The 114375-nt window shown below is 60.9% G+C and carries 110 protein-coding genes, 2 tRNA genes, 3 pseudogenes and 1 riboswitch (1 of these 116 only partly in view); of the genes and pseudogenes, 70 read left to right on the plus strand and 45 right to left on the minus strand.

Annotated elements, in window-relative coordinates:
• The first annotated feature begins 72 nt into the window (after window positions 1-72).
• Window positions 73-558, plus strand: a complete 486-nt coding sequence (locus tag MN188_RS12705; protein WP_242109501.1) for an ureidoglycolate lyase — start codon at window positions 73-75, stop codon at window positions 556-558.
• 58 nt (window positions 559-616) lie between these two features.
• Window positions 617-2056, plus strand: a complete 1440-nt coding sequence (locus MN188_RS12710) for a uracil-xanthine permease family protein (protein ID WP_242109502.1) — start codon at window positions 617-619, stop codon at window positions 2054-2056.
• A 59-nt stretch (window positions 2057-2115) separates the two neighbouring features.
• Here the strand turns inward: MN188_RS12710 and MN188_RS12715 are convergent, their stop codons facing one another.
• The 16 genes from MN188_RS12715 to fabB all read right to left on the minus strand — a co-directional run bounded on the left by MN188_RS12715 (window position 2116) and on the right by fabB (window position 18335).
• The gene (locus MN188_RS12715) at window positions 2116-2943 is read right to left on the minus strand and encodes a bifunctional allantoicase/(S)-ureidoglycine aminohydrolase (RefSeq protein WP_242109503.1); all 828 of its coding nucleotides are present in this window, start codon (window positions 2941-2943) and stop codon (window positions 2116-2118) included.
• 155 nt (window positions 2944-3098) lie between these two features.
• A complete protein-coding gene (locus MN188_RS12720; protein ID WP_242109504.1) occupies window positions 3099-5264 on the minus strand; it encodes a malate synthase G in 2166 nt (721 codons plus the stop codon).
• 270 nt (window positions 5265-5534) lie between these two features.
• Window positions 5535-6788 (minus strand): mandelate racemase/muconate lactonizing enzyme family protein, encoded by a 1254-nt coding sequence (locus MN188_RS12725; protein WP_242109505.1) that lies wholly within the window; start codon window positions 6786-6788, stop codon window positions 5535-5537.
• Window positions 6785-7369, minus strand: coding sequence for a (R)-1-hydroxy-2-trimethylaminoethylphosphonate oxygenase (gene tmpB / locus MN188_RS12730; protein WP_242109506.1), 585 nt, complete (start codon window positions 7367-7369; stop codon window positions 6785-6787). Before tmpB ends, MN188_RS12725 begins: the two co-directional genes overlap by 4 nt.
• Window positions 7366-8463 (minus strand): 2-trimethylaminoethylphosphonate dioxygenase, encoded by a 1098-nt coding sequence (gene tmpA, locus MN188_RS12735; RefSeq protein ID WP_242109507.1) that lies wholly within the window; start codon window positions 8461-8463, stop codon window positions 7366-7368. The genes tmpB and tmpA overlap by 4 nt, the downstream gene beginning before the upstream one ends.
• 3 nt (window positions 8464-8466) lie before the next feature.
• Window positions 8467-9561 (minus strand): Zn-dependent alcohol dehydrogenase, encoded by a 1095-nt coding sequence (locus tag MN188_RS12740; RefSeq protein ID WP_242109508.1) that lies wholly within the window; start codon window positions 9559-9561, stop codon window positions 8467-8469.
• Between the two features lie 82 nt (window positions 9562-9643).
• Window positions 9644-10333: an alpha/beta fold hydrolase gene (locus MN188_RS12745; RefSeq protein WP_242109510.1), complete on the minus strand. Its 690-nt coding sequence runs from the start codon at window positions 10331-10333 to the stop codon at window positions 9644-9646.
• On the minus strand, window positions 10326-11126 hold the full coding sequence (gene pcaD, locus MN188_RS12750) for a 3-oxoadipate enol-lactonase (protein ID WP_242109511.1): 801 nt from the start codon (window positions 11124-11126) through the stop codon (window positions 10326-10328). Before pcaD ends, MN188_RS12745 begins: the two co-directional genes overlap by 8 nt.
• A 1-nt stretch (window position 11127) precedes the next feature.
• A complete protein-coding gene (locus MN188_RS12755) occupies window positions 11128-12327 on the minus strand; it encodes an endonuclease/exonuclease/phosphatase family protein (RefSeq protein ID WP_242109512.1) in 1200 nt (399 codons plus the stop codon).
• A gap of 7 nt (window positions 12328-12334) precedes the next feature.
• Window positions 12335-12799, minus strand: a complete 465-nt coding sequence (locus tag MN188_RS12760; protein WP_242109513.1) for a macro domain-containing protein — start codon at window positions 12797-12799, stop codon at window positions 12335-12337.
• Complete coding sequence (locus MN188_RS12765; protein ID WP_242109514.1) at window positions 12796-13767, minus strand: threonine ammonia-lyase; 972 nt, start codon at window positions 13765-13767, stop codon at window positions 12796-12798. Before MN188_RS12765 ends, MN188_RS12760 begins: the two co-directional genes overlap by 4 nt.
• On the minus strand, window positions 13764-14588 hold the full coding sequence (locus tag MN188_RS12770; RefSeq protein WP_242109515.1) for an alpha/beta fold hydrolase: 825 nt from the start codon (window positions 14586-14588) through the stop codon (window positions 13764-13766). The genes MN188_RS12765 and MN188_RS12770 overlap by 4 nt, the downstream gene beginning before the upstream one ends.
• Window positions 14588-15274: a haloacid dehalogenase type II gene (locus MN188_RS12775; RefSeq protein WP_242109516.1), complete on the minus strand. Its 687-nt coding sequence runs from the start codon at window positions 15272-15274 to the stop codon at window positions 14588-14590. The genes MN188_RS12770 and MN188_RS12775 overlap by 1 nt, the downstream gene beginning before the upstream one ends.
• 71 nt (window positions 15275-15345) lie before the next feature.
• Window positions 15346-16134, minus strand: a complete 789-nt coding sequence (locus tag MN188_RS12780) for a zinc metalloprotease (protein ID WP_242109517.1) — start codon at window positions 16132-16134, stop codon at window positions 15346-15348.
• 178 nt (window positions 16135-16312) lie between these two features.
• Window positions 16313-17101 carry an enoyl-ACP reductase FabI gene (locus MN188_RS12785; RefSeq protein WP_242109518.1) on the minus strand — a complete coding sequence of 263 codons (789 nt, stop codon included), beginning with the start codon at window positions 17099-17101 and terminating at the stop codon, window positions 16313-16315.
• A gap of 4 nt (window positions 17102-17105) precedes the next feature.
• A complete protein-coding gene (gene fabB / locus MN188_RS12790; RefSeq protein WP_242109520.1) occupies window positions 17106-18335 on the minus strand; it encodes a beta-ketoacyl-ACP synthase I in 1230 nt (409 codons plus the stop codon).
• A 157-nt stretch (window positions 18336-18492) separates the two neighbouring features.
• On the opposite strand from fabB, the gene MN188_RS12795 reads away from it, so the two are divergent.
• Window positions 18493-19779, plus strand: coding sequence for an FAD-dependent oxidoreductase (locus MN188_RS12795; protein WP_242109521.1), 1287 nt, complete (start codon window positions 18493-18495; stop codon window positions 19777-19779).
• Between the two features lie 68 nt (window positions 19780-19847).
• Here the strand turns inward: MN188_RS12795 and fabA are convergent, their stop codons facing one another.
• Window positions 19848-20357 carry a bifunctional 3-hydroxydecanoyl-ACP dehydratase/trans-2-decenoyl-ACP isomerase gene (fabA, locus tag MN188_RS12800; protein WP_242109522.1) on the minus strand — a complete coding sequence of 170 codons (510 nt, stop codon included), beginning with the start codon at window positions 20355-20357 and terminating at the stop codon, window positions 19848-19850.
• 161 nt (window positions 20358-20518) lie between these two features.
• On the opposite strand from fabA, the gene irrA reads away from it, so the two are divergent.
• Complete coding sequence (gene irrA, locus MN188_RS12805) at window positions 20519-20935, plus strand: iron response transcriptional regulator IrrA (protein WP_242109523.1); 417 nt, start codon at window positions 20519-20521, stop codon at window positions 20933-20935.
• Window positions 20936-21151: 216 nt separating this feature from the next.
• On the opposite strand, the gene MN188_RS12810 is transcribed toward irrA, so the two are convergent.
• Window positions 21152-21580, minus strand: coding sequence for an FKBP-type peptidyl-prolyl cis-trans isomerase (locus tag MN188_RS12810; protein ID WP_242109524.1), 429 nt, complete (start codon window positions 21578-21580; stop codon window positions 21152-21154).
• Window positions 21581-21777: 197 nt separating this feature from the next.
• Window positions 21778-22641: a hypothetical protein gene (locus MN188_RS12815; RefSeq protein WP_242109525.1), complete on the minus strand. Its 864-nt coding sequence runs from the start codon at window positions 22639-22641 to the stop codon at window positions 21778-21780.
• A gap of 158 nt (window positions 22642-22799) precedes the next feature.
• On the opposite strand from MN188_RS12815, the gene MN188_RS12820 reads away from it, so the two are divergent.
• The 6 genes from MN188_RS12820 to MN188_RS12845 all read left to right on the plus strand — a co-directional run bounded on the left by MN188_RS12820 (window position 22800) and on the right by MN188_RS12845 (window position 27793).
• Entirely contained in the window at window positions 22800-23294 is a 495-nt protein-coding gene (locus tag MN188_RS12820) for an SRPBCC family protein (protein WP_242109526.1), read from the plus strand.
• 75 nt (window positions 23295-23369) lie between these two features.
• Complete coding sequence (locus MN188_RS12825; protein ID WP_242109527.1) at window positions 23370-24032, plus strand: outer membrane protein; 663 nt, start codon at window positions 23370-23372, stop codon at window positions 24030-24032.
• Between the two features lie 117 nt (window positions 24033-24149).
• Complete coding sequence (miaB, locus tag MN188_RS12830) at window positions 24150-25472, plus strand: tRNA (N6-isopentenyl adenosine(37)-C2)-methylthiotransferase MiaB (protein ID WP_242109529.1); 1323 nt, start codon at window positions 24150-24152, stop codon at window positions 25470-25472.
• A gap of 198 nt (window positions 25473-25670) precedes the next feature.
• Window positions 25671-26258 carry an OmpA family protein gene (locus MN188_RS12835; RefSeq protein ID WP_242109531.1) on the plus strand — a complete coding sequence of 196 codons (588 nt, stop codon included), beginning with the start codon at window positions 25671-25673 and terminating at the stop codon, window positions 26256-26258.
• Between the two features lie 5 nt (window positions 26259-26263).
• Window positions 26264-26623, plus strand: coding sequence for a hypothetical protein (locus MN188_RS12840; RefSeq protein WP_242109533.1), 360 nt, complete (start codon window positions 26264-26266; stop codon window positions 26621-26623).
• Between the two features lie 153 nt (window positions 26624-26776).
• Window positions 26777-27793: a PhoH family protein gene (locus tag MN188_RS12845; RefSeq protein ID WP_242109535.1), complete on the plus strand. Its 1017-nt coding sequence runs from the start codon at window positions 26777-26779 to the stop codon at window positions 27791-27793.
• Window positions 27794-27886: 93 nt separating this feature from the next.
• Here the strand turns inward: MN188_RS12845 and MN188_RS12850 are convergent, their stop codons facing one another.
• Together MN188_RS12850 and MN188_RS12855 are read right to left on the minus strand one after the other, a co-directional pair.
• A complete protein-coding gene (locus MN188_RS12850) occupies window positions 27887-28540 on the minus strand; it encodes a Fe2+-dependent dioxygenase (protein WP_242109536.1) in 654 nt (217 codons plus the stop codon).
• Window positions 28541-28544: 4 nt separating this feature from the next.
• On the minus strand, window positions 28545-29351 hold the full coding sequence (locus MN188_RS12855; RefSeq protein ID WP_242109537.1) for a hypothetical protein: 807 nt from the start codon (window positions 29349-29351) through the stop codon (window positions 28545-28547).
• A 150-nt stretch (window positions 29352-29501) separates the two neighbouring features.
• Here MN188_RS12855 and ybeY point away from each other — a divergent pair, with 150 nt between their 5' ends.
• From ybeY to MN188_RS12895, 8 genes are all read left to right on the plus strand, one after another.
• Complete coding sequence (gene ybeY / locus MN188_RS12860) at window positions 29502-29996, plus strand: rRNA maturation RNase YbeY (protein ID WP_242109538.1); 495 nt, start codon at window positions 29502-29504, stop codon at window positions 29994-29996.
• Between the two features lie 35 nt (window positions 29997-30031).
• On the plus strand, window positions 30032-30928 hold the full coding sequence (locus tag MN188_RS12865) for a transporter associated domain-containing protein (protein WP_242109539.1): 897 nt from the start codon (window positions 30032-30034) through the stop codon (window positions 30926-30928).
• Window positions 30921-32429, plus strand: coding sequence for an apolipoprotein N-acyltransferase (gene lnt, locus MN188_RS12870; protein ID WP_242109540.1), 1509 nt, complete (start codon window positions 30921-30923; stop codon window positions 32427-32429). Before MN188_RS12865 ends, lnt begins: the two co-directional genes overlap by 8 nt.
• A 35-nt stretch (window positions 32430-32464) precedes the next feature.
• Window positions 32465-32513: riboswitch (SAM-SAH riboswitch) on the plus strand.
• A 6-nt stretch (window positions 32514-32519) separates the two neighbouring features.
• Window positions 32520-33686, plus strand: a complete 1167-nt coding sequence (metK, locus tag MN188_RS12875) for a methionine adenosyltransferase (RefSeq protein ID WP_242109541.1) — start codon at window positions 32520-32522, stop codon at window positions 33684-33686.
• A 104-nt stretch (window positions 33687-33790) separates the two neighbouring features.
• The gene (locus MN188_RS12880) at window positions 33791-34414 is read left to right on the plus strand and encodes a DUF6990 domain-containing protein (RefSeq protein WP_242109542.1); all 624 of its coding nucleotides are present in this window, start codon (window positions 33791-33793) and stop codon (window positions 34412-34414) included.
• 77 nt (window positions 34415-34491) lie between these two features.
• On the plus strand, window positions 34492-35214 hold the full coding sequence (gene trmB / locus MN188_RS12885; protein WP_242109544.1) for a tRNA (guanine(46)-N(7))-methyltransferase TrmB: 723 nt from the start codon (window positions 34492-34494) through the stop codon (window positions 35212-35214).
• A gap of 101 nt (window positions 35215-35315) precedes the next feature.
• Window positions 35316-36668 carry a 3-phosphoshikimate 1-carboxyvinyltransferase gene (gene aroA / locus MN188_RS12890; RefSeq protein WP_242109545.1) on the plus strand — a complete coding sequence of 451 codons (1353 nt, stop codon included), beginning with the start codon at window positions 35316-35318 and terminating at the stop codon, window positions 36666-36668.
• Window positions 36668-37192, plus strand: coding sequence for a hypothetical protein (locus tag MN188_RS12895; RefSeq protein ID WP_242109546.1), 525 nt, complete (start codon window positions 36668-36670; stop codon window positions 37190-37192). The genes aroA and MN188_RS12895 overlap by 1 nt, the downstream gene beginning before the upstream one ends.
• Window positions 37193-37203: 11 nt before the next feature.
• On the opposite strand, the gene MN188_RS12900 is transcribed toward MN188_RS12895, so the two are convergent.
• On the minus strand, window positions 37204-37932 hold the full coding sequence (locus MN188_RS12900; RefSeq protein WP_242109547.1) for a hypothetical protein: 729 nt from the start codon (window positions 37930-37932) through the stop codon (window positions 37204-37206).
• A 174-nt stretch (window positions 37933-38106) separates the two neighbouring features.
• On the opposite strand from MN188_RS12900, the gene MN188_RS12905 reads away from it, so the two are divergent.
• Entirely contained in the window at window positions 38107-38712 is a 606-nt protein-coding gene (locus MN188_RS12905) for a (d)CMP kinase (RefSeq protein WP_242109548.1), read from the plus strand.
• Here the strand turns inward: MN188_RS12905 and MN188_RS12910 are convergent.
• Entirely contained in the window at window positions 38697-39623 is a 927-nt protein-coding gene (locus MN188_RS12910; RefSeq protein WP_242109549.1) for a prenyltransferase/squalene oxidase repeat-containing protein, read from the minus strand. The genes MN188_RS12905 and MN188_RS12910 overlap by 16 nt on opposite strands.
• A 249-nt stretch (window positions 39624-39872) precedes the next feature.
• Between MN188_RS12910 and rpsA the strand changes: the two genes are divergently transcribed.
• From rpsA to trpB, 6 genes are all read left to right on the plus strand, one after another.
• Window positions 39873-41552, plus strand: coding sequence for a 30S ribosomal protein S1 (gene rpsA, locus MN188_RS12915; protein ID WP_242109550.1), 1680 nt, complete (start codon window positions 39873-39875; stop codon window positions 41550-41552).
• Between the two features lie 291 nt (window positions 41553-41843).
• Window positions 41844-42125, plus strand: coding sequence for an integration host factor subunit beta (gene ihfB / locus MN188_RS12920; protein WP_242109551.1), 282 nt, complete (start codon window positions 41844-41846; stop codon window positions 42123-42125).
• A 10-nt stretch (window positions 42126-42135) separates the two neighbouring features.
• Entirely contained in the window at window positions 42136-42480 is a 345-nt protein-coding gene (locus MN188_RS12925; RefSeq protein WP_242109552.1) for a lipopolysaccharide assembly protein LapA domain-containing protein, read from the plus strand.
• A gap of 18 nt (window positions 42481-42498) precedes the next feature.
• Entirely contained in the window at window positions 42499-43143 is a 645-nt protein-coding gene (locus MN188_RS12930) for a phosphoribosylanthranilate isomerase (protein WP_242109553.1), read from the plus strand.
• Between the two features lies 1 nt (window position 43144).
• On the plus strand, window positions 43145-43486 hold the full coding sequence (locus tag MN188_RS12935; RefSeq protein ID WP_242109554.1) for a hypothetical protein: 342 nt from the start codon (window positions 43145-43147) through the stop codon (window positions 43484-43486).
• Window positions 43487-43540: 54 nt separating this feature from the next.
• Window positions 43541-44773, plus strand: a complete 1233-nt coding sequence (gene trpB, locus MN188_RS12940; protein ID WP_242109555.1) for a tryptophan synthase subunit beta — start codon at window positions 43541-43543, stop codon at window positions 44771-44773.
• Between the two features lie 221 nt (window positions 44774-44994).
• On the opposite strand, the gene MN188_RS12945 is transcribed toward trpB, so the two are convergent.
• From MN188_RS12945 to pth, 6 genes are all read right to left on the minus strand, one after another.
• On the minus strand, window positions 44995-45843 hold the full coding sequence (locus MN188_RS12945) for a hypothetical protein (RefSeq protein WP_242109556.1): 849 nt from the start codon (window positions 45841-45843) through the stop codon (window positions 44995-44997).
• A 225-nt stretch (window positions 45844-46068) separates the two neighbouring features.
• Window positions 46069-46443 carry a DUF2237 family protein gene (locus tag MN188_RS12950; protein ID WP_242109557.1) on the minus strand — a complete coding sequence of 125 codons (375 nt, stop codon included), beginning with the start codon at window positions 46441-46443 and terminating at the stop codon, window positions 46069-46071.
• Complete coding sequence (locus tag MN188_RS12955; protein ID WP_242109559.1) at window positions 46440-47597, minus strand: serine hydrolase domain-containing protein; 1158 nt, start codon at window positions 47595-47597, stop codon at window positions 46440-46442. The genes MN188_RS12950 and MN188_RS12955 overlap by 4 nt, the downstream gene beginning before the upstream one ends.
• 1 nt (window position 47598) lies before the next feature.
• A complete protein-coding gene (locus tag MN188_RS12960) occupies window positions 47599-47841 on the minus strand; it encodes a CDGSH iron-sulfur domain-containing protein (protein ID WP_242109560.1) in 243 nt (80 codons plus the stop codon).
• A gap of 20 nt (window positions 47842-47861) precedes the next feature.
• Window positions 47862-48881: a DUF2332 domain-containing protein gene (locus MN188_RS12965; RefSeq protein ID WP_242109561.1), complete on the minus strand. Its 1020-nt coding sequence runs from the start codon at window positions 48879-48881 to the stop codon at window positions 47862-47864.
• Window positions 48878-49555, minus strand: coding sequence for an aminoacyl-tRNA hydrolase (gene pth, locus MN188_RS12970; protein ID WP_242109562.1), 678 nt, complete (start codon window positions 49553-49555; stop codon window positions 48878-48880). The genes MN188_RS12965 and pth overlap by 4 nt, the downstream gene beginning before the upstream one ends.
• 103 nt (window positions 49556-49658) lie before the next feature.
• On the opposite strand from pth, the gene MN188_RS12975 reads away from it, so the two are divergent.
• Complete coding sequence (locus tag MN188_RS12975; RefSeq protein ID WP_242109563.1) at window positions 49659-50354, plus strand: FkbM family methyltransferase; 696 nt, start codon at window positions 49659-49661, stop codon at window positions 50352-50354.
• On the plus strand, window positions 50351-51052 hold the full coding sequence (locus MN188_RS12980; protein ID WP_242109564.1) for a DUF4336 domain-containing protein: 702 nt from the start codon (window positions 50351-50353) through the stop codon (window positions 51050-51052). The genes MN188_RS12975 and MN188_RS12980 overlap by 4 nt, the downstream gene beginning before the upstream one ends.
• A gap of 60 nt (window positions 51053-51112) precedes the next feature.
• On the opposite strand, the gene MN188_RS12985 is transcribed toward MN188_RS12980, so the two are convergent.
• A complete protein-coding gene (locus tag MN188_RS12985) occupies window positions 51113-51769 on the minus strand; it encodes a 50S ribosomal protein L25/general stress protein Ctc (protein ID WP_242109565.1) in 657 nt (218 codons plus the stop codon).
• 227 nt (window positions 51770-51996) lie between these two features.
• On the opposite strand from MN188_RS12985, the gene MN188_RS12990 reads away from it, so the two are divergent.
• Window positions 51997-53145: an MFS transporter gene (locus tag MN188_RS12990; RefSeq protein ID WP_242109566.1), complete on the plus strand. Its 1149-nt coding sequence runs from the start codon at window positions 51997-51999 to the stop codon at window positions 53143-53145.
• Here MN188_RS12990 and MN188_RS12995 read toward each other — a convergent pair whose 3' ends face one another.
• A complete protein-coding gene (locus MN188_RS12995) occupies window positions 53146-54309 on the minus strand; it encodes an alpha-hydroxy acid oxidase (protein ID WP_242109567.1) in 1164 nt (387 codons plus the stop codon).
• A 120-nt stretch (window positions 54310-54429) separates the two neighbouring features.
• Between MN188_RS12995 and MN188_RS13000 the strand changes: the two genes are divergently transcribed.
• Window positions 54430-55203 (plus strand): ZIP family metal transporter, encoded by a 774-nt coding sequence (locus MN188_RS13000; RefSeq protein ID WP_242109569.1) that lies wholly within the window; start codon window positions 54430-54432, stop codon window positions 55201-55203.
• Between the two features lie 4 nt (window positions 55204-55207).
• On the opposite strand, the gene trpA is transcribed toward MN188_RS13000, so the two are convergent.
• Both trpA and MN188_RS13010 read right to left on the minus strand, forming a co-directional pair.
• Window positions 55208-55999: a tryptophan synthase subunit alpha gene (trpA, locus tag MN188_RS13005; RefSeq protein WP_242109570.1), complete on the minus strand. Its 792-nt coding sequence runs from the start codon at window positions 55997-55999 to the stop codon at window positions 55208-55210.
• Window positions 56000-56059: 60 nt separating this feature from the next.
• The gene (locus tag MN188_RS13010; RefSeq protein ID WP_242109571.1) at window positions 56060-56476 is read right to left on the minus strand and encodes a VOC family protein; all 417 of its coding nucleotides are present in this window, start codon (window positions 56474-56476) and stop codon (window positions 56060-56062) included.
• An 88-nt stretch (window positions 56477-56564) separates the two neighbouring features.
• On the opposite strand from MN188_RS13010, the gene ychF reads away from it, so the two are divergent.
• From ychF to MN188_RS13060, 10 genes are all read left to right on the plus strand, one after another.
• Complete coding sequence (ychF, locus tag MN188_RS13015) at window positions 56565-57662, plus strand: redox-regulated ATPase YchF (protein ID WP_242109572.1); 1098 nt, start codon at window positions 56565-56567, stop codon at window positions 57660-57662.
• Between the two features lie 325 nt (window positions 57663-57987).
• Window positions 57988-58077, plus strand: a tRNA-Ser gene (locus MN188_RS13020).
• Window positions 58078-58724: 647 nt separating this feature from the next.
• Complete coding sequence (locus tag MN188_RS13025) at window positions 58725-59756, plus strand: LacI family DNA-binding transcriptional regulator (protein ID WP_242109573.1); 1032 nt, start codon at window positions 58725-58727, stop codon at window positions 59754-59756.
• A gap of 118 nt (window positions 59757-59874) precedes the next feature.
• A complete protein-coding gene (locus MN188_RS13030; protein WP_242109574.1) occupies window positions 59875-61158 on the plus strand; it encodes an ABC transporter substrate-binding protein in 1284 nt (427 codons plus the stop codon).
• A gap of 154 nt (window positions 61159-61312) precedes the next feature.
• Window positions 61313-62251 carry a carbohydrate ABC transporter permease gene (locus MN188_RS13035; protein WP_242109575.1) on the plus strand — a complete coding sequence of 313 codons (939 nt, stop codon included), beginning with the start codon at window positions 61313-61315 and terminating at the stop codon, window positions 62249-62251.
• An 11-nt stretch (window positions 62252-62262) separates the two neighbouring features.
• Window positions 62263-63096 (plus strand): carbohydrate ABC transporter permease, encoded by an 834-nt coding sequence (locus MN188_RS13040; protein WP_242109576.1) that lies wholly within the window; start codon window positions 62263-62265, stop codon window positions 63094-63096.
• A gap of 9 nt (window positions 63097-63105) precedes the next feature.
• Window positions 63106-64110 (plus strand): ABC transporter ATP-binding protein, encoded by a 1005-nt coding sequence (locus tag MN188_RS13045; protein ID WP_242109577.1) that lies wholly within the window; start codon window positions 63106-63108, stop codon window positions 64108-64110.
• On the plus strand, window positions 64107-64880 hold the full coding sequence (locus tag MN188_RS13050) for an L-iditol 2-dehydrogenase (RefSeq protein WP_242109579.1): 774 nt from the start codon (window positions 64107-64109) through the stop codon (window positions 64878-64880). The genes MN188_RS13045 and MN188_RS13050 overlap by 4 nt, the downstream gene beginning before the upstream one ends.
• Window positions 64881-64909: 29 nt before the next feature.
• Window positions 64910-66376: a mannitol dehydrogenase family protein gene (locus MN188_RS13055; protein WP_242109581.1), complete on the plus strand. Its 1467-nt coding sequence runs from the start codon at window positions 64910-64912 to the stop codon at window positions 66374-66376.
• A gap of 69 nt (window positions 66377-66445) precedes the next feature.
• Window positions 66446-67372: a carbohydrate kinase family protein gene (locus MN188_RS13060; protein ID WP_242109582.1), complete on the plus strand. Its 927-nt coding sequence runs from the start codon at window positions 66446-66448 to the stop codon at window positions 67370-67372.
• 378 nt (window positions 67373-67750) lie between these two features.
• Here MN188_RS13060 and MN188_RS13065 read toward each other — a convergent pair whose 3' ends face one another.
• A complete protein-coding gene (locus tag MN188_RS13065) occupies window positions 67751-68023 on the minus strand; it encodes a cyclic nucleotide-binding domain-containing protein (RefSeq protein ID WP_242109584.1) in 273 nt (90 codons plus the stop codon).
• 96 nt (window positions 68024-68119) lie between these two features.
• On the opposite strand from MN188_RS13065, the gene MN188_RS13070 reads away from it, so the two are divergent.
• Entirely contained in the window at window positions 68120-69547 is a 1428-nt protein-coding gene (locus tag MN188_RS13070; protein WP_242109586.1) for an alpha/beta fold hydrolase, read from the plus strand.
• Window positions 69548-69714: 167 nt separating this feature from the next.
• Here the strand turns inward: MN188_RS13070 and MN188_RS13075 are convergent, their stop codons facing one another.
• On the minus strand, window positions 69715-70632 hold the full coding sequence (locus MN188_RS13075) for a LysR substrate-binding domain-containing protein (RefSeq protein ID WP_242109588.1): 918 nt from the start codon (window positions 70630-70632) through the stop codon (window positions 69715-69717).
• Between the two features lie 132 nt (window positions 70633-70764).
• Here MN188_RS13075 and katG point away from each other — a divergent pair, with 132 nt between their 5' ends.
• The 9 genes and pseudogenes from katG to MN188_RS13120 all read left to right on the plus strand — a co-directional run.
• Window positions 70765-72945 (plus strand): catalase/peroxidase HPI, encoded by a 2181-nt coding sequence (gene katG / locus MN188_RS13080; RefSeq protein WP_242109589.1) that lies wholly within the window; start codon window positions 70765-70767, stop codon window positions 72943-72945.
• A 631-nt stretch (window positions 72946-73576) separates the two neighbouring features.
• On the plus strand, window positions 73577-74467 hold the full coding sequence (locus MN188_RS13085; RefSeq protein ID WP_242109590.1) for a sensor histidine kinase: 891 nt from the start codon (window positions 73577-73579) through the stop codon (window positions 74465-74467).
• 111 nt (window positions 74468-74578) lie between these two features.
• Window positions 74579-75616, plus strand: coding sequence for a substrate-binding domain-containing protein (locus MN188_RS13090; RefSeq protein WP_242109591.1), 1038 nt, complete (start codon window positions 74579-74581; stop codon window positions 75614-75616).
• Window positions 75617-75723: 107 nt separating this feature from the next.
• A pseudogene (gene pstC / locus MN188_RS13095) lies at window positions 75724-76623 on the plus strand (phosphate ABC transporter permease subunit PstC); the annotation flags it as partial.
• On the plus strand, window positions 76616-77875 hold the full coding sequence (gene pstA / locus MN188_RS13100) for a phosphate ABC transporter permease PstA (protein ID WP_242109592.1): 1260 nt from the start codon (window positions 76616-76618) through the stop codon (window positions 77873-77875). The pseudogene pstC and the gene pstA, both read left to right, overlap by 8 nt.
• Window positions 77876-77895: 20 nt before the next feature.
• Complete coding sequence (pstB, locus tag MN188_RS13105) at window positions 77896-78639, plus strand: phosphate ABC transporter ATP-binding protein PstB (RefSeq protein WP_338023247.1); 744 nt, start codon at window positions 77896-77898, stop codon at window positions 78637-78639.
• Between the two features lie 9 nt (window positions 78640-78648).
• Entirely contained in the window at window positions 78649-79347 is a 699-nt protein-coding gene (gene phoU / locus MN188_RS13110; protein ID WP_242109594.1) for a phosphate signaling complex protein PhoU, read from the plus strand.
• Window positions 79348-79377: 30 nt separating this feature from the next.
• Window positions 79378-80070: a response regulator gene (locus MN188_RS13115; RefSeq protein ID WP_242109595.1), complete on the plus strand. Its 693-nt coding sequence runs from the start codon at window positions 79378-79380 to the stop codon at window positions 80068-80070.
• 83 nt (window positions 80071-80153) lie between these two features.
• Window positions 80154-80855, plus strand: a pseudogene (locus MN188_RS13120) (IS6 family transposase); the annotation flags it as partial.
• A gap of 124 nt (window positions 80856-80979) precedes the next feature.
• On the opposite strand, the gene MN188_RS13125 reads toward MN188_RS13120, so the two are convergent.
• From MN188_RS13125 to MN188_RS13150, 6 genes are read right to left on the minus strand one after another with little or no spacing between them, the layout of a single operon-like run.
• Complete coding sequence (locus MN188_RS13125; protein WP_242109597.1) at window positions 80980-81936, minus strand: dipeptide ABC transporter ATP-binding protein; 957 nt, start codon at window positions 81934-81936, stop codon at window positions 80980-80982.
• The gene (locus tag MN188_RS13130) at window positions 81933-82910 is read right to left on the minus strand and encodes an ABC transporter ATP-binding protein (protein WP_242109598.1); all 978 of its coding nucleotides are present in this window, start codon (window positions 82908-82910) and stop codon (window positions 81933-81935) included. Before MN188_RS13130 ends, MN188_RS13125 begins: the two co-directional genes overlap by 4 nt.
• Before the next feature lie 4 nt (window positions 82911-82914).
• Entirely contained in the window at window positions 82915-83805 is an 891-nt protein-coding gene (locus MN188_RS13135; protein ID WP_242109599.1) for an ABC transporter permease subunit, read from the minus strand.
• Window positions 83805-84812 (minus strand): ABC transporter permease subunit, encoded by a 1008-nt coding sequence (locus MN188_RS13140; RefSeq protein WP_242109600.1) that lies wholly within the window; start codon window positions 84810-84812, stop codon window positions 83805-83807. The genes MN188_RS13135 and MN188_RS13140 overlap by 1 nt, the downstream gene beginning before the upstream one ends.
• Window positions 84806-85915, minus strand: a complete 1110-nt coding sequence (locus tag MN188_RS13145) for a M24 family metallopeptidase (RefSeq protein WP_242109601.1) — start codon at window positions 85913-85915, stop codon at window positions 84806-84808. Before MN188_RS13145 ends, MN188_RS13140 begins: the two co-directional genes overlap by 7 nt.
• Before the next feature lie 59 nt (window positions 85916-85974).
• Window positions 85975-87567 carry an ABC transporter substrate-binding protein gene (locus tag MN188_RS13150; protein WP_242109602.1) on the minus strand — a complete coding sequence of 531 codons (1593 nt, stop codon included), beginning with the start codon at window positions 87565-87567 and terminating at the stop codon, window positions 85975-85977.
• 492 nt (window positions 87568-88059) lie between these two features.
• Between MN188_RS13150 and MN188_RS13155 the strand changes: the two genes are divergently transcribed.
• From MN188_RS13155 to MN188_RS13185, 7 genes and pseudogenes are all read left to right on the plus strand, one after another.
• Window positions 88060-89433 (plus strand): aspartate aminotransferase family protein, encoded by a 1374-nt coding sequence (locus tag MN188_RS13155; protein WP_242109603.1) that lies wholly within the window; start codon window positions 88060-88062, stop codon window positions 89431-89433.
• 20 nt (window positions 89434-89453) lie between these two features.
• Window positions 89454-90638: a M24 family metallopeptidase gene (locus MN188_RS13160; RefSeq protein WP_242109604.1), complete on the plus strand. Its 1185-nt coding sequence runs from the start codon at window positions 89454-89456 to the stop codon at window positions 90636-90638.
• Between the two features lie 4 nt (window positions 90639-90642).
• The gene (gene argE, locus MN188_RS13165) at window positions 90643-91809 is read left to right on the plus strand and encodes an acetylornithine deacetylase (RefSeq protein ID WP_242109605.1); all 1167 of its coding nucleotides are present in this window, start codon (window positions 90643-90645) and stop codon (window positions 91807-91809) included.
• Between the two features lie 225 nt (window positions 91810-92034).
• Entirely contained in the window at window positions 92035-93264 is a 1230-nt protein-coding gene (locus tag MN188_RS13170; protein ID WP_242109607.1) for an MFS transporter, read from the plus strand.
• Window positions 93265-93384: 120 nt separating this feature from the next.
• The gene (locus MN188_RS13175) at window positions 93385-93792 is read left to right on the plus strand and encodes a GFA family protein (protein WP_242109608.1); all 408 of its coding nucleotides are present in this window, start codon (window positions 93385-93387) and stop codon (window positions 93790-93792) included.
• Between the two features lie 241 nt (window positions 93793-94033).
• Window positions 94034-94117, plus strand: a pseudogene (locus MN188_RS13180) (YaeQ family protein); the annotation flags it as partial.
• A gap of 703 nt (window positions 94118-94820) precedes the next feature.
• A tRNA-Gly gene (locus MN188_RS13185) sits at window positions 94821-94894 on the plus strand.
• 4 nt (window positions 94895-94898) lie between these two features.
• On the opposite strand, the gene glpK is transcribed toward MN188_RS13185, so the two are convergent.
• The 4 genes from glpK to MN188_RS13205 are packed head-to-tail and all read right to left on the minus strand — an operon-like array spanning window position 94899 to window position 99714.
• Entirely contained in the window at window positions 94899-96365 is a 1467-nt protein-coding gene (gene glpK / locus MN188_RS13190; RefSeq protein ID WP_242109610.1) for a glycerol kinase GlpK, read from the minus strand.
• Window positions 96362-97834 (minus strand): glycerol-3-phosphate dehydrogenase, encoded by a 1473-nt coding sequence (gene glpD, locus MN188_RS13195; RefSeq protein WP_242109611.1) that lies wholly within the window; start codon window positions 97832-97834, stop codon window positions 96362-96364. Before glpD ends, glpK begins: the two co-directional genes overlap by 4 nt.
• A 15-nt stretch (window positions 97835-97849) precedes the next feature.
• Window positions 97850-98914 (minus strand): ABC transporter ATP-binding protein, encoded by a 1065-nt coding sequence (locus tag MN188_RS13200; protein ID WP_242109612.1) that lies wholly within the window; start codon window positions 98912-98914, stop codon window positions 97850-97852.
• 20 nt (window positions 98915-98934) lie between these two features.
• Window positions 98935-99714, minus strand: coding sequence for an IclR family transcriptional regulator (locus tag MN188_RS13205; protein WP_242109613.1), 780 nt, complete (start codon window positions 99712-99714; stop codon window positions 98935-98937).
• A gap of 154 nt (window positions 99715-99868) precedes the next feature.
• Between MN188_RS13205 and MN188_RS13210 the strand changes: the two genes are divergently transcribed.
• The 14 genes from MN188_RS13210 to MN188_RS13275 form a co-directional block, all read left to right on the plus strand.
• The gene (locus tag MN188_RS13210) at window positions 99869-101119 is read left to right on the plus strand and encodes an ABC transporter substrate-binding protein (protein WP_242109614.1); all 1251 of its coding nucleotides are present in this window, start codon (window positions 99869-99871) and stop codon (window positions 101117-101119) included.
• 95 nt (window positions 101120-101214) lie between these two features.
• Window positions 101215-102126, plus strand: a complete 912-nt coding sequence (locus MN188_RS13215) for a carbohydrate ABC transporter permease (protein WP_242109615.1) — start codon at window positions 101215-101217, stop codon at window positions 102124-102126.
• 16 nt (window positions 102127-102142) lie between these two features.
• Window positions 102143-102991: a carbohydrate ABC transporter permease gene (locus tag MN188_RS13220; RefSeq protein WP_242109616.1), complete on the plus strand. Its 849-nt coding sequence runs from the start codon at window positions 102143-102145 to the stop codon at window positions 102989-102991.
• Window positions 102988-105072 carry an alpha-galactosidase gene (locus MN188_RS13225; protein ID WP_242109617.1) on the plus strand — a complete coding sequence of 695 codons (2085 nt, stop codon included), beginning with the start codon at window positions 102988-102990 and terminating at the stop codon, window positions 105070-105072. The genes MN188_RS13220 and MN188_RS13225 overlap by 4 nt, the downstream gene beginning before the upstream one ends.
• Window positions 105069-106778, plus strand: coding sequence for an IlvD/Edd family dehydratase (locus MN188_RS13230; RefSeq protein ID WP_242109619.1), 1710 nt, complete (start codon window positions 105069-105071; stop codon window positions 106776-106778). Before MN188_RS13225 ends, MN188_RS13230 begins: the two co-directional genes overlap by 4 nt.
• The gene (locus MN188_RS13235; protein ID WP_242109621.1) at window positions 106778-107545 is read left to right on the plus strand and encodes an SDR family NAD(P)-dependent oxidoreductase; all 768 of its coding nucleotides are present in this window, start codon (window positions 106778-106780) and stop codon (window positions 107543-107545) included. Before MN188_RS13230 ends, MN188_RS13235 begins: the two co-directional genes overlap by 1 nt.
• Before the next feature lie 5 nt (window positions 107546-107550).
• Window positions 107551-108435 (plus strand): 2-dehydro-3-deoxygalactonokinase, encoded by an 885-nt coding sequence (locus tag MN188_RS13240; protein WP_242109622.1) that lies wholly within the window; start codon window positions 107551-107553, stop codon window positions 108433-108435.
• A complete protein-coding gene (locus MN188_RS13245; protein ID WP_242109623.1) occupies window positions 108432-109037 on the plus strand; it encodes a 2-dehydro-3-deoxy-6-phosphogalactonate aldolase in 606 nt (201 codons plus the stop codon). Before MN188_RS13240 ends, MN188_RS13245 begins: the two co-directional genes overlap by 4 nt.
• Window positions 109034-109849 (plus strand): SMP-30/gluconolactonase/LRE family protein, encoded by an 816-nt coding sequence (locus MN188_RS13250; RefSeq protein WP_242109624.1) that lies wholly within the window; start codon window positions 109034-109036, stop codon window positions 109847-109849. The genes MN188_RS13245 and MN188_RS13250 overlap by 4 nt, the downstream gene beginning before the upstream one ends.
• A 2-nt stretch (window positions 109850-109851) precedes the next feature.
• The gene (locus MN188_RS13255; protein ID WP_242110002.1) at window positions 109852-111756 is read left to right on the plus strand and encodes a beta-galactosidase; all 1905 of its coding nucleotides are present in this window, start codon (window positions 109852-109854) and stop codon (window positions 111754-111756) included.
• Between the two features lie 215 nt (window positions 111757-111971).
• Window positions 111972-112475 carry a type III secretion system chaperone family protein gene (locus tag MN188_RS13260; RefSeq protein WP_242109625.1) on the plus strand — a complete coding sequence of 168 codons (504 nt, stop codon included), beginning with the start codon at window positions 111972-111974 and terminating at the stop codon, window positions 112473-112475.
• 30 nt (window positions 112476-112505) lie between these two features.
• Entirely contained in the window at window positions 112506-113321 is an 816-nt protein-coding gene (gene proC, locus MN188_RS13265) for a pyrroline-5-carboxylate reductase (RefSeq protein WP_242109627.1), read from the plus strand.
• The gene (locus MN188_RS13270) at window positions 113318-113656 is read left to right on the plus strand and encodes a tRNA-binding protein (protein ID WP_242109628.1); all 339 of its coding nucleotides are present in this window, start codon (window positions 113318-113320) and stop codon (window positions 113654-113656) included. The genes proC and MN188_RS13270 overlap by 4 nt, the downstream gene beginning before the upstream one ends.
• Window positions 113656-114375, plus strand: the 5' portion of a protein-coding gene (locus tag MN188_RS13275; protein ID WP_242109629.1) for a 2-hydroxyacid dehydrogenase. The gene runs 231 nt beyond the window's last position; 720 of the gene's 951 nt are visible here — the first part of the coding sequence; the start codon lies at window positions 113656-113658; its stop codon lies beyond the right edge, outside the window. The genes MN188_RS13270 and MN188_RS13275 overlap by 1 nt, the downstream gene beginning before the upstream one ends.

A 114375-nucleotide genomic window follows, 5' to 3' on the forward strand; every position in this document is an offset into this window, starting at 1 on the left:
CGCCGAATTCGACGAGGCCTGCCGCCAGGTCGAACGCATCGCACAGGTCCGCCTGATGGACCTGTTCGCGTGATGCGCGTTTTGACCCCCCAGCCTCTGACGGCACAGGCCTTCGCCCCGTACGGCGATGTGATCGAAGCCGCGGGCGACCCGGACCGGATCATCAACGAAGGTCTGTGCGGGCGTTACCATGATCTGGCGCAGCTTGACTTTGCGGGCGGACGTGTGGGCATTTCGATGTTCAATGCCGAGCCGCGCGCGCTGCCCTATGCCTTTTCCCTGGTCGAACGTCACCCGGAGGGCAGTCAGGCGTTCGTGCCCCTGACCCCGGCGCCGTTTCTGGTCATCGTTGCGCCCGACACGGGCGGCACGCCTGGCACGCCGGTCGCCTTTCTGACCGCGCCCGGCCAGGCGATCAACTTTCACCGCGGCACCTGGCACGGGGTTCTGACCCCGTTGGCAGCCCCCGGCCTGTTCGCGGTCGTGGACCGCATCGGGCCTGGTGACAATCTTGAAGAATACCGGTTCGAGGAGGACTTTATCGTCGACCCGGCATGACAGACCCGGCGCCAAGACCGGACTGTGCCCAAGGACAGTGAACAGGGAGGAGACCCATATGTCCAATTCATCCATCGGGACGCCAGAACAGTTGCGCGACCCCAATTACACACCCCCACTTGCCAAGGCGATTCCGCTGGGCATCCAGCATGTGCTGGCCATGTTCGTGTCGAACGTGACGCCAGCGATCATCGTCGCCGGGGCCGCGGGCTTCGGCTTTGGCTCAAACAGCCCGGATTTCCCCGAGCTTCTGTATCTGATCCAGATGTCGATGCTGTTTGCCGGGATCGCCACGCTGCTGCAAACGATGGGTCCCGGGCCGGTCGGGGCGAAACTGCCGATCGTTCAGGGCACCTCGTTCGCTTTCATCCCGATCATGATCCCGCTGGTCGCGGGCAAAGGTGTTGATGCCCTGGCCGCCCTGTTTGGCGGCGTCATCATCGGCGGCATTGTCCACGCGATCCTGGGCACGTTCATCGGCAAGATCCGCTTTGCCTTGCCGCCACTGGTCACTGGCCTGGTGGTGATGATGATCGGCCTTGCTCTGGTCAAGGTCGGGATCCAATACGCCGCTGGCGGTGTGCCCGCGATCGGCACGCCGGAATACGGCAGCCTGGGCAACTGGATCATGGCGCTGATCGTCATCTTCGTGACGCTGGGCCTGAAGTTCTTCACCAAGGGCATGTTGTCGATCTCGGCGGTCCTGCTGGGTCTGATCGTCGGCTACCTCTATGCGTTGTTCTTCACCGACGCCGTATCGGCGGCCTCAATCGCTGGCAGCTGGGGCAAAGCCTCGGCCTTCGCGCTGCCGATGCCGTTCAAATACGGGTTCGAGTTCAGCTTGGCCGCCGTCATCGGCTTTTCCCTGATGGCCTTTGTGTCCGCTGTGGAAACCGTGGGCGACGTGTCGGGCATCGCCAAGGGCGGCGCCGGGCGCGAAGCCACGGATGACGAGATCCGCGGCGCGACCTATGCCGACGGGATCGGCTCGGCGGTGGCCGGGCTGTTCGGCGGTTTCCCGAACACCTCGTTCAGCCAGAACGTGGGCCTGATCGCCATGACCGGCGTGATGAGCCGCCACGTGGTGACCATCGGCGCGATCTTCCTGATCGTCTGTGGCCTGATCCCCAAGGTCGGCGCGGTGATCCGCACGATCCCGATCGAAGTGCTGGGCGGCGGTGTCATCGTCATGTTCGGCATGGTGGTCGCGGCGGGCATCTCGATGCTGTCCGACGTGAACTGGAACCGGCGCAACATGGTGATCTTCGCGATCGCCCTGTCGATCGGTCTGGGCCTTCAGCTTGAGCCCGGCGCGGTGCAATACCTGCCCAGCTCGGCCAAGGTGCTGATGACTTCGGGCATCCTGCCCGCAGCCTTCATCGCCATCGTGCTGAACCTGATCCTGCCGGCGCATCTTGCCGATGCGGCGACCGAGGAAGTCTCGGGCGGCATGGCGGGACATGGGAAAGGGTCCATCCCGCACGACGACCACGTCTGAAACGAAAGCCCCCGGCGCCTGTCATGGGCGCCGGGGGCTCATCTTTCGCAGATGCCAGATCAGCCCAGTGGGCGCATCGGCATGTGCCGGTTCACATCCTTGTAAAGCAGATAGCGAAACCGCCCCGGCCCGCCAGCATAACAGGCCTGCGGGCAGAAGGCGCGCAGCCACATGTAGTCGCCCGCCTCGACTTCGACCCAATCCTGGTTCAGGCGATAGACCGCCTTGCCCTCCAGCACGTAAAGCCCGTGTTCCATCACGTGGGTTTCCGCGAAAGGAATGACCCCGCCGGGTTCGAAGGTGACGATGGTAACATGCATGTCATGACGCAGATCGGCCGGGTCCACGAAACGTGTCGTGGCCCATTTCCCATCGGTGTCCGGCATCACGGTTGGCGCGATGTCGTTTTCATTCAGGATCAGAACATCGGGGGCGTCCAGCCCGTCAACGGCGACATAGGCCTTGCGGATCCAGTGAAACCGCAGGGTGTCCGTCCCGGTGTTGCGCAAGGTCCAGGCGGTGTCATGCGGCAGGTAGGCATAGCCACCCGGCGTCAGCTCATGCACATCGCCGTCCACCCCCAGGGTCGCGGTGCCTTCGACCACGAACAACACGCCCTGCACGCCGGGATCGGTTTCAGGTCGCTCTGATCCACCGCCCGGAGCCACCTCCATGATGTATTGCGAAAACGTCTCGGCAAAACCCGACAAAGGGCGCGACAGAACCCAAAGGCGGGTGTCGTCCCAGAAGGGCAGGAAACTGGTCACGATATCGCGCATCGTGCCTTTCGGAATGACTGCATAGGCGTCGGTGAACATGGCCCGGTCGGTCAGCAGTTGTTCCTGACCGGGGTGGCCTCCGTGCGGGGCGAAATATTTTGCGGTCATCAAGGCTCCTGACTGTCGAATGCGTTTTACCAAGTATGTGACGGAACCCCGCGCTCAACCACCCGCCACGGGTCTATAACTCTCTTCGGATATTTTTGAAATTGGCGCGGAGGGACCTGCCGGACAGCACCCGGCAGGTCGTGTCCTGTGTCGTCCTAGCCCTGCGCCTTCAGTTCAAGCCGCCGGCGATGCAGGACCGGTTCGGTATACCCCGAAGGCTGTTCGCGCCCCAGGAACACCAGATCGCAGGCCGCTTTGAAGGCAATGCCATCATAGCCGGGCGCCATTGGCGCATAGGTTGGATCCGCCGCATTCTGCCGGTCAACCACGGCCGCCATCCGCTTCATGATCTCCATCACCTCATCGTGCGAGACGACGTCGTGGTGCAGCCAGTTCGCAACGTGCTGGGCCGAAATGCGGCAGGTGGCGCGGTCTTCCATCAGGCCCACATCGTTGATGTCTGGCACTTTCGAGCACCCGATCCCCTGGTCGATCCAGCGCACGACATAGCCCAGGATGCCTTGGGCGTTGTTTTCAACCTCGGCGACGATCTGGTCTTTGGTCCACTTGCGATAGGCCGCCAGCGGGATATCCAAAAGCGCGTCGACATAGGCCCGGCGCCCGCCCTTTGCCAGGCTCGCCTGAACCGCCAGCACGTCGACCTTGTGGTAATGCGTGGCATGCAACGTTGCGGCCGTCGGGCTGGGCACCCAGGCGCAATTCGCGCCCGCGCGCGGGTGCTCGATCTTCTGCTCAAGCATCGCCCCCATCTTGTCGGGGACCGCCCACATGCCCTTGCCGATCTGCGCCTTACCGGACAGGCCACATTCCAGGCCGATATCCACGTTCTGGTTTTCATAGGCCAGTATCCAGCTTTTGCGCTTGATGAAATCCTTACGGCTGAACGGGCCGGCCTCCATCGAGGTGTGGATTTCATCGCCGGTCCGGTCCAGGAACCCGGTGTTGATGAAACACACCCTGTGTTTGGCGGCACGGATGCAGGATTTGAGGTTCACGGACGTGCGGCGTTCCTCGTCCATGATCCCCAGCTTCACGGTGTATTGTGGCAAGCCCAGAACCTGCTCGACTCGTGTGAAAATGGCGTCGGCAAAGGCGACCTCTTCCGGCCCGTGCATCTTGGGTTTCACCACGTAAACAGAGCCGGTCGTTGAATTGCGCGGGCCAGTGTCACGCTTCAGATCCTGCATCGCGATCAGCGTGGTGATCATCGCATCCATCAGGCCCTCGAACACCTCATTGCCGTCCGCATCGTGGATCGCGGGGTTGGTCATGAGGTGACCGACATTGCGCACCAGCAAAAGCGCGCGCCCCTTCAGTGTCAGGGTTCCGCCTTGCGGGGCGCTGAAGTCGCGGTCGGAATGCAGGCGCCGTGTCATCTCCTTGCCGCCCTTTGTGAAGGTCTCACTCAGGTCGCCGCGCATCAGGCCCAGCCAGTTGCGATAGGCCAGGATCTTGTCCTCGGCATCGACGCAGGCAACCGAATCTTCGCAGTCGACGATTGCCGACAACGCGCTTTCCATCCGGACATCGGCAAGGTTCGACGGGCTTTGCTGGCCGATCGGGTGGGACGGGTCGAAAACCAACTCGACGTGCAGCCCGTGGTTGCGCAGAAGGATCGATGTTGGCTGCGCGCTGTCTCCGGTGAAGCCGACAAACTTCGCCGGGTCCACCAAGGGGGATCCGTCACCCATCAGCGCGCCGCCTTCGACACGGTAACAGGTCGCCTTGCCGTGGCTGGTGGCGGTCAAAGGAAACACTTCGTCCAGAAAGACCGCAGCACGCGCTACAACGCGTGCCCCACGTCCGTTGTCGAAAGGTCCGGCGGGGGCTGCGCTTCCCATCGCGTCGGTGCCATACAGCCCGTCATAAAGACTGCCCCAGCGCGCATTGGCGGCGTTCAGGACGAACCGCGCGTTGGTGGAGGGCACGACAAGCTGTGGGCCTGGAATTTGCGCCACCTCGGGGTCGACATTGCTGGTTTCAATCGAGAAATCGTCGCCCTCTGGGACCAGATACCCGATCTTTTCAAGGAAGGCCTTATAGGCGTCGCGGTCATGCGGCGCGCCCCGGTTTTCGATGTGCCAGGCGTCGATCTGATCTTGCAGCGTTTCCCGCTTGGCCAGCAGGTCGCGGTTTTCCTGGGTGAATTCCTGCACCAATCCGGCAAATCCGGCCCAGAACTGCACTGCGTCGATGCCTGTGCCGGTCAGCGCCTCGTCTTCAATGAAGCGGGCTAGGTCCGCGTTGACGGACAGGCCTGACCGGTCGACGGTTTCTGTGTGGTTGGGTTGCTGCTGCATGACCTTATCCTTCTAAATGCCAAGTGACGCCGCCGGCTTCAGGCGTGCTGTGCACCTTTGCACACAGTGGGTTCCTGCCCCCTTTTACGGCATCGCGCGCCTCTGGGTCACTGGGAAAAGACCCCGTATTATACCATCCCACCAGTAGCTGTTTCACGATTTTCGCGAAGGACGGGGAAATCCGCAGGGTTGGACGCGCGCAGCATCGCTTGACCGGGGCTGTTCCCGGGTCCGGTTCTGCACCGCCGTCGCAACATCAGCGATGACGGGTCAGGCGGGATCGTCGTCCACCGCCCGCGCAGGCGCGCCGCCTTCGAACGCGTTCCCGTCGACATAGTTGCAGGGCTCTTCCTGCATCTCAAGATGCAGGCCGGTGCCGTCATAGGGATGCGCGCGGGCCAGGTCTTCGTCGACCTCGATGCCCAGCCCCGGCGCGGTGGGGGCGTGGATGAAACCGTCCTCCCAGGTGATCGAGTTCTTGATCAGCGCCAGGTGGAAATCACCGCCCTGCTGGATCGTTTCCGCCATCAACAGGTTCGGAATGTTGGCCGCCAGCTGGATGTTGGCCGCCCATTCGATCGGGCCGGCATAGAGATGCGGCGCGACCTGGGCGTTATAGACCTCGGCCATCGCCGCGATCTTCTTGGTTTCCAGAATGCCGCCCGAGCGCCCCAGCGCGGGTTGCAGGATTGTCGCAGCCCCTTGTCGCAGGATCGGTGCGAACTCGGCCTTTGTGGTCAGGCGTTCGCCGGTGGCCACGGGGATCGACGTGGCGCGTGCGACCTTGGCCATCTCGGCTACATTGTCGGGCGGCACGGGTTCTTCGAACCACAGCGGTGAATAGGGCTCCAACGCCTTGGCCAGACGGATCGCGCCGCCGGTTGAGAACTGCCCGTGAGTGCCAAAGAGCAGGTCAGCGCGGTCGCCCACCGCCTCGCGGATCGCCTTGCAAAAGGCAACCGAGCTGCTGATGTCGGACATCGCAGGCATGTGCCCACCGCGCAGGGTGTAAGGCCCTGCCGGGTCGAATTTCACCGCCGTGAAGCCGTCCGCAACCATCTGCGCCGCACATTCGGCGGCCATGTCGGGCGAGGCCCAGAATTCGCCCATATCGTGATGCGCCAGCGGATACAGGTAGGTATAGGAGCGGATGCGTTCGTTCATCACGCCCCCCATCAGCGCATAGACCGGCCGGTCATGCGCTTTGCCCAGAATGTCCCAACACGCAATCTCAAGGCCGGAAAAAGCGCCCATCACGCTCAAATCAGGCCGTTGCGTGAAGCCCGAGGAATAGGCGCGGCGGAACATCATCTCGATGTTCTCCGGGTTCTCGCCTTGCATGTGCCGTTCAAACACATCGGTGATCACCGCGCGCATCGCATCTGGGCCGACCGAGGCCGCATAGACCTCGCCCCACCCGACGACCCCGTTGTCGGTGGTGAGCTTCACGAAGATCCAGTATCGCCCACCCCAGCCGGGCGCGGGGGGGGCTGTCACGATGATGTCGAGGTCTTGCAGTTTCATGAGTGTGCCTTTGTGTGAGCGTCCACCATACGTTGCACCATGGGGGCGAAATGGGCGAAATCTGGGGTGTCCATGTCCGGGCGTTTGCCAGCCTCATCCAGATATCGGACCTGGATGATTTCGGTCAGATGCGGGTTCTGTTCGAACGCGGTGACTTCGGTGGGGTCCATCGGCCCGCCCTGCAATTCCAGCGTATGCACCGAGGCGGTGGACAGGCGGGCGAAATAGTCCGGCTTGGTCGCGCACAGATACCTTTTCGCAGCCACATGGTATTTCACGCAATCGGTGATGACGGGTGGGAAGAAGGGGGCAAGGACCTCTTCGCCCGCGTCCTCGTGGTGGCGGTCCTGCGTGTCATCCGGGTGATAGGTGCCGAACTCGGACGTGAAATGACCGATGTCATGCAGAAGGGCGGCGACGATGATCTCTTCGCTCATCCCGTTTTGTTCGGCAATGGTGGCGCCCTGCAACATGTGCTGCGCCATGGTGACGGGTTCGCCCAGGTATTCCTCGCCCCCGCGGCGGGTGAAAATGTCGGCGATGAAATCGACGATGGTGTCGGGGGTCAGATCGGGCCTCATGCACCCGCCTCCAACGCGGCGAGGGTCGACAGAAGCCCGTCCTTGTCGGCGTAACACCCCTGCAACCAGCGCGATCCTTCGCCGGAATACCCCTTGCGGGCATGCAGCACACGGGTGTTGTCGACAATGAACGCCTCACCCGGTGACAGCTTGAACGTCACCTCTTGTGCGGTGTCGTCGATGATGTCGGACAGCTGGCGGTAGGCGGCGTAATAGCCCGCCATGTGCGCGAACGGCACATCCGTCAGCGGCGCGATCGAACGCGAGTTGAAGCGCACGCCGATCAGCGTGCCCTCGGGGCTCAGCTCGATCATCGGGCGGCGCGATTGCAGGCGCACGCCAGCCTCTCCGGCATATTCGAACCGGGCAGAATAGCGCGCCAGCAGGTCGAACCCTTCGGGGTTTTCCGCGCGCAGGCGCAGCGCGGCGGAAAAGCCATCGACCACCATGTTCTCCCCACCCTCGGCCGAGTTTTCAAGACAGGACAGCACCTGCAAGGTCGGCACCGGGTCGCGATAGGGGTTGTCCGTATGGGCCTGAAGCCCAAGGCCAGTGAAGGCCAGGTTGGTCGGGTTCACCTCGGTCCGCACCTCGAAATGCCGACCGTAATTCGTCTCGCGTACAAAGCCGAACAAGGCCACGATATCGAACAGCCCGCCGGGTTCCGCGGCCATCCCGGTCACGCGGGCAAAGCCGTATTGGCGCACGCCAGACAGCCAATCGCGCAGCGCGTCACCGCCCGCTTGAAGTGCGGCCATGTTGCCGGTGGGAATGTCCGTCAGCGTCGCGTCCCACGGTGTCGCATGCGCGGGCAGGGTCAGCGCAGGGCAGGGGTCATAGGCGCGTGCCACCAGCCAGTCGCGGTCAAATTCCAGCGCTCGACCGTCAATCGAGACTGTGAGAGTGCCGTCCGTGAGACCGGCCTCCGTCAGGCGTGGGTCGGCGGGCAGGTCCGCCATCGTGATCAGCCGCTGTCCATTGCCGGGGTCCCGCGTCACGCCGTCCTGTGCGTTGTCCAGAAGCCAGATCGCGTGGAACCGTTTGCCCTGAAGCCGCAGAACGCGGCCCCCATCTTCGATGACCGCGTCTGTCATGGGTTACTCCTTGTCGAACAGAATGACGTTGCGCCGGGCGGCGCCGGATTTGGTGTCCTCTATCGCGTCGTTGATCTGGTCCAACGTCCAGCGCCCCGACACCAGTTCATCCAGCTTCAGCCGCCCCTGTTCATACAGGTCCACCATCCACGGGATGTCGCGGCTGATCACCACGTCGCCCATTTTTGATCCGACCATGCCCTGGCCAAGGGCGGCCAGGATCACGGGCTCATAGGTGGACATGTCGCCCGAATGGGGCATGCCGACCATGATGACTTTGCCACCGGGCGCAAGGTAGCGTGGGGCGGCGTCATAAGCCGGGATCGCGCCCACAGTGACCAAAACCACGTCCGCGCCGCGCCCATCCGTGGCCTTGCGCACGGCCTTCCACGGCGCCTTTTCGGTGCCCAAAACGCCATGGGTCGCACCGAAATCCATCGCGGCGTCCAGCTTGTCCTCGCTCATGTCCACGGCGATGATACGGCTGGCGCCCGCGATGCGCGCGCCCTGGATCGCGTTCAGACCGACGCCGCCCGCGCCGATCACCACGACCGTCTGACCGGGCCGGATCGCGGCCGAGTTCACCACCGCGCCGACCCCGGTGATCACACCACAGGCCAGCAGGGACGCCGAATCCATCGGGATACCCTCGGGCAGTTTCACCACCTGGCTTTGCTCCACCACGACCTTTTCAGCGAAGGCACCGCAGGCCATCGCCTGATGCAGCTTGCCGCCCTCGACCGTGGTGATCGGGCCATGATCGCCGTCATAGGGCGTTTCGCAGGTGACCGGGCTGCCCGACGCGCAGGACGGACAGCTTTGGCATGACCGGATCAGGGTCACCACCACCGGATCGCCGACACTCAACCCGCGCGTGTGGTCGCCCACCGCGCTGATCCGCCCGGCGGCCTCGTGGCCATAAACCGCAGGCAGGGATCCGCCCCAGGCGCCATCGGCAAAGGAAATATCGCTGTGGCAAATCGCAACCGCCTCAAGCGTGACTTCGACTTCGCTTCCCTTGGGCGCGCGGATCGAAATCTCTTCGATCTGCAAAGGCTTGCCAAACTCGTGGCAAACGGCGGCTTTGATCTTTTGCATGGATGTCCCCGTGTTCGTTTCGCCCAGATTGCGAGGGGTGGTTTCGACCTGCAAGCGGAAAATCGACAACGGGGCGTCGTGTTCAGGCGATGCGGGCCAACAGCGCGGCCAATCCGGCGGGATCGGCAAAGAACGGGGAATGCCCGGTGGATAGGTCAAAGCGTTCGTCGCACCCTTCGCTCATCACCGTCTGATAGGCCGGGGGAATCGTCTGATCCTTCGTGCAGCGGATATAGCTGCGCGGCACATCCGGTGTGCCACCGACCGGGGTCAGAGATGGTTTCGCAGGCTCGGCGCACAGCTGCGCGCGGGCATAATCCACCACCTCCGGCGGGCAATCCTGATACAGCTTTTCCCGCACCAGCGCGGGTTTGAAGGAAAAGCTTTGGCGGTCCGGCGCGGTGTCGAACGCGTCTGCCAAGGGCTGTTCGGGCCAGGCGCGGCGCATGTCGACAAGGCTTTTCCCCGGCGCGGGCACATAGGCACAGAGATAGATCAGGCGGCGGACCTTCTCGGGCGCAAGCCACGCGGCCTGCGTGATCGGGAACCCGCCCATCGAATGCCCGACCAGTGTCACGGGCGTGTCGATCGCACCCAAAATGGCCTGGGCATAGCTGTCCAGTGTCGCGTCCCCGATTGGGGTCTGGTCCTGCCCGTGGGCGGGCAGATCGATGGCGCGGGCGGTGTGACCGCACGCCTCAAGTGCCGGGATAAGGTCGCGAAAGCACCACGCGCCGTGGCCGGTGCCGTGGACAAGGAGAAATTCAGACATGGCCGATGCCGCGCAGAAAAGTGGTCAGCAGTGCGGCGTATTCTGCGGGCTTTTCCACCGGCGCCATGTGAGCGCAGCCGCGCATCAGCTCAAACCGCGCGCCGGGGATCAGCCCTGCGGTTTCGCGCACCAGGTCGGCGGGGGTTGAGCCATCTTCGCTGCCCGCAATGGCCAGCGTCGGCAGGGTCAGCCGCGCGGTGCTGTCATAAAGGTCTGTTTCCGCAATCGCGGCGCAGCAACCCAAGTAGCCCTCAAGCGGCGTGGCGCGCAGGCGGGTGCGCGCGGTCTCGATCATTTCGGGTTGGTCGCGATGGCTGGCGCGGGAAAACCAGCGCTCCATGTTGGGCTCTACAACGGCCTCGATCCCGCCCGCGCGGATCGCGTCGATCCGGTCCTGCCAGATCGCCGGGGTGCCGATTTTGGCGGCGGTGTTCGACAGGACCATGGCGCGCACCAGGTCCAGTCGCTCGGCGGCCAGCCCCTGCGCGATCATGCCACCAATTGAAAGCCCGACGAAGACGCAATCCTTCACCGCCAGCCGGTCCAGCAGCCGCGCGGCATCTGCCACCAGGTCGCCCATGTAATACGGCCCTTCGGGGCAGGGGCTGGCGCCGTGGCCGCGCATGTCCATGCGGATCACCCGCAGGCCATCGGGCAGGTGCGGCATGATCCCGTCCCAGATGCGCAAGTTTGCCCCCAAGGCATGCGCCAGTACCAGCACAGGGTCATCTGTCGGGCCGGTTTCTTCGTGGTGCAGGGTCAGGGTGCCGAAATCAGGCGGGGCGTCGTGCATGTCAGTCCCTTAGCTGCAGATGCGCCATGATCTGCCCGTGGTCCGAGGCCAGCTTGTTATATGGCGCTTCGGGGTGTGACCCGTCGGTGATATGGTCGTTCAGCACGCTGAAGTAATCCATGTCCGCAATCCGGTCCGGGTTTTCCGGGTGGAAATGACGGCTGAGCAGAATCTGGTCGATGCTTTCAAACACCCCGTTGAAGGACGAGGTATAGACCATGTCGCGCAGGCTTTTGCGCACGAACAGCTTTTCGGCCGAGTAGAGCCTGACCTTTTCCACATTCGCGGTGATCTGTTTTGCCTGATCGCCCGAATACCGGTCGCCGTAATCCTTGGCGTCATGGCGCAGCATCCAGGCGTAGTTCTTGAACGGCACTTCGCCCGAGATGATCTCGCTGCTCACCGCATGTTCGCCATCGTTGAAATCCCCCAGCACGACGACCGGCCGGCCGCGGTTCAGCTCTTCGACGATCATCCGGCGCAGCACCCAGGCTTCGGCCATGCGCCGGACGGCGGCACGCAGGCTGCCCAAAGCACGGGCCACGGGGTCATAGCGGGTCAGGTCCTCGGCGGGTGCAAACTCCGCGCCCTTCGGGGTGATATGTTCGCCAAGCTTCGATTTCAGGTGGCAGTTGAACAGGGTCACGACCTTGTCGCCCACCGGCACGCGCACCTTGAGAATCGGGCGCGACAGGCGGCGCAGCGTATAGCTGCCCGCATCCGCGTCTTCGCTGCCGCGCAGGGGCTGGAAGGGAATGGTGATCGGTTCGTCCAGATCCTGCACCACCTCAGGGTCTCCGACAAAGCCGAAGCGCGACAGCACGGCGACGCCGGGTCGGCGCTGCCCCGGTTCACCATCGGCCACGTTGGGGGCAAAAGCCAGGGTGGCGTTGTCATATGGCTCGACCGCCAGCTTGCGGAAAATGACCTTGCGGCGATAGGATTTGCTGTCGTCGGGCACCGCCATCTTGTTCAGTGCATGCGCCCGGCGGTTGGTTTCACTGACCACGTCGCGCAGCGCATCTTCTTCGAAGATTTCCTGAAACCCGACCACGTCGGCGTCCAGCGTCATCAGCTGGTCGGCCATCCAGTCCTTTTTCCAGGCGTATTCTTCAGGCGTGTAGGTCTGGAACTGGTAATACTCCTGATCGGCGCCGATCAGGTTTTTGACGTTGAAGGATGCAATCGTGAAATCGGTCATGTTGGCCTCATACCTGTTTTGGCCATCCTGCGCCCGGCAGGGTGACAAGGCAATGATCCAGACCTGACAAAGCCGTGTTGATACGCGGCGCGATGTGGTTCCAGTTGCCACCGGCCAGCCCGGCTCCGATCAGGGGATAGCCGATGCGCGCCGTCGGGAACCGCGTGGCGATCACGTCAAAGGTGCGCGACACCGCATCCAGATCGACCAGCGGCGCGGGGCCTGCGGGGCGAAACTGCGTATAGGCGTTGACGATGGTCAGCGCGCCGTGGGTCGCGGTCGAGATTGTGCCCAGCTTGGCGGGGTTCCCCAGTGGGGTCGCAAGGTCCGCCTCAAGGGCTTCGGGGACCTGTGCGGCAATCGCTTGCGCAATGCCCGCGCCCATCGTGCCAAAGCAATTGCAGCCATGCACGATCACGTCGAAATCCCCGGCCAGACCCAACGCGATCAGGTCGCCTTCTCGGTGGTTCACCCGAACCGGTCCAACGCCTGGCGGAACACGGGCGTGTCGACGTTGCCGCCCGAGGCGACGACGATCACCGCGTCGCACTCAACCTTGTCTGCGTGGAACAATGCCGCCGCCAAAGCCACGGCCCCACCGGGTTCGATCACGATTTTCAGCCGGTTGAACGCGGCAGCCATCGCGCGTTGGCAGTCATCTTCGCTGACCGCAATGCCCGGCCCGCACAGGCGGTGCATGATCGGAAAGGTCAGGTCACCCGGTTGCGGCGTCACGATCGCATCGCACAGCGAGCCTGACAGCTTTTCGTTGCGCTGGATCGACCCGGTGGCCAGCGACCGTGCCACGTCGTCGAAACCTTCAGGCTCGACCGGTCGGGCGCGCAGCCCCGGCGCCTCAGCCTCAAGCGCCAGCGCGGTGCCCGAGGTCAGGCCACCCCCGCCACAGGGGATCAGAACATCGCCGCGCGTCACGCCAAGCGCGTGGGCCTGCTGGGCGATCTCAAGCCCGGTGGTGCCTTGCCCGGCGATCACCTGCGGGTTGTCGAAGGGTTTGACCAGGGTCAGGCCACGCTCTTCGGCCAGCTGCGCGCCGATCGCGTCCCGGTCTTCGTTTTCGCGGTCATACAGAACAACCTCGCCCCCCAAAGCGCGCGTGTTGTCGATCTTCTGCCGCGGGGCATCTGCAGGCATGATGATCACGGCCGAGGTGCCATGCTGGGCCGCGGCCATTGCCACGCCCTGCGCGTGGTTGCCCGACGAAAACGCGATGATGCCACGCGCGCGGGTGTCGGGGGCCAGCGCGGATATCGCCGACCAAGCACCGCGAAACTTGAAGCTTCCGCTGTGTTGCAGACATTCGGGTTTCACGAACACCTGCCGCCCGGCCAACTCGTCCAGAAACGGTGACGACAAAAGCGGTGTGCGCCGGGCGTGACCCTCCAACCGTTCGGCGGCCGCGCGGATCATCTCGATGTTCATCGCATGTCCTCGATCCAGGCTTTCAGCACCGCCAGCGCTTCGGGTTCGTCCAGAAATGGCACGTGGCCCCGGTCGGGCACCTTGGCATATTCCATGCCGGGGTGGCGGCGGCGCATTTCGGCCACGGTGGCATCGGACAACAGGTTCGAGTTTGCCCCGTGGATCAGCGCGGCAGGCAGGCCATTCAGCGCATCGAACAGTGGCCAGAGATCTGGGATCGGCTGTGCGCCCGCTTCGATCACCGCGTCACGCAAGGCTGGGTCATAGCGGTTTTTCAAGCCACCTTTACCGTCCTCCTCAAGGATGTTGTGCACCTCTTCCAGCCATCGCGACATTGGCACATTGTCGAACCCGTCCATCACCCGCGCGCGGGTCTCGGCGGCTGCCTCAAACGACTTTGCGCTGGGCGGCACGCCAAGGTATCCCATGATGACCTCAAGCCCGTCGGGGTCAATCACCGGACCGATGTCGTTCAGGCAGACGCCCAGCAGGCGTTCGTGCACCGTGGCGGCCATGCCCATCGCGATCAGCCCGCCGCGTGAGGTGCCAAGGATCGCGGCCTGTTCCAGCCCAAGGTGATCCATCAGATGCAGCGCGTCCATCGCCTCGACCTGGATGGTATAGCTTTGATAGGGTGCCCAGTCGGATTGCCCGCGCCCGCGATAATCAGGGCGGATCAGGCGCACACCCTCCAGATGCGGGGCGACGAAGTTGAAATCGTCGCCATTGCGCGTAAGCCCGGCCAGCGCGATAACCGGCAGCCCTTCGCCTTCGTCGCGGTAGGCCAAGGTCAGCCCGTCGGTGGATTGAAAGGTTTTCATCAAATGGCCCTCGCATAATCGGGAATGGCGGTCAGATCGTGCAGCATTTCGTGCGGCTTGTGGTCCAGGCGGTCCATCGGTTCACCCGCGCGGTTGACCCAGATCGTGTTGAAACCGAAACCGCTGGCGGCGGACACGTCCCAGCCGTTCGAGCTGACGAACAGCACCTGTTCGCGGGTGCAGTTGAACCGTTTCAGGACAAGGTCATAGACTTGGGCGGCGGGTTTGAAAACGCCGACGCTTTCCACCGACAGACTATCGTCCAGCAGCTCTGACAATCCCGCCGATTGCACCGCGCCCGCCAACATGTCGGGCGATCCGTTCGACAGGATCGCGGTGTTGAACCCGCCGTCTTTAAGCGCGGCCAGCATGGCGGGCACTTCGGGATAAGCCGCCAGTTCCCAGTATAGCTGTAACAAGCGTTCGCGCAGGGCGGGGTCGCGCAGACCGCTGGCCTCAAGCGCCCAGTCCAGCCCGTTCTGGGTCACGGTCCAGAAGTCCGCATGTTCGCCCGTTACGGCGCGCAGCCAGGTGTATTGCAGCTGTTTCGCACGCCAGTCGGCGGCCAGTTTCGGCCAGATATCAGCCAGCGCTTCGTTGCCGGGTTCTGCGGCGGCCTCACGCGCGGCGGCCGTGACATCGAACAGCGTGCCATAGGCGTCGAAAATACAGGTGGTGATCGGCATGGGCGCTCCTTTTTTCCTCTCGGAAAGTGGCACATGTCGTCGCAGGGGGAAAGATGCAGTTCGCCCGGCGGTCAGGTCATCGGAATGATCCGGATGATCCACCATCCCCCAAGGAAAAACGCCGACAACGCAGCGAAATATGCGGTCAGTGCCAAGCGCAGCTCGTGTTTGGTCAGTGTGGCGCGCGAAGCGTGGTCCTCACGGCCTGTGATCAGGGCAAAAGCACCCACCAGCGCCATCAGGAAGATCAGAACCGAACTTACCGAATAGGCAAATCCCATCAGCGCCGCAGACATGGCAGCAGCGGCCAGCGGTCCGACACCAGGAAACTGCGCCTGGACCATGATGCGAATGCAGCGCCCGCCATCCAGCGGCCACAATGGCAGCAGGTTCACGAAATTCAACGCGCCAGTCGCCAGCGCGAATTGCAGGAAGAAATCGGAAGCCAGCGGCGCATGTGGCGCCAACACGTCGACCAGCGCAAAGGACAGTACCATCGGTGCCAGGCTGACCCCTGGGCCCATCAAGGCGATGAAGAACGCATCAAGATCCGACCGCGGCGGCGTGTCGGAAATCCGCACCCCATTCCAGAACGGAACCAAACGAAACCGCGCATCTGCGTGCCCTACCATGCGATAGGCCAGCACATGGCCAAATTCATGCAGCAAAAACGCCAGCAAAAGCGCGAAGGCAAAGACCGACCCCATCAGCACGCCGACCGAGACGAAACAGGTGAATGCGATCACCACGCTGGCGCCGTTCAGCCCTGACAAAGCCAAGGGCGGGCCGTCAGCGAGCGCGGGGCGCACCATCGACAGCGTGGCCAGAAACAGGCCAGTCGCAAAGATCAGAAATAGCATGGCGTCAAGTCACAGGATTACCGCCCCGCATCCGACGAGGCCCCCCGACTTCACCCATTGGGGCGGTTTTACGCAAGGAGTATGGCCGAAAAAGACTGTTCTCTACTTTGCAACAAAGCACCCACGCGGTGATCTCCGCGGGCCTGCCTGCCTGAAGGTCGCGAGCGGTGCTTCCCTCTTACAGGTTCTCGGACTGGGGCATGCCCAGCACGTGATAGCCGCAATCGACGTTGATGATCTCGCCCGAGGTGCAGGCACCGTATTCCGATGCCAGATAGACCGCAGTGCCGCCGATCGCCTCAAGGGTGGCGTTCTGGCGCAAGGGGGCGTTCGCCTCGGTATGGCGGAAAGTCTTGCGCGCGCCGCCAATCGCTGCACCGGCAAGCGTTTTCATCGGGCCGGGGGAAATCGCATTCACGCGGATGCCGTCGGGGCCCAGATCATTGGCCAGATACCGCACCGCGCTTTCCAGGGCCGCCTTGGCCACGCCCATCACATTGTAGAACGGTGTCACCCGGTTCGATCCGCCATAGGTCATGGTCATGATCGTCCCTCCGTCCGTCATCAGCGGCGCGATGCGCCGGGTGACTTCGATCAGGGAATAACAGCTGATGTCGAGCGAATTCTTGAAGTTGTCGCGCGAGGTGTCGACGAAGCGACCGGTCAACTCGTTCTTGTCGGAAAAGGCGATGGCGTGGACCAGGAAATCGACCCGGTCCCAGCGCGCGGCAAGTTCGTCAAAGCCCTTGTCCAGCGCCGCGTCGTCGGTCACGTCCATGTCGACCAGGAAATCCGATCCGACACTTTCGGCAAGCGGCTTTACCCGCTGCCCGAACGCGTCCCCCTGATAGGAAAAGGCCAGCTCTGCGCCTTCGTCGGCCAGCGCCTTGGCAATGCCCCAAGCGATCGAACGCTGATTGGCAACGCCCATGATCAGGCCACGTTTTCCCTGCATCAAACCGGACATGTGCTTACCCCTTGAACTTGCTCAGAAGCATTGAGCCATTGGTGCCGCCAAAGCCGAAGCTGTTGGTCATGACCGTATCCAGCCCGGCGTTATCGACCCGTGCGGTCGCAATCTCTTCCGGCTTCAGCGCCGGGTCCAGGTCCTCGACATTGATCGAGGGCGCGATGAAGTCGTTTTCCAACATCAACAGGCAATAGACGGCCTCTTGTGCGCCGGTGGCGCCCTGGCTGTGACCAGTCATGGATTTGGTGGAGCTGATCGGCGGGGTGGTGTCTTCGCCGAACACGCGGCGCACCGCTTCGACTTCGCCCACGTCGCCAACAGGCGTCGAGGTGCCGTGCGCGTTGATGTACCCGACCTTGCGATCGTCGGCCAAGCTGTCCAGTGCCAGACGCATGGCGCGCTCGCCGCCTTCGCCCGAAGGCGCGACCATGTCGGCCCCGTCCGAGGTGGCGCCATAGCCAGTGACTTCGGCATAGACTTTCGCACCACGGGCCTGTGCGTGCTCCAGGTCTTCCAGCACCAGGATCGCGCCGCCGCCACCGATGACAAACCCGTCGCGGTTGGCGTCGAAGGCGCGCGAGGCTTTTTCCGGTGTGTCGTTATACTTGGACGACATCGCGCCCATCGCGTCGAACAGGCAGGACAGGGTCCAGTCCAGTTCCTCGCCGCCGCCAGCAAACATTACGTCCTGTTTGCCCATCATGATCTGTTCCGCCGCATTGCCGATGCAATGAAGCGAGGTCGAGCAGGCCGAGGTGATCGAATAATTGATGCCCTTGATCTGGAACGCGGTCGCCAGGTTCGCGGAAATCGTCGAACCCATGCATTTGGGTACCGCGAACGGGCCGATCCGCTTGGTCGCGCCGGTTTTCAGCACCGTCTGGTGGGCTGCAAACATCGCGCTGGTCGACGGGCCGCCGGACCCTGCGATCAGGCCAGTGCGCGTGTTCACCACGTCGTCCTCGCCCAGACCTGCATCGGCAATCGCCTGGGTCATGGCGATATGGGCATAGGCTGCCCCGGGTCCCATGAAGCGCAAGGTGCGCTTGTCGACATGCGCGGTGATATCGATGTCGGGCATCCCGGCGATCTGGCTGCGAAAGCCGTGTTCGACCATATCCGCATTGGCTTTGATGCCGGATTTTCCAGCCTTGAGCGAGGCCAGAACCTCATCTTTGTTGTTCCCAATAGCGGACACGATGCCCAGACCTGTAACGACGACACGACGCATGCGTGGCCTCCTTCAATTATGCTTAAGCCTGTGTAGGACAGGCGGGGGATGGGGGCAAGGTAACTTGGGGTGCGCTTCATGGCTTGGAGACGCAATTGAAATGTGTACCCTGCATCAAGAGCTTGGACCCGAAAGGGCGGTCACGGGGGGCGAACCAATGGCGGATCAACAGGAAAACACGGATGTTCTGGTCATCGGTGGCGGCACCGCGGGCTTTGGCGCGGCGGTTGCGGCGGGGCGGCAGGGGCTGCGCGTCGTCCTGTTGGAGGCGACAAGCAAGGTTGGCGGCGTCATGGCTTTCTGCCCGGGCATGCCCTGGGGTGGCGGATATCCGGTTGACCGGATCATCGGCGGGCTGATGGAAGAGCTGACAACGCGCCTGATGGCGCTGGACCCGCCCGCCGCTGAAAAACGTCCCTGCACGTTGGAAAACTTCGGGCCGGAAATCCTGTATGACCACGACATCGCAACCTTGACGATGTTCGAGATGCTGGAGGAGGCCGGGGTGCAGACCCGGCTGAACACCACCGCCATCGCGCCGCAGATGAACAGAACGCGGATCGAGGCGGTCACCTGTTTCGACCGCAACGGCCCCTTCACCATACGCCCCCGCATTGTCATCGACTGTTCCGGGGATGGTGATATCTCTGCCAAGGCAGGCGTGCCCTATACGCTGGGTGACGCGGGCGGCAACATGATGGCGGTGACGATCTCGTTCCACATGGTGGGCGTCGATTGGGATCAGGCCTTTGCCGGGACGGACCCGTATTTCCGCGGCTACGCCGCCAAAGGCGTGGCCGAGGGGCGGCTGCACCCCGACCTTGCCAAGCTCTACCTGATGAAGGCGTTCCACGAAGGGTCGGTGTTCTGCAACTCGGTCCATGTGCGCGGGGTTGATGGCACCGATCCGGGTGCGGTGGGGGCCGCAACCCAGGAAGGGCGGCGACAGTGTCACCAACTGGCCAGGTTCCTGCGCGACGAGGTGCCTGGGTTTGAAGGCGCGCATATGTCCATGCTGTCCCCCACTGTCGGAGTGCGCGAGACACGCAAGCTCGAAGGCGTCTACCGCGTGACCGGCGCAGACCTGGCCAGGGGCACGAAGTTCCCCGACGGGATCGTCGCTTGCGACAACCCCGTCGACGACGTGATGCGTGCGGACGCCAGCATGACCCATGACGCGGTGATCGAGGCGGGCAGTTACTATACGATCCCCTTCCGATCGCTGATTCCGGCGGGCGTGTCCAACCTGATGTTCGCGGGTCGCATCCTGTCGGCGGATGACGTGGCCTTTGCGTCGGTGCGCGGTATGCCGCAATGCATGGCGATGGGGCAGGCGACGGGCACGGCGGCGGGCCTGGCCCTTGCCGAAGATTGTTCCGTGCAAGAGATCAACCTTGTCCGGCTTGTCACCGCGCTGCGGCAGCAAGGCGTCAACCGGATATGAAAAACCCCGCAGAGGGCAAAGCCGCTGCGGGGTCTTGAAGCGATGGTCAGCGACATACGTCGCCCCGCTCAGCTCTCGCTGAGTGCCACCTTCATGTCCTTGACCTCATAGATCACTTCGCCGTCCGCTTCGACGATGCCATCGGCGACACCCATGGTCAGGCGGCGCGTCTGGATCGCCTTGGTGAAGTCGATCTTGTAGGTCAGCATCTTGCGATCAGGGCGCACCATGCCCTTGAGCTTGACCTCACCCACACCCAGCGCATAGCCGCGCCCCTGCCAGCCGCGCCAGCCCAGGTTGAAGCCGGTCAGCTGCCACAGACCATCCAGGCCCAGACAGCCAGGCATAATCGGGTTGCCGGGGAAGTGGCAGTCGAAGAACCACAGGTCGGGTTTGATGTCGAACTCGGCCAGGATGTGGCCCTTGCCATGTGCGCCGCCATCGGCCGAGATGTCGGTGATCCGGTCCATCATCAGCATGGGCGGTTCGGGAAGCTGCGCGTTGCCGGGGCCGAAAAGCTCCCCGCGTGCGCATTTCAAAAGATCGTCCCGGTCAAAGCTTGTCGGAAAGTCCGCCATTCGGTGAAGCCCCATATCTTGTGTTATTACCCTGACTTCCCTCTATCACCCGCGTGGAGTCCGGCGCAAGGGCAGGGACAGCGCGGCAAACCAGCGCGAAACTTGTGTCGGGGGGGCAAAAGGCACTATATTCAGGCGTGAAAGCGAAGCGAGGCCGCATCATGTCCGGCAACATCAGCCCCACCAGCACGACCTGGCTGTCCGAAGCAGAGCTGCGCCCGACCCGTCAACGGTTGGCGCTGGCCGAGCTTTTGGTCGGGGACGGGCAACACCGGCACGTCACAGCGGAAAGCCTTTATGAGGCGTCGCGCGCGTCTGGGGAAAAGGTGTCTTTGGCGACGGTCTACAACACGCTCAAGGTGTTTTCCGGCGCTGGGCTATTGCGGGAGATCACGGTGAATGGGGCGAAAAGCTATTTCGATACCAACACGTCGAACCACCCGCATTTCTTCTGGGAAGACAGCGAGGAGCTGATGGACGCGCCGGCCGACGACCTGAAGATCGCGCGATTGCCCGATGCCCCGAAAGGGGCGGAGGTGTCCAAGGTCGATGTGGTGATCCGGCTGCGCCGCACTTGACGGGATGACAGCAGACCGGGAGGCGGTGTCCGCATGCGCAGCATGCGCCCTCCTCTACGTCAAATTATTCAAATAATTTGCACCTGCGGGGCGGTGGCTGAATTTCGAAGAAATTCAGGGCCCAGCGCAGCTCCCACCCATTGCGGGGCTGCGAAGGGGGCGGACGGTGTGCCATCCCACCCCGCTGCGCCGGGCCATCGTTTGTTCGGCGTACGTTTACCCGATCGAAATCAGTTCGAAATCGAACACCAGTTCTTTACCAGCCAGGAAATGGTTGGCGTCCAGTGTGACCTGTTCATCGGTCACGATCGTCACGGTCACCGGCATTGCCTGGCCCTGCGGGTTGCGCATTTCCAGCTGGATGCCGACCTCAAGCGGGATTTCCGCCGGGATTTCGCCGCGCGGCACTTCCATAATGCCTTGCGGGTCATGCGGGCCATAGGCCTCTTCGGCCGGGATGTTCACGACCTTTTTGTCACCCGCCACCATGCCGGGCAGTTCCTTGTCCAGACCGGGGATGATCTGGCCCGAGCCCACGGTAAATTCCAGCGGGTCGCGACCTTCGGAGCTGTCGAACACGGTGCCGTCGGTCAGGCTGCCTTTGTAATGGATGCTGACTTTGTCACCGGATTTTACTGCGGTCATGAGATGCCCTCGTCTGTCTGTGTGCAATGAACGAGGCCGGTCCGCCGGGTGCTCGTATGAGAAGCGCGGCAGAATAAGGGGCGAGGCAGGGATGTAAACCGGTTAGTCGTCGCAAGTCACCGGGGCAGAAAAACACAGGCCCTCACCACGCCCATGCGATCACGGGAAACAGGAAGTTTCCACCGCCAATCAACGGCTCAGAACCATTGTCCCGGTTCCATCAGTCCCAGATCCAGAAGCTGTTGTGACGACCAGTCGAATTCGGTCGAGTTGTGCCATTTGAACGTGTGAATGTCGAAGGTCGATCCGGCGTTCGATTTCAACGCCTTGGCGGTGCGGAAGCTGGCGATGGCCACAGTGATGTTGTGGTGCCACGGGCAGGCATAGGTGTTGTATTCTTCGTCGTTGAACGTGTGGTCGGGGCGCAGGCGCAGGCCCTTTTTGGCGCGAAACAGTGAAATGCGGTCGATCTTGCGGCGCGGGGCGGGGATGTGTTCCTCAAACCGCCAGCGCAGCCCACCGAAGAAGTCCAGCTGGCGTTCCTTTGGGTGCCCATCCACCCCCGGTCGCCCCAGCGCATAATATCCGGATTTGTCCATCCAGGCATGTTCCAACGACACGGCGTTGGGGTGTTTGTCGAGGTCGTCGGCATAGAGGTCAACCACATAGGTCAGCACTGCACTACGCCGCTCTTCGGTGTGGAAGGCCAGCAATTCGCTGATGTTGCGGTCCTCGCAGAACGGGTGGAACAGGTATTCGGCGTTGAAGCAATAATACAGCCACAACCCGTCAGCCGCATCGATGACCTTGTTCATCGCGTGCAGCAGGGCATTGTCTGCCGACATGTCATAGGTGATGCGGTGGATTTCACCCTCCAAGTCGTCGGGCAGGGACAGTTCGTCGGGCGCGAACAAAAGCACCTGCGTGAAACCCGCAAGCTGGTGATGGCGCACGGTGGTATCGACCTCGATCAGATCTTCGGCAAAGATCATAGCCACGGGCCCCTTGGCCAGCGTGTCTTTGCCGGTTTTCAGAAATTCCGAAAGCGAACCGTATCGCATGTTTTGCCCCTTACGTGCCCATCTCACTGCAACGTGGTTAAAAATCCATGAAAGTCAGGCGGTTTGCAAGAGTGACCGAAGGGTTGCGGCCGTGCTACCCTGCCATAACCCCTACACGCAGGACCGCGCCGGGGATTGAACCCGAGGGAGGGGCTGAGATGGGCGAGTTGCCGACATTCAAGCTGGAGCGCAGTTTCAAGGCGTCGAAAGAGCAGGTTTGGGCGGCCTGGACCGATCCCGCGTTAATCCCGCAATGGTATGGGCCGGGCGTGACCTCGATCGTGCATTCGCTTGACCTGAGCCCCGGCGGGGCGTGGTGCCATGAAATGCGAATGGGCGACAACGGCTTCTTTCAGCGCGCGCAATATACCGAAGTTACTCCTCATGATCGGCTTGTCTGGGTGCATTCCAACACCGACGCAGAGTGGAATATCATCGCCAATCCGATGATGCCGGATTGGCCGCGCGAGCTTTTGACAATCGTGACCTTCGTTGAAAAGGACGGCCAGACTGATGTCTGCCTGACCTGGACCCCGCATATGGCCAGCGCGGCCGAGATCGCCTGTTTTGACGGGGCCATCGCCGGTATGGCCAAAGGATGGAACGCGGGTATGGACCTGTTGGAGCAGATGTTGGCCACGCAACAGGCCTGATCAAGGTCTGTTCCCGCAGCGCTGTACCGAATGTAAAGCATTGCGCATCTGTGGTAAAATGCGGGTGAAAGGGAGGTGAGTCTTGTGAAGCACCTTGCTCTTGTGACCTGTCTTGCATTCAGCATTGCCGCGAGTTTTCCTCTGTCAGGGTTTTCAGAAGCAGCGGGTCCTGTATCAGGTGGTGCACCCGTCTCCACGAGTGCGGCACCAGCGCAGGGCTGGGTTGGTTTCTATGCCGGGCTGAGCGCCACGTCGAACATGTCGGGCGATGTGAATTACTTCACCGATGGTGCGCTGTCTGACGGGCCGTGGTCGGTCACCGGTAGTCAGATTGGCGTTTTCGCAGGTTACAATCACCAGATCGGCCTGATTGTTCTGGGCGGAGAAGTGGCCTATGGCGCAGGCGATGTCGCGATGACCGCCTTCCCGGAGTTTCGATATACCGATATGACCGACTTGAAACTTCGCGTGGGATACGGTGGTGACCGGCTGCTTCCTTATGCCTTTGCGGGATATACCGTCGGCACGTGGGACGACCCGTCCTTTGGGGCGCCGGTGTCAGCGTCGGGTATGATGTATGGTTTGGGCATGGACATCAAACTGACCGACCGACTGTTTGCCGGGGTGGACTATACGCTGCGTGATCTGACGTCCGATCGTAACCCAGCGCTAGGTGATGTGAACGTGAGCAAATCCACCCTGTCGTCGATCGGCCTTCGGATCGGCCTCAACTTCTGAGGTCAGGGACATGGGCAACAGCGCGTGGTTGTACTTTGTGCCCGTCCCCGCCACACATTGCGACCGGCGCGCCTTTGCTGTAGGACGCCGCCCTGATCCAGATGGGAAGCGCGCGACATGTCCGATCCGAAAAAACTCTTCATCCGCACCTATGGTTGCCAGATGAATGTCTATGACAGTGAACGCATGGCCGAAGCGCTGGGCGCCGATGGCTATGTCGAAACCGACAGCCCGGATGACGCGGACATGATCCTGCTGAACACCTGCCACATTCGTGAAAAGGCGGCGGAAAAGGTGTATTCCGAGCTGGGGCGCTACAAGGGTCTGAAGGCGGACAACCCCGACCTGAAAATCGGCGTGGCCGGTTGCGTTGCCCAGGCCGAAGGCGAAGAGATCATGCGCCGCCAGCCGATGGTGGACCTGGTGGTCGGGCCGCAAACCTATCACCGCCTGCCTGAGATGATGAAGACGGTGGCCGAGGGGCAAAAGGCGCTGGATACCGATTTCCCCGAAGAGGACAAGTTCGAGCACCTGCCCAAGCGCCCGCTGCCCAACCGCAACCCGACCGCGTTCCTGACCGTTCAGGAAGGCTGCGACAAGTTCTGCGCCTTTTGCGTGGTGCCCTATACCCGTGGCGCCGAAGTCAGCCGCCCAGTCGATCGCATCCTGCGCGAGGCGCGCGATCTGGTCGAACGCGGGGTGAAGGAAATCACCCTGCTTGGGCAGAACGTGAATGCCTATCACGGTGCCGGCGCGGATGGCGACTGGACCCTGGCCCGGTTGATCTGGGCGTTGAACGACGTGGACGGGTTGGAGCGTATCCGCTTTACCACCAGCCACCCGAACGACATGGACGACGCCCTGATCGCCGCGCATGGGGAATGCGAAAAACTGATGCCTTATCTGCATCTTCCGGTGCAGTCGGGATCGGACAAGATCCTGAAACGAATGAACCGGTCGCACACTGCCGAAAGCTATCTGAAGCTGATCGACCGTATCCGGGAGGCGCGACCAGATATCCTGATCTCGGGTGATTTCATCGTCGGCTTTCCTGAAGAGACCGATCAAGATTTCGAATACACGATGTCGCTGATCCGCGCAGTGCAATACGGCCAGGCCTTCAGCTTCAAATACTCCACCCGCCCAGGCACCCCCGCTGCCGAGCGCGCGCAGGTCGACGACGCCCTGGCGTCCGAGCGGCTGTATCGCCTGCAAGCCCTGATCACCGAGCAACAGCGCGCGGTGCAGAATGCGATGGTGGGGCAGGAAGTCGGCGTTCTATTCGAAAAACCGGGGCGCCTGGACGGGCAGATGGTAGGCAAATCCGACCATTTGCACGCCGTCCACGTGACTGCCGAAGGCATTGCAAAGGGCGACCTTCGCCGGGTCAGAATCACCGACAGCGGACCGAACTCTCTTGGTGGTGTTCTGATCCCATAGGCCCAAATGAATTGTGGCCAATGTGTGACCTCCGGATGACAATTCTGCGCAACACCTCGGACTGTCGCCGAACGAGGCACAATATATGGTAAAAGCGTATTCACTTGCGCGTGAATTCGGGTAAAGTCACCCCCACATCGTGACACGCTGGCCCGCGGTGCAATTGTCGTGGGGCCACCGATCATATGGGGGATTGTGGTGAAGAATTTTGGCAAAGCTTTCGCCAAGCTGCAAGGAGCGGTCGCCGGAACGGCCGCCGTCGTGGCGTTGGTGCTTGGAACGGGTCTGGCTCCGGCTGAGGCTCAGAACGCTCCGTCCGTTTCGGGCAAGGTGAACTGGGGCATGTGGATCGACGATGACGGCTGCATGCACTGGTGGGCTGATGGGGGTCTTGAGGGCTACATGGTGGACCGGGTGAACCCGAAGACCGGTAAACCCGTCTGTCTGAAGCGCAACCGCTGCCTGTCGGAAAACACTGACACGCTGTTCAAGACCGACAGTCACCGCCTGACGGCCCACGGCCGCGCGCGTCTGGCTCAATTCTTCCAGGGCGCTGGTGCCTTCGGCTATGCCATCTATGGCCACACCGATGCCCGCGCGTCGGACGAATACAACATGCGCTTGTCGCAGCGCCGTGCGAAGTCGGTGGCCGATGTGGCCCGCTCCGTCGGTGCCGTCGTGCAGCGTGAAATCGGCTACGGCGAGCGTCAGCCGGTCGCAACCAACTCGACGGCGGAAGGCATGCGGCAGAACCGCCGTGTCGAAGTCGTCTGCTACACGTGGTGATCGCTATGACGAAACGTATTTTCCCCGCCATGATTCTTGGCTCTGCGCTGCTTTTGTCGGCCTGTGTCTCGGGCAACGGCCTGACGCCTTATGTTGGCAACCCGAACTCGGTGATTGCCACCAATCAGGATGGCGGCTCGGACAAGGCCAACATCATCGATGGCGAAGCTGCCGTGGTCTATGACCCCGATGGCTGCCAGAACTGGATGATCGATGACGGTCTGGAAGGCTATGCCGGACGCCGCTATGATCCAGTGACCGGTCTGCCAGTGTGCGACAACCAATATGCGCCGGGCACTGTTGTTGGCCAATACCAGTCGTCCAACCCGGGCATCCGCGACTACGTTCCCCATAACGGGAACTGAGCCGCCCCCGTCGGAAGAACCAAATTCGGGCCGTTGGAGCAATCCAGCGGCCCTTTTTCGTGCCAAACGCGTGACAATTTGCCCATGCCCCTTGCGCCCGGCCCCGGTGCTTGGCACGATCAGGGAACAGGCACATTCAGACCGGAGACATCCTTGGGCACCGACGCGCTGAGCAAAGCAGCCACCCCGGAACAGGTTCACGAAACCCTTCTGGAATTCCCCGACAATCGTTTGTTGATCGACCTGTGTGGCGAGTTTGACCGCAACCTGGCGCAAATCGAACATCAGATGTCCGTGCAGATCATCCGCAGGGGCAATCAGCTGGCCGTGATCGGCGATGGCGACGCGCGTGGTCAGGCGGCGGCGGTGCTGCAGGGGCTGTATCAACGACTGGAAACCGGCCGCGCGATCGAAGCGGGCGACATCGACGGCGAAATCCGCATGGGCCCGTCGCAGGCCAACACAGGCACCCGCGACGGCGACCAGATGGAGATGTTCAAGGGCGGACATGTCGAGATCAAGACCCGCAAGAAGTTGGTCGAACCCCGCACCGAGGGGCAGAAGGCCTATGTGAAAAGTCTGTTCAACAAGTCTCTGGCTTTCGGCATCGGCCCGGCCGGCACCGGCAAGACCTATCTGGCCGTGGCAGTGGGGGTGAACATGTTCATCGGCGGCCATGTCGACAAGATCATCCTGAGCCGTCCGGCGGTCGAGGCGGGGGAGAAGCTGGGATATCTGCCCGGCGATATGAAGGACAAGGTCGACCCCTATATGCAGCCGCTTTATGACGCGCTGGGGGATTTCCTGCCCGCAAAACAGGTGGCGAAACTGATCGAGGAGAAGCGGATCGAGATTGCGCCGCTGGCCTTCATGCGTGGCCGGACCCTGTCCAATGCCTTCGTCGTGCTGGATGAGGCACAGAACGCGACCACGATGCAGATGAAGATGTTCCTGACCCGTTTGGGCGAGGGCAGCCGCATGGTCATCACAGGCGACCGCAGTCAGGTTGACTTGCCGCGCGGCGTCAACAGCGGGTTGCATGACGCGGAACGGCTTCTGGACGGTATCAAGGAAATCTCTTTCAACTACTTCACGTCCAAGGATGTGGTGCGCCATCCTCTGGTGGCGAAAATCATTGAGGCCTATGACGCCGCGGACCCCGCCAAATAGGCACTTCCAACAGGGGCGCCGTGCGGCGCGCAGGTTGCTTTCCGTTCAGGCCACGGAGGCCTTGGGGCTGTGCCCCAAACCCCGGTGTTCCGATCAACTGGCCCACATACGCAACAGGTTTGTGCGCGTTTTAGACAGGGTCAGAATCTGTTCGCTGTCGCCTGCGGCCTCGGCCCGGGACAGGGCGTGGGCCAGATCGAACAGCACCTCCCGCTGGGCCGGGTCGCGCACCCAACTGGTGATCCAGCCGATCACCACAAGCCGCGTGCCGTCACTGACCGGGTTCACCCTGTGCAGGGTGGTTGACGGGTAGAGCAACGCCTGACCCGGTTCGAGTTTGAAGGCGCGATCTTCGACCCGGTCGACGATCACCAACTCACCGCCTTGGTAGCTGTCGGGATCGCTCAGAAACAGAGTGAAAGACAGGTCGGCGCGCTGGCCTGCGATGAGCGCGTTGTCGACGTGGTCGCCATAGTGCTGCCCGGGTCCGGTCCGGGTGAGCATGAGCTTGGCAAAGGCGCGGGGCAGGGCGGCTGCCTGAAAGGTCGGGTCAGCCTCCAGGCGGCGCTCGACCATGTCTAGCAAAGCGTCGCGATCGTGCGAGGCGGCGGCTTGGGCATTGTCCTTTACCGCTTTCGCGATGCGCCCGGCGGTGCGTTTTCCGTCTTCAAAAGGCAGCGCCAGGGCCGCGTTGCGCACGGCTTGAATTTCGCCGGGCTTGAACAGGTTCTTCAGAACGATTGGCATCGGGTCAGCGCAGCCGCAGGGCGATGATTTCGATCCAGGCGGCCGCACCCGCCAGAGACGACGGGTCGGAGGAGGCGGTGTCGGCAGTCAGGCCGGGGTAGAGCACCTCAAGCCCGTCCATCTGCTCCAACGCGTCGCGGCCAGCTTTTACCAGATTGGCGTCCGCGCCGTCCGCCAGAAGTTGGGCGCGGTGGCGGGCAGTCTCAAGAAACCCCCAGCTGTCGCGGTATTCGATGGCAACCTCGACGCGACCCTCGTCCACCCCGCCTTCGTATTCAGCGGCGGCGAGGGCCACCAGGTTGCGGATCGCCAGCACCTGTTCGCGCGCCGGGGCCTGTGCGGCGGTGGCGGTTCGGGTCAGGGCGGCCAAAAGCGCGTCCAGTGTGGCAGTCACATCGGCGTCAGGCGCGTCATTGGCGATGGCATGCAGGAAGGCGTCGGCCTCGATGGAAAATCCGGGCGCGTCGTAGTGCGTCAGCGCTTCTTCGATATCCTCATAAAAGGCATGGTGCGACATCTCTAAGTGTTCACGTGCAGCGTCCTGATTGCCTTCAAGAAACAACGTGGCGGCAATCCGGTAAGTGCCTTCGAAATAGCCAAGCTGGGTCAGAAAAACCGAAGGGCCGTCGCTCATCTCAATGCCGGCTTCCCCGGCCTCGCCCCCTTCGCCGCCAGCAGCGAGGGCAGGAGCGGCAAGCGGGTTGGCGACTGGGGCCAAGTCGGCCACTGCGAAGCCAGCCACGACAAGGGTACTTGCAAGGGTGACATTGCGCGGGGTGACACGGCGGACGGGTCTGTTCTCAGTGGTCATGAGGGCCTCGGCAGTAGAAGCTGACTTTTTTTGTCAGATACGTCGTGTGCGCAGGCGTGTCAACCGGGGCGATTTTCGTGGAAGGCCCCTGCGATGCCTTCTATCATCTGCCGCGTGTCTCGGGGTCGCCCCGGATCAGGAGGACGCAAAATGGCAGTCGATGTGATCGAAGAAGACGCCCGCTGGACCGAGGCGGGGTTGGAGGCGTTGTCAGACCGGGCCATAGCGGCGGTCGAGGCGCATATGGGGCTGGATGGCGAAGTCTTCGAAACCGTCGTGATGGGTTGCGACGATGCGCGCATTGCCGAGTTGAACGGAGAATTCCGCGCCAAGGGGCAGGCGACCAACGTGCTTTCCTGGCCCGGCGAGGAGCGCGCGGCGGAAAGCCCCGGCGCTTCGCCTGCGCTGCCCGACCCCGATGGCGCAGACATCGAGCTTGGCGATATCGCCATCGCCTATGAGACCTGCGTGCGAGAGGCTGCGGAACAAGGCAAGGATTTCCAGGCCCATGTGACCCATCTTCTGGTCCATGGCATGCTGCACCTGTTGGGTTATGACCACATCCACGACAAAGATGCCGCCTTGATGGAGCGGTTGGAGGTGGAAATACTTGGCAAACTGGGTCTTTCGGACCCATATGGGTGAAGAAAGGCGCAATTCCGCGCCGACGGAAAGGACCTATGGGCGACAATAGCGACGGATCCTCTAACGCAGCGCACGGCGCGCGCGAAGAGGCAGAGGACAGACACAGCGGCTTTTTCAGCCGCATCATCGGGGCGCTCAGCCCATCTGATACCGGCGAGAAGGTCCCTCAGGATCCCTCCAGCATGAACGGCAACGCGACGAACGTGCCCCCGGGCATGGTCAACCTGCGACGGTTGCGGCTGGAAGACGTGGCGATCCCAAAATCCGAGATCGTCTCGGTGTCCGCCGACATCAAGATGGCCAGACTGGTCGAACGGTTCCGGGAAAGCGGGCTGACGCGGTTGCCGGTCTATGATGGCACGCTGGACACGCCGATCGGGCTGATCCACCTGAAGGACTTTGTTCTGGCACACGGGTTTTCCGGGTCGGGTGATCGCTTTGACCTGCGCAAGCTGTTGCGCCCGCTTCTGTATGCGCCGCCGTCGATGCCGATCGGTGTGCTGCTGCAAAAAATGCAGGCCGACCGTATCTATATGGCGTTGGTGATCGACGAATATGGTGGTGTGGACGGGTTGGTCACGATCGAGGACCTGATCGAACAGGTGATCGGTGAGATTGAGGACGAGCACGACCTTGAGGAAGGCACGCTGTGGGTCAAGGAAAAGCCCGGCTGCTATCTGGCCGAGGCGAAGGCACCGTTGGATGAGTTCGAGGCCGAGATCGGTATGCGCCTGCATGGCGAGGGTGAGGACGACGACGAGGTCGGAACCCTGGGCGGCCTGGTGTTCCTGCTGTCCGGCCACGTTCCGGCGCGTGGCGAAATGATTCCGCATCCCGAGGGGGTGGAATTCGAAGTTGTCGATGCCGACCCGCGCCGGATCAAACGGCTGCGCGTGCGCCTACCTGGCGGCCCCGGTGGGGTGGATGTTTGACGCGAGCCTCACTCGGATTGCCGCGCGGCCACGTTTGAGCCTGCTGGCCGGGCTGACCGCCGGGATCGTGGCCGCGATGGGGCAGGCGCCGTTCGGATTTCCCCCGGCGCTGGTGTTGGGCCTGTTCTTCGGCTTTGCCCTGTTTCGTGCCGCGCGTGACGCGCGCCATGCGGCCGTGTTGGGCTGGGCGTTGGGGGCCGGGTATTTCGGTCTGACGCTGACCTGGATTGTGCAGCCTTTTCTTGTCGATCTTGCCCGCCATGGATGGATGGCACCCTTCGCCTTGATCCTGATGGCCGGCGGGCTTGCGCTTTTTTGGGGCGCGGGGGCGGCCATGGCCAGATGGCTGACACCGCGGCCATACGGTTGGATCGCCTGGCCAGTCGCGCTGTCGACAGCCGAGCTTGCCCGTGGCGCATTGTTCACCGGGTTCCCTTGGGGCGAGCCGGGGTTGGCCTGGGTGGATACCCCTGTAGCGCAGCTTGGCGCCTACGTCGGCACCTCTGGTCTGACTTTCCTGAGCTTTCTGTTGGCGGCAGCGCTTTACGCCGCACTGCACGCGCCGCGTCGTGGCGTGATGACGGCCACTGCGGCGGCCTTTTTTTTCGTGGCGTTGGGGCTTGGCGTCCTGCGGGGGCAGGGGCCGGTTGAAAATACGGGCAAAACCGTACGTCTGATCCAGCCCAACGCGCCGCAGCACCTGAAATGGCACCCAGATTACGCCCTGGAATTTCTGGACCGGGCGCTGGACCTGACCGCCGAACCCGGCACGCCGGATCTGGTGATCTGGCCCGAGACCTCGGTCCCGTATCTGTTGGACAATACCGGCAACTTGCTGTCCGAGATTGCCGCCACCGCCGCGCCGGCCCCTGTGGTTCTGGGCATTCAGCGCGGTGAAGGCGGCCGCTATATGAATTCGATGGTCGCACTGGATGTAAATGGCGGGGTGAGCGCGATTTATGACAAGCATCACCTGGTGCCCTTCGGGGAATACACCCCCGGCGGCGGGCTGTTGCACCGGCTAGGCCTGCGTGGGTTCGCGGCGCAATACGGGTCCGGCTATTTCCCCGGTCCGGGCGCCACGGTTCTCGATCTTGGCCCTATGGGAAAGGCGCTGTCGCTGATCTGCTATGAGGCGATCTTTGCCCGCGACTTGCGCGCGGCCCCCGAGCGTGCGGACTGGATCCTTCAGATCACCAATGACGCCTGGTTCGGTACCTTCTCCGGGCCGCAACAGCATCTGGTTCAGGCCCGGATGCGTGCGATTGAAATGGGGCTGCCTTTCGTACGCGCCGCAAACACCGGCATTTCCGCCGTGATTGACCCGTTCGGGCGGATCACTGCCGCCGTGGGTCTGAACCGCACAGGTAAACTTGACGCGGCCCTTCCCGCGCCCTTTCCCGAAACGCTATATGCGCGCCGTGGTGACGCTTTGTTGATGATTGGTCTGATACTTGCGGCGGCGGGTCTGTTCCTGCGACGCGGCACAATTCCGGATTGACCGACGCGCGGCGTCCCTGTAACGCGGATGAATAACAACCGTCGCAACGGCTTCCTGGCGTGGCGGAACAGAACCAATGGAGCACTAATCATGACACGACGAAACTATGTTTTTACTTCGGAAAGCGTTTCCGAGGGGCACCCCGATAAGGTGTGTGATCGCATTTCCGATGCTGTTTTGGATGCCTTTCTGATGGAAGAACCACAGGCGCGGGTTGCCTGTGAGACCTTCGCCACCAGCGGGATGGTCGTGATTGGGGGCGAAGTGGGCCTGTCGGATCAGGACCGCCTGAAAGCGATGATGGGTTCGATCGGCCAGATCGCCCGCGACTGCATTCGAGACATCGGCTATGAGCAGGAGCAATTCCACTGGAACACTTGCCGGGTGCTGAATTTCTTGCACGAGCAATCGGCCCATATCGCGCAAGGTGTGGACCGAGACGGGGCCGGCGATCAGGGCATCATGTTCGGCTATGCAGTGAATGAAACTCCCGAGTTGATGCCAGCGCCCATCCAGTACAGCCACGCGATCCTCAAGCGTTTGGCCGAGGTGCGCAAGGACGGGAGCGAACCCGCGCTGGGCCCGGATGCAAAAAGCCAGCTGAGCCTGCGCTATGAGGATGGTAAACCGGTCGAGGTGACGTCGATCGTGCTGTCGACACAGCACCTGGACCCGGACCTGACAAGCGATGATGTGCGCGCCATCGTGGAGCCGTATATTCGTGAAATCCTGCCCAATGATTGGGTCAACGGGGGCACGCAATGGCACGTGAACCCGACCGGTAAGTTCGTGATCGGCGGCCCGGACGGGGACGCGGGCCTGACCGGCCGCAAGATCATCGTCGACACCTATGGCGGTGCAGCTCCGCACGGCGGCGGCGCGTTTTCCGGCAAGGACCCGACCAAGGTCGACCGCTCAGCGGCCTATGCCGCGCGCTATCTGGCCAAGAACATCGTGGCCGCAGGCATGGCGGATCGCTGCACCTTGCAGCTGTCCTATGCCATTGGCGTATCTCACCCGCTGTCGATCTATGTCGACACCCACGGCACCGGAAAGGTCGACGAGGAAGCGATCGAGAACGCTGTGGACAGCGTGATGGACCTCACCCCGCGCGGTATCCGCGAGCATCTGGGCCTGAACAAGCCGATCTTTCAACGCACAGCGGCCTATGGCCATTTCGGCCGCGAACCCGACGCCGACGGCGGTTTCAGCTGGGAAAAGACCGACCTGGTCGAGGCGCTGAAGAAAGCGGTGTGACGCGGGTGGACTGGCTCAAGAAAATCATCGGGCGCGCGTCGAAAGATGCGCGTCCTTCTTTGTCTGCGACTGGTCCGGCGGGCCGATCCGATCCTGCCCAGCGAATGGCAGAGTGGCAGGCGCTGGTGTCCCAGCCTGACTGGGTGCCGTCGGCGAAAGTAACGCGACGCGATGTCGAGCGAGAGCTGCGCGCGCAGGGCTTCAAGCGGCGCACCGACGCTGGGGAGACGGTGTTCGAACGCACCGACGCGGATCGGAGTCTTTCGATCTCACTGACGCTGAAAACCTTTCCCGAAACCGAACGGACCGCGCCCATGCAGCGCCTGTCCCTGACCGGGGCAGTGGCGGGGAAGACCTTTCAGGAGGTCGAGGCCGCAATCCGGGGAGTGACAACGGCCCGGGTGGGACAGGCTGTGCTGACTGCCAAATCCGAGGACTTCTTCCTGACTGAACAGGATGTCGCGGGGGCCATCAGTGACCTTGCCATGCGGCTGACTGCCCTGAACCTGGACGACCGCCTTGCCACGTTTCGTGCTTATGCCCCGTCGCAACCCGGCATTGCGGGTTTGCACCACCTGGTCGCGCTCGCCCTCGCGGGCCAAGTCGAGCAGCTGGAGGGCTATGCGCGCAGGCGTGCAGACGGCGGGGATGCGGGGTTTGTCCCATATATCTCCGACGGCATGATCACCCGCGCACGCGATCTGGCGCGAGATCGTTTTTCAGCATGAAAAAACGGGTCGAATTCCGAGATGGAATTCGGGGCCGCGCTTGACCGCAGGGGAGCCTTCGGGGCATAGGCGCGGGCATGAGTGATGAACATCCGACCAAACACATGACCGGCGCGCCGTGGCGCAATTTCTACGGCCGCTTCAAGGGTAAGGGCTTGCGCGATGCGCAGCAGGCCTATCTGAATGAGGACCTGGTGGCGCTGAGCCCCGGCAAGGTGGATTGGGAAGACAACCCTGATCGCGCACCTCTGAACTTGTCGGGCTTGTTCGCCGAACGGCCCGTGTGGCTGGAAATCGGCTTTGGTGGCGGAGAGCACATGGTGCACCAGGCCAGCCAGAATCCGGATGTCGGCATCATTGGCTGTGAGCCCTATATAAATGGTGTTGCCATGCTGTTGGGCAAAATCCGTAAGGCCAATCTGGACAACGTCGCGGTTTATCCCGGCGATGTGCGCAACATGTTCGATGTGCTGCCCGAGGAAAGCATCGACAAGGCGTTTCTGCTCTATCCCGATCCCTGGCCGAAAAAGCGCCACCATCGGCGTCGCTTCGTGACGCCCGAACACCTTGAACCGCTGCACCAGGTGATGAAACCCGGCGCGATCTTTCGCGTGGCGACGGACATTCCCGACTATGTGCGGCAGACCTTGGAAGAGGTGCCGCGCGCGGGGTTCGAATGGCTGGCCGAGGGTCCGGGCGACTGGCGTTTGTCCTGGGAGGACTGGATCTCCACCCGCTATGAGCAGAAGGCCCTGCGCGAAGGCCGGGTGCCGCATTATCTGACGTTTCGTCGGCTGTAAGGGCGGAAGCCTCCGGCGGGGATATTTTCAGCAAGAAAAAGCAAGGGCTGGTTTGCACTTTGTGTGTGCGCTATCAGCCTATTGACTGAAGGAGAACTGCCATGTCCGGACACGGCCCCGCCATTCCCATGACCTCGCGCCCCTGCGGCCCACTCAAGGGCGAGGCGCACGTGCCCGGTGACAAGTCGATTTCGCATCGCAGTTTGATATTGGGCGCGCTGTCGGTCGGTGAAACCCGGATCGAGGGGCTTTTGGAGGGCGACGACGTGTTGGCCACCGCCGAAGCCATGCGCGCCTTTGGGGCCGAGGTCGAACATCTGGGGCCGGGCGAATGGCGCGTGAATGGCGTGGGTGTGGGCGGCTTTGCCGAGCCCGAAGACGTCATCGATTGCGGCAACGCGGGCACCGGCGTGCGCCTGATCATGGGCTGCATGGCGACCACCGGGATCACCGCGACGTTTACCGGCGACGCAAGCCTGCGGTCGCGTCCGATGGGGCGGGTCACGGACCCGATCGCGCTGTTCGGCGCGGCGTCATACGGGCGCGATGGTGGGCGTCTGCCGATGAGCGTGGTGGGGGCGGCGGATCCGGTTCCCGTGCGCTATACGGTTCCGATGCCCTCGGCCCAGGTGAAATCTGCGGTTCTGCTGGCGGGCTTGAACGCGCCGGGGCAGACCGTGGTGATCGAACAGGAGGCCACCCGCGATCATACTGAACGTATGCTGGCGGGCTTTGGCGCCGAGATCACGGTGGAGGATACCGATGAGGGTCGGGTGATTACCCTGACCGGCCAGCCGGAACTGAAACCGCAAGACATCGTTGTGCCGCGTGATCCAAGCTCGGCGGCGTTTCCCGTCTGTGCCGCGCTGATCGTGCCCGGATCGGACGTGCTGGTGCCCAATATCGGGCTGAACCCGACCCGGGCAGGCCTGTTCGACACGCTGCGCGACATGGGTGCAAACCTGACATATGAGAACCTGCGCGAAGAGGGCGGTGAGCCCGTCGCCGACCTGCGCGCACGGTATTCACCCGACATGCATGGCATCGAGGTGCCGCCTGCGCGCGCCGCCAGCATGATCGACGAGTACCCGATCCTGTCGGTGGTGGCCGCCAACGCGACCGGGCAGACCGTGATGCGCGGCGTGAAGGAATTGCGGGTGAAAGAAAGCGACCGGATCGAGGCGATGGCCAGCGGCTTGCGCGCCAATGGCGTCAACGTCGAAGATGGCGACGATTGGTGGATCGTGACGGGCATGGGCGCGGGCAAGGTGCCCGGTGGCGGCACGGCGGTCAGCCATCTGGATCACCGCATTGCGATGAGCTTCTTGTGTCTTGGCATGGCCGCGCAAAATCCTGTCAGCGTGGATGACGGCGGGCCGATCGCGACCTCGTTCCCGATCTTTGAGCCCCTGATGACCGGGCTGGGCGCCCAATTGGTGCGGGCGAACCGCTGATGCGGCGCGAATGGGCGCTCTACCTTACGCTGGTCGGTGTGGCGCTGGGCGCGCTGGCGCTCATGACACTGTGGACACGCCCGATGATTGAGGCTGGTGGTCTGGAGATGTTCGACGTGCGGACCGGGGGATACAGCTTCCCCGAAGCGGTGCGCTTTCTGGATCAGTTGAATGACGACAGCCGACGCCTGTATCTTGGCGCGCAGCGCATGTTGGACACGATTTTCCCCCTTGCCCTGACTGGCGCGTTGGCGCTGGGGATGTTCCTGGCGCTTCGCCATGTGTCGCGGGTGCTTGGCAGTGTGCTGGGCCTGGTGCCGCTGGCCTATCTGGTCTTTGACCTGTTGGAAAACGCCGCCGTGGCCAAGATGTTGCGGACGGATGGCCCGTCCCTGGACATGGTCACACGCGCCAGTCAATGGACCGAACTGAAATGGGTGGCCGTGCAGGCAAGTTTTGCCCTTTTGGCCCTGTGCATCGTGTTGCGCGTCGCGCAGGGCCTGGTGTCAAAGCTGCGCGCCTAGGCGCGGTTGCTTTATGTCCCGCCGCCCAGATGGGCGATGTTCAGATCGTGCGGAGTAAACAGGCGATCAACACTCTGCGCACCGAAGGCATAGGACAGGCCAAGTCCATAGACCATTGTGTCATTGCCATCGGTATAGCCCAGCGTCGCGTTCATGCTCCACGCCGAGTTCGGGACGTAGTAGGTGGCTTTCAGCAGTCCTGCGTTCACCTGCCCCCCGGGTCCGGCGTCCATCGGGAACAACCCGGCATACGTTGCCGAAAGCTCGACATTCGGGGCGACGTCGAACATCGCGGTCAGGCCGACATTGGCAAAGGTCGGCGACGAGCCGCTGGTGAATCGCATCACCCCAAGTGAGGCTTCGACATCTACAGCACCCAGATCGAACAGGCCTTCAGCACCCGCGAATACGATCCCGCGCGACGAGGTCGGGATGTGGGAGTAGCCCAAGTATCCACCCAGACGGTGGCCGTCCGCCACGCTCGTATAAAGGTGGGCGCCGACTGAATAGAGTTCATCGGAATCGGTGAAATCGGTCAGCATCGCAACCCGGCCATCCACCTGCAGCCCCATGCTGCCAAGGTCAAAGGCGCCGCGGGCGGTCAGGTTGAAGGCATAGCTGTCATTCGCCCCGAAGCCATAGGCATCAAAGTCGATTGCGCCATACTGGAAGCCGGTCTCGGCAGAGGCGATCCCGGTCATCAGAGCAAGCGCGGAAACGGTAAGAAACGTCGTTTTCATGGTCGTGCTCCTCGTGAATTGGGTTTCAATGAGAACCAAACCAATTATCCGCCATTTCGGCATGCCTGCCAATTTGGCGCAACGACGCATAGGCCAAAGTCCGCGCGCCACGCCCTCTGGTCGGGCCGGTGGGCAGGGGGTATAGCTGGGTCAACCCAAGCGGAGAAGGCGCAGATGAGCTTTACCATTGCAATCGACGGGCCGGCGGCGGCGGGCAAAGGAACGATCTCGAAGGCCGTCGCGGCGCATTTCGGCTTTGCCCACTTGGACACAGGGCTTTTGTATCGGGCCGTGGGCGCGCGGGTGTTGGCCGGGGCTGATGCGATTGCGGCTGCTCGGGCTTTAACCCTGGATGACCTGACCGGCGATCTGCGCAGGCCTGATGTGGCCCAGGCCGCCAGCCGCGTTGCGGTGATCCCCGAGGTGCGCGCGGCCCTGGTGGATTTCCAGCACGACTTTGCCACCCGCGACGGCGGCGCGGTGCTGGACGGGCGCGACATCGGCACGGTGATCTGCCCGGATGCGCCGGTGAAACTGTTCGTCACCGCCTCCGCCGAGGTTCGCGCCGAGCGCCGCTTTCTGGAGTTGCGTGAAAACGACCACGACGTCACCCGCGCCCAGGTGCTGGCGGACGTCGTGGCACGCGACAAACGTGACAGGGAACGCGCCGAAGCCCCTTTGAAACCGGCCGAAGACGCGGTTATCATCGACACAAGTGACATGAGCATCAAGGACGCAGTCGCAGCGGCCGTTTGTACAGTGAATCAGGTTCGCGGATAGGCCTTGAGCACGCGCAGCGCCATCAGGCTGTTCCAACGCCCCGGCCCACGCGGGTTTTCCATGTCGAACAAGGTTTGGCCGGGCACTTTCGGCCCGCGTGGCCAGCGCCCGTCCGGGCGGCAACGCGCCTGAATATGCTCCAGTGCGTCGGTCATCGCGGGATCAAAAGGACGCCTTGCCACCTGGAAATGGTCCAGGGCACGCAAGACGTTGTAGTACCAGCGCGGCGGTGTGCGCAGTTTCAGGAAATCACTGTTGATCACTTTTCCCGTGCGCTCGGACCGGAAGAAGCGCTTGCGCAGGATGAAGGCCCGGGCCTCATCCGCAATGCGATGCAAGTCGTCCCGGCGATAGCTATACCCCTCGGCATCGTAACGATGCAGCCCTTCAAGCACAGAAAGGGTTGAGTGCAGTGATGAATGCGTGCAGCCAGAGCGATTGATCATGCAGTTGAAGCCACCATCCGGCAGCTGAACGGAGATCAGGAAATCCACGAATGTCCGCAACGATGCCTCCGGCGTCCCGAAATAGGCGCCGAAGTTCAACGCCATGCCGGTCACGCAGGTGTCGCTTTTCCGGTCCCCGATCGCGATGGCAAACCCACCGTCTTGTGACACGCGCTGCGCGGCGATCTTGTGAACCAAGGGCGCGATTTCGGAATGGGTGGGCGGGAAGGCGATGTTGACGAGGTCCATGAGCACATAATGCGTGCAGGCCCATTTCGGATAGTAATACTTCCGCCCCCAACCGCCGTCCGCATTGCGCGCGTCCAGAAACGCCTTGCCCCATCCCTCGGTCGCAATGCGCGCCTGAAGATCGGGCCGTTCTTCGCCCAACAGGTCACGGGCGGTCTGAAAGGCGATGGCCGGATCCCCCGCCATCAACCATTGGATGATCTCGTCGTGGGTCATGGCATCAGTCTAGCGCGTCGGCGCGCGCCCGCCATGATCTGCATCAGCCCTTGCGGGACAGGGGGAATCTGCGTATAGAGCGCCCGTCGACAAGGCAATAAATGCCGCGATACAGGGAATACGAGCAGGGTCGGGACTATCCGGCCCTCTTTGTTTTGCGTCTGCAAGGTCGACCAAATGAAACCTGAAAGACCCGCGGAGACAACCGTGCGGCCCGATAAATACGCTTGAAAAGGAAACTGAGACCACATGGCTCAAAACGTATCAATGGAAGACTTCGAAGCCCTTCTGAACGAAAGCTTCGAAATGGACACGCCCCAAGAGGGTTCTGTTGTCAAAGGCAAAGTCATCGCTGTGGAAGCGGGCCAAGCCATCATCGACGTCGGCTACAAAATGGAAGGCCGCGTTGATCTGAAAGAATTCGCAAATCCTGGTGAAGCCCCTGAAATCGCTGTTGGCGACGAAGTGGAAGTCTACCTGCGCGCGGCTGAAAACGCCCGTGGCGAAGCCGTCATCTCGCGTGAGATGGCCCGCCGCGAAGAAGCCTGGGACCGCCTGGAAAAAGCATACGCAGACGAAGAGCGCGTCGAAGGCGCCATCTTCGGTCGCGTCAAAGGCGGCTTCACCGTCGATCTGGGCGGCGCTGTTGCGTTCCTGCCCGGCTCGCAGGTTGACGTGCGCCCCGTGCGTGACGCTGGCCCGCTGATGGGTCTGAAGCAGCCCTTCCAGATCCTGAAAATGGACCGTCGTCGTGGCAACATCGTTGTGTCGCGCCGCGCCATCCTGGAAGAATCGCGTGCCGAACAGCGTGCCGAGGTCATCGGCAATCTGACCGAAGGTCAGGCTGTTGACGGCGTCGTCAAGAACATCACCGAGTACGGCGCATTCGTCGACCTGGGCGGTGTGGACGGCCTGCTGCACGTCACCGACATGGCCTGGCGCCGTGTGAACCACCCCTCCGAGATCCTGTCGATCGGCGAGACCGTGAAGGTCCAGGTCATCAAGATCAACAAGGAAACCCACCGCATTTCGCTGGGCATGAAACAGCTGCAGGACGATCCCTGGGATCTGGTCGCTGGCAAGTACCCGCTGGAAAGCACCCACACGGGCCGCGTCACCAACATCACCGACTACGGTGCGTTCGTGGAGCTGGAGCCGGGCGTCGAAGGCTTGGTTCACGTGTCCGAAATGTCCTGGACCAAAAAGAACGTCCACCCCGGCAAGATCGTTTCGACGAGCCAGGAAGTGGAAGTCATGGTTCTGGAAATCGACCAGGCCAAGCGCCGCGTGTCGCTGGGTCTCAAGCAGACCATGCGCAACCCGTGGGAAGTGTTTGCAGAAACACACCCCGAGGGCACCGAGGTCGAAGGCGAAGTCAAGAACATCACCGAATTCGGTCTGTTCATTGGCCTCGACGGCGAGATCGACGGCATGGTTCACCTGTCCGACATCAGCTGGGACCAGCGTGGCGAAGAGGCGATCCAGAACTTCCGCAAAGGCGACGTCGTCAAGGCGGTTGTGTCCGAGGTCGACACCGACAAAGAGCGTATCTCTCTGTCGATCAAAGCCCTGGACGGCGACCCGTTTGCCGAAGCCGTTGGCGGCGTGAAGCGCGGTTCGATCATCACTGTTGAAGTGACCTCGATCGAAGACGGTGGCATCGAAGTGGAATACGAAGGCATGAAGTCCTTCATCCGCCGCTCCGACCTGTCGCGTGACCGTGCCGAGCAGCGCCCCGAGCGTTTCAACGTCGGAGACAAGATGGACGTTCGTGTCACCAACGTGGACTCGAAATCGCGCCGTCTGGGTCTGTCGATCAAGGCACGCGAGATCGCGGAAGAAAAAGAAGCCGTGGAACAGTATGGTTCCTCCGACTCGGGCGCCTCGCTGGGCGACATCCTGGGCGCGGCTCTGAAGGGCGACGAATAAGTCACCGCTTCGAAATGATTGCAGACGGCCCCGTTCAAAAGGCGGGGCCGTTTTGCTTTTCTGGACGAATCAATCCCGGCGTCCCGCCCGTTCCCTGCCGGTTTTGAGCCGGATTTGGTCCGTTCCCCCCGGAAAGCCCCGGTTTTGCGCAAAAGAATCAGCGGTTTGTCGTCAAAATCCTTAACTTTCCCGCGCGCCGGAGTTTCGTGAAAAAAACTTTGCCCCTATAGTCGATAAGTGAACGGCGTGCTGCCAGACAGCGCCGAAAGAACGCATTTGGGGGGACATTGGATGATCCGGTCGGAACTGATCCAGAAAATTGCGGATGAAAACCCGCATCTCTATCAGCGTGACGTGGAACGCATCGTCAACACGATCTTCGAAGAGGTGATCGAGGCGATGGCCCGTGGTGACCGTGTCGAGCTGCGCGGATTTGGCGCCTTTTCCGTCAAGAAAAGAGATGCTCGTATTGGCCGCAATCCCCGCACGGGTGAGTCGGTCCAGGTCGAAGAGAAGCACGTGCCTTTCTTCAAGACCGGCAAGCTGCTGCGGGACCGTCTGAACGGCAAATAAGAGGCATCTCATGCGCTACTTCCGTTACGCGTTCCTGGCCGTCCTTGCGGTCTGTCTGATTACTGTTGCGCTGGCCAATCGCTCCATGGTTTCCCTGCACCTTCTGCCCGAAGAGCTGTCGGGCTTTCTGGGCTTCAGCTGGACCGTTAGCCTACCGCTTTTCATCGTCATTTTCCTGGGCATCATCGCCGGTATCCTGATCGGGTTCGTCTGGGAATGGTTCCGCGAACATAAGATCCGCGCCGAGGGCGTCCAAGCCAAGCGCGAGAAGGATCGTCTGGCGAAAGAGGTCGAAGCGCTGAAGCGCCCGGCGGCGGACGCCCCCGGTGACGACGTGCTGGCGCTGCTGGAGTAGCCGCGCTACACCTTCCGCATGACGGATATTCAGGTCAAAATCTGCGGGCTGACAACGCCTGGCCATGTGGCGGCAGCGGCTGAGGCCGGGGCGCGTTACGTCGGCTTTGTGTTCTTTCCCAAAAGCCCGCGCAACGTGTCGCCGGAAACTGCCGCTTCGCTGGCCGCAGAGGTGCCGCTGGGCGTGGCCAAGGTGGCGCTGACCGTGAACGCGGATGATGCGCTGTTGGATGCGATCACCGCGCAGGTGCCGCTGGACATGCTGCAGCTTCATGGCTCGGAAAGCCCGGCCCGCGTGGCCGAGGTGAAGGCGCGGTATGGCCTGCCGGTGATGAAGGCTGTGGGTATCGCGGACGCAAGCGATGTGGCGCAGATCGATGCCTATGCTGGCGTGGCCGACCAGCTTTTGATCGACGCCAAACCGCCAAAAGACGCCGATCTGCCCGGTGGGAACGGCCTGTCCTTCGACTGGCGCCTGGTGGCGCGTAAATACTGGCCCTGTCCCTGGATGCTGGCCGGGGGGCTGACCCCCGACAACGTGTCCGAGGCAATCCGCCTGACAGGGGCGCGGCAGGTCGATGTGTCATCCGGTGTCGAAAGCGCGCCGGGGGTCAAGGATGCCCGCCTGATGTCCGATTTCATCCAAGCCGCCAAAGGGGCCTGACATGTTCAAATTTCTTCTGGGTCTGATCGCCGCCGGGCTGATTGCCCTTGTCGCCACCAAACCCTCCGAGGTCGATATCGAGGACCTGCTACATGACCGCCTGAAGGCCGAGGTTGAGGCTGGCGCGGGGCTGGACCCCGAAGACCCGGTGCAACAGCTCATCCTCGGACTGTGCAAATCCTCGGGCGCGGGCTGCATCAACCTGATCCGGCAGTTCATCCAGGTCGAGTATGAGGGTGAGATCATCTATGCCCGCGTGTCGGCCAGCATGCCGGGCGGTAAATCGATCAAGTGTATCGGCGCGGCGCGGCAGGTCTTCTGCCCCGACTTCCTGCAAGACTGACTTGCCCAAACCCACCCGCGCCTATATCCCCGATCCGACGCACAGGAGGCCCCAATGGCAAACGATCTTTTCAACTCCTTCATGAACGGCCCGGACGAAAAGGGCCGGTTCGGTGATTTCGGCGGGCGCTTCGTGTCCGAGACGCTGATGCCGCTGATCCTTTCGCTGGAAGAGGAATATGAGAAGGCCAAGACCGACGAAAGTTTCTGGGCCGAGATGGACGATCTGTGGACCCATTACGTGGGCCGCCCGTCGCCGCTGTATTACGCCGAGGGGCTGACAAAGCATCTGGGCGGGGCCAAGATTTACCTCAAGCGTGATGAGCTGAACCATACTGGCGCGCACAAGATCAACAACGTGCTGGGGCAGATCCTGCTGGCCCGCCGCATGGGCAAGACGCGCATCATCGCCGAAACCGGTGCCGGTCAGCACGGTGTGGCCACCGCGACGGTCTGCGCCAAGTTCGGGTTGAAATGCGTCGTCTACATGGGCGCGCATGATGTCGAGCGTCAGGCGCCCAACGTGTTTCGCATGCAGCTTCTGGGCGCCGAGGTGATCCCGGTCACGTCAGGCCGTGGCACGCTGAAGGACGCGATGAACGACGCGCTGCGCGACTGGGTGACCAATGTGCATGACACGTTCTACTGCATCGGCACGGTCGCCGGGCCGCATCCCTATCCGGCGATGGTCCGTGATTTCCAAGCCATCATCGGCAAGGAAGCCAAGGCACAGATGCTGGCTGCCGAAGACCGGCTGCCGGACACGATCATTGCCGCGATCGGCGGCGGGTCGAATGCGATGGGCCTGTTTTTTCCGTTCCTGGACGACGAGAGCGTGCGCATCATCGGCGTCGAGGCTGGCGGCAAAGGCGTGAACATGAAGATGGAGCATTGCGCGTCGCTGACCGGTGGCCGCCCTGGCGTCCTGCACGGCAATCGCACCTATCTGCTCCAGGACGACGACGGGCAGATCCTTGAAGGGCATTCGATCTCGGCGGGACTCGATTACCCCGGCATCGGCCCTGAACACAGCTGGCTGCATGAAATCGGGCGCGCCGAATATGTCGCGATCACCGATGACGAGGCGCTTGAGGCTTTCCAGCTGTGTTGCACCACCGAAGGCATCATTCCCGCGCTGGAACCCAGCCACGCGCTGGCCCATGTGATGAAGATCGCCCCTGACCTGCCCGCAGATCACATCATCTGCATGAACATGTGTGGGCGCGGCGACAAAGATATCTTCACCGTCGCCAAACACCTTGGTGTTGAGATGGTCCGGGGCGACTGACGCCCCGACGGTCAGGAAAACCACTTTTAAGTCGCCCCCCGCAACCACGGTTTGGGGAACCTCCCTTGGTTGACCGACCGGGGCCTCGTGCGGCGAAGGGATATCACGTGCGCTGAAAACATGCGCACAGGTGCCTCATTGCAGACATCTGCGAGCGGGAAAAACAAGAAGGGCGACCGATTGGCCGCCCTTTTGCATTCGATGTCGTCTCAAGCAGACAATTAGTTGAACTCGCCTGCATAGGTGATCGGCGCACGGAAGTTCGGCGTCGAGAAGGGCGTGGTCGTGCCGCCGCCAAGCGGAATACTGATGCCGAGTTGAACGGTGTGCATAAGGGTGCGATCATTGTTCACGACGTTGACCAGATCACCTTGATAGGCAGTAAACCAGTTAATGTTATCCGTGAGGGGGGCGTCGTAGCGCACCGACAACTGAACCCACTGTCCCCGATCTACTCCCGAACCTTCTTCAAAGTCGCCTATGCCCAATGCGGCACTTGTGGAAAGCGAACCGTTGGCAAGCGCAAAGTCCTTCCCGGCACGAACGAAGAGCAGATTTTCAATTCCGTCACCCTGGTCAGAGACAGATAGCAAGCCACCACCCTGAACCCAGACGTCGTTCAGAAGTGCTTCGGCGCCGAGACCCAAAAATAGTGGGGCGGAGTCGTTATCAGAAGCGGCGTCCCCAAACCCAAGAACACCAAACATGCCCCATGTCGTCGGTGCTGACGTATCGATCATGTGAATGCCCACCCCACCGTAAAGGGCGTGTTCATCCCGTGTGCCCGTGTCGGACTCAATATGGAAATCTAGCGTTAGGTCACCAAGTAGCGTCCAGCCATTGGCCAAGCCGACTTCGGCGGCAGCATATCCGCCCACGCCGCCTGTGAAGGCGCAAAACTCGGTCCCACCAGCGTCGCAGGCGCTGCCATCATCCAAGGTGAACGAGGGTACGTTGCCCTGTAACCAAAGGCTTACTTCACCTGTCGCGTCCTGTGCCGAAACGGCCGTTGCGCCAAACCCAAAGGCGGCCAAACATCCAGCTGCAATAAATGACTTTTTCTTTCCCATTCCCCCTTAGAATGCGGAGCCGACACCCTGGCCCCAATGTTGATTAGCTGTAAGGCTATAGCTTTCCACCACGTTGCGATAGCCCAACGTAGAAAGGCGGTAGCCGGGTGATGTTGGGTTACTACATCGGGCGTTGTCGTAAAAAATGGACCTAATCGCGTCGCGAAATTGGGCTGCGATCATAAGAATGCCGCACTTTTTTTACATCGGGTCGCCCCCCCCTTTTTAAGCCGAATAAGCCCTGAGGACCTCCAGGCCAACGACCTCTAACGCACGGATATGGGTTGCCTCAAGGTTGACCCGTGGCGCGCAACCCTCGTCATGGGCTTGCAGGAACCGCGCGGCGCACAGGCACCAGCGGTCCCCGGCCATCAGCCCCTCGAACCCGAAGGCGGGGCGCGGAGTGGTCAGGTCGTTGCCAACGTATTTCGAGAAGGCCAGGAACTCATCGGTCATGATCACGCAGACCGTATGGCTGCCGGTGTCGGATGGGCAGGTGTTGCAATGGCCGTCGCGGAAATACCCGGTGACAGGGTCCAGGCCGCATTCGACCAGCGGTCCGCCCAGTACGTTCACGGGCTTGTCGGGAACCGGTCTCATTGCGCAGCCTCGGCGATCTTGCGGAACATGGCGATGTTGCCGGCGGTCACACCCGGATCCTTGAAGTGGCGATCTGCGGAATTCATCGCGATCACCACGCTCAGTGGACGGTTCACGTAGACGAACTGACCATAAATGCCGATGCCATAATACTCGCCCTCACCCGCGTCCGCCGGCATCCACCACTGGTATCCATATTGCACCTCACCAGGGGTCGTGGGAGCGCTGGGCGTGGTCGAGGCGCGGACCCAATCCGCCGGCACGATCTGGCGCCCGTTCCAGCGCCCGTCCTGAAGAAACATCTGCCCGAACCGGGCATTATCGCGCGTGCGCATGTTCAAGCCCCCCAGCACGAAGGCGACACCGTGACCATCGGTCAGATAGTAAGGCGCGGCTTCAAGCCCCATTGGCCTTAGGATTTTCTCCTCCAGAAGCGTTGGCACATCCCGCCCCGTGGCGCCCCGGATCACCATGCCGATCACATGGGTGTCGATCGATACATACTGCCATTGCGCGCCCGGCGTGACGAAGGTCTTGTCCAGCCCTTCGGCGAAGCGGTCCATCGACCGACCCAGCGCCAGAACCCGCCCCATCCTGTTGATGTCGCTCCAGAAATCCAGATAATCTTCGTCGAAGGTGACGCCTGACGACATGTTCAGGACGTTTCGGATCGTCGCCCCGTCATAGGCCGTGTCGGTCAGGGTGGGGGCATAGCGGGTCACCGGGTCGTCCAGCGAGGCAATCGCACCCTCGGCCACGACAACCCCCATCAGCGCCGACAGCCAGCTTTTCGCCACTGACCAGCTGATCCGCAGGTCCTGGTCATCGGTGCCGTGGTGGTAGCTTTCGTGCCGCACCGCGCCGTCCTTCATCACGACCAGACCCAGAACCATCCGCGCGCGGATCCAGTCCGCAGCCTCGTCCGGCAGCGCCATCGGTGACCCGTTGGGCAAGGGGCTGACAGGTCCGTCACCGCGTGACAGGGCGCGGGTCAGGAACAGCCCGTCCATGCCGATGAAGTTCTCGACGATGCGCTGTTCGGAAAACAGCGAAGTGACGGCGTTCAATCGCGTCAGTTCCTCCCGCTTCCAGACCGCGCCACTTGTCAGGGCGACGGCCAGGATCAGTGCAAGGCGTGTCACGCGACGCCGCATGTCAAAGATCCTTGTGCGTCCCATCGCAAAGGGGCTGTTTCGCCGACGATTTGCATCCGCAAAAGAACACCCGCTTGCTGGTCTCGGCGGTGTATTTCACCGGGGTAAGACCCGATCCTTTGTGGGACCCATCGCAAAACGGCTGTTTCGCGGATTTGCCGCAGGCGCACCAGAAATAGTTTTTGCCTTCCTCAACCTCGACGGGAAACGGGGCTTTCTGGGCGATGATCGGGGTGTCTGTCATGGGATCCTCCTGCGTTTTGCTCAGGTTGCCCGCCAATCCACCCAGCGTCCATGAAAATCGACCCGTCCCAGGGTGATCACCCGGCCTTCGGGCCACAGGGTCAGGGTGATGGCTGCCCCGGCGTTGCGCCTGTCATCGGCCTCCATCGCCAGACGTGCGACGGGGCCACGGGTGCCGGCCTGTTCCATCGCGGCCAGGCATCGCGCCTTGGTTTCCTCGGGAAAATACTGCCATGCCACGGTGTGATAGACGAGGTGCAGCGCGTCCGGCCTGTTTCCGGCCAAACGGGTTTCCAGCCAATCCGCCGCGTCCCCTGCGTCCACTGGGACGTCGGCCACGGCCAATGCCGCGCGGGTGCGTGACAGTCGTTCGCTCTGGTCGGCCCAGAGGTAAGACATCAGACGCAACGCATCGTCGGGGCTCTGCGCATCCATCGGCATCAGGTCCACGCCGCGTCGCTCTACGATGGTCGGGTGGCCCATTTCCGGCGCATTCCCGCGCCACTCCGGGGACAGGGTCACGACGGCATCGTCGGGGCCGATCCGCCCCGCCGGCGTGTCCAGAGCGAAACGGTCCCAGATCAGGTTCAGCCCGGCGGACGCGCCCAGTTCGCTCATCTCGATCGGCAGGTCAAAGCGGTTTGCCAGCCACGCACCGCCTGCGATCAGCACGGCAGACCGGCGCAGCTCGTTGGTTTGCGGCGGAGAATCCAGCCAGCGGCTCAGGGTGCCGGCATGGTCGTTCAGCGCGCCCGACAAAGCAGCCCAAAGGGCGGTGTCATCCACCGCATTCGGCGGGTAGGCCGCGACCAGATCCGGTGCCGCACCGGACAGGACCAGCCCATGCAGCCCGCCCAGAAGGCGCAGCGGCACGCTGTCGCCATAGGGTCCCAGATCTCCGGGCCAGGCGAACATTCGGTCGGTCAGGGGCGTTCCGGGCTGCATCCTGTCGGCCAAAAGGCGCAGAACCCGTGCGGTGAACGGCGAGCCGAGGCTTTCGTTGTTGCCAGCTTGGTCTCGAAGGGCGTCGCGCAGGCTCATGTGAACTTGTCCATCAACCTTTGCATCGGGCTTCGGCTGTCCTCGGCGGGCGGCTCATCCGGCGTTTCCACCGCCTTCGCCTGCTTCGGCGCGGGTTTGTCACGCGGGGGGTTTACCCGCAGCGCGACCGCGTTCATGAACTTGCCGGGATCGCCCTCGGCCAGCTGCGCCGCGCCATCGGAAATGCCGCGCAGCAGGTCATCCAGCCAATCCTGATCGGCCTTGGCGAAATCGCGCAGGACAAAGCCCGCAACCGCGTCCTTGTGTCCCGGATGGCCGATGCCCAGCCGCACGCGTTGATAGGTGTCGCCGATATGTTGGTGCAGGCTGCGCAGCCCGTTGTGCCCCGCATGCCCGCCGCCCTGTTTCACCCGACATTTGCCCGGCGCCAGGTCCAGTTCGTCATGGAAGACGGTGATGTCGGCCGGGGTCAGTTTGAAAAAGCGCATCGCTTCGCCTACCGATTGACCGGAAAGGTTCATGAAGGTTTCGGGCTTCAGCAACAGGACTTTCTCGCGCCCCAGGCGGCCTTCGGTCAGCGACCCCTGAAACTTGCCGCGCCAAGGGGCAAAGCCGTGGTCATCGGCAATCCGATCCAAGGCCATGAAGCCGATGTTGTGTCGGTTTCCGGAGTATTTCGCGCCTGGATTTCCCAGGCCGACAAAGAGTTTCATGCTGGCTCCTGCAGGAGGTGTTTGGACTTTTCGCGCGCGGGCGATAGGCTTGCCGCACCTGCAAAGTATTTCACCCCGGGGGGCCGGGCAAGAGGAGGTTCCTTTGGCAAGCTTCGACGTGAATGGGATCAAGCTGCGTGTGCCGGGCCATTGCCTGACCCCGCCCCTGAAACGGGCGTTGGAGAGCGGGACCTATGAAGGAAGTGAACGCGCGGCGCTGGAGCGACATCTGCGGCCCGACGACACCGTGCTGGATATCGGCGCCGGAGCCGGCTACCTGTCGATCCTGGCATCGCGCGTCGTCGGAGGGGAAAACGTCGTATCGGTTGAGGCATCACCGGTGATGATGGACGTGCTGCGTGCAAACTTGAACAGCAACGGCGCGCGCGAGGCAGCGTTGGTCCACGGCGCTGTGGTGGGCGACAGCCATGACGGTGACACGATCGATTTCTTAGTACGTGATGCCTTCTGGGCGTCTTCGATCGCGCCGGAAGATGGCAGCGCGGGCCGCGAAAAAATGCGCAGCGTTCCGGCCTTGAAATTGTCGAGCCTTCTGGAGATCTACAAGCCCAGCATCGTCACGCTGGACGTGGAGGGCGGAGAGGTCGAGCTGTGCCAACAGCCCTGGCCCGACCATGTGCGCCTTGTGATCATGGAGATTCATACGAAAATCTATGGGCCGGCGACGATCCAGAAGATCTTTGATGGCATGTCGCGCACAGGCATGACCATCATGCCGTTTGGCACACGCGGTGAGGTGATCACCCTGCAGCGGGTGTATCCGGGTGAAGATGCGTGACAGACCCGGTCATGCAATCGTTTGGGGACCGGATCTGGATTGCGGACGCGGCCCCGGTCTCGGTCGCCGGGTTTCACTATCCAACCCGCATGGTTGTGATCCGTCTGGCGGACGGCGGGGTCATGGCGGTCTCGCCTGTGGCCCTGACGTCCAAGCTGCGGGACGCGGTGGCAGCCCTGGGGCCGGTGCGCCACCTGATCGCTCCCAACGCGCTGCATCACCTGTTCCTGGGCGATTGGGCCGAGGCCTTTCCCGAGGCAAAGGTCCACGCGGCCCCCGGTTTGCGGGCCAAGCGCAAGGATATCCGCTTTGACGCCGATCTTGGAGATGCACCGGACCCGGATTGGGCGGGTGATCTTGAACAGGTTGTGGTGCGCGGAAACCTGATCACCGAAGAGGTCGTGTTCTTTCACGCGCCCAGCCGGACCGTGTTGTTTACGGATCTGTTGCAACAGTTTCCGCGCGGCTGGCACGCGGGCTGGCGCGGTGTTGTGGCCCGTCTGGATCTGATGGTCGGAGCTGAACCCGCCGTGCCGCGCAAGTTTCGCGCGGGTTTTGTGAACCGGCGTGCGGCGCGTCAGGCAGTGGCCCGCATCCTGACCTGGCCTGCCGACAATGTTCTGCTGGCCCATGGTGCGCCGGTAATGTCGAACGGGCAGGCGTTCCTGACGGGCGCGTTTCGATGGCTGATGCGGTGAGGCCAAAAAAAACGGGGCCCGCAGGCCCCGTTTCGTGTTCTGGTCCGTGAAGGGCCGGGATTACTCCTCGGCGGCGTCTTCGTCGCCGGTGGTCGGAACATCGCCGGCCTCGACCTCATCACCTTCTTCATCGTCAGCCGAACGCAGCGACGACGGAGCCGACAGGTTGGCAACCACGAAGTCGCGGTCGATCGTGGTCTTGGCGCCTTTGGGCAACTCGATGTCCGAAATGTGGATGACGTCACCCACTTCGCGGCCGGTCAGGTCACACACCAGGTGCTCAGGGATGTCGCCGGCAACAACGTTCAGTTCGACTTCCGGACGAACAACGGTCAGAACGCCGCCCTTCTTGATGCCAGGGGCCTCTTCTTCGTTGATGAAGTCGACGTGGATGAACAGGTTCACCTTCGTGTTGCGGTGCAGGCGCATCAGGTCCAGGTGCGTCGGCAGGTCTTTGACCACGTCACGCTGAACGTTGCGGCAGATCACGCGCACGTCGTCGTGGCCGTCCACTTTCAGGTTCCACAGGGTGGACAGGAAACGGCCCGCCTTCAGCTTCTTGAACAGATCGTTGAAGGGGATGTTGATCGGAAGCGGATCGGTGCCGCCGCCATAAACCACACCCGGGACCATGCCATCACGGCGCGCCTGGCGAGCGGCGCCCTTGCCTGTCCCCGCGCGAACCGTGGCGTTCAGATCAGGAATCTTTCCTGCCATTTGAATTCTCCAAAATTGTAAGGGCGGGAATCCTCCAAGGCTGTATCCCCGCGTGAAGCGCTGCCTATAGCGGGGAATCGGGGGGATGGGAAGTGGTTTTTGCCTACCCCGCTTGCCTGCCCGGCGCACGTCCCGCCCACCCACTCCCGTGCGCCGGGCAGGCAGGTGAACGGGGCGTGGCAGTTTGAACCTTGCTTTGGGGCACGACCCGTGCCAGCGATGGGCGCATGTCGATTTCCAACGCCATCCGCCTGTCGCGCCGCACCCTGCCAGCCTTCGCCTCTGAGGGCATTTTCTGGGGCGCGTTCGCGGCCTTTGCACCGGTTCTCAAGGATACGATCAACGCTTCGGACGGTGCGTTCGGCTGGGTGCTTTTGGCCGCGGCGACCGGGGCGGTGACAGCGATGTGGCTTGCCCCCCTCTTCGACGCGCGGATGGGCCGGTTCGCCATGGCCGTTGCGGCCCTAATGCTGGGGCTCAGTTTCCAATTGCCGATGTATGTCACGTCGATCGTCCTGTTCGGGGCGCTCATGGTGCTTGTCGGGGCCACGTCGGGGCTGTTGGACGTCGTGATGAACGCGCGCCTGTCGATGATCGAAAGCCGCTCGGGCGTGTCGTTGATGAACCTCAACCATGCGATGTTCTCGTTCGCCTATGCGGCCTCGGCCCTTGTCACCGGGCTTGCGCGCGAAGCAGGGGCCGCGCCGTGGCAGGTGTACCTTGGCCTGATGGGAATTGTGTGCCTGTTGGCATGGCGCGCGATGCAGTCGGGGGTCGAGCAATCCGAGCATGAGGAGGAACCCTCCTCGACCCGTCTGCCTGCGGCCGTGTTCTGGGGCGGCACCATCATTCTGGCCGCCTTTCTGGCTGAAAACGCGGTCGAGGGCTGGTCCGCCCTGCATATCGAACGCACCCTGCGTGGCGGTGCCGCCGAGGGCGCGCTTGGTCCAGCCGTTCTGGGCCTGACCATGGGGTTTGGGCGTTTCGCCGGGCAGCTTGTCGTGGCGCGGTGGAGCCCGGCCGTGGTGCTGGTGGTCGCGGCACTTCTGTCGGCTTCCGGGGCGCTGACTGCGGCCTTCGCACCAACCCCCACGGTGGCCTATCTGGGCTTCGGCACGCTTGGGCTGGGTGTGTCGGTGATTGCGCCCATGGCCTTTGCCCTGGTCGGGCGTCGGGTCACGGATGACATGCGGGCGCGGGCGATTTCACGCGCCGCCGTGGTGGGCTATTTCGGTTTCTTTATCGGCCCGCCGATCATGGGCTTCGTGTCCGAAGCCACCAGTCTGCGCATGTCCTTCGTGTTCATCGCGGCGGTGTTGGCATCGATTCCAGTCCTGACGGCCCTCCTGCGCCGCTCGGACAAACCGAAAACCTGATCACTCCCAATCGCCCGAGAACCCCTTCGGCACCCGCAGGATAGATCGGTCCACCTTGTTGATGTCCGTGTGGCCGCAAAACCCCATCGAGATGTCCATTTCGCGGTGGATCACCTCAAGCGCTTTGGTCACCCCGGCCTCACCCATCGCGCCCAGACCATAGACATAGGCCCGGCCGATATAGGTGCCGCTGGCCCCCATCGCGAGGGCTTTTAGCACGTCCTGACCCGACCGGATGCCGCTGTCCAGGTGCACCTCGACCCTGTCGCCAACCGAATCCAGGATCGCAGGCAGCACGCGGATCGAGCTGAGAGCACCGTCCAACTGTCGCCCGCCGTGGTTCGACACGATGATGGCGTCGGCGCCCGCGTTCACCGCTTCAACAGCGTCCTCGGGCTCCATGATGCCTTTGACGATCATCTTGCCGCCCCACATTTTCTTGAACTGCCGGATACGGTCCCAATCCAGGCTGGGGTCGAACGCCTCGGCGGTCCAGGTCGACAGGGATGAGGGGTCTTTGACCCCATGCGCATGGCCGACGATGTTGCCAAAGAACCGCCGCTTGGTGCCCAACATGCCCAGACCCCAGCGCCACTTGGTCGCGAGATTCAGCATGGTGGGAATGGTCAGTTTGGGCGGGGCGGACAGGCCGTTTTTCAGGTCTTTGTGACGTTGGCCCAACACCTGCAAATCCACAGTCACCACGATGGCCGAGCAGTTAGCCGCTTTGGCGCGGTCAAACAGCCTCTGCATGAAGTCGTCATCCTTCAGCGTGTAGACTTGGAACCAGAACGGTTTTTTAGTGTGCTCGGCCACATCCTCGATTGAACAGATCGACATTGTCGATAGGGTAAAGGGCACGCCGAATTTCTCGGCAGCCCGTGCCGCCTTGATCTCTCCATCCGCGTCTTGCATCCCGGTCAGGCCGACCGGGGCCAATGCGACCGGCATCGCCGCGTCTTCGCCCAGCATCTGCGTTTTCGTCGAACGGTTGTCCATGTCGACCGCAACCCGCTGGCGCAAGTAGATCTTGTCGAAATCCGAGCTGTTTTCGCGAAAGGTCTGCTCGGTCCAGGACCCACTTTCCGCATAGTCGTAAAACATCCGCGGTGCCCGGCGTTTATAGAGCCGTTTCAGGTCTTCGATCTCGGTGATGACGGGCATGGTGGCCTCCCGAATGTGAATTGGTCAAATTTTATTACCAAGGCTGGCGCGCCGTGGCAATCCGCCTCATGCCCGGATCCCGCATTGCGCGTCTTGCGGGTCGCGGTCATGGTCTTGACCATGAGCATCGTGATGTGGGGATTGCTGGCGTCGCTTGCGGCGGGGTTGATGACGGGGGTGGGCGCGTTACCGGTCCTGTTTGGCCGCTCGATCTCACGTCGGACCTCGGACACGCTGTTGGGCTTTGCCGCGGGCGTGATGCTGTCGGCCTCCTACTTCTCGCTCATCCTGCCCGGTATTGACGCGGCCGAGGCGCTTTATGGGTCTGTAACGACGGCTGCCCTGATTGCGGGCGCGGGCATCGCCTTGGGCGCCCTCGTCGTGGCGGCGATGAACGAAGCACTGCCGCATGAACACTTCATCGAAGGGCGCGAAGGAGCCGAAGGCGCGGCGCTGGCGAAAATCTGGTTGTTTGTGATCGCCATCACCATTCACAACTTCCCGGAAGGCATGGCGGTTGGTGTGGGCTTCGGCGGCGGAGATGTCGCCAACGGCTTGTCACTGGCCACCGGCATCGGGCTGCAGAACGCGCCCGAGGGCCTGGCCGTCGCCGTCGCCCTGCGCGGGCTGAACTACTCCAAGTTCACCAGCTTTGCGATCGCGCTTCTGACCGGACTGGTTGAGCCCATCGGCGGGCTAATCGGTGCGGCGGCCGTGTCCTTTTCCGAGGTTGCGCTGCCCTGGGGCCTGGCCTTCGCCGCTGGTGCGATGCTTTACATCATCTCGCACGAGATCATCCCGGAAACCCACAGGCACGGGCACCAGAACCGGGCCACAACCGGCCTGATCTTCGGATTGATCCTGATGATGGTGCTGGATGTGGCGCTGGGTTGACCGCTTAGGCGCGGTGCGCGCCGTCCGCCAGGGTTTTCACGAAGGCCAGCACCTCGGCCACCGGCTTACCAGCAGCGATTTGACTGACAATCGCGCTGCCGACCACGGTGCCGTCGGCCACACCTGCAATCGCCTGCGCCTTTTCGGGTGTATTCACGCCGAACCCCACGATGACCGGAATGTCGCTGGCCGCCTTGATGCGGGCCACTTCCGGGGCGACGTCCTCCGCGCTGGCCTCGGCTGCGCCGGTGATCCCGGTGATCGAGACGTAATACAGGAAGCCTGAGGTGTTTTGCAGCACCTTTGGCAGGCGCTTGTCGTCGGTCGTCGGCGTTGCCAGGCGGATGAAGTTCATCCCCGCCGCCTGAGCAGGTAGGCACAGTTCTTCGTCTTCCTCGGGCGGCAGGTCCACCACGATCAGCCCATCAATCCCGGCGGCCTTGGCGTCCACCAGGAACTTGTCCACGCCGCGATTGTAGATCGGGTTGTAATACCCCATCAGGACGATCGGCGTCTTGTCGTCGCCTTTTCGAAACGCGGCGGCCATGTCCAGCGTCTTTTGCAGCGTCATGCCAGCCGCCAAAGCCCTCTGACCGGCCAGCTGGATGGTCGGGCCATCGGCCATTGGATCGGTGAAGGGAATGCCCAGTTCGATGATGTCCACACCTGCACCCGGCAGGCCCTGCATGACCTCAAGTGACGTCGCCTCGTCGGTGTCGCCAGCCATGATATAGGCCACAAATGCCTTTTTGCTGTCGGCTTTCAGCGCGGCGAACGTGTCATCAATGCGGGTCATCGGGGCATCCTTTTAAGTGTCTGCCCCGATGTGCCGCGTTCCAGCGGGAAAATCAATGGCTCACGGTGTCGGGCCGTCCGCCATGATCATCCAGCGGATGCCAAACCGATCAGTCAGCGATCCGAACAGCGGGGTCCAGAACATCGGGGACAGGGGCATGCGCACCTCGCCCCCGTCGGCCAAGGCGTCCCAGACCCGGCGGGTTTCGGCTTCGTCGGGCAGGGACAGGCACACTTCGCAGCCCGCCATCGCCGGGCCGGAGCCTGACGGATCGTCACTGGCATAAAGCCACCCTTCGCCAACCGGTAGCGCGCAGTGCATCACCGCATCGTCCGGCACGCCAGGCATCTGCGCGCGGTCCGTCTCGGGCATGTCGGCAAAGTCCATGATCTCGGGCGCAGAGCCGAAGATCTGGCCATATCGGGTCATCGCGTCACGGCAATGGCCCTGAAAAAAAAGGTAAGCAATCGGTTGCATGGTTTTCTCCTCCTCCTCTCATGCTACCACGCTTGCGCCCACGCCCCCAAACCCATATGCACGGCCCGACAATCAGATGGAGGCCGGCATGGGTTTCAAAATGGGTATCGTGGGTCTGCCGAACGTCGGCAAATCGACCCTTTTCAACGCGCTGACGAAGACCGCTGCCGCCCAGGCTGCGAATTTCCCGTTCTGCACCATTGAACCCAACGTGGGCGAAGTGGCCGTGCCGGATGCGCGACTGGACAAGCTTGCGGCCATCGCGAACTCCAAGGAAATCATCCCGACTCGCATGACGTTCGTCGACATCGCGGGCCTGGTGAAGGGCGCGTCGAAGGGCGAAGGCCTGGGCAACCAGTTCCTGGCCAACATCCGCGAGGTTGACGCCATCGCCCACGTGCTGCGCTGTTTCGATGACGGCGACGTCACCCATGTCGAAGGCCGCGTGAACCCGGTCGAGGACGCCGAGGTCATCGAGACCGAGCTGATGCTGGCCGACATGGAATCGATCGAAAAGCGCCTTCAGAACATCGTGCGCAAAGTGCGCGGTGGCGACAAGGAAGCGGTGCAGCAGGAACGCCTGATGCGCGCGGCAATGGCCGCGTTGGAAGACGGCAGGCCTGCGCGCACGGTCGAGATCGACGAGGAGGACAAGAAGGCCTGGACCATGCTCCAGCTGCTGACCTCGAAGAAGATCCTGTATGTTTGCAACGTGGACGAAGGCGACGCGGCGAAGGGCAACGAATACTCGGCTGCGGTCGAGAAGATGGCCGAAGAACAGGGTGCCGCCAGCGTCGTGATCTCAGCCAAGATCGAAGAAGAGATCTCGCAGCTCGACGCCGACGACATGGAAATGTTCCTGGAGGAGCTGGGCTTGAAGGAGGCGGGCCTGGACCGCCTGATCCGCGCCGGATACCAGCTTTTGCACTTGGAGACCTACTTCACCGTTGGCCCAAAAGAAGCCCGCGCCTGGACCATCCGCGAAGGCACTATGGCACCGCAAGCCGCCGGCGTGATCCACGGCGATTTTGAGCGTGGCTTCATCCGGGCCGAAACCATCGCCTACGACGACTACGTTGAACTGGGTGGCGAAGGCCCCTGCAAGGATACCGGCAAGATGCGGGCGGAAGGCAAATCCTACGAGGTCAAGGACGGCGACGTGCTGCACTTCCTTTTCAACGCCTAAAACCTCAGGAAATCAGCTTGAAAGCGCCCGATTTTAGACAAATTGTGCGTTTACCTCTCCTGCATCGCAACAAGAAGCAGGAATTGATATGCTTGATATAATCGCTTCGTTTAGACCGGGAATGCTCTTGTCCGCCGGTGGAGGTGCGTTCGTCTGTGGCGTCGTACTATTCTATCTGGTGATTCAAAGAACCCGGAAACGCCGACAAAACTAAACAACGGACGCTCGGCAGTTTGCCGGGCGTCTGGCCTTTCGGTTTCGGCTTCCCAGATTTCCCGAAAAACGCCCCTTGCCCCCGGTCGCACGCCCCGCTAAACGGGTCGACGGAGACGTGGCCGAGTGGTCGAAGGCGCTCCCCTGCTAAGGGAGTAGGCGGGAAACCGTCTCGAGGGTTCGAATCCCTTCGTCTCCGCCACCTTTTTCATTTAGTACATTGTTCAAAAAAAATACATCTTTAAGGGTGCTTTGCACGACAACCCTATCTGTTACCCAAATTCGATGCTCTGGCTAGGTCCCCATTCGCATGGAAGCCGCAGCTCTCTTGCCAGCACCAGAGATTGTGATTCTACAAAACCTCAGGTACGGCCCTTAGCGGACACCAGATCCTTCAGGTTTCTGGCATTCCGATTTCCCGAGATACCGGACATTGGGTCACAGGCCAGCATTTTGGACAGGTCGACTTCTGCAATGCAAGAAAGCGCGGGTTTTTTCCATCGCAGCGAATGTCCCTAATGGAATCTAAACATCAGCAGGACATGTGTTTCCCCATCGTGGCGTTGCTCGTGTCTCCACATTTGCTGCTCGAAATCTGAGTTAGGGAAAGCCCTATGAGGATTGCCGGCCAGACGTTGTGTCTTGCTTTTAGGGGATCGAAACCGACAGGCGAGACCTCATTCACGGCTCCTGAAGGGCGACGCTCATCATCATCGGCGTCTCCCAGTAAGCATTCTTATGTCAGGAAGATTTAAGTTTACGCGAGGTAATTTCTAACTTTACGAAAACTGAACTTCCATGCATCCTTCGAAGCCGAAAGCACCACCGCTCGACAGGGAGGTTTCGCCAGTGAGCGACCAGAAAATCAGGAATATGGAGCACTTTTCCGCGGTTTGCGGAATTTCCCGACCGACGGTGTCGAAATACTTCAACGACCCAGAGAGCGTTCGCAAGTCCACGCGCGAAAAAATCGAGGCGGCGTTGAAGAAGTATGACTATCGACCCAACATTTATGCGGTCAATCAGAACCGACGTCAGACCAAGAACATCGGCCTGGTGGTTCCCAACTTGACCGATCCGTTCTTCGCTGGGATTGCGCGAACGATCGAGGGGCTTATCGTTGAGGCCGGTTTCAATCCGTTGTTGCTGAGTTCTCATGGCGGGCCGGAGCATGAAATTGCAAATCTCGATAGCCTTCGATCCATCAAACCGGCCGGTGTGCTGTTGGCGCCCCTTGGTCGGGCCTCGCTGGAGGATCAGGTCGCAGAGTTCGCCAACGAAGTTCCCACCGTGTTGTTTGATGCCAACCTTGGCGATGTCGGCGAGGCCTACTTTGGATCGGACAACACCCAAAGCATAAGCTTGATCGTCGATTACCTTTGCCGATCCGGAGAGCCGCCGGTGTTTTTCGAAATGAAGGCGCCGATCAACCCAAATGCCTACAAACGCCGAACGGCCTATAAGGCTGCGATGGGGCGGTTGGGGTATGAGCCGCACCTGCTCCAGGTTGATGGGCAGGGTTGGAATTTTGAGGAAATCGGCTTTCGCGAAGGGGCACGAATTCTGACAGGCCGGCAGCTCCCAACAAACACGATCTTGTGCTCAAACGACCGCCTTGCGATCGGTTTGCTGTCTGCCGCATTTGAAAATGGGTTCAAGGTCGGACTGGGTGCGGAGGCGTCCCTTAGGATCGCAGGGCACGACGACCACCCGTTTTCACGCTTTACATGCCCCAGCTTGACCACCGTCTCGCAGGATTATGAAGCCATCGCCACAAGAAGTGTCGAGACGATTCTGTCTTTGATCGACCGTGGCGGGCGCATGCAAACGCGCGAAGAAACCTTGTTCGAGGGAAAGTTGGTTATGCGTGGCTCTGCCTAAGCTGATGAAAACACGTGCTTAAGTCGCTGTTATTTACGCGTGTAAACATTGTGATTGACGCGAAGTAATATGGTTTGCTAGCGTTCACAGACCACATCCAATCTAGGGAGGAATCCGGATGTCTTTCAAAACTACGCTTTGCGCGGCCAGCGCCGTTGCCCTTTTGGCGGGCACCGCTGCGACCGCCGAAAGCCTGACGATCGCAATCGTGAACAACGGCCACATGATCAACATGCAATCCGTTGCAGAAGCCTATACCGCCGAAACCGGCGTTGAGCTGAACTGGGTGTCGCTGGAAGAAGGCGTTCTGCGCGAGCAGGTTCAGTCTGACACCGCGACCGGCGGTGGTCAGTACGACATCATCAATATCGGCATGCAGGAAGCACCGATTTGGGGCCAGGCAGGCTGGATCGAGCCGCTGACTTTCTCCGCCGAATACGACGTTGACGACATCCTGCCTGCCATGCGCAACGGCTTGTCCCACGAGGGCCAGCTTTACGCGGCGCCGTTCTATGGTGAATCGTCGATGGTCATGTACCGCAAGGACCTGACCGATGCCGCTGGCGTGACCATCGCCGACAACGACAGCTGGGACAACGTCAAGGCGGCCGCTGCCGCGATCCACGACCCGGACAACGGCGTGTATGGTGCCTGTCTGCGCGGCAAGCCGGGCTGGGGTGACAACATGGCGTTCATCACCACCGTTGTGAACTCGTTCGGTGGCGCATGGTTCGACGCCGACGGCCGTCCGCAGCTGGACAGCTCGGAATGGAACGCGGCAATCAACTTCTATGTTGACCTGCTGGGAAGCTATGGCCCTCCGGGCTCGGAAGGGAATTCGTTCAACGAAATCCTCGCCCTTTACAACGAAGGCAAGTGCGGCATGTGGATCGACGCCACCATCGCGGCTTCGTTCCTTGAAGTTGACGGTGTTGCCTACGCCCAATCGCCGAACGCTGGTAACCCGGTTGGCGCAAACTGGCTGTGGGCATGGGCAATGGCCATCCCGGCCGGATCGCCGAATGCTGAAGCCGCGTCCGACTTCATCGAGTGGGCGACGTCCAAAGACTACGTTCAGGCTGTTGGGAACCACCCCGACTTTGGCTGGGGTTCTGTTCCCACCGGTCAGCGTGCGTCCACCTACGCGATCCCCGAGTTCCAGGCTGCTGCAGCCTTCGCCGCCGCTGAACTGGCCGCGATCGAAAGCGCCGCGCCCGAGGCAACTGACCTGAAGCCCTACGTTGGGGTTCAGTTCGCCGCGATCCCGGAATTCCCGGAAGTGGGTTCTGCCGTTGCTCAGGAAATGGCCGCGGCTCTCTCGGGCGCCAAGTCGGTCGAAGACGCACTGGCCGCAGCGCAAGACGCAGCTGACGCGATCATGCGTGAGGCAGGCTACTACTAAGCCGCCCCCTCCCAGAAGGCCCGCTTGCGGGCGGGCCTTCGCTTTCCACACCCTGTCGCTTGTATTGCCTGACCGGCCCAGCGACACTTACACACAAATACAACTTCACCATCACAAGCAAACGCGGTCTTCGTTTTGCTAGGAGGATAGGTTTATGTCTGACAGAAAGCTTCCTCGGCTCCTTCAAACACCGGCGGTTCTACTGCTTTTGGTTTGGATGCTGATCCCACTGGGGATGACACTCTACTTTTCGTTCATCCGGTACGTTCTGAACAGCCTTCGCCGCCCGGAATGGACATCGCCGAGCCTGAGCAACTGGCGTGGTTTCGGAAATTATGAATTCGTTCTGAAATCCAAGGACTTCGTGCTCGCGATCCAGAACAGCCTGTTCATTGTGTGCAGCATCCTGTTCCTGACCGTCATCCTGGGCATCCTGATCGCAGTCTTGATCAACAAGACCTTTCCGGGGCAAGGGATTGTCCGGGTTTTGCTGATCTCGCCCTTCTTCGTGATGCCAGCCGTCAACGCCGTTCTCTGGATCAACATGATCCTTGATCCCGTCCTGGGCCTGCAAGGCATCGCGGTGGCCGGCATCAACGACATCCTGGATGGCCTGAGGCAAATGCCCCTTCTGGGCGGGTTCTCCTCGCTCTGGCCGGAATTCGAACCGATTTCATTCCGCGCGACGCAGACCTCGGCCATCGCCGTGATCATGATGGTGACCTGGCAATGGACGCCCTTCGCGGTTCTAATTTTCATGACCTCGCTTCAATCCGAGGATCAGCAGCAAAAAGAAGCGGCCATTCTGGATGGCGCTGGCACATGGTCGCAATTTCGGTTTCTGACCTTGCCGCACCTGGGGCGGCCGATTGCGATCGTGGTGATGATCCAGGCGATTTTTCACCTGTCGCTTTATGCGGAAATCGAAATCGTGAGCCGGGGCAACGGGAACAAGAACCTGCCCTATCTGATCGGTGAATTTGCCAACAACAACATCGGCGCAGCCAGTGCCACCGGCATTTTCGCGGTCATCCTTGCCAACATCGTAGCCATCTTCCTGCTGCGCATGGTCGGCAAAACGTTGATGGAATAGGAGGAAAACCCATGGCAATCGTTGCACAATCCTCGAAATTCAGCTCCTACGGACGGCCCGTTCTGGCCTGGGGTGTTGGGCTGCTCTTCTTCTTTCCCATCTTCTGGATGGTTCTGACGAGCTTCAAGACAGACGCCGACGCGGTAAAGCCGGAATACCTGTTCTTCTTTACCCCGACGCTGGATAACTACCTGAACATGACCGACAATTATGACTACTGGCGGTTTGCCAGGAATTCGGTGATCACCTCGGTTTCGGCAACTCTGTTCACCCTGTTCGTCAGCGTTCCTGCCGCCTATGCGATGGCGTTCAACCCGACGCGGGCAACCAAAGACGTTCTGATGTGGATGTTGTCGACGAAGATGCTGCCGGCTGCCGCGGTGCTTTATCCGATGATCTTCCTTGCCAAAGGCATCGGGCTTTATGACACGCATATCCTGATCATCACCGTGTTGAGCCTGATCAACCTGCCGATCGCGATCTGGATGCTGTTCACCTATTTCAAGGAAATCCCGAAGGATATCATCGAAGCGGGCAAAATGGACGGCGTCAACACATGGGGCGAGATCAAGGAGATCCTTGTTCCCCTCGCCTGGGGTGGCATCGCGTCAACCGCACTTTTGATTTTCATCTTCTGCTGGAACGAAGCCTACTGGACTGTCCGCCTCACGACCATCGATGCGGCCACGCTGTCCAAACTCATCGAAGGCAACCGAGCTCCGGAGGGCCTGTTCTTCGGCCGCTTGTCAGCAGTCTCAACAGCCGCCGTCGGACCCATCGTTGTCCTTGGTTGGTTCTGTCAAAAACAATTGGTCCAAGGCTTGACCTTCGGCGCCGTGAAGTGAGGAAAGACCATGGGACAAATTGTTCTCGATAAAGTATCCAAGAGTTTCGGTGACGTGGAGGTCATCCCGCCGCTGGACCTGACCATTGAAGACGGTGAGTTTACCGTATTTGTCGGCCCGTCCGGCTGCGGCAAGTCCACGCTGCTGCGCATGATTGCGGGCCTTGAGGACCTGACCTCGGGCGCTATCGCAATTGACGGCGAAGACGTGACCGAGGTGCCGCCTTCGAAACGTGGCCTGGCGATGGTGTTCCAGTCCTATGCGCTTTATCCGCACATGACGGTGCGCAAGAATATCGGCTTTCCGCTTCGAATGGAGAAGATGGACCAGGCCGAAATCGACAAGCGCGTCGAAACGGCCGCCACTTCGTTGAACCTTATGGACTATCTGGACCGCAAACCTGGGCAGCTTTCGGGCGGTCAGCGTCAGCGGGTTGCCATTGGCCGCGCCATTGTCCGCGATCCTTCGGCGTTCCTGTTTGATGAACCATTGTCGAACCTCGACGCCGCCTTGCGGGTGGGCATGCGGCTTGAGATCAGCGAGATGCATGAGCGTATGCAGACCACAATGATCTATGTGACCCATGACCAGGTGGAAGCCATGACCATGGCCAACAAGATCGTGGTTCTTCAAGCTGGCGTCATCGAACAGGTCGGCTCGCCGCTGGATCTCTATCACAAGCCTCAGAACGTGTTCGTGGCCGGTTTCATCGGCTCACCGAAGATGAACATCTTTACCGGCCCTGAGGCGGAAAAGCAGGGTGCGCACACCATCGGTATCCGCCCGGAACACACCGACGTCAGCATGACCGAGGGCACATGGAAGGGCACCGTGGGTGTCGCCGAACATCTTGGGTCAGACACATTTATCCACGTTCACAACACCGGGCTTGCCGACATGGTCACCGTGCGTATCTCCGGGGATATCTCGGTGAAACACGGGGATGACATTTACCTGACCCCACAGCCTGACCAGATCCACAGGTTCGACGCGCAGGGGCTGCGGATCGAATGAGCCGCCTGGATGGCAAAACCGCGCTGATTACGGGGGCCGCCCGGGGGATCGGGCTGGCCTTCGCCAAGGCCTATGTGGCCGAAGGCGCGCGGGTTGCCATCGCAGACATCGACCACCGCCGCGCCCGCGACGCCGCCGCCGAAATAGGTGCGGCTGCGATTGCCGTTGAAATGGATGTCACCCAGCAAAGCAGCATTGACGCGGCAATCGCGCACACGGTCGCGCGGCTGGGTCAGATCGACATCCTGATCAACAATGCAGCCTTGTTCACAGCCGCGCCGATTGTCGACATCACGCGCGAAGACCATGCACGGGTTTTTGACGTCAATGTCACCGGAACCTTGTTCACCCTGCAGGCCGTCGCACGGCACATGATCGACCGGGGCATCAAGGGCAAGATCATCAACATGGCCAGCCAGGCCGGACGCCGGGGTGAACCCCTGGTTGCCACCTATTGCGCCAGCAAGGCCGCTGTCATCAGCCTGACCCAATCCGCCGGGCTGAACCTTATCGCGCACGGGATCAACGTGAATGCGATCGCTCCGGGGGTGGTGGACGGCGAACACTGGGACGGTGTTGATGCCTTTTTCGCCAAGTTCGAGAACAAGGCCCTGGGACAAAAGAAAAAGGAGGTCGGCGACGCCGTGCCCTTCGGGCGCATGGCACAGGCCGAAGACCTTACAGGGATGGCTGTTTTCCTCGCCTCCAGGGACGCCGACTACATCGTTGCACAGACCTACAATGTCGACGGCGGGACTTGGATGAGCTGATGGAAGATCTCGTGCGGGGAACCGATCTTATGAAACTGAACGACGCGACACTGAAGGAGCTTCCCAAGGCCGTCCTGCGCCCGAACTATGACCGGGCACGGCTCACGCCTGGTATCGTGCACATCGGCGTTGGGAATTTTCATCGGGCCCACCAGGCATGGTATCTGCATCGCCTGATGCAACAGGGCGAAGCGCTGGATTGGGCGATCATCGGCGCCGGTGTTCGGACCTATGACGCGGCCATGCGCGACAAGCTGCTGGCGCAGGATTGTCTGACAACCTTGATTGAGCTGGACCCGTCGTCTTCGACGGCTGAAGTCGTCGGCTCGATGATCGACTACCTTCCGATCGAGGAAAACAACACCGCCCTGATCGAACAGATGGCACGGCCCGACATTCGCATCGTGGCCATGACTGTGACAGAGGGCGGGTATTTCATTGACCCTGCGACCAAGGAATTTGACGCGGCGCATCCCGACATTGTTCATGACAGCCGCAACCCGAAAACGCCAAGAACGGCCTTCGGTGCCATCGTCGCGGCGCTTCGCCTGCGACGGGACACGGGGATAGGCCCGTTTACCTGCCTGTGCTGTGACAATCTTCTGGGCAACGGGGATGTGCTGCGCAAAACACTTGTGTCCCTGGCGCGTCTGTCCAATTCCGAATTGGCAGACTGGATAGACGCCACCTGCACGTTCCCAAATTCAATGGTCGACAGCATTGTTCCGGCAACCGGCCCCGACGAATTGGCGCTGGCACATCAGCTGGGCATAGATGACCAGGTCCCCGTGACCCACGAAAGCTTCCGCCAGTGGGTGATCGAAGATGATTTTTGCGCCGGTCGACCTGACTGGGACAAGGTCGGCGCGACCTTCACGGATGATGTACACGGCTATGAGGCGCTGAAAATCCGGATTTTGAATGGCGGGCACCAGGTGGTCTCGGTGCCGGGCGAGGTTCTTTCGATCAAGACGATAGCTGATTGCATGAAACACGATCTGATCGGCCCGCTTTTTACCAAGGTTGCGCAAGAAGAAATCGCGCCGCTGGTTAAACCTGTCTTGGGCATGACCAGCAAGGATTACGTCGCGCTGATCCACAAGCGGCTTTCGAACCCGAAGATCATCGACACAACCCGCCGGGTGGCCTTTGACGGCTCGTCCCGTCATCCTGGGTTCATCATCCCCTCGATCCGCGAGGGGCTGGCGAAAGGAACCCCGATCGACGGGCTTGTCCTGGTCGAAGCCGCCTGGGCAAGGATGTGCGAAGGCACGCGGGAAGACGGCAGCAAGATCGACCCGAATGATCCGTTTTGGGAGGACTTGACTGCGACGGCCCGGCAAGCGCGGGAAAACCCAACTGCGTGGCTTGAGATGCGCCAAATTTACGGGGATCTCGCGGACGAGCCTGGGTTTGCAGACCGCTTTGCGAAGTGGCTTGGCGTGATTTGGGATGAGGGGTTGGAAGCGGCGATCGCAACCTATCTCAAACCTTGAGACTTGACCCCAATTGGAAATACCGTGTGTGCAACGGAAACTCACCCCAATATTCATTGAGGAAGCCCTATGATCCTTTGCTGTGGAGAAGCCCTTATCGACATGATCCCTGAGCAAACGGTTCGGGGCCCGGATGGCTACGTGCCGCGATCAGGTGGCGCGATCTTCAATACCGCCATTGGCCTCGGGCGATTGGGTTGTCGAACTGGCTTGTTGAGCGGCATTTCGACCGATGTGTTCGGCCATCAGCTGATGGCTGATTTGAGGGCAAGCAATGTCGACACCCGATATGTCATCCGGTCGGATCGCCCAACGACCTTGGCGTTCGTCAAGCTGTCCGATGGACATGCGTCATATTCGTTCTTTGACGAAAACTCCGCAGGGCGGATGATCGCCCCTGATGATTTGCCGGGCGAAATAGACGATATTTCTGCCCTGTATTTCGGCGGTATCAGCCTGGCCTGCGCTCCGGGCGCCGAAACTTATGCGCAGCTGGCCGAAGCGCACGCGCGCGAATGTGTCGTGATGGTCGACCCCAACATCCGGCCCAGCTTCATCGCAGACGAGCCAAGTTTCCGGGACCGAATTGAACGGATGATCAAGCTGGCCGACATTGTGAAAGTCTCCGACGAGGACCTGAACTGGATCATCCAAAGCGCGGACGGGCTTGAAACGAAAGTCGCCCAATTAAAGAAACTTGGGCCTTCCATCGTCATCCTGACGCGCGGCAAATCCGGTGCCCAGGCATGGTTGCCAGATGGACGATCCATCTTTGTCGCCAGTCAGAAGGTCGATGTCGTCGACACCGTCGGTGCAGGTGACACGTTCAATGCCGGTGTATTGGCAAGCCTGTCTGAAGCAGGTCTGCTAACCAAAACTGCTATTGAGACGGTGTCGGAACATGACGTTGCAGAAGCGATTGGATTCGGTGCGAGAGCCGCTGCAATCAATGTCGGTCGTGCTGGTGCAAACCCGCCCTGGCGTGATGAACTTTAAGAAAGCAGCTATGCCAACGCTTAAGGGCACGTGTGTCTAGGGGACCTTGGAGGTCAATTCCTACAGACGATGCCCATATTCATGGTTTGACGGCAAAACCCCCGATCAAGCCCACTTCGGATCGTCAGCGGCGGAAATCCATGCTGAAAACCCAAACCCTGTACAAGAAAGACAGGCCGCCTCTTTTGACCTAGTCGCAGATGGTTGTCCCCTTGTCCGCTACCCGGGCTAGCTTCGTCAAATCTTGTCGCAAGATGTTTTGATGACCGGTTTCTTCGCTGCACAGTACACGAAAGTCACGTATGCGGGACAAACAGCCGTTCGCTGCGGTAGCTACCAGGGTCTGCTTTGCTAGCAATGGGTTCCCCCATCGAACTTTCAATCAATCGCCGTGACTCGCTCGGCACCGCGAAGCCGACTGAGTGTGACCGGAGTGATGCCGAGAAAGGACGCTATCAAATAATGGCCGAAGAGACCTTCGTGACGCGGGAAATCTTTGCGAAACCACGCAAGGCGGTCTGCGCCACCAAGTGCAGCAAGGCACCACTCTCGATCAGCTTTACGGGCCAGTTCTTGCTGCAAAATGCCGTTTGCCCATTCGCGAATTGGCTCCGATGCCAACATAAGCTCAGTCAAAGCACGGCTGTCCATTTGCGCAACTAACGCATCCGCAATCACATCTATTGATACGAGCGAGGTCCCGTTTCTGGATCTCGCGACATTTGGCGTAACCACGCAAGGACCAGCGTGAAAGCCAACACAAACGGCTCGACCTTCGGGATCGCTGATTTGGCTGGTGGCGCGTCCATCAAGAATGATGTGCTCCATTGGGTCTGGTTCGCCCTGCGTCGTAATGCGGCGCCCCTTTTCGACATGTTCAACGCCCCATGCTGCAGCGAACGCACGCGCGGTGTCTTTGTCCAAAGCGCTCGGGGAACTGGTGAAAAACGTCAAAAGGTCCAAATCGCGAATTCCTTATCAAACGATAATGCCAGCTTTGCTCGCGCCCAGTACGACGGCTCTAACGGTAAGGAGAACAACCAAATGACGATACCAACTCCGCAGCACAGTGGGCAAGCGGCAATCTTCGGTCTCGCAGCCAGCGGAACCCCGACAAAATCGATAGAGGATTCTCCAATTGCTTTGCAGAATTCAAAACCAAACAGAAAGTTGATCATGCGAGTATTTAAGACTGGTCTAGTTATCTCAGGTGGCGCGATTGGGGCGTTAGTCTTGGCCGCGTTTGGTTTGTATTTCGCCACATCCGGGCAATACCCTGTGGCCGCCACCGTGGTCGACGATGCCTCGCTTCCACAAATCGAAATCAACGGTGTGCGTCTGCATGCGGAAACATACGGCGACCCATCGAACCCGGTGATCATTGTACTGCACGGAGGTCCGGGCGGAGATTACAGATCACAACTTGCAGCAAAATCACTGGCGGATACCAATTTCGTCGTGTTCTACGACCAAAGAGGTGCGGGACTGTCCGAAAGAGTTCCGGCGGAAGAGTTGACCGTCCCCAACTATATGACAGAGCTTGACGCGGTAATTGAAAAATACTCTCCAGATCGCCCCGTGACGCTGTTGGGGCATTCATGGGGCGCAATGCTTGCGACGGCCTATTTGGGAGAAGCTCCGGAAAAAGTTGCACGCGCAATTCTGTTGGAACCGGGCTTTTTCACGGGCGAAGAGGCTCAGGATTGGATGACACAAGCAAAACCATATATGTCCGGACTGGGATTTTATTGGCAGGCCGCAATCGCCGCTTTTCAGTCTCTGCATGTGTCTGGTCCCGACTCTAGCGCCGGTCAGGACTATATGATGAGCGAAATCATTCACGAATTCGTCAGTCATCCGGAAAACCCGTATCACTGTGCCGGCGAAGAATTCGATGCGGCGGCGTGGCGATTTGGTGCAACGGCCAGCCAAACGGCCGGCAATACCGGTGCTGCCGAAATTGAACTTATTGCCCAAGGTGCAGAAAGCTATCCCGGACCTGTTCTGTTGCTCGCCAGTGCGTGCAACGATTGGATTGGCGAGGATGCGCAACGTGTTCACCTAAGCTTTTTTCAAAACGGAGAGCTTTCGATTGTACCAAACTCCGGTCACGATATGATTTGGGACAATCCAGACGAAACAATGCCCTTGATACGTGCATTTCTTAGCAAATAAACCAGAGACAAGGGCTGTCAGTGTGGACAGCCCTTGTCGCAACATTCACCCAAAGCGGTCGTTGGCCCATTTGGCAGCATCGGTAGTTTTTGTGCTCAAACCCGCCACTGGCTGCAGCTTGCACTATGGTCTGCTCTGCGGACAAAACGGTCTTTCCACACGGATGTTCAAATGGCTGCCTTGAACGAGGTGCGTCTAGCTTCATCGGCATTTCGAACGATTTCCGCGATCCGGTGGTATTGATGGGCGAGAGGGCTGGTCTTGCGCCAAAGCATGCCCACAGTGCGCGATGGCTGCGGCTCTGAGAAGCGGGCGACCGAAACGGCGGCGGCGCCGGTTTCGACGGGAATGGCCATCTCGGGAACGAGTGTCACACCAAGCCCGGCCCCGACCATCTGCACCAAGGTCGAGAGCGAGGAGCCGTCCAGAGTTTCGCGCGGCTGGTTCGGTTGAATATTGCAGAACGAAAGCGCCTGGTCGCGGAAACAGTGGCCTTCCTCGAGAAGAAGAAGTTGCATTTCCTGCAGCATGTCCCGGTCCGGAACTGGCTTGTTCCGATCCGCATCAGGGCGGATGAGGACGAAGTTCTCGTCGAACAGTGGGACCTCGGTCAGGCTGGGCTCAGAGATCGGCAGCGCCAGGATAGCTGTATCTATCCGACCTTCGGTCAGTTCCTTGATGAGGGTTGATGTCATGGTTTCACGGACGCGGATATCCACACCGGCAAAGCTCTGATTGAGCCGTTCGACGATGGTGGGCAAGAGATAGGGCGCGATGGTCGGGATCACGCCGATGCGCAACTGCCCGATCCATTGGCCCTTGGCAGCGCGCGCGAGATCTCCCAGTTCATCGACCGCGCGCAGGATCTCCTGTGTCCGTTTCAGGAACTCGCGGCCCAGCGTTGTCAGCCGGACCCGGCGCGGCATGCGCTCGAACAAGGTGCTGCCGAGAGTTTCCTCAAGCTCCCTGATCTGTACGGACAGGGCTGGCTGGGACACGGCGCAAGCCTCTGCGGCGTGACCGAAATGGCCATGCCGGGCGAGTGAATCGAAATAGCGAAGCTGACGGATGGTGATGTTAGTCATAGGAAAGAATTATCATGAGAATTGGATAATGCAATTTTCTCTTATCAAGATGTTGCGCTACACAGGTCAGGAAGACGGATCAGACCTGATCTCCACCCCAAACAGCGAATTCACCTCAATGGGAGAAACATGATGGACGGAAACAACAGCGGCAAATGCCCGGTCGTACACGGCGCGACAAGCGTCGGTATGCGGTCGAACAAGGATTGGTGGCCCAACCAACTCAACCTCCGCATTCTGCATCAAAACTCGGCCAAGTCCGACCCGATGGGCGATGGCTTTGATTATGCCGAGGCGTTCAAGACGCTCGATCTTGATGCGCTCAAGAAAGATCTGCGGGACCTGATGACGGACAGCCAAGATTGGTGGCCGGCCGACTATGGCCATTATGGCGGTTTGTTCATCCGCATGGCCTGGCACAGCGCCGGCACCTATCGCACAGCGGACGGGCGCGGTGGCGCGGGAACTGGGCAGCAGCGCTTTGCTCCGTTGAACTCGTGGCCCGACAACGGGAACCTCGACAAGGCACGCCGCCTCCTGTGGCCGATCAAGCAGGAATACGGCAACGCGATTTCCTGGGCCGATTTGATGATCCTCGCGGGCAACGTCGCGATTGAGAGCATGGGCGGTCCGACGTTTGGCTTTGCCGGTGGCCGCGCCGATGTTTGGGAACCCGAGGAGGATACCTATTGGGGGGCCGAGACCGAATGGCTGGCGCCGGACGACAATCCCAACAGCCGTTATTCGGGCACGCGCGATCTGGAGAACCCGCTGGCCGCCGTGCAGATGGGCCTGATCTATGTGAACCCGGAGGGGCCGGACGGGCAACCCGACATTCTCGCCTCGGGCCGCGACGTGCGCGAAACCTTTGCCCGCATGGCGATGAACGACGAGGAAACCGTGGCGCTGGTTGCAGGCGGTCACACCTTTGGCAAGGCGCACGGTGCGGGCGATCCGGGGCTGGTTGGCCCTGAACCCGAAGCCGCCCCGATTGAGGAGATGGGCCTGGGCTGGATCAACGCCCATGGCTCGGGCAAGGGGGATGACACCACCACAAGCGGGATCGAGGGCGCCTGGACCGCCAACCCGATCCAGTGGGACAATGGCTATTTCGACCTGCTGTTTGGCTATGACTGGAACCTGACCAAATCGCCCGCCGGGGCGTGGATCTGGGAGCCGGCCGGCGTGACCGAAGAGGACATGGCACCGCAAGCCCACGACCCTTCGAAGAAGGTTCCGACCATGATGACCACCGCCGACATGGCGATGCGGATGGACCCGATCTATGGCCCCATCTCGAAACGGTTCCACGAAAACCCGGCAGAGTTTGCGGATGCCTTCGCGCGGGCTTGGTTCAAGCTGACACATCGCGACATGGGCCCCAGATCGCGCTATCTTGGTGGGGAAGTGCCGGGTGAGGAGCTGATCTGGCAGGATCCGATTCCGGCCTCGGAAACTGACCTGAACAATGATGAGCTGACCGACCTGAAAGCAGCGGTGCTCGCCTCGGGCCTGAGCGTGTCGGACCTGGTCAAAACCGCCTGGGCTTCGGCTTCGACCTTCCGCGGCTCTGACAAGCGCGGTGGCGCCAACGGTGCGCGTATCCGGTTGGACCCGATGAACCGCTGGGAGGTCAACGAGCCCGAAGAACTGGCGCGGGTGCTGGCGACGCTGGATGAGGTCCGCACGGGCTTCGGCAAGCCGGTCTCGATGGCTGATCTGATCGTCGTCGGTGGTGCGGCGGCGATCGAGAGGGCCGCGGGGAATGCGGGCCATGACGTGACCGTCCCAGTGACCTTGGGTCGCGGCGACGCCACCCAGGACATGACCGATGTCGAAAGCATCGGCCATCTGGAGCCGGCCGCCGACGGCTTCCGCAACTGGCAGAAGACCGAGTACACGATCTCGCCGGAAGAACTCCTGGTCGACAAAGCCCAGCTTCTGACCCTGAGCGCACCGGAAATGACCGTGTTGATCGGCGGCCTGAGGGTGCTGGGTGCAAACCACGGTGGCAGCGCGCATGGCGTCCTGACCGATCGGGAAGGTCAACTCACCAATGACTTCTTCACGAACCTGCTCGACATGGGCACGACGTGGACGGACATGGGCGATGGCATTTTTGAAGGTCGTGACCGCGGCGCCGAGAAAGCCAGGTGGACCGCAACGCGGGTCGACCTCGTGTTCGGCTCGAACTCGCAATTGCGTGCCCTGGCGGAAGTCTACGGTCAGAAGGATGCAGGCGAGAGATTCGTGGCCGACTTCATCGCTGCCTGGAACAAGGTCATGAACGTGGATCGCTTCGACCTGACCTAAGTGTTCACACCTGTAGGTGAAATTAGCATTGGCGGTGCCCGAGGACATTGGGCACCGCTTTTTTTTGCTATTGGCACCACAATAATGGCTGTGCACCACGTCACGGCCATTCGAACACAGCGCAGCATCCGTCACGGTGGGCTCACAGCCGTCATCCGGTAGAAACAGTCAGGCAAATTTGGCGTTTTTTGCGGCTCATGGTCTGCAGGGCTGACGGTTCAGACTTTCGTTGCTTGCGTTCCGATGGCTGCTTTCACGGGTTCACGATCTTTGGGTCAGTTATTGCGGGCAACAAACATCACCGCTTTCGAGTCAGTGCTTGATTTGTGTGAAGGCAACAGTATGACGCGCCGTCAGCTGAACGGCCGTACCCCCGCGCGGGAATCCAATGATCTGGACAAATCGGCGACGATGATGAAACTCGTCCGAGTGGCCCATACGATACCCGACACTGATCGAGGACTAAGTGACTTTATATACGAACCCTTTTGACGCTGTTGCGATCCCTGTTGTTGTGCTGGATTGCAAATTTCAGGTTGTCACTGCGAACAAAGAAGCTCGAAAGGCCTTTGGGGGCGATGACCAGTCTTCCAATATCCAAGACCTCCTTTTGCAAAAGCGCGAAGTGCGCATGCTTTTACAAAAAACGCTGGAGACAGGCGCCGAGACAACCACGTCACTTTCAATCAAGGCAGGGTTCGGAACGGTGTTTCAAATGTCGATCCGGCGCGTTCCTGTGGTAGACAGACCCGATGGTATTGCGCTTGTGCTCACATTCGAAGACCGCTCGTCCTTGCTGGATGTCAAAGCGATGCGCAGTGATTTTGTGGCCAATGTCTCGCATGAAATTCGGTCGCCGCTGACGGCGATTTCGGGTTTTGTCGAAACGCTTTTGGGTCCGGCGCGCGATGACCCGGCCGCGCAGGAACGGTTTCTGCAGCTTATGGACAAAGAGGTTGCACGGATGACCAACCTGGTGAGCGACCTGCTGTCCTTGTCGCGTGTCGAGGTCAAGGAACGCCGGGCACCTAAGAAAACCGTCGATCCGAACCAAATCATCTTGCAAGCCGAAGAAATCGCCGAGGCTTTTGCGCGAAAACACGGAAAAACACTCGTTGTCACGACCAATGGCGTGCTGCCAGAGATCTTGGGAAACCATGACGATCTGGTGCGTGTGTTGATCAACCTGTTCGAAAACGCGGTCACCTATAGCCGCGAAGGGGGCGAGATCCGCATGTCCGCCGACGTTGATTGCGGCGACAATCCTCTTAACAAGACAGCAATACGCATTTCCGTCTGCGATCAGGGGGAGGGCATTCCAGCCGCCGAGATCCCCCGCCTGACCGAACGGTTTTACCGTGTCGACAAAAGCCGGTCGCGCAGCGTCGGCGGCACCGGACTTGGCCTGGCGATTGTGAAACATATCCTGCTGCGCCACCGCGGCAAGCTTGAGATCGAAAGCACCCTTGGCGAAGGGTCCGAGTTTCGAATTTACCTGCCGATCGCGGAAACCTCAAAATAATCCGCACTGTCACTGAACTGTTACAAGCCTGTCGTACCCGTGAATCATTCCCGGTCGAATGACGTGTCGTTCCCTTCGGAGCCATACAGTCACTTAAGGAGATGATTTAACATGACTGCCACCTATACGCCTCTGACGGCAGCGGTGCTTTTCGCCCTTGCCAGCGCCGCGCCCGCCTTTGCCCGCGATCAAATCAGCATTGTCGGATCGTCCACGGTGTTCCCGTTTTCGACAAGCGTTGCCGAGCGGTTCGGCAAATCCACCGACTTCAAAACGCCGGTTGTCGAAAGCACCGGGTCGGGTGGCGGGCTCAAGCTTTTTTGCAGTGGGATCGGCGAAGGCTTTCCCGACATCGCCAATGCATCGCGCCGGATCAAATCCTCCGAGGTCGAAAAATGTGCCGAAAACGGCGTGACCGAAATCGTAGAGGCCACGATCGGCTTTGACGGGATCGTTCTGGCAAATTCGAGAAATGCGCCGATGCTGGAAATCACGACCCGCGATATCTTCCTGGCTCTGGCCAAGGATGTTCCAAACGGGGACGGCACGACGCAGCCGAACCCTTACACGATGTGGAATGAGATTGACCCGGATCTGCCTGCGGTCAAAATCGAGGTTCTGGGCCCGCCACCCACATCCGGTACGCGCGATGCCTTTGCCGAACTGGCGCTGGAGGGCGGGTGCAAGAGCTTTGACTGGATTAGCGCTTTGGCGCAGTCCGACAAGGACGCCTACAAGGCGCTCTGCCACACAATCCGCGAGGACGGCGCCTTTGTTGAAGCGGGCGAAAACGACAATTTGATCGTGCAAAAACTGCAGGCAAATTCATCCGCTTTCGGCGTTTTTGGCTACAGCTTTCTTGAGCAGAACAGCGACAGCGTTCAGGGCGCGGCCATCAACGGTGTTAATCCTGAATTCGAAGAGATCGCCGAGGGAAACTACCCGATTGCGCGCTCGCTGTTCTTCTACGTCAAGAAAGCGCATATCGGCATGGTTCCCGGGATCGAAGCCTTCCTGGCCGAGTTCACCGATGAGGATACCTGGGGCGAGGATGGCTATCTTGTCGACAAGGGCCTTATCCCCCTGGGCGGCGATGTCCGCACGGTATGGTCGGCAAAGATCAACGGGCTCGAACTGCTTGATATGTAAAGAAATCGGGGTTGGGGCCGGTTCGGCCCCAGCCCTTCACGTGGTTTGGGGGCTTCATGTCAAACACCACCATAGATTTTGACCGAAAGACGCGACCGGCCTGGATAGATCGGTTGATCATCGCGGTTTTGTGGCTTGCAGCTACGGTTGCCATATTGGTGACCATCGGCATCATCCTTTCGCTTTTGGCTGAAACGATCCGGTTTCTGGAAAAAGTTCCGCTGCGTGAGTTCCTGTTTGGTCTCGAATGGTCGCCGCAAACGGCCATCCGGGCTGATCAGGTCGGCGCCGAGGGCAGTTTCGGTGCCATACCGCTGATCAACGGCACCCTTCTGATCAGCGCCATCGCTATGGTCGTGGCGACGCCGCTGGGCCTGGCTTCGGCGGTATACCTTTCTGAATATGCCTCAAAACGGGCGCGCGACTGGATAAAGCCGGCGCTGGAAATCCTCGCGGGGATTCCCACCGTGGTCTACGGGTTTTTCGCGGCTCTCACCGTCGCCCCTTTCATCCGGATGACCGGCGGACAGTTCGGGCTGGAGATCGCATCGGAAAGTGCGCTGGCGGCAGGTATGGTGATGGGCATCATGATTGTGCCGCTGATCTCGTCGCTGTCAGATGATGTGATCAATGCGGTGCCGCAATCTCTGCGCGATGCATCGCTTGGGCTGGGTGCAACCCAGTCGGAAACTGTGCGCAAAGTGATTTTGCCCGCAGCCCTTCCCGGTATCTCTGGCGCGCTCTTGCTGGCGACGTCGCGTGCGATTGGCGAGACCATGATTGTGGTCATGGCCGCCGGACTGGCGGCGAAGCTGACCCTAAACCCGCTTGATGCCGTCACAACGATCACCGCGCAGATTGTCGCCCTTTTGACCGGCGATCAGGAGTTTGATTCAGCCAAGACCCTGTCGGCCTTCGCTCTGGGTCTGCTTTTGTTCATCCTCACCCTGTGCCTGAACATCGCTGCCCAATGGATCACCCGAAAATACCGAGAGCAATATGACTGATTTCATAGACAAAGCGGGCTTTGGCCTGAAGGCCCGCCACCGGGCCGAGAAGCGCTTTCAGTGGACCGGGCGGCTGGCCATTCTGATTTCGCTGGCCTTTCTTGCCTGGATGGTCGTCACGATCATGATCGGCGCCTCTGGTGCGGTTCGGCTCGTCCAAATCGCGGTGCCGGTTGATCTGAGTGTCGAAAATGTCGACCCTGATGACATTGCAGGAGCCGGATACGGGGCGATCATCAAACAGGGCCTGCGCGCGCAGTTTCCCGAGGTGAGCAAGCGCGCCGAAAAGAAACGGCTTTACAATTTGGTCAGCCCCGAAGGCAGTTTTGAACTTGAACGCCAAGTTCTGTCTGATCCCACCTTATTGGGCGGAACACCCTTGGTGTGGGTGACAGCATCGGATGACTTGAGCCTCTATGTGCGCGGAAAAATCAACACCGACTTGCCCGAGGATCAGCGCCAGATCTCGGATCAGGAGATCGCTTGGGTTGACCAAATTCAAGACCAGGGCCGGATACGCAATGTGGCCAACTGGGGCTTTCTGACCAACGGAGACAGCCGCGAACCAGAGATCGCCGGCATTCTGGCCGCCTTTGTCGGATCGGCCCTGTCGCTAAGCGTGTGCTTCCTTTTGTCCTTTCCTGTCGGTATCGCGGCAGCGACCTATCTTGAGGAATTCGCCCCGGCCAACCGGGTCTCGGACGTGATTGAAGTGAATATCAACAACCTGGCAGCTGTGCCCTCAATCGTCTTTGGCCTGCTGGGCCTGTCGATTTTCCTGGGCTATTTTGGGCTGCCGCGATCCTCGCCGTTGGTGGGCGGGATGGTGCTGTCGTTGATGACCTTGCCGACGATCATCATCGCCTCGCGGGCCAGTCTGAAATCGGTGCCACCCTCGATCAAAGAGGCCGCTCTGGCGATTGGTGCAACCCCGGTTCAGGCGGTGTTTCACCATGTCTTCCCGGTGGCCTTGCCCGGCATGATGACTGGTGCGATCGTCGGCATGGCACGCGCCCTGGGGGACACCGCGCCTTTGTTGATGATCGGGATGGTCGCGTTCATCGTCGATGTGCCGCGTTCGATCCTTGAACCCGCAACCGCCCTGCCGGTCCAGATTTTCCTGTGGGCAGACAGCCCCGAGCGCGCATTTTCAGAAAAAACCTCGGCGGCGATCATCGTGCTGCTGGTCTTTCTGGTGGCGATGAACATGGTCGCCATTCTGTTGCGCCGCAAACTTGAACAAAGGTTCTGACGATGAACGATCCCTTTATCATGGCACGCAGTGTCAACGTGTTTTACGGCGATAAACAGGCGCTGTTCGATGTCGACCTGGATATCGAAGAAAAGCGTGTGACGGCGCTGATTGGCCCTTCGGGGTGCGGGAAATCGACCTTTCTTAGGGCGATCAACCGAATGAATGACTTGATCCCGATCTGCCGGTTCGCGGGCTCGCTTAAGATCAGTGGGCACGAGATTTACGACCCCGATGTCGATGTGGTGGCGCTACGGGCGCAGGTTGGAATGGTCTTCCAAAAACCCAACCCGTTCCCCAAGTCGATCTTTGAAAACGTCGCCTACGGGCTGAAAATCCACAAGATGACCAGTTCGAAAACCGAGCTTGCAGACCGGGTTGAATGGAGTTTGAAAAGCGCGGGGCTTTGGGATGAAATTGCTGACCGGCTGGACGAGCCCGGCAATTCCCTGTCTGGTGGTCAGCAACAGCGCCTGTGCATCGCACGCACCATTGCGGTCGAGCCCAAAGTGATCCTGATGGATGAGCCGTGTTCGGCCCTTGATCCGATTGCCACGGCGGTGGTCGAAGATCTGATCGATGGTCTACGCAAAGATTTCACCATTGTAATCGTGACCCATTCCATGCAGCAGGCGGCGCGCATATCGCAGCGCACGGCGTTTTTTCACCTTGGGAATCTGGTCGAGGTGGGCGACACAAAGACTGTGTTTACCAACCCGCAGGAAGAGCGGACACAAAACTATATCACCGGACGGATCGGGTAGGACGGACAAATGGAACACACACATATTGTCGGACGCTTCGACAAAGACCTGAACAAAATCGAAGCACGCATCCTTGCGATGGGCGCGCTTGTCGCGGCTCAATTGCGGGACGCAACAGCAACCCTTGCCGCGCCGGACGGGGCCGAAATCACGCGGATTGTGACGGTTGACCGCCGGATCAACGGTATGAACGGGGCCATTGTCAAACGCTGTGAGCGGCTTATCGCCCTGCGCCAGCCCATGGCAATGGACCTTCGTGAGGCGATGTCACCGATCAACGTCGCCGGTGAACTTGAGCGGGTCGGGGACCACGCGAAATCCACCGCGAAACGGGCGCGCAAACTGGGCGCGGACCGGATACCCGAAGAACAGCTTGAGATCATCATGCAGATGAGCGCCATCGTCCAGACCCAGCTGGAGGCTGTTCTACGCGCCTATAGCGACGGTGATATCGATCTGTCCCGTTTGATCTGTGACCAGGACAGGCAAGTTGATGCGCTGAACAGGGCTCTGTTCAAAGGCGCGGTGAAAACGCTTACCTCATCCGGCGACAATGCAAAGTCCATCATGCATGCGGTCCTGATTTCGCGCAATTTTGAACGGGTCGGGGACCATATCGTAAACATCGCCCGTCACGTCATCCATATCGTGACCGGCGCTGATGTAGCCAGCAAGGTCGAGACGGATGATGGACTGGATGGTAAATAGAGATTTGACTGCTAAAACGGGGCGCCCGAGATGAGTCTTGCCAACCCAAGAATTCTTGTAATCGAAGACGAACCGTCACAGGTCGAATTACTGCGCTATAACTTCACCCGTCAGGGGTTCCAGGTGGACATCGCGGACGACGGAGAAGAGGGGCTGTTGGCTGCAAAAGAGAGCCCACCCGATCTGATTTTGCTGGATTGGATGCTTCCCAACTTGTCCGGCATCGAGGTGTGTCGCCAATTGCGACGCGACAAACGGACCCGCGAAATCCCCATCATTATGCTGACAGCCCGTTCGGAAGAGCGTGACAAGATCCGTGGGCTGGACATTGGCGCGGATGACTACGTGTCCAAACCCTATCTGATCAAGGAATTGACGGCCCGGGTGCGCGCAGCCCTGCGTCGCCCGATCGCCCGGGTTTTTTCGGGCCAGCTAACCGTTGGCGCACTTGATGTGGATATTGAAAAGCACACAGTTTCCCTCGCGGGTAAACGGCTGCAAACCAGCCCAACCGAGTTCCGGTTGCTTGTGACGCTCATGCAAAGCCCGGGTCGGGTGTTTTCGCGCACGCAATTGCTCGACCTTGTTTGGGGAATTTCCTCCGACGTGGACACAAGGACGGTGGATGTTCACATCGGGCGGCTGAGGCGCACCTTGAAACAAGCAGGGTGTGGTGAAATGGTCCGAACCGAACGCGGCTTCGGATACGCGATTGATGGCTGAATTTTGATGGTGCGACCCCTCCTCGCGGCACTGGCAGACAAAACCGGCTTGAGCCGGGCAGGGTGGTTTCGCAGCTTTGCCGGATGACAAAACGCAGCCCATTTCGCTATTTCAAGACAAGTCCGGACATCATCCGCCTGGCGGTGATGACGTATGTTCGATTTCCTCTTTCCCTTCGGAATGTCGAGGATCTTTTGAACGAGCGTGGGATCGACGTCAGCCACGAAACGGGTCGATTCTGGTGGAATGAATTTGGCCCGATGTTCGCATCTGAGATCCGCGGAAATCGGATATGCCGGATGGGATCTTATGCGAACTGGCAGTGGCACCTCGACGATGTTTACGTGAAGATCAACGGCAAGACGCACTACTAATGGCGGGCTGTGGATCGCTAAGGCGAAGTGCTGGAGAGCTATGTCACCAAGCGCCGGGATCGCAAAGCAGCATTGAAATTCCTTAGAAAATCAATGAAACGCCATGGCCGACCAGAAGTCTTTGTGACTGATGAGTTGCGTTCGTTTGGCGCTGCGATGAAGGTCATCGGCATTGCGACAAACAGAAAACCGGGCACCGGCTGAACAAATGGGGCGAGAATTCACACCAGCCGTTTCGGCGACGAGAACAGGCGATGCAGGGCTTTCGCAGTATGGTAGGTTTGCAGAAATTCGTCGCCGTTCACGCCTGCGTCCATAACCATTTCAATCTGGATCGCCCCCCTTTACTCACGCGCCAATTTCCAGATCAACCGAAGCGCCGCTCTCTCCGAGTGGCGCCAGCTTTGTTCGGCATGGGTTCTGGCATCTAGCGGCAATCAGCGACTGGTTCGCATTTGCCTGACACCACCCACAAAGCCAACTTGTCTGCCACAAGCGGCCGCCAAACCTCACTCACTGCAAGAGCTGAGTCCGTCTATCCTTCAGGATAGAAACACGCGGCCCGATGCTGGTCCCCGGAAAGGGTTGGGAGCTCTTGTCGGCACTTCTCTTTGGCTTTCCAACAGCGCGGCGCAAAGGGGCAGCCGCTTGAAATGTCCAGAGGTGACGGCAGCTCACCGCTGAGCTTGATCCGTTCTTTGCGCCCTTTCGGGTCTGCATTCGGCGTCGCAGACAGCAGTGCGCGGGTATAAGGGTGCTGCGGGGCCGCGAAGATTTGAGCCTTGGGTCCGACCTCAACCGCACGGCCCAGATACATGACGATCACATCGTCCGCGACGTGACGCACGACGGACAGGTCGTGGCTGATGAACAGATAGGCGAGGTGCAGGCGGTCCTGCAGTTCGGTCAGAAGGTTCAGGATCGCGCTTTGGATCGACAGGTCCAGCGCAGAGACGGGTTCATCAAGCACCAGCACCTTCGGGTTCAGCATAAGGGCGCGCGCAATGGCGATCCTTTGACGCTGACCGCCCGAGAACATATGGGGATAGCGATCGAAATGTTCGGGCCGTAGGCCAACCATTTCCAGCATGTCGCGCGCCCGTTGTTCGCGTTCAGCGCGCGTCAAATCCGGGCGATTGATGGTCAGGGGTTCCTGCAGGATGACCCCGACCCGCTGCCGGGGGTTGAGCGACCCATAGGGGTCCTGAAAAACGATCTGCACCGATTGCCGCAAACTGGCCCAGTCCGAGGGCAGCATTGGCTTGCCGTCCAGTGTCAATTCGCCTTCGGTCGGGGGCTCGATCATCGCAACCATGCGGGCCAGGGTCGATTTTCCACATCCACTTTCGCCAACGACAGCCAAGGTCTTGCCCGCCGCCAGTTCGAAATCGAGCCCGGCCACGGCGCGCAGCACGCGCGGTTTTCGCATCACGCCGGCGCTAACGTCATAATGGCGGTGTAGCCCCGCGCCCTGAATGACAGCTTCGGTCATGACGCCTTCCTTTCACCGGTATTCAGCGGATAGTGGCAACGCACTTGGCCGAGCTCTGGGCCTGCAGCGACGGGCGGCGTTGTCGTGCATGTCGCATCTGCAAACTTGCAGCGAGGCGAAAACAGGCAGCCGCTGGGGCGGTCGAACTGACCGGGAACGACCCCTGGAATGGTCGGCAGCAACTTGTCGGTTGCGCGTTCCGGCAGCGCATCCAGAAGGGCCGCAGTATAGGGATGATGTGGTTGATCAAACAGCGGCCCCACGGGCTGCTCCTCGATCTTCTGACCGGCGTATTGGACGCAGACACGTTCGGCCGTTTCGGCCACAACGCCCATGTCGTGGGTGATCAGAACCAGGCCCATGCCGGTTTCGCGTCGCAAGTCTGCCAGAAGGTCAAGGATCTGCGCCTGGATGGTCACGTCCAACGCCGTCGTCGGTTCGTCCGCGATCAGAAGCTTGGGCTTGCAAGCGATCGCCATTGCGATCATGACACGCTGGTTCATGCCGCCGGACATCTGGTGCGGAAAGGCCGTCAGACGTTTTTCCGCGTCGGGGATACCCACCTGTTCGAACAACTCGATGGCTCGTTTATGCCGCGTCGCGCGGTCCAGTCCAAGGTGCACGCGCAGGGCTTCCTTGATCTGCCAGCCGACCATGAAGCAGGGGTTCAGCGCTGTCATGGGTTCCTGAAAGATCATGGCCAGATCGTTGCCGATGATCTTTCGTCGCGCAGCCCTGTCGATGCGCAAAAGGTCGGCGCCGTCGAAGCTGAGTTCGTCGGCTGTGACGGTTGCTGTCCAAGGCAAAAGCCCCATGAGCGCGAGCATCGAGACAGATTTTCCCGATCCGCTTTCGCCGACGATGGCCAGAATTTCACCGGCATCGACATCAAGATCCACGGCGTCGACAGCCTGGAACGCGCCAGAGGCGGTTGAGAATGAAACGCTGAGGTTTCGGATGCGCAAGAGGGACATGGACTCAGCTCCTCTTCAGTTTCGGATCAAGCGCGTCGCGCAGGCCGTCACCCATCAGGTTGATGGCAAGCACAGTGACAAGGATGGCCAGACCGGGGAAGGTGACGACCCACCAGGCGCGCAGGATAAACTCGCGGGCCTCGGCCAGCATTGTGCCCCATTCAGGCGTCGGGGGCTGTGCGCCCATCCCCAGAAAGCCCAGCGCGGCGGCGTCAAGAATTGCGGTCGAAAACGACAGCGCCGCTTGCACGATGATCGGCGCCAGGCAGTTTGGCAGAACGGTGATGAACATCAGGCGCGGAAGACCGGCGCCCGCAACTTTGGCAGAGGTGACATAGTCCTTTTGCCGTTCGGACAGAACACTGGCGCGGGTCAGGCGCACATAGTGAGGTTGCAGCACGATGGCGATGGCGATCATCGCGTTGGTCAGCGAAGGTCCAAGAATGGCGACAAGAACCAGCGCCAGCAGAAGCGACGGGAACGCAAGGATGACATCCATGATCCGCATGATCACGCTGTCGAGCCATTTTGGCGCAAAGCCTGACAGCAGCCCCACCAGGATGCCGCCGGTCGCGGCAATGCTCACCACCACGACGCCCACAAAGAATGAGAACCGAGCGCCCACGATCAACCGGGACAGCATATCGCGGCCCAGTGGATCGGTCCCAAGGGGAAAGGTCCAACTGCCGCCCTCTTGCCAGAAGGGCGGTTGCAGTGTCGCATCACGAAACTGGGCGGTTGGATCGTGCGGCGCAATCCACGGGCCAAACAGGGCCAGGAAGGCGAACGCCGCGAACACCCACAGGCCGATGACGGCGCCGCGGTTCTCACGGAAATAATACCAGAATTCCTTCAGCGCGCTTGGCCGGGCAACTTCTGTAACAGCCTCGGTCATCAACGTTTCCTTATCTTGGGATTGATGACGCCATAGAGCATATCAACAGTCAAATTCACGACCATGACCGCAACGGCGATCAGCAACAGCCCGCCTTGCACGACCGGATAGTCGCGGCGGAAAATGCTGTCGACCATCCACTTGCCAATGCCCGGCCAGCTGAAAATGGTTTCGGTCAGGATTGCGCCCGCAAGCAGTGTGCCGACCGAAAGACCGATAACGGTGATGACCGGGATCAGAGCGTTGCGAAGCGCGTGGATCCCGTTGATCCGCCCCGGTGCCAGACCCTTGGCGCGGGCGGTTCGGATGTAATCCTCGCCCAGGACTTCCAGCATGGCCGATCGGGTCTGCCGCGCGATGACAGCCAGCGGGATGGTACCCAGAACGATTGTCGGCAACACAAGGTGACGCACTGCCGAAGTGAAGGCGCCCTTTTGTCCCGAGGACAGGCTGTCGATCAGCATGAAGCCGGTCGGGTCCGGAAAGTAATAGATCAGGTCGATCCGGCCCGAGACCGGAGTCCATTGCAGATTGCCGGAAAACACGATGATCAGCAAAAGTGCCCACCAGAAGATCGGCATGGAATACCCGATCAGCGCCGTGGACATCAGCAAACGGTCATAAAGTTTGCCCCGGTTCACAGCCGCAATGACACCAGCAGGCAGCCCGATGACCACCGCGAAGATCATGGCACAGGTGGACAGCTCCAGCGTGGCCGGAAACAGCGAAAAGAACTCATCCCACACGGGCCTTTTGGTGACAAAGGAATTGCCCAGGTCACCCTGTAGCACCCCGGTCAGATAATCCCAGAACTGGACATAGATCGGTCGGTCGAACCCGAACTGCGCCTCAAGCTCGGCATAGCGTTCGGCGGTCAGGCCGCGTTCGCCCGCCATGACGATAATCGGATCCCCCGGCAGGACGCGGATGAACCCAAAGGAAATCAGCGTGACACCGACGAAGGTCGGGATGAAAGTGAAAAGACGGCTCAGGACATAGTTCAGCATTTCAGCACCGTCAGTTCTTTGGGAAATTGGGTGAGTGACGCGCAGCCCTCTTCGGTGATCAACACATCATCCTCGATGCGGACGCCGAAGTTGTCGATCTCATACAGGCCCGGTTCGTTGGTATAGACGGTGCCTGCGGGCAACACCTGATGGTTCCCGCGCATGATATAGGGCGCTTCGTGCACATCGCGCCCCAGCCCGTGTCCGGTCTTGGTGCGGATGCGGTCGGCAAAAGGCGAAGCCTCCAGCACACCGGTGACGGCATCGTCGATCTGATGCGCGGTGACACCGGCCCGCGTCACATCGAACCCGGTCAGATTGGCGCGCAGGACGGTGTCATAGACCGCCTTTGCCTCATCCGTCGCGTAATCAAGGAACACGGTGCGCGTGATGTCGGCGGCAAAGCCGTGCTTGCGCGCGCCAAAGTCCAGCAAAAGCGCATCGCCTGCCTTCACCGCATAATCGGCGCGGGCCTTTGCATGCGGTCTGGCCGAGCCATCTCCGGCAGCCACAATCGGGTGAAACGCCTGATCCTCGGCACCTTCTGCGAAAAGGTTCTGGATCAGCGTCTGTTCGATCTCTTTCTCGGTCTGGCCAAGGCGCACCGATGCAAGCGTCCGCTCCAGGGCGCGCTCGGAAATCTCGATTGCGCTCGTCAGCGCGTCGATGTCGTCGGGTGTCTTGATCATCCGCAGCGCGGAGATTTCGCGCTCGGCGTCGATGATCTTCAGATCCGGTTGCGCGCGCAACATGGCGTGGTGGACGAAAACACGCATCACCTGCCCTTCGACGCCCAGCGTCGTGATCTGCAAATGATTCAGAAGGTCGGAAAAGCACGCGTCGTACCCATCCTGATCACGCCAATCGAAAACCGCGCCGTCAAAACCGACAAGATCCCAACTGCGCAACTCAAGGTTCGGGACCAGGGCGGCGGGGGTGCCCCTGGCCGGGACGACCAGCAGGAAGGGGCGTTCGTGGCTCATGAACGGATGGATGACCGCGCGCGTGAAATTCGGGCCGGGTACAAGCGCCACGGCATCTACGCCAAGCGCGCTGGCGACGTCGCCATATTCGGCCAAGCGGTCAGAGAGGAGGTTTTTCATTTGACTGTCCGTCACGTGAAAGCCAAGGGGCGCCCGTTACAGGCGCCCCAAGGGATTGCTTATTGCGACAGACCAACCTGGTTGAAGATGTGCCCACCCAGCGGGTGCACAATATAGCCTTCAACTTCGGGACGCATGGTCATGTAGACGACCGAGTGCGCGATCGTGGCCCAAGGTGCCTGTTCCTTGAAGATGACCTGCGCCTGCTCATAAAGCGGCTGACGCTCGGCCTGCGTCGGCAGAACCTTGGCTTGCTGGATCAGGTCTTCGAACGGCTGGTGGCACCATTGCGCCCGGTTCGAGTTCTCGCGACCGTCGCAGCCAAGCAGCACGGCCAGGAAGTTGTCCGGGTCGCCATTGTCGCCGGTCCAACCCAGAAGGATGGCACCATCACGGTCCAGTTCGCGCGAACGGGACAGGTATTCACCCCATTCGTAAGAAACGATCTCGACGGTGACACCGATCTTGGCAAAGTCTTCCTGCATCAGTTCGGCCATACGGCGCGCGTTCGGGTTATAGGGACGCTGAACGGGCATGGCCCAGATCTTCATCTCAAGACCCTCGACACCCTCGGCAGCCAGCATTTCCTTGGCCTTCTCGGGGTTGTATTCGTCGTCCGCAACCGCGTCGTTGTAGGACCACATCGTCGGCGGGATCGGGTTCTTGGCAATCTGGCCAGAGCCCTGGAAGACCACGTCGATGATCGCCTGCTTGTCGATCGCCATGTTGAGGGCACGACGCACGTTGGCGTTGTCATAGGGGGCAACGGTCGTGTTGTAGGCAAGGTAGCCGACGTTCAGACCTTCCTGTTCCATGACCACGATGTCTTCGGCGTCCTTCATCGCCTGAACATCAGCCGGGTTCGGATAGGCGGTCACATGACACTCGCCTGCCTGCACCTTCTGGTAACGAACAGAGGCATCCGGCGTGATCGCGAAGATCAGGCTTTGCACCTTGGCCGCATCACCCCAATAGGCGTCGTTGCGCAGGTAACGGATCACCGCGTCTTTCTGATAAGCTTGGAACGTGAACGGACCGGTGCCGATCGGCGCCTGGTTCATCATCTCAGGCGTGCCTGCGGCCAGCATGGCCTCGCCGTATTCGGCCGACATGACCGATGCGAAATCCATCGCCATGTTGGCAATGAACGGGGCTTCGGGCCGGGTCAGGTTGAAGACGACGGTGTAGTCGTCGACCTTCTCGATGCTCTCGATCAGATCGGGCATCGACATGCCGTCGAAGTATTCCCACGTGCCGCCGGAGACGCCGTTATACGGGTGGTCGTCGTTCTTCTGCCGGTTGAAGGTGAAGATCACGTCATCGGCGTTGAAGTCACGGCTGGGTGTGAACATATCGTTGGAATGAAACTTCACGCCCTTGCGGAGGTTGAAGGTGACGGTCTTGCCGTCCTCTGACACATCCCAGCTTTCGGCCAGCGCCGGAATCACCTCGGTTGTGCCGACCTTGAACTCGGTCAGGCGGTTGTAAAGCGGGTGGCTGGAGGCATCAAAGGTGGTGCCTGCGGTGTACAGCGCGGGATCGAATCCTTCCGGCGAACCTTCCGAGCAATAGACAAGAGATTGTGCCGAAGCCGCCGAGGCGCCAAGCGCGCCAATCAGCAAGCCAGCGGCAATTTTATTTTTGAATAACATGAAGTTATCTCCCTGTTTTGGTTTTGTTTGAAACGCATCTGGAGACTTTTCCCCCGCCTCGCAATCCCGAGACAGGCAGTATCGACCCGCGTTTTGGACGTCACGAATGCCGGGTAGCAGTCCCCATTGTCTCAACGCGTTGATACCACCATGAATCAACACCTTTGCCAATGACAAAGCACCCCGAACGCTGAATTCGTCTGATGAAACGCGATCCTGAAGGCATGTCCACGCATTTGTCGCCACAGTGCAGGACACCTCAAGCCCACCGCCTATGGCAGCATTCCGACGCCGGAAAAGATTTCAGTTGATCTTGAGGAAACAGCCGTGGTTCAGTTCGGGTATTACCTTGGCAATAAAGGCATTGCGCGCTGCTGCTTTGGTGAGTGGAGCCTTTTTGCTCACAGACCTGGTCGAGTTTGACCGATAGCGTGCAATTGGCTCCTTTCAGATATCATCAGGCGGCGCGCCGCCAAGCCCGAAAGGTAAGCCATGCTGCACAACGACAAACTTGAACAATGGGACCGTGAGAATTTCTTTCACCCCTCAACCCACCTTGCTGAATTCGCACGCGGAAACACGCCCCAACGCGTGATCACTGGTGGGTCGGGCTGCCATATCGAGGATCGCGATGGTAATCGATTGCTTGACGCTTTTGCCGGGCTGTATTGCGTGAACGTCGGCTATGGCCGCCTGGAAATTGCCGAGGCGATTGCCGATCAGGCCAAGGAACTGGCCTATTACCATTCCTATGTCGGCCACGGCACCGAAGCGTCGATCACGCTTGCGAAAATGGTGCTGGATCGCGCACCCGACAACATGTCCAAGGTTTACTTCGGCTTATCCGGTTCCGATGCAAACGAGACCAACATCAAATTGGTCTGGTATTACAACAACATCCTCGGCCGCCCAAAAAAGAAGAAGATCATATCGCGCTGGCGCGGGTATCACGGCTCCGGTTTGGTGACCGGGTCCCTGACGGGGCTGGAGCTGTTTCACAAGAAGTTCGATCTGCCCTTGTCGCAGGTGACCCACACTGAGGCGCCGTACCATTTCCGGCGCGATGACCTGGAGCACAGTGAGGCTGACTTCGTCGTCCATTGCGTGTCAGAGCTGGAAGCGATGATCCACCGCGAAGGTGCTGATACAATTGCAGCCTTCATTGGTGAGCCTGTTCTGGGCACAGGGGGCATCGTGCCACCGCCAGCAGGCTATTGGCCGGCGATCCAGGCAGTTCTGGACCGGCACGACATCCTGCTGATCGCGGACGAAGTCGTCACCGGGTTTGGCCGCCTGGGAACGATGTTCGGGTCCGACCACTATGGCATGCGCCCCGACCTGATCACCATCGCGAAGGGCCTGACATCCGCTTACGCCCCCCTGTCGGGCTCTATCGTATCAGAAAAGATGTGGGCGGTTCTGGAGCAGGGGACAGACGAAAACGGCCCAATCGGGCACGGCTGGACCTATTCCGCCCACCCGATTGGTGCCGCGGCAGGCGTTGCAAATCTGGAGTTGATCGACAAACTGGGATTGATCGAGAACGCAGGCACGGTCGGCACGTATCTCAACGCCGAAATGCGCGCGGCGCTGGCCGACCACCCGCACGTTGGCGACGTGCGCGGAGAAGGCATGATGTGCGCGGTCGAATTCGTAAAAGAAAAAGGCAGCCGCACCTTTTTTGATGCGGGCGACAAGATTGGCCCGCAACTTTCGGCCAAGCTGCTTGAGCAAAGCAGCGTCATTGCGCGCGCCATGCCTCAAGGAGACATTCTGGGCTTTGCGCCACCGTTCTGCCTGACGCGCACCGAAGCCGACCAAGTGGTTTCAGCGACGGTGAAAGCTGTCTCATCTGTCCTGGGCTAATGCGCGGAAAGGAAGCCATGATGACCACCAACAACGCAGCATTCGAGACATCCGAATACGATCGGCGCATCGCCAAGACCCGTGCCGCCATGTCGGCGGCCGGGTTGGATGCAGTATTTGTCACAGACCCCTCCAATCAGGCATGGCTGACAGGCTATGATGGGTGGTCTTTTTATGTCCACCAAGGGGTCATACTCACCTTGGAGGGCGAGCCGATCTGGTGGGGTCGCCACATGGACATGATGGGGGGGCGTCGCACCTGTTGGATGCAACACGGGAACATCATCGGCTATGGCGATCAATACGTTCAATCGACCGATATCCACCCAATGCAGGACCTGGCCAAGCAGTTGGCCGCCCGTGGGCTTGAGCGTTCGCGCATCGGGGTCGAGATGGAGAACTATTATTACACCGCCAAGGCGCATGCTGTTTTAACCGGAGAATTACCCGGCGCGACCTTCATCGACGCGACGGCTTTGGTAAACTGGCAGCGGCTGATCAAATCGGACGCGGAGATTGGCTTCATCCGCAAGGCCGCGCGCATTTCTGAAAAGGTGATGAACACCGCGATTGAACGTGCAGAGGTTGGCGTTCGAAAGAACGACCTTGTTGCGGACATCATGCACGCAGGCATTTCAGGCGTGGGCGATGACTGGGGGGATTATCCGGCGATTGTGCCGCTGACGCCATCTGGCCTTGATGCCACAGCGGCGCATCTGACCTGGGATGGCGCCCCGATGCGCAATGGCGAAGCAACTTTTTTTGAGCTGTCGGGCTGTTACCGCCGGTACCACGCCCCGATTTGCCGCACGGTTTTTCTGGGTAGACCTTCGGAAGACATGCGGCGTGCAGAGGCAGCGCAGATCGAGGGGATCGCCGCAGGTCTTGACGCCGCCCGCGCGGGCAATCGGACATGCGATATTGCCAATGCTTTCATGAAAGTCATGGCCGACAATGGCATTGAGAGATCCGGGCGCATGGGCTATCCCATTGGTCTTAGCTACCCCCCGGATTGGGGCGAGCGGACAGCCTCGATCCGAAGCGAAGATGAGACCGTTCTTCAGCCGGGAATGACCTTTCATTTCATGCCTGCCTTGTGGATGGACAGTTGGGGGTTGGAAACCACTGAGACGATCCTGATCCAAGAGCACGGTTCGGCGCAAACCTTGTGCGATATTGAGCGCAAACTCTTTGTGAAGCCCTGAGCAGATGATCGAACAGACCAAGCGCATTTTGTCAGACCTTGTCGCCTTTCCCACGGTTTCAGCCGACAGCAACATGGACATGATCGCCTATCTCGCCAACCGGTTGGAAGATAGCGGCGCGCGGGTTGATGTCCTGTCAGACGACAGTGGTCGAAAGGCAAATCTGTTCGCCACCCTGGGCCCGCAGCGCGATGGCGGCATTGTCCTGTCCGGTCACAGCGACGTGGTCCCCGTCGCTGATCAGGACTGGGCCACTGACCCGTTTGAGATGGTAGAGCGTGACGGCCTTTTGTTCGGGCGTGGGACCTGTGACATGAAAGGGTTCATTGCGGCAACGCTTGCCATGGCCCCGGTTTTTGCGCGCCAGGTCCGCGACAGGCCGCTTCATTTCGCGTTCACCTATGACGAAGAAATAGGCTGCATCGGCGCGGGGCACCTTGTGCAGAGCCTGCGCGAACGATCGATCAACCCATCCCTTGCCCTGATCGGCGAGCCGACAAACATGCGGATCATCGAAGGGCACAAGGGCTGTTATGAATACAGCACACACTTTCAAGGACTTGAGGGGCATGGTTCCGCACCGGATCTTGGTGTGAACGCGATCGAATTTGCGGTCCGTTACATCAATCGCCTTCTTGATCTGCGTGAAGATTTGAAGTCGATGTGCCCGGACAACAGCCGTTTTGAGCCGCCTTGGAGCACCGTGAACACCGGGGCCTTGAACGGCGGCCATGCACACAACGTCATCGCCGCCAAAGCGACCGTTGATTGGGAGATGCGACCGGTCCAGCCAAGCGATGCTGATTTCGTCAAGGGTTCCCTGAAGACGTATTGTGACGACGTTCTCCTCCCCGCTATGCGTGCGGTTCATCCCGATGCCTCAATTGTGACCGAGGTTATTGGCGAAGTCGAAGGTCTCATGCCCACGGAAAAAAACGAGGCCTTGGAGGTTTTGTCCGAACTAACGGGGGCCAATACATCGGATGTGGTGTCCTTTGGAACCGAGGCTGGTATTTTCCAATCGCTTGGCATGGATGTCGCTGTCTGTGGGCCGGGTTCGATAGAGCAGGCCCACAAGGCAGACGAGTATTTGGCCGTAGACCAATTGGCGCAATGCCTCAAAATGCTGGAGGGTCTTGGGGCGAAACTGGCCGGGGCGCCAGAGCACTAGACCGACCGTTTGCCTTCGAAACTTTGGCTTTGGACGAAAAGAAAGCTCGTTTCGACCTTTTTCAAAGCCTCGTTTGTCACACCTTATTGGACACGATGGACCTGACAGCTCTTGTCACAATCCCCGAAGGCTTTGATGCCAGGCACGCAACCCCCAAGCCTTGAAAGCGACACGCCCCGCAACAATTTCCTTGCGCCGTGGGCTCATGACCGGCAAGCCGAACGTATGAAATCAACCGGGTTCCTCGCTCTAAACGCACCCTTCCTTGGCGCCGGGGTTCTGATGACGTTTGCATCCAGTTTTGGGCAGACGTTCTTCATTTCCATTTTTGCCGGGGAAATCCGGCAGGCCTTTGACCTGAGCCATGGCCAATGGGGAGGGATCTATGCGCTGGGCACGACCATGTCGGCCATCGTGATGGTTTGGGCAGGTGGTTTGACCGATACCTACAGAGTTCGCGTGCTGGGGCCAGGGGTTCTTTTGGGTTTAGCTGCGGCTTGCCTGGCGATGGCTGTAAACCCGTTCGTCTGGGCCTTGCCAGCGATTATCTTTGCGCTCAGGTTTTTCGGACAAGGGATGAGCAGTCATATCGCGGTGGTTGCGATGGCGCGCTGGTTCGTGGCAACGCGCGGCCGCGCGTTGTCGATCGCGTCGCTTGGGTTTGCCTTCGGCGAGGCCACGTTACCCTTTCTGTTCGTGTCGCTCATGACAATCGTTGACTGGCGCGTGCTTTGGATTGTTGGTGTCCTGCTGTGTTTGGCGGGCGTTCCCGTCTTGGCGCGTTTGTTGGGAAAGGAACGTATTCCCGGCTCTCACAGCCAAAGTGAAAGCAGTCTGGGCATGCGGGGACAACACTGGGATCGTGGCCAAGTTCTGCGCAGCCCACTGTTTTGGGTCATGGTCCCAGCCATTTTGGGTCCGGCCGCGTTCAACACTTCTTTCTTTTTCCATCAGGTCGCCTTTGCCGAGACGAAGGGGTGGAGTCATGTGGACCTGGTGGCGTTTTTCCCGCTCTACACCCTTATGGCGATCGGGGCGATGATGGTTTCAGGCTGGGCGTTGGACCGATTTGGCACGGCCCGGCTTATGCCCCTATATCAATTGCCGATGGCTGTTAGTTTCCTGATTTTCGCGATTGCAACGGGACCAGGTACCATGTTCTGGGGCTTCCTTTTCCTAGCCCTCACAACCGGGGCCAATTCGACCCTTCCTAACGCCTTTTGGGCTGAGTTTTATGGCACAACGCATATCGGATCCATCAAGGCCCTGGCCGCCGCCGTGATGGTGTTGGGGTCCGCGATCGGGCCAGGGCTGACGGGGTGGCTGCTTGATCGCAGTTTTGGTTTGGAACAACAATTCGTCGCCATCGCCGCCTATTTCGCTTTCGTGACAGCGGTGATGGTTTTCGGAATCAGAAAGGCGGCGCAATCCCTGCCGCAAGACGCGTTCCGGTGAATTGCATCTCCGACGCACATGGACCATCCTGCTCTGGTTCACACTCTCTGAATTCCTTGATGATCACCGCAATTCCCTTAGTGTTGTGTGAGCAATGATGCCAGAAACGAAGGAAACCCTATGACGAGACTTACCGGCGAATGCCTCTGTGGTGCCATCTCATTCGAAGCAGAAGGCGAGGTTCCTGTCATGGCGAATTGCCACTGCACCGCGTGCCGCCAGTCAACAGGAAGTGCCTTTGCCACTTTGATGTTCATGAAACAGGACGATGTGAAAATCACCGGCGCGCCGAAAACGTTTCAACACAAGTCAGATGCTGGAACTGTGATGACCAAGCATTTCTGCGACACTTGCGGAACACCGCTTTTTACGCAGAACTCAGCTCGTGAAGGCATCCTTGGCTTGCGCGCGGGTCTCATCAATGAACAGGAAGAATTCGCCCCGAAAGTGAACGTTTATACTTCGAGCAAGATGAACGCGACCGTCTTGGACGACGCGCTTCCTGCTTTCGAGAAGATGCCTGGCTAAACCCACGTTGCCTCCCGAGGCGTTTCTCTGGAGGCAACAAAACTTTTGAAGACCAGAGGCGGTGTTCGGTCCTTGTCGCGTGCAAGCTTCCTCACAGTCGGCGCCGGATGGGACCAAGTGGTTTTCTGCTTCGAAAAGCTGCACAGCTTTGGCAATGTCCCTTTCGCCCAGGTTTTTTATCTGCTTTCACAAAGCCAACAGACGCATTAGGCATCCCCATCTACGCTAGTCGGGGAAAACCATGGCGCAAAAAGCCACCATCTATAAAGTTGAGCTTTCCGTTTCTGATATGGATCGCCACTATTATGAGACCCATACCGTGTCCTCGGTGGTGATGGTGACGTTCCGACGGCCCAATGATGGGCTTTATCACGACGTGCTAGCCAGCGTTGACGGCGACTTTGACAAGCTGCCCTTTTCCCTCAAACGCATCGGCGATTGTGAGGCCCCTGCGATCATCGCCGCCGCCACCTATGCGGGTCACAAGTATGCTCGCGAACTGGACACGCCGATCGATCCCGACGAGCCCTTGCTCCATGATCGCGTCGATGTAGGGGAACGGTGAGGGAACGGCGAATAGCGCATTTCCAACTCGCTTCGGCGGTTGTCCACCTTTGCGCGCCTTAGGTTTCCACGATCGACCCCAATGCCCAGCCTTGCGGTACATGCGATGCCCATCTGTGTGACGTCAGTTCTTACCCAACGCCTGCCGGCTACGCGCATCATTTGGTGGCTTTTTTTGGAATAGGCTGCGGGACCGCCGACGGCCAGCATTTTGCCGATTGGATCAATTCGACCATCTTTGAAATCGAGGTGCTTTGAGCCGCAAAGCACCTTGGTGTCATTCTACGCCCCATTTCAGCGTAAATGATGAAATTCCAGGATGGGCTCGAAGTCACTTTCCGTAACAGTGCGGTGGATTGTCGGCCTGGGGTGGGAATTGGACGGTAGTTTCATGCAATCCCATTCGGATAACGACCGCATACTTGACGCCCCGAACCCTATGAAATATGACCTGATTTCACTGCGCGGGCGTTGTGTAGTGGTAAGACCTTAGCCTTCCAAGCTAATGACGCGGGTTCGATTCCCGCCGCCCGCTCCAGCCTTCATTCTTTTGTCAAAGTTCGGCGCACGGCGTCTTTCCAAGTCGCGATGCGGCTTGTGCGTGTGGGGGAGTCCATTCTCGGTGCAAACTGCTTGTCCAGCGCCCAGGTGGCGGAAAAACCGGTCTGGTCGGGATAGACGCCCGCCCGCATGCCGGCCAGCCAGGCGGCACCCAGGGCCGTGGTTTCCTGCACGATGGGGCGGTCAACATTGGCGCCGGTGATGTCGGCCAGGAATTGCATGGTCCAGTCCGACGCGGTCATGCCACCGTCGACACGCAGCGCGGCGCCGTCGCCTGCGCCCATGTCAGCCTGCATGGCTTCCAGCAGGTCGTGTGTCTGGAACCCCACGCTTTCCAGCGCCGCGCGGGCAAACTCGCGCGGACCGGAGTTGCGGGTCAGGCCGAACACCGCTCCGCGGCACGCGGAGTCCCAGTAAGGCGCGCCCAGCCCGGTAAAGGCGGGCACCAGGGTCAGGGTCTGTTCTGGGTCGGCGGCGTCCGCCATCGCGCCGGTCTGGGAGGCGTCGTCGATGATCCCCAGCCCGTCGCGCAACCATTGCACCACCGCGCCCGCGATGAAGATTGAGCCCTCCAGCGCATAGGTCGGCTTGCCGTCCAGCTGATAGGCGATCGTGGTCAAAAGGCGATTGCGCGAGGTGACGGCAGTGTCCCCGGTGTTGAGCAGGGCAAAACATCCGGTACCGTATGTTGATTTCATCATGCCCGGTTCGAAACAGGCCTGGCCGATGGTGGCGGCTTGCTGATCCCCGGCGACGCCCAGAATGGGCACGGGGGTGCCCAGCACCTCGGTCACGCCGAAATCAGCAGCGCAATCGTGCACTTGGGGCAGAAGCGACTGGGGGATGTTCAGCAGGGTGCAGATCTCGGCGTCCCAGCATCCTTCGTGGATGTTATAAAGCATCGTGCGCGCGGCATTGGTGGCGTCGGTGGCGTGCACTTTGCCGTCGGTCAGTTTCCAGATCAGGAAGCTGTCCACGGTGCCAAAGGCGAGATCTCCGGCCTCGGCCCGGGCGCGGGCGCCGGGCACGTTGTCCAACATCCAGCCGACCTTGGTCGCCGAGAAATACGGGTCCAGCAGCAGCCCGGTGCGCGCGGTGATCATCGCCTCATGCCCGCCCGCGCGTAAGGTCGCGCAGGTGTCGGCGGTGCGCCGGTCCTGCCAGACGATAGCATTGTGGATTGGCTCGCCAGTGGCACGATCCCAGATCAGCGTGGTTTCACGCTGGTTGGTGATGCCGATGGCGGTGATGTCGTGACCCTTGGCGGCCTTGCGCATAGTGTCCAGCGTGCTGCGCCAGATATCGGCGGGGTCATGTTCGACCCAGCCCGAGGCGGGGAAATGCTGTGGGAATTCCTCTTGCGCGCTGGCGACGGGCCGCATGTCGCCGTCAAAGACGATGGCGCGCGACGACGTGGTGCCCTGATCGATGGCAAGGATATGGGTCATGGGTTTTGCTCCATCCAGGTTGCGACGGCATCGCGCTCGGCCGCGCTCAGCCTAAGCCCCAGTTTCGTGCGCCGCCAGAGCACGTCTTCGCCGGTGCGGGCAAATTCGTGGTCGCGCAGATAGCTCAGCTCGACCTCGCTGAGCGTTGCGCCGAAATCACGGCCCAGGTCGACGGCCTGCTTGGCGCCGCCCAGAAGCGCGCGCGCGCAGGTGCCATAGGTATGGACCAACCGGTCTGCCCAGTCCGGGGTCAGGAAGGGATAGGTCAGCTGCAACTCTCCCACCAGCGCCCGCGCGCCGTCCCAGGGGAAATCTCCACCGGGCAGGGGGACGCGCGCGGTCCAGGGTTTGCCCAATCCCAGCTTGGCCAACGCGGCTTCGGACAGGCGGCGATAGGTGGTGATCTTGCCTCCGAACACATTGAGCAGCGGCGCGCCGTTCTGGTTCAGGGACAGCACGTAGTCCCGGGTCGCCTCGGTTGCCGACGAAGCGCCGTCATCATAGAGCGGCCGCACGCCGGAAAAGCGCCAGACGATGTCCTCCATCGTTATGGGTTTCGCCAGGTATTGCGAGATCAGATCGCAGAGATACTGCGCCTCACCGTCGCTGCAGGTCGGGTCGTCCGCGCTGCCGTCATGGTCCAGATCCGTGGTGCCGATCAGTGTGAAATCCCGTTCGAACGGCATGGCGAATACGATCCGATTGTCACTGCCCTGCAGGATATAGGGCTGATCATGCTCGAACAGCCGCCGCGTCACGATATGTGATCCGCGCACCAGCCGCACGCCTTCGGTGGATTTCACCCCAAGCGTGTCGGTGATGACATCCGAAATCCAAGGCCCGGCGGCATTGACCACAACCTTGGCGCGGTGGGTTTGCGGGCCCTCGGCTGTGTCGACTTGCACCTCCCAAAAGCCGCTGTGGCGGGTGGCGCCGGTTACGCGGGCGCGGGTCAGGATGGTGGCGCCGCGCTGGGCTGCATCCACCGCGTTCAACGTCACAAGGCGGGCGTCCTGCACCCAGCAATCGGAATACTCGAAACCGGTGGTCAGATCGTCGTTTAAAACCGCCCCAGCCGGGTGGTTGCGCAGGTCCAGTGTGCGGGTAGGGGGCAGGATCTTGCGTCCCCCCAGATGGTCATACAAGAACAGCCCAAGCCGCAGTAGCCATTGCGGCCGCAGCCCCTTGTGATGTGGCAGGACAAAGCGCATTGGCCAGCTGATGTGCGGCATTGCCTCCAGCAGAACCTCGCGTTCGCGCAGCGCCTCGCGCACCAGGCGAAATTCATAATATTCCAGATACCGAAGCCCGCCGTGGAATAGTTTGGACGAGGCCGAACTGGTGCCCTGAGCCAGGTCGCCCTTCTCGGCCAGGGTCACGGACAGCCCCCGCCCGGCGGCGTCGCGGGCAATGCCGCAACCGTTCACACCGCCGCCGATGATGAACAGGTCGACGGGATCGTTCGTCATTTTCGTGTCTCCGCTCTAGCGCAGTCGCGCTTCTGTCGTCGTGTCGAAAAACATCGCTGTGGCCGGGTCAAAGTCCAGGGTTACGTTTGCCCCGGCAGGTTGCACATCGTCGCCTTTCGTTTCGACCACGATCCGTTCTCCAGTCGGAGTGTCAAGGTAATCATAGGCCACCCCGCCCAGTCGCTCGGAGATGTCCACCACGATGGGCGACGCATCATCTGCCACAAGTTTCAGGTTCTGCGGGCGCAAGCCTACGGTCACGGCGGCACCGTCCCCGGGCAGGGCCACCTGCGCCTGAACCAACGCGTCGCCAAGGGCGGGCAAGCGAACCTTGCCGCCCTCCACGACGCCTTGCATGAAATTCATCGACGGTGAGCCGATGAAACCTGCCACGAACTTGTTGTCGGGATCCTGATACAGGTCCATCGGGCTGCCGACCTGTTCGATGTGGCCCGCGCGCAGCACCACGATCTTGTCGGCCAGGGTCATCGCTTCGACCTGGTCATGCGTGACATAGATCATCGTTGCGCCGATTTCGTTGTGCAGGCGGCTGATCTCGACCCGCATGTCGACGCGCAGTTCGGCGTCCAGGTTCGACAGGGGTTCGTCGAACAGGAACACGTCGGGGCCGCGGGTGATGGCGCGGCCGATGGCGACGCGCTGGCGTTGGCCGCCTGACAGAGCCTTCGGCTTGCGCTTCATGTAGTCGCCCAGTTGCAGGATTTCGGCGGCCTTTCCGACCTTTTCGGCCACTTCAGCTTTGGGCATGCCGTTCATCTTCAGCCCGAACCCCATGTTCTCCTCAACCGTCATGTGCGGATACAGCGCGTAGGTCTGGAACACCATCGCCACGCCGCGATCCGCCGGGTCCACATCCGTAACGTCGCGCCCGCCGATGGCGATTTTGCCCGCGGTCGTTTCTTCAAGCCCGGCGATCATGCGCAGAAGCGTGGACTTGCCACAGCCCGAGGGGCCGACGAAGACGCAGAACTCTCCGTCTTCGATTTCAAGGTCGACCCCATGGATGACCTGCACGTCGCCATAGCGCTTTATGGCCTGGTTGAGGGTAACTCCGGACATGTGTTCGTCTCCGTTTTGGGTCAGGCGGGGAATTGCCAATGGGTGGCTTCGGTCCCGATTTTCTCGGCGGTTTCCAGAAGGGGCGCGCGGAAGGTATCCAGCCCTTTCAGGGTGTGGCGGGTGGTGGCGGTGGCGATCGACAGCGCGCCGATCACGCGGCCATTGGTCGACAGGATCGGCGCGGCGATACTGATGATGCCATCCTCATGTTCTTCGCGGTCATAGGCGATGCCGGTCTCGCGGATGCGCTCCAGCTCGGACGTCAGGGCGCCCGCATCGGTGATTGTTGCCTTTGTGTATTGGAAAAACGCCTGCTGACGCAGCGCCAGTTGCAGCCGCTTGGGCGCAAGGAAGGCCAGCATGGCCTTGCCCACACCCGTGCAATACGCGGGCGCGATCTTGCCGGCCTGCGCCAGGGTCTCGAACCGGTCTGTGGCCTGCAATTTGTCCACGAACAGAACCTGCCCCTGATCGATCTGCGCCAGGTGCACGGTCTCTCCGACCTCGGCGGCCAGAACTTCGATAAACGGCCGTGCGATCGGCGCAAGGGATGCGGTCTTCCACGCCGAATGTGCCAGACGCATCAACCGCGCGCCCAGCGAATAGGTGCCATCCTGTTCGTCGAAATCCAGCATGCGCTGATTCGTGAGCGTCTGCAGCAGGCGGTAGCTGGTCGCCTTGGGGTGAGGTGAGCGCGCAAGAACATCCGTGAACCGAACAGGGCGGCCAAACTCCGCCACAAGGTCAAGCATTTCCAATGCCTTGCCTACGGTTCCGTCTGATCTCACGGTGGTATTCATTCGCGATTTCCTCCCTGTCTCGAAGGCGGCGGGGCCCACGAAACTGTTGACAACTCTAGTCTCGTCGCGCAGTGTTTTCAATAGTTGAGATTAGGTTTCAATATTTGAAACAGAATATCAACACCGAATTGACTGGAGCATAAGGGAGGAAACCATGTTTCATAAACTCACCAAGGCCGCTGCCGCGCTGGCCCTGACCACTGGCCTTGTCACCCCGGCAATGGCCGAGCTGTCTGGTACGATGCGCATCATCTCGGACATGTCGAACCCGGCGCCGCGCGCGATCATCGAAGGGCTGGCATCGGACTTTGACGCCATGCACCCCGATCTGACGGTCGAAGTCGAAATCGTCGACCGTGACGCCTGGAAATCGCAGATCCGCAACGCGCTGACCGCGAATGCGCCCGACGTGATCAACTGGTATGCCGCCAACCGCATGGCCCCCTTCGTGGGCGCGGGCCTGTTCGAAGATATCTCGGACATGTACGAAAACGGCGATCTGCCGGGGCTGGATTCGGTCAAGGGCGCGCTGACGATTGACGGCAAGCAGTGGGGCGTTCCCTATACCTACTACCAGTGGGGCATCTATTACCGCGAAGACATCTTCAAGGAGCTGGGTCTGAGCGAGCCGACTACTTTCGATGAAGAGATGGCGAACTGCCAGGTCATCATCGACTCGGGCCGCAAGTGCTATTCGATCGGGTCGAAGTTCCTGTGGACCGCTGGCGGCTGGTTTGACTACATGAACATGCGCACCAACGGGTTCGACTTCCACATGAAGCTGGCCACCGGCGAAGCCTCCTGGACCTCGGACGAAGTGCGCGCGACCTTTGCCAACTGGCGCAAGCTGATCGACATGGGCGCCTTCATCGACGACCACCAGACCTATAGCTGGCAGGAGGCGCTGCCCTTCGTCGTGAAAGGTGAAGCGACGGCCTACCTGATCGGCAACTTTGCCGTGCCGCACCTGCGTGAGGCGGGTCTGACCGACGATCAGATTGACTTCTACCAGTTCCCGAAAATCGGCGACCACCCGATGGGCGAAGACGCCCCGACGGATACGTTCCACGTGGCGTCCGGCGCGCAGAACAAGGAAGCCGCGCGTGCCTTCCTGCAATACGTGACCTCGGTCGATGTGCAGACCGCGATCAACGGCCCCGATGGGCTGGCACAGCTGCCGGTGAACGCGAATGCCTCTGTCGCGGATGACGAATTCATCGCGCAGGGCTTCGAGATGCTGTCGAAAAACGCCACCGGCGGGATCGCGCAGTTCTTTGACCGTGACTTCCCGGCCGAAATGGCCTCGGTCGGCATGGAAGGCCTGCAGGAGTTCATGGTGTTCCCGGACAACCTGGATGACATCCTGAACCGGCTGGAAGCTGCGCGGACGCGTATCTACAAGTAAGACCAACGGCGCGCCCCTTTCCGGGGCGCGCCACCCTTGCTGGTCATCGGCAAGCCCCGCAGGGGTTTCCCCATGACATGTTCTGGGAGGATCCAATGTCGGCCGCCACCACTCAACGCAGCTGGTACCAGCGCAACAAGATGACGGTCACGCCGCTTCTGTTCCTGTTGCCCGGTGTGCTGTTCTTCGTGATCTATGTGATCAGCCCGATCATCCAGTCCTTCAACATTTCGTTGTACGATTGGGACGGGCTGGGCGAAGCGACCTATATTGGCCTTGGCAACTACGAAGAGCTTTTGACGGACCGCGCGTTCGAGATTTCACTGTGGAACAACGTGAAATGGTTGGCGCTGTATCTTCTGGCGGTGCCCGCCGGGCTGTTCATCGCGCTGTTTCTCAATCAGACGGTCGTGGGCATCCGGCTTTACAAGTCTCTGTTCTTCTTTCCCTTCGTGATCAGTCAGGTCGTCGTGGGCCTTGTGTTTTCATGGTTCTATTTGCCGAGAGAAGGGTTGCTGAACGCGCTTCTGACTTTCCTGGGGTTGGATACGGTGAACATCCTGGGCGACCCAACTTTGGCCACCTATGGCATCATCGCCGCAGGGCTGTGGCCACAAACGGCCTATTGCATGATCCTGTATCTTACCGGTCTGAACGCCGTGGACCCCGAGCAGATCGAGGCCGGGCGTCTGGACGGCGCCAAGGGTGTGCGCATGTTGTGGCATGTGATCTTGCCGCAGCTGAAGCCTGCGACCTTCATCGCCTTCGTCGTGACCATTATCGGCGCGCTTCGGTCGTTCGACCTGATTTCGATCATGACCAATGGCGGGCCGTTCGGATCAACCCGCGTGCTGTCGTTCTACATGTTCGAAAAAGCACTGTCGGAATACGGGTTCCGCATGGGCTATGGCTCGGCGATCGCCGTGGTGCTGTTCCTCATCATGCTCGTATTCATCGCCTATTTCCTGTGGTCAATGTATCGCGACGAACAAGAAGCCCGGCGCTGAGTAAGGGAGAGCCACCATGTTTCCGACCCCGATCGAAAAACGGTCCCGCGCAGCGCAGATTTCTTATCAGACGTTGCTGCCCATCGCGCTGATCCTGTGGCTCTTGCCGCTGATCGCGGTGGCCCTGTTCTCGATCCGCCCGCTGGCGGACTTCACCAACGGCAACTACTGGGGCATGCCGTCGTCGTTCGAGTTCTTCACGAACTACGGCAAGGTCTTCTTCGAAAGCGATATGCCGCGCTACATGTGGAATTCGATCCTGATCACCGTGCCAACCGTGATCGGCGCCGTGGCCCTGTCGACGATGACGGGCTTTGCGCTGGGCATCTATCGGTTCAAGGGTAACCTTCTGATCTTCTTCATGTTCATTGCGGGCAATTTCGTGCCGTTCCAGATCCTGATGGTGCCGGTGCGCGACCTGACCGTGTCGGCGGGGCTGTATGACACCAAGCTGGGGCTGGTGTTGTTTCACGTCGCGTTCCAAACCGGGTTCTGCACCTTGTTCATGCGCAACTTCATCCGCGCCTTGCCGTTCGAGTTGATCGAGGCCGCGCGCGTCGAAGGGGTGGCCGAGTGGCGCATCTTCTGGTTCGTTGTGCTGCCCTTGATGAAACCCGCCATCGCGGCGCTTGCGGTGCTGATCTTCACCTTCATCTGGAACGATTATTTCTGGGCCATCGTGTTGACCCAGGGGCCGGATGCGCAGCCCGTCACGGCAGGCATCACCTCGTTCAACTCGCAATTTGTGGCGCAATACCACCTGATGAGTGCGGGATCGATCGTTGCAGCCCTTCCGCCTGTCATGATGTTCTTCCTGATGCAGCGCCACTTCATCGCCGGTCTGACCCTGGGGGCCGTGAAATGATCCGATGCTGGCGGCTGGATTGTGCCCGTCAAACGCTGGTTCTGGGCAGTCACCGCGACCACATGGCCGAGGTGCTCTATTGGGGCGCGCGCCTGCCCGATACCGAAGACCTTGAGGCGTTGTTTCACGCGCATGCGCTGGATGTCACCGGCGGCATGCTGGATGAAAACCCCGAGCTGTCGATCTGCCCGGAGGCAACCCGAAGCTTTCCGGGTCAGCCCGGCCTGATCCTGCGGGCGCTGGATGGCACGCCGATGCTGCCGAAATTCTGTTTCCTTGATGCCGAAGAGGCGCCCGGCCAGCTGACGTTGCGGTTTCGGGATCTGAACGAACACCTGACCTACACCGCGCATTTCGCAATCGACCCGGACACGCATATTCTGACCGCGCGCGCGGGTTTGGCGGCCACGTCGCCTGTGCATTTGCACTGGCTGGCCGCCCCGGTCCTGCCGGCGCCGCAATTGTCCGATGACATGCATGATTTCGCCGGACGCTGGTGTGGTGAATTCCAGATGAACACAACGCCCTGGTCGGCGGGCATCCGGTATCGCGAAAACCGCACCGGGCGCACCGGGCATGAACATTTCCCCGGCCTGATCGTGCCCCTGCGCGGCACGACGAACACCCAAGGCCAGTGCTATGCCTTCCACTATGGCTGGTCGGGCGGGCACCGGATGGTCGCCGAAGAACTGCCCGATGGTCGTCGTCAGGTGCAGTTCGGCCACGCCGCGCGCACCCAGCTGGCGCCGGATACGCATTTTGAAACCGCGCCGCTGTATGCGACCTTTGCCAACCACGGCATGAATGGCTGCGCCGTGGCATTCCAACGCCACCTGCGCGACCGCATCGTCACCTGGCCCGACGCCAAACGCCCGCGGCCGGTGCACTACAATTGCTGGGAGGCAGTGTATTTCGATCACGACCTGCCGGTTCTGAAAGACATCGCCGACCGCGCCGCCGCGCTGGGTGCGGAACGGTTCGTGTTGGATGACGGCTGGTTTGGCAACCGCGATGACGACACCCGCGCCCTGTCGGATTGGGAGGTTGATCCGCGCAAATACCCTGACGGGCTGGACCCGTTGATCGATCATGTGCACAGCCTGGGCCTGTCCTTCGGGATCTGGTTCGAGCCCGAGATGATCAACCCGGATTCGAACATCTTCCGCGCCCATCCCAATTGGGCGCTGGGCGGTGAAGATCAGATCATGGGGCGCCAGCAGATGGCGCTGAACATGGCACTTCCAGAGGTGCGCGATTATCTGTTTGATCGCATGGCGGAAGTGCTGGGCGGGCACAAGATCGACTATGTCAAATGGGACCACAACCGCGTGTTGCCCGCGCCTGACGCGGCGCAGACCCTTGGGTCTTATGCGTTGATCGACCGGCTGCGACAGGCGTTTCCGCGCGTTGAGATCGAAAGCTGTGCCTCGGGCGGGGGGCGGATCGATGCGGGCATTCTAAGCCGCACGCAGCGCGTTTGGCTGTCGGATTCGAATGACGCGATCGAGCGGCTGGCGATCCAGCACAACGCGGCGCTGTTCCTGCCCGCCGCGATCACCGGAAGCCATGTTGGCCCGCGCCTGTGCCACACGTCGGGCCGCACGTTGGACATCCGGTTGCGCGCCTGGGTCGCGGCGCAGCGGCACATGGGGTTCGAAATGGACCCCCGCGAATTGACCGAGGACGAGGCGGAGGTCCTGACCCGGGTCACGACCTGGTGGAAAGCCAACCGAGACTGGATGATGGCGGCGGACATTCTGCGGCTGGATGCGGCGGATTCTTCCGTGACGGCCGAACAGCATCGCGCCCGCGACGGCGGCCGTTTCGTCGCCTTTGTCGGGAAGGCGCGGACCTCGGACCAGATCGCCCCACGCCCCCTGCGCCTGGCGCGTCTGGACGCTGACGCAATGTATCGGGTCGCGTTGATAAACCGCGATGACGCCCACCATTTGTCGCGTGGCAATCCCGCACTGAAACAAGGCCCGATTGAATTGTCCGGCGCCTATCTGATGAACCACGGTCTTACGCTTCCCTGGAGCTTTCCCGAGACGATGTGGGTGGTAGAAGGAACACGGATATGAGCAAGGAACGCCGCAACCGGGCCTGGTATGGCAAGCTTGACCGTGATGGGTTCATTCACCGCTCCTGGATGAAAAACCAGGGCTTTCCCGATCATGCCTTTGATGGGCGCCCGGTGATTGGCATCTGCAACACCTGGTCGGAACTGACGCCGTGCAATTCCGGTCTGCGCGATCTGGCTGAAGGCGTGAAGCGCGGCGTGTGGGAAGCTGGCGGATTTCCGGTGGAATTCCCGGTCATGTCGCTGGGTGAAACCCAGATGAAGCCGACAGCGATGCTGTTTCGCAACCTGTTGGCGATGGACGTAGAGGAAAGCATTCGCGCCTATGGCATCGACGGTGTTGTGCTGCTGGGCGGCTGTGACAAGACCACGCCGGGGCAGCTGATGGGGGCCGCCAGCGTCGACTTGCCGACCATCGTCGTCAGCTCGGGCCCGATGCTGAACGGCAAATGGCAGGGCAAGGATATCGGTTCAGGCACGGATGTGTGGAAATTCTCGGAAGCCGTGCGCGCGGGGGAAATGACGTTGCAGGATTTCATGGCAGCGGAAAGCGGCATGAGCCGGTCCAAGGGCGTGTGCATGACGATGGGCACGGCGTCCACCATGGCCTCGATCGTCGAGGCGATGGGGATGAGCCTGCCCACAAACGCAGCCCTTCCCGCGGTGGACAGTCGCCGCATGGCACTGGCCCACATGACCGGCAAACGTGCGGTCGAGATGGTTGAGGAAGAGCTGAAGTTCTCGGACGTGGTCACGCGCGAAAGCTTTGAAAACGCGATCCTTGCCAATGCGGCGGTTGGCGGGTCGACAAATGCGGTTGTGCACCTGCTGGCGATTGCCGGACGGGTCGGTGTGGACCTGACGCTCGATGATTTCGAATTGGGGTCCGATGTGCCCCTGCTGGTCAATTGCATGCCCTCGGGCAAATACCTGATGGAGGATTTCTGTTACGCGGGCGGCATGCCTGTGGTGATGCAGGAACTGGGCCCGCAACTGCGCAAGGCCAACACGGTGCTGAACCGGGATATCTCTTTCTATTCCGACGGGGCCGAGTGCTGGAACGACGACGTCATCCGCACTGTGGCAAACCCGTTGAAGCCAGCCGCCGGCCTGCGGGTCCTGCGCGGCAACCTGGCCCCCAACGGGGCAATCGTGAAGCCTTCGGCGGCCACGGATGCGTTGTTGGAGCACGAGGCCGAGGCGTTCGTTTTCGAAAACATCGAGGACATGAAAGCCAACATCGACCGCGAAGACCTGCCGGTGACCAAAGACACGATCCTGGTGCTGAAAGGCTGCGGCCCCAAGGGGTACCCGGGCATGCCCGAGGTTGGCAACATGCCGATCCCGGCGAAGCTTGTGAAGGACGGCGTGCGCGATATGGTGCGTGTGTCCGACGCTCGCATGTCGGGCACTGCCTTTGGCACTGTGGTGCTGCATGTCTCGCCCGAGGCCAACGCGGGCGGCACCTTGGCGCTTGTGAAGACTGGCGACCGCATCCGCCTGTCTGCCAGCGAAGGCGTGTTGGAGCTTATGGTGTCGGATGCGGTCCTGGCCGAACGCCGCGCGGCGTGGCAACCGGACGCGCCGCATTACACCCGCGGCTATGCCAAGATGTATGTCGATACGGTCCTGCAAGCCGATCGGGGCGCGGACCTGGATTTTCTGGTGGGCAAGGATACCCGCCCTGTGACGAGAGAGAGCCACTGATGACCATAGCCACGTTTCACGACCTCAAAGGTGCATCCGTTTTCATCACCGGAGGCGGTTCGGGCATTGGCGCCTCGCTGACGGACGGGTTCCTTGAGCAGGGCGCGCAGGTCGCCTTCGTCCAGCGCTCGGACGCCTCCGAGTTCTGTGACGAGATGGAGGCGAAACACGGCACCCGCCCCCTGTTCATCCCGTGTGACATCACGGATGTCGAAGCGCTTCAGGGCGCGGTCACGCAAGCGGCCCAGGCGCACGGGCCGGTGACCGTCCTGGTGAACAACGCTGCCAATGACAAACGCCATACGACCGAAGAAGTGACCGAGGAATTCTGGGACTGGTCCCAGGCGATCAACCTCAAAGCCTATTTTTTCGCCTGCCAGGCCGTGATTGACGGGATGCGCAAGGCCGGTGGTGGGGCGATCGTCAATTTCTCGTCGGTCAGTTACATGATGGGGAACGTGGGGTATCCGTCCTATACCACCGCCAATGCGGGCATCAACGGCATGTCGCGGTCACTGGCGCGTGAATTCGGGCCGGACAGGATCCGGGTAAATGCGCTTGCCCCGGGGTGGGTGATGACGGACAAGCAGCGCGATCTTTGGGTCACGCCCGAAGGCCTGGCCGCCCATATCGACCGCCAATGCCTCAAGGATGAACTGGTGCCGCGCGATATCGTGGATGCGGTGCTGTTTCTTTCCTCCAACGCGTCGCGCATGATGACCGGCCAGATGATGGCGGTAGATGGCGGCGTGGTCATGACGGGGTAGGGCGCATGGATTGGGTCGCTGTAGATTGGGGCACGACACATCTTCGCGCGTGGCTGATGGGGGGCGATGCCCCGGTGCTTCGGACCTCGGACAAGGGAATGGGTGCCCTGACGCCTGATGGGTTCGAACCCGCCCTGCTGGCGTTGGTCGGCGATGATCTGACCGGCCCGACACCTGTCATCGCTTGCGGCATGGTCGGCGCACGCCAGGGCTGGGTTGAAGCAGCCTATGCCAAGGTGCCCTGCACCCCTCCGGGCATCGCACAGGCCATCCGCGTGCCCACCCAAGATGCGCGCCTAAAGATGCATATCCTGCCCGGGGTCAGCCAGGACAACCCGGCAGACGTGATGCGGGGCGAAGAAACCCAGATCGCCGGGTTCCTGGCCAGCAATCCTGATTTCGCAGGCGTGCTGTGTTTGCCAGGCACGCATACGAAATGGGTGCAAATTTCGGCGGGCGAAATCGTCAGCTTTCAGACCGTGATGACGGGTGAGCTGTTTGCGCTGTTGTCTACGCAGTCGGTCCTGCGCCATTCGATCGGTGACGGCTGGGACGATGCGGCGTTCGATGCGGCGGTGTCAGACGGGGTGTCGCGGCCACAGGCGATTGCTGCGAAACTGTTCAGCCTGCGCGCCGAAAGCCTGTTGCACGATCAATCACCTAACGTGGCACGGGCGCGCCTGTCCGGGCTGCTTGTCGGGATCGAACTTGCGGCGACGAAGCCCTATTGGCTGGGCCAGCAGGTCGCGTTGATCGGCGCGCCCGGGCTGTGCGCACCATACGCTGCCGCATTGTCGGCGCAGGGGTTGAGCGCAACGCTCCATTCCGGCGACGATATGACCCTTGCGGGTCTGATTTCCGCTTTTGAAACCCTGAAGGAAATCCCATGAGCCGAGCCATCATCGCCATTCTGCGCGGGATCACACCTGAGGAGGTCACCGCCGTCGGCGCGGCCCTGGTTGAGGCCGGGATCGACCGAATCGAAGTGCCGCTGAACTCACCCGACCCGGTCGAGAGCATCCGACGCCTGGTGGTCGCCTTCGGGGACAGGGCGCTGATCGGGGCGGGCACCGTGTTGACCGTGCAGGATGTCGCGGATGTGGCTGGGGTCGGCGGCAAGCTGATCGTCTCTCCCGACTGCAATCCCGAAGTCATCGAGGCTGCCAAGGCGACGGGGCTTCAGAGCTTTCCTGGCGTCATGACGCCCACCGAATGTTTCACGGCGCTACGCCACGGTGCCGACGGGCTCAAATTCTTTCCGGCCAGCCAGATCGGTCCCGGCGGGTTGAGGGCAATCCGCGCCGTATTGCCGTCTGACACGGCGACCTTTGCCGTGGGCGGGGCCGGGGCGGACAATTTCGCGGATTGGTTCGATGCCGGGGCGACCGGTTTCGGCATTGGCACGGCGATCTACCGACCGGGCGACACTGCGGCAGACACCGCGCGCAAGGCCGCGACAATCGTTGCTGCCTATGACAAGGCCGCCCGATGAGCATCTTTGATGACCGCATTTGTGCATTGGGCGAAGGCCCGTTGTGGCACCCCGAGCGCAAGCAATTGTTCTGGTTCGATATTCTGGGGATGCGGTTGTTGACCCGTGACGCGACCGGTCCGAAGGAATGGGCCTTTGACGAACATGTTTCGGCGGCGGGCTGGGTTGATCACGACACGCTGCTGATCGCCTCGGAAACCGGGCTTGGCCTGTTCGATCTGACGTCTGGTGAAAGCGAATGGGTGGCTGGGATCGAAGTCGACGACCCGACCACCCGCTCCAACGACGGCCGCGCCGATCCCTTTGGCGGTTTCTGGATCGGCACGATGGGCAAGAACGCCGAACCAGGCGCTGGGGCGATCTATCGGTTCCACCGGGGCCAGGTCGAGACCTTGTTCCACGACATCACCATTTCAAACGCGATCAGCTTCGCCCCGGACGGGCAGGTGGCGTATTTCACAGACACCGTGACAGGCCGGATCATGCGCCAACCGCTGGACGGCGATGGCTGGCCAGACGGCAAGGCCGAGACCTTCGTCACGCTTGAGGGGCCGGACGGGGCCGTGGTCGATGCCGACGGCTGCCTGTGGGTGGCCCAATGGGGGGCGTCGCAGGTGGCGCGCTACAGCCCGCAGGGGGCCTTGCTGTCGACGGTCACATTTCCGGCCAGTCAGATCAGCTGTCCCGCCTTCGCAGGCACCACGCTGTACGCAACCTCGGCGGCGGTGGGCGTGAGCGAAGAACACGGCGGCAAGACCTTTTCCGTCGATGTGGCCATTCAGGGCCAGAAAGAACATCGGGTGCTTTTGTGACGCTGAAACGCACGCTTGGCTGCTGTTACTACCCCGAACACTGGCCGCGCGCCGTCTGGGAAGACGACGCGCGCCGGATGGCCGACGCAGGATTGACCTGGGTCAGGATCGGTGAGTTTGCCTGGTCGCGGTTGGAGCGCGAGCCAGGCACTTTCACGTTCGATTGGCTGGACGAGGCGTTCGAAGTCCTGGGCAAGGCCGGGTTGAAGGTTGTGTTGGGCACCCCCACTGCCACGCCGCCCCGCTGGATGCTGGACCGTCACCCCGACATGCTGGCCGTGGATGCAGCCGGGCAGCCGCGAAAGTTCGGGTCGCGGCGGCATTATTGCTTCAGTCACGAAGGCTACCGCGCCGAGGCTGCGCGCATCACCCGCGCGCTGGCCGAAAGATATGGCCGCAACTCGCATCTGGGCGCCTGGCAGACCGACAACGAATATGGGTGCCACGATACGATCCTCAGTTATTCCGACGCGGCACGCCGGGCGTTTCAAGACTGGCTTTCTCAGCGGTATCAAAGTGTTGATGCGCTGAACCGGGCCTGGGGCAATGTGTTTTGGTCGATGGAGTATGACAGGTTCGATCAGGTCGACCTGCCCAACCTGACCGTGACCGAACCCAACCCGTCGCACAGCCTGGATTTCCGTCGTTTCAGTTCGGACCAGGTGAAGGTGTTCAACCGGACCCAGGTCGATATCATCCGCGCGCATTCCGCCGCGCCGATTTCGCACAATTACATGGGCCGGATCACCGATTTCGATCATTTCGACCTTGGGGCGGATATGGAAATTGCGACCTGGGACAGCTATCCCCTTGGCTTTCTTGAGGACCGTGTTCCGGCGGATATCGCGCACAAACGCGCCTTTGCGCGACAAGGCGACCCGGACTTTCAGGCGTTTCACCACGACTTGTATCGCGCCGTTGGGCGCGGGCGGTGGTGGGTGATGGAACAGCAACCCGGCCCGGTGAACTGGGCGCCTTACAATCCCGCCCCTTTGCCCGGCATGGTCCGACTTTGGAGTTGGGAGGCCTTTGCCCACGGCGCCGAAGCGGTCTGCTATTTCCGGTGGCGGCAAGCGCCGATGGCGCAGGAGATGATGCATGCAGGCCTGTTGCGGCCAGATGGCGTGGATGCTCCGGGCATGATCGAGGCGCAGCAGGTGGGCCAAGAGCTGGCCGAGGCGCCAGATGTTGCCCCGGTGCAGGCGCCGGTCGGGCTGATCTTCGACTATGCGGCCGAGTGGGCCTGGGCCGTGCAACCCCATGCGGCGGGGGCGAGCTATTTCCAAATGGTGTTCGAAACCTATCAGGCGCTGCGCAAGCTGGGCCTGTCGGTGGACATCCTGCCGCCCGAAACCCGCGCATTTGACGGCTACAAGCTGGTGCTGGCGCCGGGGCTGATGCAGATGCCCGACGATTTGAAACAGGCGCTGAGTGCCGCGCAAGCGCAGGTCGTGCTTGGTCCGCGCGCCGGGGCCCGCACGCGCGACATGCAAATGCCGGTTCCGCTGGCCCCAGCCTTTCCCGGTCTTGATGTCAGGGTCAGCCGGGTGGAAAGCCTGCGCCCGGACATGCCGATGCCGCTTGAGGGTGGTGGTGCGGTCACGACGTATCGCGAAGAACTGGAAGGCACCGCCGAGGCAATCCTGCGTCTGGACGATGGCAGGCCGGTCGCGATGCGCGCGGGGCGCGTGACCTATCTGGGGGGCTGGCTGGACAGCGTTGGCATCGTGCGGCTGTTGCGCCCGCTGTGTGATGCTGCTGGGGTCGAAACCCTGGACCTGCCCGAGGGCGTGCGCCTTCGCGACACGGGCGCGGAACGGTTCTGGTTCAATCACACAGATGCGCGTGTGACCGTTGAAGGCCATGACCTGCCCGCCGCCGGGGTTTTGCGTCAGCCGCTGATCTGACCCTGCTTCCGCCCTGTTGAAAACTCGCTCAGCCTGTGGATGAGCCTTGATTTCCTGTGGACAAGTCCGATCCACAGGAAAGTTTTCCTTTACAGCGAATCACCATTCCGGCACGATATCTGGTATAGGCATGGCGCAGAGAACGCCGAACCTAGTACAGGCACCCAGCCCTTGTGGTCTGCTCCACGGGCGCTGGAAACCAGAGAGGGCCACACATGTCGGTTTCCGAGCAGTTCTTCGAAAACGAAGATCTTCACCCGATCGATATCGTCGAACACATCGCCGAACACCACGCTTGGGACTTTGACCGTGTGGCTGATGACCAGATCGCGATGGCGGTCGAAGGGCAGTGGCGCACCTATTCGATCACGCTGGCCTGGTCACCCTATGACGAAACTCTGCGCCTGATCTGCACCTTCGAAATGGAGCCGCCCGAGGACAAGCTGCCAAAGCTTTACGAGGCTTTGAATGCCACGAACGACAAGATCTGGGCGGGTGCGTTCACCTATTGGCACGAACAGCGGCTGATGGTGTATCGCTATGGCCTGGTTCTGGCGGGGGGGCAGTTTGCTGGTCCGGAGCAGATCGACCGCCTGATCGCCGCGGCAGTCACCGCATCCGAACGGTTCTATCCGGCGTTCCAGCTGGTCAGCTGGGCGGATCAAAGCGTCGAAGACGCGATGCAGGTCGCTATTGCCGAGGCCTACGGCCGCGCATAACCTGCCCCCGGACAAATTCGGGGAACACACATGAACATGGATGATCTGACCGCGCGCGGCCTTGTGCTACTTGGCTGTGGCAAGATGGGGTCTGCGATGCTGGAGGGCTGGTTGGGGCAGGGGTTGCCTGCCAGCTCGGTCTGGGTGCAGGACCCGTATCCGTCAGGCTGGCTCAAGGCCCTCGACGGTCTGCACCTTAACGAAGACCTGCCTGCCGACCCGGCCATCGTGCTCATCGCGGTGAAACCACAGATGATGGGCGAGGCGCTGCCGACTCTGGCAGCCCTCGGCAATGGCAAAACGCTGTTTCTGTCGGTCGCGGCGGGCACCTCAATCGCGACCTATGAGGCGATGCTGGGGGCAGATACGCCGATCATTCGCGCCATGCCAAACACCCCCGCCGCCGTGTCGCGCGGGATCACCGCGATCATCGGCAATGCGCAGGCCAGTGCTTCGCATCTGGACTTGGCGCAGGACTTGCTGTCCGCTGTGGGCCAGGTCGTGCGACTGGAGCGCGAAGATCAGATGGACGCGGTCACCGCCGTATCCGGCTCGGGCCCGGCTTATGTCTTTCACCTGATCGAAACCCTGGCCGCAGCCGGGGAGGCACAGGGGCTGCCGGCCGCGCTGGCCGTGCAGCTGGCGCGCGCCACCGTGGCCGGGGCTGGTCATCTGGCCGAACAGGCGGACGACGATGCCGGGCAGTTGCGGGTGAACGTGACCTCGCCCGGTGGCACCACGGCCGCAGCCCTTGAGGTGTTGATGGACGAGGACACCGGTTTCCCGGCCTTGCTGGCACGTGCCGTGAAGGCCGCCGCGGATCGGTCGCGGGAGCTTGGGAAATGAGCGAAATCAGCTTTGACGATTTCCTGAAGGTCGACATCCGCAAGGGCACGATCATTCGCGCCGAGCCCTTTCCCGAGGCCCGCAAACCTGCGATCAAGCTCTGGGTCGATTTCGGCGGCGAGATTGGTGAAAAGAAAAGCTCGGCCCAGATCACCGCGCATTACGATCCGGCCGCGTTGGTTGGCAAAGCAGTGCTGGCAGTGGTGAACTTCCCGCCACGCCAGATCGGCCCAATGCGGTCCGAGGTGCTGGTGCTGGGCCTGCATGACGACGCAGGTGAGGTGGTTCTGATCACCCCAGACAAGGACGCGCCCGATGGCGCGCGGATGTGCTGATGCGGCTGTTCATCTCTCGCCCGCTGCCCGACGCGGTGCTGGCGCGCGCGCGCGCGTCCTTTGACGTGGTGGTGCGGGAGGATACCGCGCCGCTTTCACGGGACGAAATGGTCGCGGCACTGCGCGATTTCGACGCGATCCTGCCCACCCTGCGCGACGCCTTCAGCGCCGAGGTTTTCGCGGCCGCGGGCGACATCCGCTGCAAAGTGTTGGCGAATTTCGGCGTGGGCTATAACCACATCGACGTGGACGCGGCCCATGCGCATGGCATTGCCGTGTCCAACACCCCTGGTGCTGTCACGGACGCGACCGCCGACACCGCGATGACCCTGATCCTGATGGCTGCACGCCGGGCGGGCGAAGGCGAGCGCCTGGTGCGTTCCGGCAATTGGGCGGGCTGGCACCCGACCCAGATGCTGGGCCTGCATGTAACCGGCAAGACCGTGGGCATCATCGGCATGGGCCGGATCGGTCAGGCAATCGCCGCACGGTGCCACCACGGGTTTGATATGAAAGTCGTGTTTCACAACCGGTCACCGAAACAGGTCGACCTGCCCGCAACACAGCTGGAAAGCATCACCGCCGTCTGTGCTGCCGCCGATATCATCGTGCTGGCGGTGCCGGGCGGGGCGGAAACGACCCACCTGATTGGCCCCGAGGAGCTGGCGGCGATGCAGCCGCACGGTGTTCTGGTCAACATCTCGCGCGGGGAAGTGGTG

The organism is Aliiroseovarius subalbicans (assembly GCF_022678625.1).
GTDB lineage: Bacteria > Pseudomonadota > Alphaproteobacteria > Rhodobacterales > Rhodobacteraceae > Aliiroseovarius_A > Aliiroseovarius_A subalbicans.

Bases quoted from the DNA above. Each gene is read 5' to 3' on its own strand.
- MN188_RS12710 (WP_242109502.1), top strand. From the start codon at position 617: ATGTCCAATTCATCCATCGGGACGCCAGAACAGTTGCGCGACCCCAAT.
- MN188_RS13130 (WP_242109598.1), bottom strand. From the start codon at position 82,910: ATGTCCCTCTTGCGCATCCGAAACCTCAGCGTTTCATTCTCAACCGCC.
- phoU (WP_242109594.1), top strand. From the start codon at position 78,649: ATGGAACACACACATATTGTCGGACGCTTCGACAAAGACCTGAACAAA.
- MN188_RS13125 (WP_242109597.1), bottom strand. From the start codon at position 81,936: ATGACCGAAGCTGTCATTCAGGGCGCGGGGCTACACCGCCATTATGAC.
- MN188_RS13050 (WP_242109579.1), top strand. From the start codon at position 64,107: ATGAGCCGCCTGGATGGCAAAACCGCGCTGATTACGGGGGCCGCCCGG.
- pstB (WP_338023247.1), top strand. From the start codon at position 77,896: ATGGCACGCAGTGTCAACGTGTTTTACGGCGATAAACAGGCGCTGTTC.
- MN188_RS13155 (WP_242109603.1), top strand. From the start codon at position 88,060: ATGCTGCACAACGACAAACTTGAACAATGGGACCGTGAGAATTTCTTT.
- tmpA (WP_242109507.1), bottom strand. From the start codon at position 8,463: ATGACAGACGCGGTCATCGAAGATGGGGGCCGCGTTCTGCGGCTTCAG.
- glpK (WP_242109610.1), bottom strand. From the start codon at position 96,365: ATGACCCATATCCTTGCCATCGATCAGGGCACCACGTCGTCGCGCGCC.
- MN188_RS12925 (WP_242109552.1), top strand. From the start codon at position 42,136: ATGCGCTACTTCCGTTACGCGTTCCTGGCCGTCCTTGCGGTCTGTCTG.
- MN188_RS12990 (WP_242109566.1), top strand. From the start codon at position 51,997: ATGTCGATTTCCAACGCCATCCGCCTGTCGCGCCGCACCCTGCCAGCC.
- pth (WP_242109562.1), bottom strand. From the start codon at position 49,555: ATGAAACTCTTTGTCGGCCTGGGAAATCCAGGCGCGAAATACTCCGGA.
- MN188_RS12865 (WP_242109539.1), top strand. From the start codon at position 30,032: ATGGGCGACAATAGCGACGGATCCTCTAACGCAGCGCACGGCGCGCGC.
- MN188_RS12905 (WP_242109548.1), top strand. From the start codon at position 38,107: ATGAGCTTTACCATTGCAATCGACGGGCCGGCGGCGGCGGGCAAAGGA.
- MN188_RS12720 (WP_242109504.1), bottom strand. From the start codon at position 5,264: ATGCAGCAGCAACCCAACCACACAGAAACCGTCGACCGGTCAGGCCTG.
- MN188_RS12820 (WP_242109526.1), top strand. From the start codon at position 22,800: ATGGGCGAGTTGCCGACATTCAAGCTGGAGCGCAGTTTCAAGGCGTCG.
- fabA (WP_242109522.1), bottom strand. From the start codon at position 20,357: ATGGCGGACTTTCCGACAAGCTTTGACCGGGACGATCTTTTGAAATGC.
- irrA (WP_242109523.1), top strand. From the start codon at position 20,519: ATGTCCGGCAACATCAGCCCCACCAGCACGACCTGGCTGTCCGAAGCA.
- MN188_RS12755 (WP_242109512.1), bottom strand. From the start codon at position 12,327: ATGACCGATTTCACGATTGCATCCTTCAACGTCAAAAACCTGATCGGC.
- MN188_RS13210 (WP_242109614.1), top strand. From the start codon at position 99,869: ATGTTTCATAAACTCACCAAGGCCGCTGCCGCGCTGGCCCTGACCACT.
- MN188_RS13240 (WP_242109622.1), top strand. From the start codon at position 107,551: ATGGATTGGGTCGCTGTAGATTGGGGCACGACACATCTTCGCGCGTGG.
- ihfB (WP_242109551.1), top strand. From the start codon at position 41,844: ATGATCCGGTCGGAACTGATCCAGAAAATTGCGGATGAAAACCCGCAT.
- MN188_RS13065 (WP_242109584.1), bottom strand. From the start codon at position 68,023: ATGGACAGCCGTGCTTTGACTGAGCTTATGTTGGCATCGGAGCCAATT.
- MN188_RS12930 (WP_242109553.1), top strand. From the start codon at position 42,499: ATGACGGATATTCAGGTCAAAATCTGCGGGCTGACAACGCCTGGCCAT.
- MN188_RS12960 (WP_242109560.1), bottom strand. From the start codon at position 47,841: ATGACAGACACCCCGATCATCGCCCAGAAAGCCCCGTTTCCCGTCGAG.
- MN188_RS12945 (WP_242109556.1), bottom strand. From the start codon at position 45,843: ATGGGAAAGAAAAAGTCATTTATTGCAGCTGGATGTTTGGCCGCCTTT.
- MN188_RS13000 (WP_242109569.1), top strand. From the start codon at position 54,430: ATGAGCATCGTGATGTGGGGATTGCTGGCGTCGCTTGCGGCGGGGTTG.
- MN188_RS13245 (WP_242109623.1), top strand. From the start codon at position 108,432: ATGAGCCGAGCCATCATCGCCATTCTGCGCGGGATCACACCTGAGGAG.
- MN188_RS12910 (WP_242109549.1), bottom strand. From the start codon at position 39,623: ATGACCCACGACGAGATCATCCAATGGTTGATGGCGGGGGATCCGGCC.
- MN188_RS12765 (WP_242109514.1), bottom strand. From the start codon at position 13,767: ATGAACATCGAGATGATCCGCGCGGCCGCCGAACGGTTGGAGGGTCAC.
- MN188_RS12955 (WP_242109559.1), bottom strand. From the start codon at position 47,597: ATGCGGCGTCGCGTGACACGCCTTGCACTGATCCTGGCCGTCGCCCTG.
- trpB (WP_242109555.1), top strand. From the start codon at position 43,541: ATGGCAAACGATCTTTTCAACTCCTTCATGAACGGCCCGGACGAAAAG.
- MN188_RS13175 (WP_242109608.1), top strand. From the start codon at position 93,385: ATGACGAGACTTACCGGCGAATGCCTCTGTGGTGCCATCTCATTCGAA.
- MN188_RS13140 (WP_242109600.1), bottom strand. From the start codon at position 84,812: ATGCTGAACTATGTCCTGAGCCGTCTTTTCACTTTCATCCCGACCTTC.
- MN188_RS13115 (WP_242109595.1), top strand. From the start codon at position 79,378: ATGAGTCTTGCCAACCCAAGAATTCTTGTAATCGAAGACGAACCGTCA.
- MN188_RS12810 (WP_242109524.1), bottom strand. From the start codon at position 21,580: ATGACCGCAGTAAAATCCGGTGACAAAGTCAGCATCCATTACAAAGGC.
- MN188_RS12770 (WP_242109515.1), bottom strand. From the start codon at position 14,588: ATGAAAACCTTTCAATCCACCGACGGGCTGACCTTGGCCTACCGCGAC.
- MN188_RS13030 (WP_242109574.1), top strand. From the start codon at position 59,875: ATGTCTTTCAAAACTACGCTTTGCGCGGCCAGCGCCGTTGCCCTTTTG.
- fabB (WP_242109520.1), bottom strand. From the start codon at position 18,335: ATGCGTCGTGTCGTCGTTACAGGTCTGGGCATCGTGTCCGCTATTGGG.
- MN188_RS13075 (WP_242109588.1), bottom strand. From the start codon at position 70,632: ATGACTAACATCACCATCCGTCAGCTTCGCTATTTCGATTCACTCGCC.
- ychF (WP_242109572.1), top strand. From the start codon at position 56,565: ATGGGTTTCAAAATGGGTATCGTGGGTCTGCCGAACGTCGGCAAATCG.
- MN188_RS12740 (WP_242109508.1), bottom strand. From the start codon at position 9,561: ATGCAAAAGATCAAAGCCGCCGTTTGCCACGAGTTTGGCAAGCCTTTG.
- aroA (WP_242109545.1), top strand. From the start codon at position 35,316: ATGTCCGGACACGGCCCCGCCATTCCCATGACCTCGCGCCCCTGCGGC.
- MN188_RS13035 (WP_242109575.1), top strand. From the start codon at position 61,313: ATGTCTGACAGAAAGCTTCCTCGGCTCCTTCAAACACCGGCGGTTCTA.
- MN188_RS12745 (WP_242109510.1), bottom strand. From the start codon at position 10,333: ATGTCTGAATTTCTCCTTGTCCACGGCACCGGCCACGGCGCGTGGTGC.
- MN188_RS12880 (WP_242109542.1), top strand. From the start codon at position 33,791: ATGGCAGAGTGGCAGGCGCTGGTGTCCCAGCCTGACTGGGTGCCGTCG.
- MN188_RS13145 (WP_242109601.1), bottom strand. From the start codon at position 85,915: ATGAAAAACCTCCTCTCTGACCGCTTGGCCGAATATGGCGACGTCGCC.
- MN188_RS13135 (WP_242109599.1), bottom strand. From the start codon at position 83,805: ATGACCGAGGCTGTTACAGAAGTTGCCCGGCCAAGCGCGCTGAAGGAA.
- MN188_RS13150 (WP_242109602.1), bottom strand. From the start codon at position 87,567: ATGTTATTCAAAAATAAAATTGCCGCTGGCTTGCTGATTGGCGCGCTT.
- pcaD (WP_242109511.1), bottom strand. From the start codon at position 11,126: ATGCACGACGCCCCGCCTGATTTCGGCACCCTGACCCTGCACCACGAA.
- trmB (WP_242109544.1), top strand. From the start codon at position 34,492: ATGAGTGATGAACATCCGACCAAACACATGACCGGCGCGCCGTGGCGC.
- MN188_RS12840 (WP_242109533.1), top strand. From the start codon at position 26,264: ATGACGAAACGTATTTTCCCCGCCATGATTCTTGGCTCTGCGCTGCTT.
- metK (WP_242109541.1), top strand. From the start codon at position 32,520: ATGACACGACGAAACTATGTTTTTACTTCGGAAAGCGTTTCCGAGGGG.
- MN188_RS12985 (WP_242109565.1), bottom strand. From the start codon at position 51,769: ATGGCAGGAAAGATTCCTGATCTGAACGCCACGGTTCGCGCGGGGACA.
- MN188_RS13060 (WP_242109582.1), top strand. From the start codon at position 66,446: ATGATCCTTTGCTGTGGAGAAGCCCTTATCGACATGATCCCTGAGCAA.
- MN188_RS13010 (WP_242109571.1), bottom strand. From the start codon at position 56,476: ATGCAACCGATTGCTTACCTTTTTTTTCAGGGCCATTGCCGTGACGCG.
- ybeY (WP_242109538.1), top strand. From the start codon at position 29,502: ATGGCAGTCGATGTGATCGAAGAAGACGCCCGCTGGACCGAGGCGGGG.
- MN188_RS12815 (WP_242109525.1), bottom strand. From the start codon at position 22,641: ATGCGATACGGTTCGCTTTCGGAATTTCTGAAAACCGGCAAAGACACG.
- MN188_RS13085 (WP_242109590.1), top strand. From the start codon at position 73,577: ATGCTTTTACAAAAAACGCTGGAGACAGGCGCCGAGACAACCACGTCA.
- MN188_RS13160 (WP_242109604.1), top strand. From the start codon at position 89,454: ATGACCACCAACAACGCAGCATTCGAGACATCCGAATACGATCGGCGC.
- MN188_RS13045 (WP_242109577.1), top strand. From the start codon at position 63,106: ATGGGACAAATTGTTCTCGATAAAGTATCCAAGAGTTTCGGTGACGTG.
- tmpB (WP_242109506.1), bottom strand. From the start codon at position 7,369: ATGAGGCCCGATCTGACCCCCGACACCATCGTCGATTTCATCGCCGAC.
- pstA (WP_242109592.1), top strand. From the start codon at position 76,616: ATGACTGATTTCATAGACAAAGCGGGCTTTGGCCTGAAGGCCCGCCAC.
- MN188_RS13260 (WP_242109625.1), top strand. From the start codon at position 111,972: ATGTCGGTTTCCGAGCAGTTCTTCGAAAACGAAGATCTTCACCCGATC.
- argE (WP_242109605.1), top strand. From the start codon at position 90,643: ATGATCGAACAGACCAAGCGCATTTTGTCAGACCTTGTCGCCTTTCCC.
- MN188_RS12705 (WP_242109501.1), top strand. From the start codon at position 73: ATGCGCGTTTTGACCCCCCAGCCTCTGACGGCACAGGCCTTCGCCCCG.
- MN188_RS12775 (WP_242109516.1), bottom strand. From the start codon at position 15,274: ATGCCGATCACCACCTGTATTTTCGACGCCTATGGCACGCTGTTCGAT.
- MN188_RS12950 (WP_242109557.1), bottom strand. From the start codon at position 46,443: ATGAGACCGGTTCCCGACAAGCCCGTGAACGTACTGGGCGGACCGCTG.
- MN188_RS12795 (WP_242109521.1), top strand. From the start codon at position 18,493: ATGGCGGATCAACAGGAAAACACGGATGTTCTGGTCATCGGTGGCGGC.
- MN188_RS13205 (WP_242109613.1), bottom strand. From the start codon at position 99,714: ATGAATACCACCGTGAGATCAGACGGAACCGTAGGCAAGGCATTGGAA.
- MN188_RS12895 (WP_242109546.1), top strand. From the start codon at position 36,668: ATGCGGCGCGAATGGGCGCTCTACCTTACGCTGGTCGGTGTGGCGCTG.
- proC (WP_242109627.1), top strand. From the start codon at position 112,506: ATGAACATGGATGATCTGACCGCGCGCGGCCTTGTGCTACTTGGCTGT.
- MN188_RS13250 (WP_242109624.1), top strand. From the start codon at position 109,034: ATGAGCATCTTTGATGACCGCATTTGTGCATTGGGCGAAGGCCCGTTG.
- MN188_RS13225 (WP_242109617.1), top strand. From the start codon at position 102,988: ATGATCCGATGCTGGCGGCTGGATTGTGCCCGTCAAACGCTGGTTCTG.
- MN188_RS13200 (WP_242109612.1), bottom strand. From the start codon at position 98,914: ATGTCCGGAGTTACCCTCAACCAGGCCATAAAGCGCTATGGCGACGTG.
- MN188_RS12715 (WP_242109503.1), bottom strand. From the start codon at position 2,943: ATGACCGCAAAATATTTCGCCCCGCACGGAGGCCACCCCGGTCAGGAA.
- MN188_RS12965 (WP_242109561.1), bottom strand. From the start codon at position 48,881: ATGAGCCTGCGCGACGCCCTTCGAGACCAAGCTGGCAACAACGAAAGC.
- katG (WP_242109589.1), top strand. From the start codon at position 70,765: ATGGACGGAAACAACAGCGGCAAATGCCCGGTCGTACACGGCGCGACA.
- MN188_RS13090 (WP_242109591.1), top strand. From the start codon at position 74,579: ATGACTGCCACCTATACGCCTCTGACGGCAGCGGTGCTTTTCGCCCTT.
- MN188_RS12725 (WP_242109505.1), bottom strand. From the start codon at position 6,788: ATGAAACTGCAAGACCTCGACATCATCGTGACAGCCCCCCCCGCGCCC.
- trpA (WP_242109570.1), bottom strand. From the start codon at position 55,999: ATGACCCGCATTGATGACACGTTCGCCGCGCTGAAAGCCGACAGCAAA.
- MN188_RS12995 (WP_242109567.1), bottom strand. From the start codon at position 54,309: ATGCCCGTCATCACCGAGATCGAAGACCTGAAACGGCTCTATAAACGC.
- miaB (WP_242109529.1), top strand. From the start codon at position 24,150: ATGTCCGATCCGAAAAAACTCTTCATCCGCACCTATGGTTGCCAGATG.
- MN188_RS13270 (WP_242109628.1), top strand. From the start codon at position 113,318: ATGAGCGAAATCAGCTTTGACGATTTCCTGAAGGTCGACATCCGCAAG.
- MN188_RS13235 (WP_242109621.1), top strand. From the start codon at position 106,778: ATGACCATAGCCACGTTTCACGACCTCAAAGGTGCATCCGTTTTCATC.
- MN188_RS12855 (WP_242109537.1), bottom strand. From the start codon at position 29,351: ATGACCACTGAGAACAGACCCGTCCGCCGTGTCACCCCGCGCAATGTC.
- MN188_RS13230 (WP_242109619.1), top strand. From the start codon at position 105,069: ATGAGCAAGGAACGCCGCAACCGGGCCTGGTATGGCAAGCTTGACCGT.
- MN188_RS13215 (WP_242109615.1), top strand. From the start codon at position 101,215: ATGTCGGCCGCCACCACTCAACGCAGCTGGTACCAGCGCAACAAGATG.
- MN188_RS12785 (WP_242109518.1), bottom strand. From the start codon at position 17,101: ATGTCCGGTTTGATGCAGGGAAAACGTGGCCTGATCATGGGCGTTGCC.
- MN188_RS13170 (WP_242109607.1), top strand. From the start codon at position 92,035: ATGAAATCAACCGGGTTCCTCGCTCTAAACGCACCCTTCCTTGGCGCC.
- MN188_RS12850 (WP_242109536.1), bottom strand. From the start codon at position 28,540: ATGCCAATCGTTCTGAAGAACCTGTTCAAGCCCGGCGAAATTCAAGCC.
- MN188_RS12900 (WP_242109547.1), bottom strand. From the start codon at position 37,932: ATGAAAACGACGTTTCTTACCGTTTCCGCGCTTGCTCTGATGACCGGG.
- lnt (WP_242109540.1), top strand. From the start codon at position 30,921: ATGTTTGACGCGAGCCTCACTCGGATTGCCGCGCGGCCACGTTTGAGC.
- glpD (WP_242109611.1), bottom strand. From the start codon at position 97,834: ATGACGAACGATCCCGTCGACCTGTTCATCATCGGCGGCGGTGTGAAC.
- MN188_RS12935 (WP_242109554.1), top strand. From the start codon at position 43,145: ATGTTCAAATTTCTTCTGGGTCTGATCGCCGCCGGGCTGATTGCCCTT.
- MN188_RS12780 (WP_242109517.1), bottom strand. From the start codon at position 16,134: ATGCTATTTCTGATCTTTGCGACTGGCCTGTTTCTGGCCACGCTGTCG.
- MN188_RS13055 (WP_242109581.1), top strand. From the start codon at position 64,910: ATGAAACTGAACGACGCGACACTGAAGGAGCTTCCCAAGGCCGTCCTG.
- rpsA (WP_242109550.1), top strand. From the start codon at position 39,873: ATGGCTCAAAACGTATCAATGGAAGACTTCGAAGCCCTTCTGAACGAA.
- MN188_RS13040 (WP_242109576.1), top strand. From the start codon at position 62,263: ATGGCAATCGTTGCACAATCCTCGAAATTCAGCTCCTACGGACGGCCC.
- MN188_RS13220 (WP_242109616.1), top strand. From the start codon at position 102,143: ATGTTTCCGACCCCGATCGAAAAACGGTCCCGCGCAGCGCAGATTTCT.